The organism is Paenibacillus sp. ACRSA (assembly GCF_022346845.1).
In the GTDB taxonomy this organism is placed as follows: domain Bacteria; phylum Bacillota; class Bacilli; order Paenibacillales; family Paenibacillaceae; genus Paenibacillus.
Genome location: NZ_JAKRNP010000003.1, coordinates 403701 through 519043, shown reverse-complemented (window position 1 = coordinate 519043; position 115343 = coordinate 403701). Strand labels below are relative to the sequence as shown.

Here is a 115343-nt window from a genome sequence, read left to right as displayed (position 1 = left end):
ATCGCCAAGGTTGGCACTGAACTCATTCACATACAGATCAATATGCTGTGCGGCTACATCAGGGTCCATTTCTTGAGCGTGTTCCATCACATAGGCTCTGGATTCATCCGGGTGTGCCCAGGCGTATTCCACTGAGGCGCGAGCCCATTCAGCCAGTGCTTGAGCGTCCAGATCACGGCGAGCGATGATTGCTCCAAGTGGAATAGGCAGACCTGTATCTTCTTCCCACCAATTGCCGAGATCGGTCATCAGTTTGAGGTCATAGTTTTGATAAGTGAAGCGCGCTTCATGAATGACCAATCCTGCATCAATGAGGCCATCGCGTACAGCAGGCATAATCTGCTCAAATGGCATCACAACGATCTCACCGACACCATCAGGAACGTTCTGTGCAGCCCAGAGTCGGAATAACATATAGGCGGTTGAGCGTTCGCTAGGTACAGCAACTCGTCGTCCTGAGAGATATGCGGGATCTGTGGTGCCACTCGCCGTTAATACAAGCGGGCCACAACCTCTGCCGAGCGCACCGCCCGCAGGCAGCAACGCATACTTATCCAGCACATAGGGCAAAGCTGCATAGGAAATTTTCATTACATCCGGGATCTCCGGGCCAATTGGGCTCGCAGCGAGACCATTGGTAATGTCGATATCCGCGTAGCGAACATCCAACTCAGGTGCTCCTGGAATTAGACCATGCACCCATGCGTGAAAGATAAACGTGTCATTGGGACACGGGGAAAATGCAATTTTCATGATGTAAGTACCTCCCGTAAAATGGAACTTGCCGCCTGGAGCGCATCTAGGGCATCCTTGATGCGCCAAGCAACGCGGTCGCGTGGACCGACCGCGTTAGATATGCCACGCAGTTCGAGTGCAGGCACACCGAACTGCTGGGCAGCCGTTGCTACGCCGAAGCCTTCCATACCTTCGGCGGCGGCATCCGGCACGCGGCGCAATAGCTCCGCGGCCGTCTCGGCTGTTCCGGTCGCCGTGGACACGGTGACCGCAGTGCCTCCGCTGACAGCGTGCCCAGCTCGCTTCAGCGCATCACGCAGGCGGACGGCAAGCGCTGCGTCCGCCGCAACCCGGGACGAGCCGAATCCGAGCTCGTCCACAGAGAGGAAGCCGTCTGGCGCTTGCGAGCCCAGATCGGCAGCAACCATGGCGTCGGCTACCACGAGGGAGCCGACGTCCGCCACGCCGGGGAAGCCGCCGCCGATGCCGGCACTGACCACCAGCGTGTACGCTGAGGTCAGGCCGGTCCCGGCAAGCAGCCCCGGCGATGTTGATGCGGCAGATGCCTGCGCCGCATCGGGTTGCTCTGGTGCGGTGGCACCTTGCGCCAGAGCAGGGTCTACGGCAGCCGCAGCCTGTGGCGGCGCCGTAGCAAGATCAGGCGCCTTAGCGGCCGGCGCCTTCAAACGGCTTGCAGACGCGGCCGCTAAGGCGAGCGCTGCAGCCGTTCCTGTCGCTGCGGAGGCTGGGCCGACACCCGCAGCGATCACGTCAAACATGTCCGCGGCCTTGTCACCCAGTCCGCGAAGAATAGCTTCTTTCTCCGCATCCACGGCAGTGACAATTAATACACGTGGAACTCGAGATGCAGTGGGAACATCCATATGTTCTGTATCGTTTAAAGCTGAATTATGCTCAGTCATTCAAGTCTTCTCCCTTGTGAAGTGCTGAATATGTCATATGTCTATCTTAACGGAAGGGTGAAGGGCAGGACAAGCTTAGAGTATCTACTCCCGTCGTAACGAAGAATCATTTGAGAATACATTCAATATGTCACTACATCCATATTATCGTATCTTGATTAGGATAATATGTCAAAAAGGTGTTGACAAGGTGTATTAACTGTATTAATAATGATAGTACAGTTGATACACCCTATTATGGTTACATCACATTACATACAGTCAGCGGTCATCAACTTCAAGGCAATGTAGTCCACTGTCCTCGGAGTGGCAAGTGTGATGCTCATTCGTTTTTTTTTCAGAGGGGAACTTATTAAGTTGGACTTATTATTCTGTTAGAAAGGAGGTGCGGGATGTTCGAATTGGATGTGCGCAGCCGTAAGGCGATCTATGAACAACTAGTAGACAAAATCAAAGAAATGATCGTATACGGTGTTCTCCAACCAGATGAGCAGCTTCCTTCCGTTCGCACCCTGTCCGCACAACTGACGGTGAATCCCAACACCATTCAGAAGGCATACAGGGAATTGGAACGTGAAGGTTACATCTACTCATTACAGGGAAAAGGGAGCTTCGTATCATCGTCCGTGGAACATCCGAATGCAGCCATGAGAGATGAGATTAGAGCAGCTCTGGTGAAGCTGATTGCAGAGGCTTCGTATTCGGGCTTAACCAAAGCCGACATGACGATTCTATTTCAGGAAGCGATGGCCCGTATAGAAAAGGGGGAGCCGAATGATTGAGCTGAAGCAGGTCGTCAAAACATTTCAACAGGAAAAAGCAGTTGATGGCGTCACGATGCAGGTACATAAAGGATCGATCTATGGGTTGCTCGGCTCCAACGGAGCAGGCAAAACGTCGTTGCTCAAAATGATTGCAGGCATTTATCGCCAGGATAGTGGCACGGTTCGCATTGACGGAACTGAAATCGTGGAGAATTTAGACTTGAAGGGTCGTACCATTTTTATGGCAGATGCTCCTTATTTTTTCCCGCAGTCGTCCATTCATCAAATGGCGAATTTCTATCGATCTGTATATCCACGATGGAACGAGGAACGATTCGTGCAACTGGGCAACGTATTTAAGCTCGATATGAAACGCAAGCTTCATCGTATGTCCAAAGGCATGCGCCGTCAGGCAGCTGTATGGCTGGGCTTGAGCTGTATGCCTGAAGTGTTGCTGATGGATGAGCCGATTGATGGCCTCGATCCCGTCATGAGACAACAGATCAAAAACCTGCTGTTTCAAGAGGCGGCAGATCGTCAGGTGACGATTATCATTTCCTCCCATAATCTGCGGGAGATTGAGGATCTGTGTGACCACGTAGCTATTATGCATAAGGGTCGAATTATTGTAGAGAAAGATCTAGATGATCTGAAGGCAGATACACATAAAATTCAAGTTGCGTTTCGTCATCCTGATCATGCCCAAGCGATAGAGGAACATATCGACATTCTGCATGAGGAGAAGCGGGGCAGTGTATCGCTATTCATCGTCAAAGGCAATCGTGAGACGGTGACACAGCGGTTTCAGTCACAAGATCCTTATCTGCTGGACGTACTACCACTGACGCTGGAAGAGATATTTATCTATGAAATGGAGGACGCAGGGTATGACATTCAGCCGATTATACTTTAACCGAGGCATCCTGTTCCAAAATTTCAGGCAGCATGGGTGGCTAGGCATTTTGTTTCTGATTGTATTGTTATTCTCCCTCCCACTGCCAATCGGTACGGAGTATCGGGAAGACCCTTACGAGATCACAAGTTTGTTTCAGACGAATGGGCAGATGCATCTCTTGCTTGCGCTCGCATTTCCAGTTGCAATAGGGCTCTTTCTATTCCGTTATATGCAATCTGGAGCATCCTCGGATGTATATCATAGTTTGCCGCTTAAACGTAAACATCTATTAACTGCTCATTTGTTCACCGGATTTATGTTAATTCTCATTCCGATCTGGCTTACAACTGCAATTACTGGTTGGGTATGGGGCGCACTAGACGAACCGGCCTATATCTTCACAGGTGATGCGATCTGGATGTGGGGACTCAGCATGAGTATCTATTCGATGTTTATGTTCATGTTGACCGTTGCTGTCGGCATGTGCATAGGACAATCGATCCTGCAAGGACTCACGGTGTATGCACTCATTTTGCTACCTATGGTGTTCTGGGGAGGATACGAGCTTCACTTGCAACAGCATCTATTAGGATTTCCTTATGAGCAAGTGGGAGCTGTTCGTACTGATATATCATTGATTACTCGAATGGAATCCATAGGATCAGGCACAACCCTGTGGCCAGAGCTTGTGATATATGCGGTACTTACCGTGGTGTTTATCGCGTTAGCATATGTTATCTATGCGAGAAGAAAAGTTGAGTCAGCTACCGAGGCGGTTACGTTCAGAGTGGTCAAACCGATATTCCGATTTGGATTCATGTTTACCATTGTGTTGATTGGTGGAGCTTACTTCACCAGGATTGCTCCACGAGAGTCTCCAGATTGGGGCATCATCGGTTATGTCGTGGGAGCGATCGTTGGTTATATTGGTGCCGAAATGCTGATTCGCAAGACATGGTTAATCTGGAATGGCAAGCTTCTACCTCAGATGGCGCTGTACGGAATCGTGGTGGGATTGGTATTGTATGTCCCTGTTGCGGACTGGAACGGTTATGCCGCAAGGGTGCCGGCTAAGGAAGATGTTGTGCAAGTTAAGCTTGGTGGAGATGAACGTGTGTATCACAACGGGATCATGGTGAAGGCGGATGACAGTAAGCTTTATTCGAATAATCCGGAATTTATTGATGCTATCCTTGCACTCCATCATAAGATCGTAGATTCTGATCTGGATCTATTAGGCAATTTGAATTATACGCAATGGGATGATAGTGAGTTTATTTTCGTGAACTACGAGCTGGCTAACGGCAAAGTGATGAAACGAAGATATCAGATTCCTCAATCGGAGTTCGCTCAGGAATTATCGGTACTGAGGGAGATGAAAGATTACAAGGCGGTTCAATACAAGACATACAAACTAGATGAAGATGTATTGAGTATTGGTATACGGTCGTACTTAAGTGGAGCGCGTAAAACATACATTAGCAATCCACAGCATATTCGTGATTTTCTAGACCTGTTGAAGCAGGATATTTTGGATCAGACGTATGAAGAACAGACGGCACCATGGGAGTCATGGGCTAATGCCCAGATTAATCAGGAGTCGGAACTTGATCCTAATTTTCCACGAACGATGTGGAATTATGAAATCAAGGCTAGTTATGATCGCGTATTAACATGGTTGAAGCAGCAAGAGTTGTATGATCAGCTGAATGTATCAGCAGACGATATTGTATCAGCACAGTTCGTGAAACAGGAGTTCGATGGTGAAGGTAATGGAAGAAGCATCTATGCTGACTCAGAGTATATTGATGCGAATCTAGGCGGACATAAACAGGTCGCTACCAAAAATAAAGAAATCATTAGCGATCTCCTCACACGTCAACGAACCGGTTTTTTTGCCAAGGAAGCAGTTACCGTTTATCAGATCAAGCTCAACACGGTAAGTGGCGAGAACATCTATATGATGCTGAAAGAGGAAGATCTGACTGAAGCGATGCAAGCCATGCTCGCTGATCTGTAGACAGTGACGGGGATGTGAAGGGGAAGGGTTCTCCCCAAGGCTAGTGCTTTGCGTTCAATCTGACTTGACCAGACAGAAATGATGGAATATATTAGAAAAAGGGTTGGGTTCGAGAATGAATGGTATCATTCATCCGAACCCAGAGAACGGCTGATGTGGGAAGCACCCGCAGGAATAGGCATATTGCCTATCTTGCGGGTGCTTTTTTGTCGTTTCAGCCGTTTCATACCAGGCATATATTGGTTGAACGTCACACTTTTTCATTCAACTGATATAGCCAAGATCACATCGAAAGGAGTTCATATGTGATGATGCATAGTTTCAAGTCAGAGAGAACGAAGGGGGAGAAGGCAGTGCATGAAGAATGGCAAGAACCGAGGTCAAGGCTGAAGAGGGAAATTAGATACGAATCAAGACAAGAATCAAAGGGAGAACTAAAGCAAGAACTAAAGCGCGAAGCTGGGTACGAAACCAGGCAAATACTTAAGAGCAAAGCTAGGCACGGAGTAAATCAAGGGGTAAATCATGGAGTAAGTTATGAAGCGATGGACAAGGTGTTTGGCAAAAAGATGGACAAGCTCCCAAAGGGAGAGATCGCTAACATGAGCATAGTTGGTCGTCCACAGACAAAAAGCATACCTTCCCTGCGTTTATTGATCCCACTAATTATTTTCTTTAGCTTATTATCGAACCTCATCTTGCCTGCAACAATTGAGGCGGCAGGGATTGAGCTAGGGGTCACTGCACAGAAGGCCTGGAACAATGTATTAAATAAAGCAGATCGCCAGACCAAAGCGTCATTACAGCGAGGATTTGAAAACGTGGGGAGCTTGGAAGGGCAGGGGAAATCGTGGGAGCAGAAAACGAAAGCACTCCATACAGCGAACATGGCAGAGCTCAAACGGCTGCAGGCGAGCATCAGGCAGACTGATGAGAAGAAGATATCGTCGTTAACGCAGTCTTTAGAACGTGCCCAAGCTCGATACGAGCCGTTATTTGCCCTTTACACCGCGGTGAATAAACAGCTGGATGCAGCCCGAGCGACGAAGAACAAGGAATGGACAGCGGTTGTTCGTGCCCAAGCAGATACATTGAAGCCAGCTGTGCAACTGGCTAGGGAAGAGATCCGAATGAAGAGAAGTGAGCTTGCTGAAGCGCGTAAACGGAAAAATACAGAAATTAAACGTTTGCGTGGTTTGTTATCAGGTGCGGATTCGGTTAAGAAACAAATTCAAACAGCCAAAAAACAAGTTTCGTTAACGAAAGAACGTTACTCCAATGCCCTAAAACAATTTAAACAGAGTCTCAAGCAAGCTCAACCTACACGTGTACTAAGTTCGCTGAATCAACTAGTTTCGGCCACAGAGAAGTGGACAAGTACGAAACAGCATGTGTACACGTTGGAGCAGAAAGTCAGCAACCACTACATTAAAGTTAATCAAGAATTGGCGAAGAGGAAGTAGGGTGAAAATCAAAAGTAAGAGGGATAGGAGAAGAAGAAAAAGGAATAGGTAGCGCCAATGGCGACGGGAAGAGCCATGCAGAGTAGAACTCAAGTAGAGCTTAAGTGGCACCATCAGGTGGAGTTGAGATGAAATTCAAATAGCCATCTTCTTCTCCACAAGCATGCAGAGAGAGGATGGCTATAATTAATATTTATATAGTTGGTATCCCGTTATATTTATCGACGAATAAGCATGAATTTTCATCACTAACATTATCGATGTGATCCTCAATTGATTAACATCAATGAATTAAGATGCAAGCTATGAACTTATACGGATGCTTGGCTAAGTGAATTGACCCAAGCCGTTAATCTGCGCATCGCTTCTTCAACCGTAGCGCGTGGACATGCAACGTTCATTCGCATAAATCCAGTACCTTCCGTACCGAAGAAAATACCATCGTTAAGGGCAATCTTCGCTTCGTTCAGTAGAGCACTGCTTAGCTCTTCTTGCGTCATGTTCAGTTTACTGAAATCAAGCCATAACAGATACGTTGCGTCTGGCAAATATACTCCAAGTTGAGGGAGATGCTCTGCCGCATATTGCTGTACATATTCCATATTTCCGCGGACATATGCGAGACAATCATCCAACCAGTCTGCACCACCTCTGTATGCTGCTTCGGCAGCTGTAGCGCCTAACGTGCTGATGCTGGAGAGTCCCATAATTTTGACTCCCTGCATAAATGATTCTCTCAGCTTGGCATTTGGAATAATGATATTGGATGTGCAGAGCCCCGGAATATTGAAAGTTTTGCTTGGTGCCGTGCAGATGATACTTTGCTGGGCAATTGCGTCCGAGATCATAGATAATGGTGTGTGTGCGCCTGGCTGATGTACTAGGTCGGCATGTATCTCATCGGAAACGATCAGTACATCATATCTAACACATAGTGCAGCCAGCTCTTCCAACTCATGGTGACTCCATACCGTTCCTAATGGATTATGGGGGCTGCATAGAATTAGCATTTTGACCCGACCTGTCTGGAAGCAGGATTCGAGATGTTCTAGATCCATCGTATAGTGACCATTCGTACCTTTGAGTGGATTAGTCATGAGCTCTCGGCCTTGTCCACGTACGACTTCATAGAAAGGAGCATATACCGGCGTTTGAATAACGACTGCATCACCTGGTGCGGTGAATCGTTGTACCGCAATGCTTAACGCTGGCACGATGCCGGGGGTGAACACAATCCATTCCTTCTGGATGCTCCAGTTGTGTCTGCGCTCCATCCATCCGATCACGGCCTCATGATATGAATCCGTACGTACGGTATAACCGAAGACACCATGTTCCACACGGGATTGCAGTGCCTGAATAACCGATGGCGGGGCAGTAAAATCCATATCCGCTACCCACATCGGCAGTGCTTCCGTAACACCGAAAACCTCCTCTAGTGCGTCCCACTTTTCCGACCCTGTGTCCAGGCGATGAATTGATTCATCAAAGCTATATTTTTTCATTACATGTTCCCCCTTTAAGTTCCGTTCAGTTCGACCACATTCGACAGACTATTATCTAATAAAATTAGTATTTCTGCAACTTGAACCCATACTTCTGTTAGTAGGTCAACATAGTAGGACATTAGCGTTACTTCGCGCAAGAAAGACACACAGTGTAATTAGTATGACCATGGGTATAGTTGCTAATTCGGGACTTTTATCATGGTACATGTTTGTCTAACGAGGGGAGTATATATTGTTAGAAAAGACTATTTTAGTACTCCCGGAGACCTGTTTTAGTGATAATTGAGTTCAAAAGCTGTCATCAGGTGGTATTATGATTCCATTCTTGGGTTTAACAACGTATTGGCATCAATCAACGCTATGTAATTGGTAATGGCATCAACATACTCATTGAGGAGGTTTCACAGGATGAAAAGTAAAAAATGGATCGTTACAGCAGGGGTACTTGGCATGGTGCTAACTGGTTCAGCGGGAGTATATGCAGGTACTCAATTAGAAACGATCAAAGCATACCTGAACCATGGCTTGGCCATTGAGGTGAATGGACAGAAGTTTACACCGACAGGAGAGCAGGGAAAGAAGCTGGCTCCAATTACTTATCAAGGCAGTACATACCTACCGGTACGCTCTGTAGCAGAGGCATTGAACACAGAAGTTAAGTATGATTCACAGAACAACAAAGTAAGTATTGGTTCAACTAGTTCATCTGGTGCGCCAACAACAGGAAACAGCGGAACAACAGCTCCGTCTACAGGGGCAAATACACAGGCTCAAGGTGTGAAATCCAAATATCTGCCGGCCGATTTCCCATTGCCTAAAGATGCGAAGACCATCTCCCTTGTGGAAAATGTGATGGATGGCAAGAAGAAGGTCAGTCTGACCTATAGCACAAAAGAGACACTAACTGTCCTTGGAGCATCATATCGGGACTACTATCAGAACCAAAATCTTACGCAGAACGTTCAAGACTTAGATGCTGATGACTTCAGCATCGTAGGACGTGCGGATGGGAAATTTGCTGTATCGATCTCAGGATCACCCTCCGACATTAACGAGGGGGACAACGAGGTCACGGTAGTGTGGGGAGAAGAGTAAAGATAAATAGAGAATCGTTGGGAACGGCATGGGTTGGAAGCAGATAGCTAGATGGGATGTGTCCAAAGAACATTAGAGTAGGCTTAGACTTTAGCTTGGATTAAGTTAAGGTGACGTTTGAAACGGAGCAACTAAAGTATATTCCATAAACGAGCCTTCCTCCCAACGCCGCCGTTCTTAACGAATCTGAGAGAGCTTATTCGGCCGTATCACGGCGAATGGAAATGGTAACGAACCTGAGAAACGCTATACTACCGAATACGACGGAATAGATCTAATTCTCACGCGTAAAAGGTGTATTAGCGTGTCCACAATTCGTTACAATTCCCAGAGTGGTATTTTTAAGCTAAATAAGGTCTACTGAGTTCGTTAGAGGATGTTTAATAGGGAACAGCGCCTGCATTCTTTAGTTCTGTTATCCCGGACTGGTGAATACTGCCGACATCAAAAAACCACGTAGAGGTCATCACACAGATGACTTCACGTGGTTTTTGGCGAGGGTATTTTTTTTACAGGTAGCATCACTGGTTGCTCGGTTTCGATCTTACTATTTAGAGGTGCTCATTAAACCAACCCGCAATATGCTCAAGCCGGCGAACTCTCAGGTGTGGGTGTCCTCCTCTGGACAATTCATGATTAGCGCCTGGGAAACGAATGAGACGTGTCGTCTGTCGGCGTCGCTTCAAGGCAATATATAATTGCTCAGCCTGTTCAATAGGGCATCGTAAATCCTGCTCTCCATGCAAAATAAGCAGTGGGGTTGTTACATTGCCTACATAGGCTAGTGGAGAGTGCTTCCATAACTTCTCTGTATCATCCCAAGCGTTGCCGCCAATCTGATCCTCTGTGAAGAAATATCCGATGTCGCTGACGCCGTAGAAAGAGAGCCAGTTGGATATGGAGCGTTGTGTGACGGCGGCCTTGAATCGATCTGTATGCCCAACAATCCAGTTGGTCATGAAGCCACCATAACTGCCACCAGTAACACCTAGGCGAGTCTCATCGATAAAGTCATATTGACCAAGAGCATAATCGACAGCTTCCATCAGATCACGGTAATCCCCGCCACCATAATCTCCGCGGCAGGCATTCACGAATTGTTGCCCATATCCAAGACCCCCACGAGGGTTGAGATACATTACGGCATACCCTTGTGCGGCAAGGATTTGGAATTCATGCATAAATGTAAAGCCATACATCATATGTGGCCCACCATGGATTTCAAGAATCGTTGGGATTTTGACCCCATCGACCACGCCCTGTGGTTTCATGATCCATCCTTGTAGCCGGAGTCCATCCGAAGAGTCAAACCAGAATGTCTCTGGTGAACTAAGTTGGATCTGTTCGGTCAACTTTGGGTTGCTATGTGTCAGTTGAACAGGCTGAGCTTCGATGTCACCCGGCTCACGATAGAGAAAGAGATCTCCCGGATTCAAAACATCAGCCACGGCTGCAACAATCTGTCCATCTGCAAGTTCAGCAAATTGATAGAATTCTTTTTCGGCCGGTAGAATATAGCGTGACTCGCCGCCATCTCTTGCAAATTTGGCAATCCGAACACTGCCCTCGATCGTTACTAAGCAGAGGATTGACGAACCATCACGGCTGAATATTGGCCCCGTAGGGGTTAAATGGGAGCGCATATCTCCAACGAGACTGTGGCTACACTGCACATCCCAATCTGAATTAAGACACTCTAGTTCACCGCCCGTATGGGGGAGTGAATATAATTTGATAAGCGTAGCATTTTGATAGGAACGGTCACTGGCGAGTAGTGCAATGGATTGCCCATCTGGTGCATAGGTAAGACGGTAGAATGAATATCCATCCGGCGTTAGCTGCTCAAGCGCTGTTCCGTCAAGCTTGGCACGATATACATGGTTGGTTAGGCTGTAGTCGTTATGATCTTCGCCTTCTTCTGGCATCTGGGTAATCCACGCGATGCTTGTACCATCCGGAGACCATGCATACTCTCCAACGTCATAGTGCCCTGAGGTAACTTGCGTAGCCTCTCCACTTTCAAGCGGGATATAGAATAGATGATTGCGTCTGCCGTTCCATAATCCACTTTGATCTGATTTCATCCGAATGCGATCCACGATATGCTCTTGTAGTAATTTGTTTTCTGCGGAATCTTCGGTGTCCTTATTGTCCTCAGCTTGCTCATCCACAGAGGATTTAACGAGCAAGGCTTGTCCGTCTGGTGACCAGAGCATCGAACTAACCCCATGCTTGAGATGACTTACGATTCTAGCCTCTCCGCCGTCGGATGCGATGAGCCAAGCTTGGATCTTCCCATCCTGTTCTCGTAAAAAGGCAAGCTGTGATCCATCCGGTGACCAGGTTGGAGAGTGATCCTTTTCCCCGGAAGTAAAGGGACGATCTTGATGGCTTACGAGATCCAAGAGTCTCAGGTGGGATGAATAACCATCTCGGCCGTCATTCGTTTTTCGACTCACATACACCAGTTGTCTGCCTTGAGGAGATGGTGTTGGATCGTTGACCCATGTGATCTGAAACAGGTCTTCCGAAGTCATGCCACGTAAACTATTCATTCTATGTCCTCCCACCCTAATTTGAATGTATTTTCCTAACCTTTCCATTTATATTAACGGAAACAATAGAGTAGGACAACGTCCGTATGCCATTAGCAGCTCGCTTTTTTTCAATTATTCGACAGTATAAAGGAATTGTCTGAATTGTGACGAATTCTACTGTTGAATAGTCACGAAACTGACAAAAAAAAGTCCTAACTTACCGTTTAGACGGACTTAAATACGTTTAATTAACACTGCTAATTATGCCATTTGATATAGATATACGACCTATGAACGAGCAACTATTTTTTTGTCGCAATGAAGGGGGAAGACCACATTGTCCACATTTTATGAACAACAACACGTAGAATACCCGAGCCGTAAACGTCTAGCTTGGCTTACAGCAGGGTCAGCAATATTCATTGCAGCCGGTTTATTTTTAATTCTTAGTGATTCGAAGGAAACTGGTGCTTCTACGATTTCATGTGTGGTTGGTGTTGTTTCTATTTTGTTTTTTGGCTGTTGCCTATGCTACATTCTGATGAAAATGATCAAAAAAGAGCCTTCATTTGTGGTGGATGAGAAGGGATTTGTTGATTCCTCCTCCTATACGTCAGGTGGTTCCATTGCCTGGACAGATGTAGAGAATATTTTTATGTATGAGCTCATGGGACAACCGATGATTGGCATTAAGCTTCGGGATGAGAAGGCCTTTCTGGATCGCCAGATGGGTATCAAACGGAAATTAATGACGGTGAATACAAATATGGTGGATGCCACGATAAGCATAGCGCAGAGTAGTCTCACATTACCGTTAGATCAATTATATGTGATGATGGTGGGACGCTGGAAACGGGCCAATCCGTCCGTTACTAACCAACAACCGCCTGAACAAGTATAGATGACACCACAGTGGAATCTAATGGGAGGTAATTCGAATGAATCAGGATCAGATCGCTCGTACAGTTCAATTGCCGGATGGTACAACCTTGCCTGCAATTGGTCAAGGTACATGGTACATGGGTGAAAAGGATTCGAGCCGTACGAAGGAAGTTAGAGCCTTGCGAGATGGAATTGAACTGGGAATGACTCTTATAGATACCGCAGAGATGTATGCAGAAGGCGGGGCAGAAGAGGTGACAGGTGAAGCGATCGAAGGTTGTCGTGATGATGTATTCCTGGTGTCGAAGGTGTATCCACATCATGCAGACCGGCAGCAAATGATTACAGCTTGCGAGAACAGCCTCCAGCGTCTAGGTACAGATCGGATAGATCTCTATTTGCTGCATTGGCGAGGAAGAGTTCCACTTGAAGAGACCGTCGAAGCTATGGAGCAACTGAAGCAAGCTGGCAAGATTCTGCGCTGGGGTGTATCTAATCTGGATATAGACGATATGCAGGAGTTATGGAACCTACCGGGCGGTAAACATTGTGCAGTGAATCAAGTGTTGTACCATGCTGCATCACGGGGCATAGAATATGATCTATTGCCTTGGTTACGAGAACGGCATGTTCCTGTGATGGCGTATTGTCCCCTTGCACAAGGGGGCAGACTGCGTAAAGAATTACTCGAACATCCAGTCATCCAAGAGATTGCGGAAGCACGGAATGTGACGACTTCCCAGATTGCATTATCTTGGGTCATCCGTGAAGGGGATGTTATTGCGATACCCAAAGCAGTCCAACTAGAACATGTGGCAGATAATGCGGCCGCAATGAATCTTGTGTTGACCCCAGAAGAAGAGGCGCGGCTGAATGAGGTGTTCCCTGCACCACAACGGAAAGTTCCTTTGGACATTGTATAATGTGGTGTTTGTTACACTGAGTCTGAGATAGCTGGAATTATCCGCCGTAAATAGCTAAACCTATCTAGAAGTAGCTAAGAGTAGATTGTTATAGGAAGAGTAGATCGTTTAGATCTGCTCTTTTTTTGTTTTTTATATCTGAACATAATGACCTAAAATATAGGCTTTACAACACTAGATCACTAGTGTACTATGTAACTAACACACAAATACAGAGGGGAGCGAGAGCTTTGTGAGTATGGAATTTGATAATAATTTACCAATCTATATACAGATCATGCAGTACATCAAGAAGCAGATTGTGACCGGAACACTGCAAGCTGGAGATAAGATTCCTTCGGTACGGGAACTAGCAGCTGAATTGCAGATTAATCCCAACACGGTACAACGTACGTTCCAAGAGCTGGAACGAGAAGAAGTGGTGGAAACGAGACGTGGGCTTGGAAGATATGTGACAAGTGAGGAGTCGAAGATTATGACGATCAAAAAAGAAATGGCTGGAGAATTACTGGAGCGCTTCCTGACAGGTATGCAAGAACTCGGTATTGAGGAGCAGGATATTGTCTCGATTGTGGCAGATGCCGTTGCCGAAGGACAATCGCAACAGAATAATCCAGCTGGGAAGGGAGGAACGCAGCGTGACTAACATTTTGGAGTTGAACCAGATTAGTAAGTTTTATGGCAAAAAGAAGGCTTTGCAAGATGTTACACTTGAGATTGCTCCGGGTCGAATTGTCGGATTGCTCGGCAGTAACGGTAGTGGCAAGAGTACCTTGATGAAGCTGGTTGCCGGGTTGCTGCACCCGACCAGTGGTTCCATTCAGGTCGCCGGCATGCCGGTTGGGTTGGAGACGAAGTCGCTTGTATCTTTTATGCCGGATAAGCCATTAACGGAGAGCTGGATGAAGGTGCGTGATGCGATTGCGTATTACAGTGATTTCTATGCCGATTTTGATCAAGAAAAAGCACGGGAAATGCTTGATTTTATGAAGCTCGCAGAGGGGGAACGGGTTAAACATCTCTCGAAAGGCATGAACGAAAGACTACAGCTAACACTGGCTCTATCACGTAAGTCTCGTCTATATTTACTGGATGAACCGATTGGTGGAGTTGACCCTGTCGCTCGCGGCAAAATTCTGGATGCTATTGTGAAATTTTATGATGAAGACAGCAGCCTTATTATTTCGACGCACCTGCTGAACGATATTGAACGGATCTTTGACGAAGTCATCTTTATTCGTGAGGGTCAAATGGTACTGCGGGAAGAAGTTGAAACGCTGCGTCTGCAAAACGGAAAAAGTGTGGATGAGATGTTCAAGGAGGTTTATGCCGAATGATGACATTACTGAAGTATGACTTTAAAAGGAATTGGAACACCTTGTTAGCGAGTCTAGTGACCTTAATTATTCTGCAGGTTGCAGTAGCTCCATTTTTACCAAATGGTGGAGAAGTCATTCTCGCTATTGTCTCATATACAGCGGTAGGTATAGCAACCTTTGTCAAAATGATCAAGACGTATTGGTCTAACATTCGAGCCTATAATCGTCGTCTCGTTCCTGTGTCAGGGTTGTCTCATGTGTTATCTCCACTGCTCTTTGGGGCGATATGTGGGTTGGTGTTGGCGGTGATTGGTACGATTCACCTTTTGATCTATGATTCTTTGAACTCAAGAATGGATATCATGTACTTTATCAACATGAGTGGAATAGACTTTTCAAGTATTATTGCGGTTATTCTGCTTAGTCTTTGGGTCATCTTGTTTATGTCAATAATCATCTTTCTCTCCATTTCAATTGCAGGCAGCTTCCGCTGGATATCGGGACCGTGGATTGGGCTTGTTGCTTATTTCATCATTACCTCAGTCCTTAGCTGGGTTGAGAATGTTATTTTTTCAGGTGTAGTTAGCCCATTGCAAGTATTTCACTTTACGGAGGAAAGCACTGGAATGACGATCACCTCCAATGGAGTTGTATGGACAGGCGACAGGTGGGGAAGTACGATCTTTGAAGTGATTGTAGCCATTGGATTAGTTGCCTTAACCGTGTATCTGAATAATAAAAAAGTTGAAGTGTAGTCACAAGTAACATGTGACATGTAATAAATGATGTTCTGTCATTGCTCGTAGAGCGGGCAGAACATTTTTTATGTTGAAGCCTCTGTCTCTTTTATGACGTAAATAGATAAATAACGTTATAATGGTAGATTAAGTATAGGCTTGTAAGGAGGAGGGATTCCATGGAGCTGTACTTCAGGGATAATTTTTTCAACGCTGGTTATACGGAAATTATGAATCAAGAACAAGAACAGGTAGGGCATTTGGATCTAAAAAGTGCCTTTGGATCATCGATAGATGTATTTGCCCCGTCAGGCTTAATCTGTAGCGGTAAATTCCGGATGTTAACGAACCGATGGGATGTAACTTCTCAAGATGGAAGCCATTGGGGTGTACTCAGGGCAAGACTTAGCTTCTTCAGTAAAAAGTATGAATATGATGCTGGGCCTCGTGGTGTATATGAGGTGTCCGCACCAGCTTTCTCGCAGGAGTATGAGATTACCGGTATGGGTGGCAGGACGGTAGCCAGCTTCAGACGAACAAGTGGGTGGTTCAGTTCAGGAGCCTTTGTGCTTCACAATGATTCAGAACAGCTCAATACGTATGAGTTGATCGCGGTGGTGATGGGTGTACATGCGATTAATAAGCGACGGAATTCGGCGAACAGTACGTAGGAAAATAAAAAAACGCGTATCACTTATAGAGGAACGAGTTAGGTCTCATAGAACAAGGAACTGTCCCAAAAGGAATTCCTCTTCGCTCCAATCGCTAACGAACCTCAGTAACGCTATTCCTTCATAAAACGGCGTCAAAACCTAGAATATGGAGTAAATCGACGAAATAATGCCTCTGTGATTCGTTAGATATCAGATTGGATAAAATGAGAGCAAATAGCATGTGTCAGGTTCGTCAAATTGAAATAACGTAAAAAGGGGTGTCCTCGTCATAATGATGACTTATGGGACACTCCTTGTTGTTGCTCATTAGATGGCTAGCGGCATCTCAGTATTGAATTCAGCTGCATTAGATAAATGCTTACCAAGGTTGATTTCTTCGGAACAATTGTAGTTGCTACGTATTTCTGTCTACGCTCTGCTACCACATTTCTATTTGTTGCGATTATCATTCTGTATACGCTGAGACTCTGATTCACCCTCGGCTGCAGATTCCGCGTAACGCGCTAACACCTTAGAGGCTGTCTCCGCCATACGGTTGCGGAGCGATGTATTGTCAGTGATTCGAACTCTTTTCCCCAGAAAGCGCATCTTGGATAGAACATAATCCATTTCTCCCCGTGGAATCGTGAGTATAATCCGATAGGTTTGTTCGCCTTCATCATAGTCGACCTGCTTCTCGAAGCAGGAGAAAGCGTATAAGATCCGCGACAGCTCCTGATTATATTCAGGCAACACTTCAATAGTCACAGTTGTCTTTCGGTGTTCAGTTAATGTGGTAATCTTTTGTGCATACTTGGAAGCGAGAGCTGCTTCAATGGGTTCGGCTTCTACGGCAATGATACTGTGAAGCTTGGTTGCCATGAGCTTGTGAAAGCGCGGGGCATACCAGAGCACATACCATTCTTTTTTGACCATAGAGTATTCCAGCTTGTATGGAAATCCGAACTGGTCGTTACTGATTCGTCCATTGCGGACACGTCCAGTTAAGCGAAACCCCTGATGATGTAATATCATCTGTCTTAAGGTTTGGAGAAGTGGATGGGAGACGCTGTTCTCTACACTTTTGGCTTTTTCCGTCAGGTAGTCCTGAAGGTTCAAGTCCTGCTCTGGTTCCAACATCTCCTGCAGTTTCTTAAGGGTCAAGGGACGTAGTGCCTCGAACGCCGCCGGATGCTTCAACATCAACCGCAGCCAAGCGCGTTCTTGCGATGTCCAAGTGAACAGTCCTGTCTCATTTAATCTCGTCATGATCTGGTAATTGAACATCTTCTCGAACAAGTTCATAGTACTGAGCAATCTCCTTCCATTCCTTAATCATTTCTTGGCGTAGCTTGCGGGGAGCAAGCACTTCACAGCTAGAGCCGAAACTCCGCAGCCATGGTTTGATCTCAGTTGTACCGTTCACACGAATCTCATAGAGGAAAGTATCACTGCTCTCAGGCGTGATTGTACCCCATTGCCCTTGTAACTTCACACGATCCAATATGAAGTTACGCTGACCATCGGTGGGGTGAAAGAAACGTGCTTGCACAGTAACGGTATTTCCGGTGTCCACGAGCCAGCTGTAGCGGCTAAGATCCGCCCATTGTTTTTTCAATTGATTCATGTATGATTCATTCGCCGCGTCTTGCTCCTCGATCTGGGTAATGCCCTCCATCCGAAATTTCACAAAACCACGACGTCCTTGATATCCGACAACATACCAACGTCCATATTGATGGTCATAGACGACCTCAAGGGGAAGGATACGGTTCAGCCGTCCCTCAGCTTCTCGTTCAAATAACGGATTCGTATTCTGTGAGCTGTAGCTGGATGGCTTCTTAGGGGAATAATAAATAAACTGAACCCATTTCCGCTGCCGAATTGCACCAAGCAATGTGTATAAATGCGCTTCGTCCAAGATACGTGAGTAGTAATGGTATTTATAGATGAAAGGCTCGGTTGCCTCTTCTTGCGGATAACTTAGGGCAATTGCCTTTTTGAGGCTATCCCGCAATAGATATCCTTGAACAGAAGGAACCTGAGTGTTTGCCATGATATCTACAAAATCATATAGTTCCAGTTGTTCTTCAGCCGTGAGTTTCGCCAGGACATCCTGTTGCAGAAGATATCGGTAGGGTCTGCCGCCTGGTTCCTTGCGAATAACGCCAACCTCTTCCAGATATTTAAGATCCGAACGAATCGTTTTCTCATCAGGCAATGCCATGTCCTCAGGCAGATCTTCACAGCAGGCGTCTAGAAGTTCCATAGCGGTTAGAGGTGTTTGCTGAAGTGTATGTAAAAGAAGGACAAGCCGCTTAACCTCCGTCTCTTTCATCGACTTGGCGCGAAATAGGAAGAGCAGCATAGGCTCTGCTGACTCACCATATTGAAAGCGAGCCAGGTCATTCATTTCTTTGCCTGGCTCTGAATCTGTGCGTTGTTCTGAGACGGTCTTCATAATCTCTCTTAATCGCCGTGTTGTCTTATCAAAGGTATGTATTGAAATGCCGAGCCGCTCGGCATATTGCTTACGATTATATGCACCACTTGTTAGGGATAACATACGAAGAAACTGAATTTCTTTGTCAAAGCTCTCTTTTGCCATAATACTCACTCCTTGTTGGCCTACCTCTTATTGTAACAGGAACATAGGCAGCTTTCATTTTATATGTGTCTATCGCCATACTTTCACCATGTTCCTGACGTCCAAGAAGAGGCATAATCAAACCATAGGTTTGAGCAGATGACTACACGAGAGCAGATCGGATAACAAACACACGAAGAATCGGGAGTTATACATTGTATCAGCTGTACATCTTATCGCCAAGGAGGGAAATACAATGAACGTAATTAGTGAAGAAATGCGATCCATGATTCATCAGCAATTGGAGCAGATTGAACGGGAAGAGCAGGTTCAGATCCTCTATGCTTGCGAGTCAGGCAGTCGTGCCTGGGGATTCCCCTCACAGGATAGTGATTACGATGTACGCTTTATCTATGTGAGACCGCTGGAATGGTATCTCTCTATTGAAGAGGGACGAGATGTTATTGAACGGCCCATCAATGATCAGCTTGATATTAACGGTTGGGATTTGCGTAAGGCGCTGAAGTTATTCCGTAAATCGAATCCCCCGCTGCTGGAGTGGTTGCAATCGCCGATCCAGTACTTGGAGAAGTCTAGTATAGCAGGGCAGATTCGTGCTCAATCCCCACTAACGTTCTCGTCTAAATCTTGTATGTATCATTATCTCAATATGGCAAAAGGAAATTTCCGGGATTACTTGCAGGGACATCAGGTGAAGATTAAGAAGTATTTCTATGTCCTGCGTCCACTGCTTGCCTGTGGCTGGATTGAGCGATATGAGACGATGCCGCCAATGGAGTTCGAACGTTTAGTTGAAGAGCTGATTCCTGCGTCAGATCCATTATCTATAGAGATTCATGAACTGCTGCGCCGTAAAAAGGCAGGAGATGAGCTTGATATCGAGCCGCAGTTGCCCGCGATCCAAGCATTTTTGACAGAACAGATCGAGCACTATGAACAGATTGCCTCACAGATGGAAAGAGAGGATGCTGTCCAGATTCAGGAACTGGATCGTATCTTCCGTTTGGCACTGCAAGAAGTATGGTGAATAGATTAAAGAGCCAGAAAACCGACTTTTTGAACAACCTCTTTATGAACACGAACTTATAGAACGGATTAATGAAGGAGGAAGCATCGATGCACCTTATTATACAAGCAAGCGGGGAAGACGCGTCAGTGGTGTCCCATTTGCTCGCGAAGAACCCTAACAATATATACGATAGGACGGACAAAGGCGTACGCGTCAGAATGGTCTATACCCGCGCAACGTCTAGTGAGACGGAAGTGTTAATTCATGCAGAGCCTGATCCAGTAGATCTGGTGAGAGGTAGCCCCGACGGTTACGATATCACGCAATATATCAATGATCGGGAATTCGTGACAAGCAGTCTATTTTGCTCCTACATACGTTCAGCACTTGGCACAGCCTTGAATGGTAAACCGAAGGAAGAGTATACGAAATGGGTGGAGCATCCTTTTGACCTGCAATTATCCTTCGGACCGGTAGCTTCGGATTTACCTGATCGCGTGGTGGAAGAGTTATTTTCCCACTTAGGGTATGCCGTTACTTTGGAGCGAGAGGAGCTGTCCTATTCCTTCGATCTGAAGAAGAGAAGCAGTGTAAGACGCATTATTCTTCAGGGCAAGGAGACCGTGCAAAATGCACTGCGTCAGTTATTTTTATTGATTCCGGTGTTGGATAACTATAAGCACTATTTCATCAGCGAGGATGAGATTGATAAAATTAAACGTTACGGTGACGGCTGGCTGGAGACCCATCCGCACAAGGAACTTATCGTTAAACGTACCTTACGATTCGCTGAACTTATCAAGAAATATGAGTCGAAGGAAGGCGCATTGTCTATACCAGACAACAAGCCGCTCAGCGTAGAAGAACTGGAAGATGGTAGAGATGTTTTAACCGAGGGTTCAATAGAAGCATCAACAGAGACATCAAAAGATGCTCCAACGGACGACACACCGGTAAGGTTGAATGAGTTACGGTACCGTGCCATTACAGAGGTGGTTGCTCGTTTGCCGCACAGACAGAGAATTGTAGACATGGGCGCTGGAGAAGGGAAGCTATCGGCAAGGCTGGCGACCATTGCAGGGGTAGAATCTATTTTGGCAGTGGAGCCTTCTGGTCAATCCCGTCTACGTGCGATGGAACGATTTGCGAAGCTGGAGGGTCGTCATGGGGTCTTTGCGGTGCCAGAGCCAATCATCGGGTCACTCTTTTATTTTGATGAACAGCTGCAGCATCAGGATGTCATGATTCTGTGCGAAGTCATTGAGCATATTGAGGCGTATCGCCTAGATGGAATTATGAATACGCTGCTTCAGGAATATCAGCCAGAAGTCTTGATCGTGACCACACCGAATAAGGAATACAATGACGTCTATGCGATGGAGCAGGAGAGCTTCCGTCACCACGATCATCGTTTCGAATGGACACGCGCTGAACTGGCTGAACGATGTGTAGAATGGTCGGCAGGCACGAATTACACCTATACGATCCAAGGCATTGGTGAACAGGTAGAAGGTTATGGACAGCCTACACAGATGATTGTTTTTGGGCGCAGAGAGGAGGGTCACCAACAATGAGAGAGGACAAGAGGCAGGTAACATCAAGAGCAGGAGAAGTATCTCGTCCGAATGGGCACGAAGTACCTCGCATAGAGCGAAAAAATCGGGAGATCAAGCTGCCACATGCGGGAGTTGTGGTACTCGTTGGGCCGTCAAATAGTGGCAAAACGACATTGCTGGATCGTTTAGCGAGGGAAGGCGTCATCCGGCGGACAGAAGCGGTCTCGTCAGATCAGTTCCGGATGCTAGTGGGCGATGAAGAATATATGGAGTGGAAGAACCGTCCACGTAGCGAGGCAGATGTGTTATATGCCGAATATCAGCAGGTATCCGCGAAGGCGTTTGAGGCGATGGAAGCTATTGTAAGCACGCGTTGCCGCCTGAATAAGCTGACGTGGATAGATGCAACGCATCTATATCCCGAAGATCGAGAACGCCTTGTTCATTTGGCAAGAAAAGCACACGTGCCTGTGATCGCCATCGTACTTGATATTCCGGAGAAGGAGCTGTTGGAACGGGACAGCCAGCGGGAGTACCCGCGTGGACGGCAACGGGTGAAGCAGCAGGTACAGCAATTTAAGCGCTCATTACGCTCTATTCGTGAAGAAGGATTCGATGCGAATTATATCCTGAAACAGCCGGATGAGATCACATTTGTTCGGACAACGAACCCACTTTTGCTGGATATGGGAGCAGGAGTGGACATCATCGGAGATATTCACGGCTGTTATGAAGAGATGATGGAATTAATCGTTAAGTTGGGATATGTGAGAGGTGAGACCGGGCTATACCAGCACCCAGACGGACGTAAGCTTGTTTCGGTCGGGGATGTATCGAGTCGCGGGCCTGAATCTCTCAAGTGTTTGTTATTCTGGCAGCAGCATTGCACGGCAGGGCTTGCTTATATGATTGATAGTAATCATGGTTGGAAAATAGCACGTTATCTGGATGGCCGCGATGTCACGCTTAGTCATGGAGATGAGCTTGTAGAAGCAGAGCTGATTCAATTGGAACAAGCCCAAGGTGCAGATCAGGCACAGCAAGTGCGAGCGGAACTACGAGACTTTCTGCTTGAAGCACCGTCACATCTGGTGTTCACCCAGAACGGTGTACGGCAGGTGGTCGTTGCCCATGCAGGGATACGAGATCATTTTATAGGAAAACAATCCAAGCGCATTCAAGATTACTGCCGATATGGTGATGTAGAAGGGACAGATGCGGAAGGTCGTCCTATCCGCAAAGATTGGTATGTAGACCATACTTCTGGTGAATGCATCGTCTGGGGACATGACCCTCGTCCATATCCTACGATTGTGAACGACACCGTCAACATTGACCAAGGGGTAGTATTTGGTGGCATGCTGACAGCGTGGCGAATGCCTGAACGGGAATCAGTTAGTGTACCTGCTCGGAAGGATTATGCCGGGGATAGCAACAGCCCTTTAGTACGTTGGGAAAGAAAACGTTTGTCACCGCCGAATTTGCGTAAATTCAAGGAAGGTTTCACCGTACAAACGAATTCGCGGATGGATGTAACGATACATGGCGAGGTTGCACAAACGGCGATTGATACGTTCTCCCATTTCACCGTGCCTCTCGAAGAGCTGGTTTACATTCCGCCAACAATGAGTCCACCGCCGGTAGCTTCTTCAGTAGAAGGTTATCTGGAGCATCCACAGGATGCCTTCCAGTATTATCGTTCCCAAGGCGTGACCCGGATGGTTGCTGAGAAAAAACATATGGGAAGCCGCGCCATATTGCTGATTTTCCGTGATGAGGATGTAGCGCGGCAGCGAGTAGGTCGACCGATGCTTGGTAACATTGTCACTCGTACGGGAAGATCCTTTTTTGACCCATTGACAGAGCAATTAGTATTATCCAGATTACATGCGGATTTGACGGAAGGTAGTTACTTTGAACGGCATCAGACTGAATTTGTATTGCTTGACGCGGAGATTGTGCCATGGAACCTGAAGGCTAAGGAACTCATATCCTCTCAATATGCACATGTATCCGAAGCGTCTCTGCTGGATCGTAACATCATGGTCGATAAACTTCGTGAAGCGGAGAAGGCGGGGCGTGATGTAACCGAATGGTTACAGGAGACTGAGCTTAAGTTTGCGAATGCCCAGACATTTCGCGATGTATTCCAGTACTATTGCTGGGATGTAAATGATATTGGCGACATTCGGATTGCCCCGTTCCATACGTTAGCACACAGCACGGGTACATTCTGGGAGCAGACGCATGAGTGGCATATGCAGCAAAATCGTGAGTTCGCCCGGATCTCCCCATTGATGATGGAAACAGAATACCGTGTCATCACTGACGAGACAGATGAGGCAGCTATTATTCGTTGGTGGGATGAAATGACGGCAGAAGGTCATGAAGGGATCGTAATCAAACCGGAGACGTTCCGTACCTGGAATGGAAACAAAATGATTCAGCCTGCCATCAAAGTTAGAGGACGCGCCTATTTGCATATCATCTATGGCATGGATTATCTTGCTCCTGAGAACTTATCACGCCTTCGGAAACGCAAAACGTCCAAAAAAGAAAGACATGCCCTCATGGAGAGTGCTTTGGGAATGGAAGGGATCGAGCGTTTCGTACGGGGCGAATCGGTGGAGCGGATTCATGAATGTGTACTTGCCACATTGTCCCTCGAATCAGATCGAATAGACCCACGATTATAGAATGAGGTTATTGAGTACGGGGTTATAGAGTGCGAGTGTAGAGATGTAATTGAATCGGATAGCCTCATACACTAGGTTGAGCATCTGGGATTATTCGTTAATTAAATCCAAATAAAGTAATGTGATTTGAATGTTTTCATTCAAGTTACATTGCTTTTTTCTTTTTTTTCAGAGGCACAAACCGTTGGTACTTAACCCTTTAGGCTTGTTTGAAGCAGGGGAGAGCCTTTAATCCACCTAAATATTTCCTCTATCGGTTCCGATAATATGTATGAATGTATTTTATTGTGAATGACTCAGAAAGGAAGCGGAGACCTTGTTCAAAAGGGTAGAGAGTGAAGTGGAACTGGCCATGTTCAACGGGATATGGACAACTGTCTGGACAGAAAAAGGATTCGAGCTTGAATTTTCAGAGGAAATTCTGGAAAGATACGTGGTGATTACGGAGGAAGGATACTATGTAGGGACAACGGAGATCAAGCCGTATTCTGAGGATAGCTCCATTAATGAAATTGGATCATTCCACACGCATCCCATGATTCAAGAGAACCTGAAAAAGGTTGCAGAGATTGATAAAATGGCAGTTTTGTCGAGCTTTCGGGGGCAATATGTTGCCGAATTGTTGTCCGCAATCGTTCATTATGCGGAGAAGAACGGTATAACGTATTTCGTCATGTTGCTTGAACCTACGCTGATGCGTGCGTTGCGAGTCTCATATCATTTGCCGATTAATAAGGTTGCGGGAAGGGTGTTCTATAAGGGTGAAGACGTTATTCCCTCGATTGTGGATGTGAGAGATGTATATATGCATAAGGAACGGTATTCGTGGATTATTCAATCGGAATCAGATTCAGCCTTGGTGTCTAAGGGACTACAATTGTCCCAGTAAACTTCATTTATAAGATCTTACATAGGTTATTCATGGTATTTCAATGGGAGTACTTTACAGAGGGGAGAAACATCATGGTTAAGGGAGCTCTGACGGAGCTAGACAAACGTAACCGGTTATTCATCAAAATTTTGTGGATCATGCTTGCGTTTAGTATCGTTACGGATATTATGATTGGACTCGGCATGAATATTATTTTGATGCTGGTGGGTATAGGAGGTGCGTCATGTGCTGTGGCTACATTCATGACATACAAGCGAATTTGGGTGAATGGGATTAAATATTTTATTGCTTGTATCGTAACATTGATTGTTGTCATGCTGATCGTATTCGATCCGAATCCGGTCATTAGCACGTATTTCTTAGTTTATGTAAATTTGGCGATTATGGCGCTGTATGCAGACTATAAAACGATCATATTTACAGGAGTGCTTGGTGCAGGGGTCAGCACGTACATATTTATGATACCGGAGTATGGAGATCAACTATTTGCAGGGGATTCGCTCTTGTACTTGTATCTGTACCTTGGGTTTGCGACAGCTGCATTAGCTTTTGGTGCGAACTTTAGTCAACGGTTACAAAAGCAGGTCACCGAGAGACAGCAGGAGACGCTGGAAGCGAAGAAGGTTGCGGATCATCTGCTTGAGCAATTGAAGGCCTCCGTTCTGACATTAGATCAGTTCAGTACTAGTCAGCAAGAAGGCGTTCGTACAACAGGTGAGATCAGCAAAGAAGTCACGCTTAGCTTCACAGAGATGACTTCATCCATCGAAGCACAGACGGGTAGCGTCATGAGAGTCAATGAGACAACACAGACGATCAATCAGACGGTAGGTACACTGCTGGATGGTACACGTGAGCTACAGAATTATGCAGCGGAGAATACTAGACTCACCGAGCAGAGCAGCACTCAGATGGGCGAGTTATCTGCTGACGTGGAGAACGTACATCAGATGATGGGCAGTACAGTGAAGATGATGCAAAAGCTTAACAGTGATAATGAACGAATCAGCTCCATCGTTAGTGTCATTCAGGAACTCGCAGAACAGACAAATCTACTTGCATTGAATGCTGCGATTGAAGCAGCACGAGCAGGTGAGCATGGCAGAGGGTTCGCCGTTGTATCCGATGAGGTACGCAAGTTAGCAGATAGTTCAAGAAAAGCGGCGGCTGAGATTGATGGCATTCTATCCAATATTCGTTCGCAGATCAGTGGACTACATGGACAGGTTGTTCATGGGCAGACTGCTGTAGCTACCAGCAGAACAGTTTCACAGGAAGTGAGCGACCTTATTGAGCAGATCCATGAGAATATGGAGCGGATGAAGGAGCACACCGATCGTGTAGGTGAATCGTCGAACCATCTGCATGTACAGCAGAATGATATGGTAGATAGTATGTCTCACATTGCGGGGATCACGCAGGAGAATATGGCTTCTGTTGAGGATATGCATCAAAATATGCGAACGCAGGATTCCAAAATGACAGAGATGATTAGTGATTACGCTAAACTCGATCAGTTGATTACAAGTATGAAGAAACTGGTTGCTACTTCATAATCGAGAGAGAGGCCTTAAGGGCCTCTCTTTTTTTGTTGGAAAAATGGGAGTTTTGGATCAATATAACTAACCTAAGCCCTATATCCATTCCTTCCAATCTGGGTAATAATTATAGATGTAGTTCAAAATAAAGCTTTTTGATTCCGAGGGAAGCTCAGGGCACCTTTTTGAACATGTATGACGAATTTGTAGCATTGGAATCTCACTAGTAACGATAGGGGGTAACCTGTATGGCGTCAATGATTCTACTGGTGAAACAGACGGAGGACGATGAAAAGGTTATTTATCGATTCGGACCGAATGAGCGGAAGATGGGACTGATTGAGATGAACAAGGTTAAGGAAAGTGTGAAGGAACTGGAGCCTGTTCAGGTGGACGGCATGAGTTCAAGTTTCTACTTCAATCGAGCCGCTCAACGATTGGTGCGATGTCTGTTCAGAGAAGGCGGTAAGTTTCCAGAGCGAACATCGTTTGAATCATAGTCCGTCTTGGATCTTCTAGTAAGAAGGCTAAGCAGAGCATTGGCATAGCATTAAGCACCAACTGAATAGGTGCAAAATAGAAGAAGTCCAAGCGCAACGGAGAGTCGTTGCACTTGGACTTCTTTGTGTTGGATAGTGGTTTAAGGGTGGGACACAGGAGCCGCGAATCGGTCGATCCATGACCGTAATTGTTTACGAAAGGACGCTCTGGAATGTTGGATAATCTCGATGCTGGCATCATTTTCGTTACTAGCGTTATCATTGGAAATGCTCCAGAAGCCTTGTTCAGTATGAAGCATAAGCAGAGCTTGATCTGGCAAAGGGATCTCCGTTTGGTCACTGGTATAACGAATAATACTAAGGTTATCCACTTGACGACCGGACGATTCAAAGGACTCATGCCAACGAGATAGTAACTCATGCGATTCTGAGGGAATTCCCCAATCATTCATGACGGTATCTAACGCAGTGTGGTTATCCTCGTTCGTAAATACATTCCATTGTTCCTCTGTTAGCTTGAATTGAGTGGGCTGTTCAATGAATGGTTCCTGTTGTCCTGTGTAGAACCGGAATAGCTCTTCCTCCCATTCCTGCGGTTCTGTCCAAGTGAACAGGTGAACACGTTGATCCACTGCTAAGTGGTATAAGTATGTATCGTTGTTATCTGTACCTTGGTGGATGGTTAATACTTTTTCTTGTTCAAGACTGTCGGAGTAGGCACGAATCATCCCGCGGCTTTGGGCAAAATGCATCAGCATCTTCAGAAACTCAGGCTCGATCTCAATCTCCGTTTCTTCCATACGTACGATAAGTCCTTTGGATAACAGGCTGTGAGACGCTGCTCGCAGAACAAGTTCCCAGTGCTGTTCAGATAATTCACCATACATTGGTTTGAGAAGCCCAGCTGCAATGTCTTCTGCGCCAAGCGTGGCGAGCGCAAATCCGAATTCTTCGATAGATAGGGTAACTAGAGGTTTAGCCATGAGTTTAATCGCCTTCTTTCGATTAGATGAGTGTGTATAGAGTGCGAGATTAGAAATCACACATGCATGATTACTTTCGATTTTTGTAGAGATGCCAGTTATTTCTCAACCTTACGATGTTTATTATGAGACCAAGCTGTACGCAATTTTTTCGCACCATCTGTAAATTGTTGATTCGTTAGAAGATGATAAGTAGACATGTCGACATGGGATCGATCTAAAAGAGTAAAACGGTATAACCTAGGTACCGGTTGCGCTATATTGTTAATAGTATCTCCAACAACTTCAATTCGCTTGATGTCAGACCAGAGAAGGGATTTACCGTTTTTAGCAGTAACGCGATACTGATCAAATGAGATAAGAGTTGTACTCGAAAAAAGATAAAAGGTCAATCTACAAAAGGCAGGTAATATATACCAAATTGATGAAGCGAATATAAAAACGTAGAAGATAGGGCGAAACCAACCAAACGGTATATTTTTAAGGTCCCAAATCATGATACTTCCTAAAATCATTATAATTAGAGTGCCCATAGCCCTTCCTAGGACTACTGAACGACTGAATTTGATAGATTCCATGAATATTCAATCATCTCACTTTCTACAGAGGATGTGGATCTTATCGTGAAAGTTATTTAAAACGACTGGTAAACCATCGTATTCCTTTCTCCGCCACACCTGCTATATGATTACCTGCCCAAGCTCCTACACTACCACCTATATAAGAACCTACAGCTGCTCCAGGAGGACCCAGCAATGCACCTAAGAAGGTTCCACCGACGATTGCACCAGCTCCCGCAGAGGCAGACTTAATCACAACATTTGATGCGGAGACGGCAAGATCTGTTTTGGTTAGAGTACCTTCCTTAAATTTGGAAACGGTTTTGACACCTTCATCCCAAACATTCAGCCCAACGTTAATAGGGAACAGCTTTTTGCTGATCATTTTAGGGATTTTGGAAGTTTTCATACCATATTGGCCTTTAGTTACGCCAGCGATAACATTCCGGGTCCATTGACCAAAGCTGTTGGCTTTACTGAATCCGAGCCCGATATCACCAACTTTTAACTTACCTGCAAGTTTATCAAATCCCTTCAATCCTTTCATGACTAGACCCGGGTTGCGGAATTGCTTATCTAGTTTACGTGCCATGTTACTTAAGAAAGAATTACCCTTACCTTTAACCCACGGAGCATTATGCACTTTAGCGCGAGTACGATTGCGAGGATCAACTTTAAAATGAACCGATTTGGAAAGCACCATGGATGTAGCCAAGGCAGAGTACATAGCCGTACCAAACAGTCCTACGTTACCGTGAATCCCACTAATCTTATCCCAAGACTTACTACCTTGATCATACAGATCCGATAGCGTTGTTTTAACATCTTTGCCAGAGGGAGATTGACCACCATTTGCCTGCACACCTGCTCCTTGGGACTGATCCGCTTGGGCGAAACGAGTGGCTATTGTATTTAGCTCTGTGCCGATGGAAGATACCGAAGTGGAGAAGTTCGCCATTTGCCGATGTGCCACTTGAAAATTCTGAAAGAAACGCTCCTGTGTGATTCCGGACCATTGACTCTGTAATGAACTAATATGTCTGCTCAGGTTGCTAATCATATTTCTGCTTTGTTCCGAAGCTTGCGCAAATTGGTTAGAGATATCCTGAAGCTTCTCAGGAGGGACGACAATTCTTGTCACGACATTCACCTCGCAAAAATGATAATGAAGACATTCTACATTATGTATATATGAAAATAACTCAACTCTAAGGGATAATTACCCAATAATTTTAAAGGTCGAAACGTGCTTTCGCAACGGATAAGAGGCATTTGACGCGCAAAACAGTTCTATAGTCAGGTTAAATGAGGAGTCATGCTAAGACTTTATGCCTGTAACCGGGACGAATGAAAGGTGAATGAGAAAAATCCACTTGTTAAAGTTGTTGCTTGAATTTTCTAGGCAATAGCTAATTCCCGAATAATAATCTTTGAGTCTTTTTTTTGAAATTATTTAAAAACACCCTATAAGATGCACTTAATCCAAGTGTCCATCTTATAGGGTGCATTTCATTACAAAAGCCTTCTTTTCACATAGTTTCTCATGAGGGGAGAGTGAATTAGGATAGTTGTTGTAATGTTATATAGAAATAAGTATAAGATTCAAAGGGAGAGACTAGAGATTAATCTTTTAAATACAACCTGGTATTCCTCCTTGTGTAGTATTCCACTCTTTTGTTGTATTAACTGTTGTTGTTGTTACCTTAACCAGTCCCGTATTAAAAAGTGTTAACCATGAATCAACTTTAACGGTGGCTTTCATTTCCACTTTTTCTCCATTACTAATAACTTTAGCCCCTACATCTTTACTAGCTATTGTAAAACTTATTAAGGGGTTATCAGTGTTATTATTGACGGAAACAGTTGCGTTATTGGCAGAAGTATACTTGTTCCATGAATAATTCGCAGCTACTTCATATGATAGATCAAATGAACCGCCAAGATTAGTTGTGTAGTATAGCATTTTCAAACCTGTACAAAAATTAGAGTTCGTTTGAGTTGCTAAACTATTAAAATTTTCTGTTGTAATAACTTCTTTTGGGGACTGTTCTAATTGGACAAGAGCCTGTTGTAATTCTCCTAGAGTAACAGGTTCAACAGAGTCATCTGAGATAGTGTCAGAACTTATTAGATTACTAGGATCTAATCCGAGATATTCCATTATTTGATCAGCATTCTCTTTAGTAACGACGGTGTCAGAAGATAGTGATCCATTTGCACTTACTGTTAAACCAAGCGGGAGAGTTACAACGATAGATAAACATAGAGCAATACATAAAGTTAAAATTCTTTTTAACATTTACATTACCTACTTTTTTTTTCCATATTAACATATATAATGGAAATAGGAAACCGTTTATTATTTTTATTTCTGATCAAATTGTGAACCTAGTAATGAATTTTAGAAGTTAGATCTATGCCTATTTAAATTTATTTAAATTCTTTCAAGGCGGGTCAATAAAAGTCATCTGCATTCCCATAGGCATTCATGACTTCAAGAAACTCTTGCATATGAGAATACAGCTAAAGCTAATCCTTGCTAGTTGTGAATTATGGTTGGAAGAAGAATAAATGTTCTAACGATTAATTGAATGTAGTCTTAGCTTAAGGCAAGAGGGATGTTAAGGTGTCTTCTCATTAATTCAGAAGAATCTTGTACTTAATTTGACAAATGTGTTAGTTGTCGTAAAAATATATATTGTGTATACAATAATGACAAGAAGGAAGGTATATATAAATGGAATCTGTAGAAATAGGGTTGAAAGTATTATTTCTTATAATATTTATTTCACTATTTTTTGGTTTACTCAGTTTTCTTGTGAAGAAATATTCAATCATTTCATTTGATAAAATTGTAATTAAATTAATTTCCTTAATGAAAAAAATCAATAAAAGAGATTAGAGTCTGTCTATAAAAGCAATTAGATAAAATCTATTTAACCGAAGTTAGGTTTGATAACATGGCTTCAGATTTAGCAATCTTAAACATCAGTTTTTGTTCAGGAGGTGCATATGTCTAATATGTCTAAATCTGATTCTATTGGTGTCATGTATACTTCGTATCAAGAGTGGACTTTACTAAACGAGAAAATATTTTGTTTTTAATTTTGGAGACAAGTGAATATAATTAAAATATTTACATAATAAGTAAGATGGATTATTCTGGAATTTTGATGTGCTATTTTCTAGAGACAAGAAATTGATGATTACTGGAGGGCTCATATGAAACGCGATGTTATTAAAAACCGATTTTGCACGGATTACTTCGTGTGAAAATCGGCTTTTTGCGTGGTATTATCCCCCTTAAGTAGACACTAAAAACTTAAAGTTATCATGAGAATTTAAATGGCACAACGAACAGTTCACTTTAGAACGTTTTGGCATAAGAGATGAGTGCAGTAATGGTAATAATGTTGAGTAAGGTTGAGATGAGTACCGTTTGAGCAGCAAAGTCTGGCTCATTGTCATACTCCTCGGCTAGAATGGATGCATTCACCCCAGTCGGCATACCAGAAGCAATGATAAGTGCCTGAGCGGCAATACCTTGCATACCTAGTAGTAGAACGATGGAGATCCCAATGGCTGGGCCAATCAGCAACCGTAGAAATGTGCTAATATACACATCAAGGCGATATAACCGAATCGGATATTTCACAATTTGAGCACCTAGTGTCAACAAAGCAACAGCGACCATACTTTGCTGCGCATAGGTTAGCGGCATAGATAAGAAGGTTGGTAGTGGCACATTCCACATATGAAGCAAGATACCGAGCAATAGCGCGTAAGGCACAGGCATTTTTAGAAACCCAATTATCACTGCACGGTAATTTCCCTTAAGCTTGGCGCCTTGAATGGAGAGTACCCCATAAGTAAAGGTCAGCAAAGCCTGCAACGACATAACGAGCGCTTGAATCGATGAGGCAAGTGGGTCGCCACGGAACACAAGCGCATTAATCGGTAACCCGTAATTGCCCGCATTGTCGAGCATGATACTGTTATTAAAAGCAGCCTTCATACCTTTGCTCATTCGAAGCGTACGTGCCGTAACAGAACCGATAATATAGAGGATAACGACATAGATCGCATAGAATAGCGTGACCGTACCGAGTAATTCACCCGACATATCGGAATGATACATGCTCATAAAGACAGCGGCCGGGGTAATACAATAGAAATTAATTTTGGAGAGGGTGTACAAGTCCAGCTTGAACACCTTTTGCATCCAAGACCCGACGGCAATTAAGAGAAAGACGGGCAGGACGACTTCAAGTATGATGTCTGCAATCATCAGTTCAACTTCCTTTTTCGTGAAAATTTCAGCCAATTTCGAAAAACCTTCAATCATTATAGCACTAAAAGGAGCGTGTACGTCCTATGATTCCAGATCATGTAGAACCAGGTTTATCCATTCTGTTTATCGGATTTAATCCAAGTATCACGTCCGGCGAGACAGGCCATCATTATGCATACAAAGGCAATCGCTTCTGGCGCATCCTCGAACGTTCCGGGTTGACGCCGCGTTTATACCAAACTGAAGAGGACGGGGAGCTGCTGAAGTTAGGATATGGGTTTACAAATATCGTAGCGCGACCGACAAAAGGTATAGAGGATATTTCACGTGAAGAGTATGCCGAAGGGCGGGAGATTTTAAAGCAAAAGTTAGAGCAGTATCGCCCAGACATCGCTTGTTTTGTCGGCAAAGGGGTGTATACCCAATATAGCAAACGTACCAAAGTAGAGTGGGGATTCCAAGACGATCCAGTCGTTCCGGAGATTCATGAATTTGTAGCCCCTTCGTCCAGTGGTCTGGTACGGATGTCGATGGATGAGATTGTAGCAATTTATACGCAGCTCAGTGATTTTATATCAGAGAAGAAGTAAATACACCTTATGCAGGATTCGCTTATCCGGCTTCTACCGGAACCATGCGAATTCTTTTTTTTGGATGAAGTGAGAAGTTTCGGGAAGTCACACCGTCTATATAGTACAGAACCATGCATGGAAGCTGTAGAGAAGGGGGATTACATGGCAGAGCAGCTACAGGAGGAGGAACTCATTGAACGCATTATTGGGGGAGAGAAACAACTGTTTGCCGTCCTTGTGGATCGATATAAAAATAAAGTCTTCGGCATTATCCGCGGAATGGGTGCAAGTCATCAGGATGCACAAGATCTAGCTCAGGATACGTTTATTCGCATCTATCGATATTTGCCAACAAGGCGAGCGGGGAGTAGCTTCTCTTCGTGGGTGTACACCATTGCAGTGAATCGAATGAGGGATTTTCTACGGCAAAAGAAACCGGTGATGACGGCTGTAGACAACGGTCTAGAGCGCAGTCATGACAATACACCAGAACAACAAGTGCTGCATAAGGAGATGCAGCGTGAGATATATCGTCAAATGGACGAGCTGCCTGAGGCATATCGGCTTGTCCTATTGTTGAAATATACAAATGAGCTGAGTTACGAAGAGATCGCAGAAATTACTGGCATGAGCCCAGGGCAAGTGCGTAATGCCCTCCACCGGGGCAAAAAATCACTTAAGAAAAAGCTGGAACGTAGAGGAGGGTTAGCGACATATGAAGCCTATTCCAAATGAGGAAGAACGGTTGCTGGAGCAGCATTTGTTCCGGGAAGAACCAGACGCTGATTTTACGCTGGAAGTGATGCAGAAGCTGGAAGATGTATCAATGGTGAGCGGAGAAGATGAGCTACAACCGACGAAAGCCAGCCAAAAGAAATGGTTCCGTCGAACCGGGATGGCTGCCGCTGTAATTCTTCTGCTTGGGGGAGCATGGTTCGCTTGGGAGCAGAACGTGGTGCCTACAAAGCCAGGCGTGAGCGCAGTGAATCCGCCACTTCCGAATATCCCTGTTCCAGAAAGCTTTAAATACTCTTATCTAGCTGATGATTATAAACGTTTACAACCGCTCGGCCTATACGTTAATCCGCAGATTGATATTGAGGATCAGGGCTATACGCTTAAAATCCATGATGTATTGGTGGATCGTTCGCAGATTGTGATGACGATAGAACAAATAGCCCCGGACGGGACAAACGCACACCTTTTTTCCCCTTACGATGATAAAATTCATATTACCGATGATCAGGGCCGTCGTGTGGCGACCATGGCACGAGAAACAAGCCAGCCCAGTTTCAAAGTTGAGAGATGGATATTTCAGTTGAATGATGACATCCCAGATCAAGTGGTTGTACGAGGGGAACTGGGGAGTTTAATCGCAGAAAAAGCCTATCACGAGCCGGATGATTTATCTAAAAATACACTTGTGGATTGGAGCTTTCAATTTAATTTGGATATGACCAAGGCCAACGCGTTATCTATCCAAACACCACTGAAGAACACGTATACAACCCCAGAAGGTTTACAGATCGGATTAACTCAAATGATTCGAACGCCAAATGGAATTCGTCTGGATCTCGATGTGAGCCTGAGTGATGAGTTGCAAGCCAAAGTCGAGGCAGGATGGGACGAGGAGCTGGAAATTTTGTATCATCTCGAAATCCCTGAAACGAAGGAGTATCGTATTTTTAACGGTAGCAGGTCAGGTGCGCGGCAAGCTAAATTTCGATTGAAAGACCTCAGCCAGCTAAGTGGTACAGAGGGGCATATTCAATTATCTGAGGTGTGGGATCCTGCATTTGTAACATTGGATGCAAAGAAAATTCGTTTCGTACTTGATGGTTACACGATACCAGTGAAACAAGAGACAGTAATGGAAATTGAATTAAATCAGATTAGTAGCAAGCCAGTCAAAATTCAGAAGAGTAATGCTGAAATCAAAATCGATAAGTATAGTTTCACTCCTGCTCGGAATTCATCTAATTTGAATCAGAATGGGAGGCACGAAGCTTCGTCACTACTCGTGCTTGAAGGGAGCGCTATCCTGAAAAACGACGCAGAATATTACGAAGAAGAACACTGGATTCTTACTGATGCTGAAGGGGATATATATCCATTCGAGCCTTCCGGCAGTGAGATAAGAATGAATGAGAAGGGGCAGGCCGTTATGGACGAACTGAAAATTTCTGTCCAAGGTTTTGACCTAACCAAAGGAACAAAACTTACCATAAAGCGGATGATTAACAAACAAGACTTTGACGATGTTGATTGGACAGTGGATTTACCGTCCTACAGAAGTTTGCCTTGGCAGAAATGAGGAGGGATCTGTAGAACTCAATGTTCTCGTGTTCTGGAACATCTCAAATTCATGAGCAATTGGAATGAAAATCTCTTGTTGGCGAAGCGGTCGGCTGGAAGCTTTCTGAAAGAAAGCTGCATCGGAAGCATATGCTATCCCCGGATTTTACCTTTGGAATAGGAAATCAAAAAAATCTGGGGATAACAGCGATCGGAAAGTTATTCTGTCATCAAAGTGCCAAGTGTAACTATTCTTTAGTTCAATTTATATAGATTAGAGCTATCTCTATAAATACACCCAGGGGATGTCCCGCAAGTCATGAACATGACGAGGGGCATCCCCTTTAGCGTTATTTTGATATAACGAACCTGACACATGCTATTCGCTTCGTTTTTCCCGGATCTGATATTTAACGAATCACAGAGACGTTATTTCGTCGATTCAGTCGATATTTTAGGTTTTTTTAGATGATCCCCAATCAGCACCTTCTGACCTGTGCGGGCACTTTCGAGAGAAGCAAGCACCATTGCCATACTGTACTGATTATCGCTACAGTGCGTTTCGGGAAGACGGCCAGTCTCCAGCGCAGAGAACATATCCTCAAGACAGCCATGATGCCCAGTTTTCTCCATCACAGGCCGTGTTCCTTCGATTCGTTCATAGGGCTGCAAGAACGACAGTTTGCCATCAGCCTCCCGCTGTTCCGCTGCAACGACCTCTGCATAGATGGCGTCATGACCATCCCAGATGGCGGTTCCTTTCTCCCCGGTAACACGCCACGATGCTTCCCATGAAGTGGGTGAACCCTCGGCACACCAGGAACCCCGATAGTTGAAGATTGAGCCATCGGACATTTCGAATATGCACAGTGCCATCGCATTGCCCGTATACCAAGAGCCTAGAGGATTGAATTCGTGGCAATAAACCGATACAGGATTAGCCCCCATAATTAATCTAGCTTGATCGAAGGTATGTATGGACATATCCAGTAACAGCGGACTATCCATTACGTCACGAAATCCACCAAAGTGAGGCCCTAGGAAAAAATCAGCTCCGGCAAATCCTACTTTACCAATATGCCCATCCTCTATCAGTTGCCGATAGGCACGAATACGTGGATCGAAGCGGCGATTTTGCATGACAGCTTGAATACGACCGGTGCTTCGTGAAGTTTGCACGATGTCCTCGCATTCTGCGAATGATTCAGCCAGTGGTTTCTCGCCAAACACATGGCAGCCCTCTTGTAACGCCGCCATCGATATACCGTAGTGGCTAGCCGGAATGGTGACGTCGAATACAATTGTTGCATCGGTAGCCCGGATGGCTTCGCGAATATCGGTGAACGTTGGACAGGTTAGACCGTGTCTTGCTGCAAGTGCTGTCGCTACAGGCTCATATAGATCGACAAGCCCGACAATCTCTGTGTTCGGTCTAGCCAGAGCGTAATCTACCCAAGTGTTGGACATGGCACCACAGCCGGCGATAACGACCCGATGTTGTTGAGTCACCTTATCATCTCCTCTTGCTTCTCATGATCTTCATTGATGTATGAACTGTGCCTAGCGGAGGATATTCTCGGATACTCCTTCAGCCTAGACTGGATTCGGTACAAAATCCCCACCACGACATTGCTTCAGATAACGAAGGGCATGCACCTGTCCCGTCATCTCTAGTTCGTCTTTGTAGACCGGATCATGCCAGCCTTCGATATCAATTGTGCCTTGGTATCCATGCTGCCGCAGAATCGTGATAATATCCGACCAGTTGCTATCTCCGAAACCCGGTGTGCGATGCCATACAAATTCATGCGGTCCATGCACGCCATGCTGCTTCACAATATCCCAAGCAATGGTGGCGTCTTTACCATGGACATGGAACACTTTAGGTGCCCACTTGCGCAGTTGAGGAATCGGATCAATCAGGCTGACCATCTGGTGGCATGGCTCCCATTCTAATCCGATGTTGTCCTCCGGCACAGCGTTGAACATCATCTCCCATGCCGTTGGATTGTGTGCTATATTCCAATCCCCTGTCTGCCAGTTTCCACCCATATCACAGTTTTCAAATGCAATGCGTACACCACGCTCTGCCGCTCGGCGTGTTAACTCTCCAAATACCTCTTTGAACTTAGGTATGGATTGATCAATAGGTTGATCGGTCAGTCGTCCTGTGAATCCCGAGACGATATCTGCGCCGAACAGATGGGCATGATCGATAGCGCGCTCCCAGCTTGCCAGGGTATCTGCGTTATCGCCAGCTCCAGTAAGTGGATTACCGAACACGCTAAGCGCAGAAATGACCACATTATGTTCGTCTACAATCTCACGGACACGTTTGGCTGTCTCTGTTAGATCCAGATCTCCTGTCGTTTGCCAGAAGGTCAGATTGAATGATTCGAAACCATGCTGCATAATCTGTGGGATAACGCGAACAGCATCTCCTCCACCGACCAAGGTACCTATACGTAATGGATTATTCATTGTTGTAATCACTCCAATATTGGCTTATAGTGAGGTTCAAAATGATCGAGGTGTTCTTTGTGATCCATAGCCGATCTTCTGAACAACCATGTACAGTTCTTGACTGACAAACTCATTATAGCCGGGCATCTGCCCAGATCGCTCTATACAATCTTGTGCAATATTAGTCCGATTTTGTGGGGAAGGAGCTTATGACGATGTTAGACCTGAAAGCGCTTCACGAAAATACCCGGATTGACCATAAATCGCATCCATTTCAACTCTTTGAGAATCGATTCAAGCAGATGAAAGCCGGCGAATGTATTTTATATTTACATTGGCACGAGCATTTTGAACTTATTTTAATGCGGAAGGGCAGTGTCCTTTTTCATATTGATAGTAAACCCTATACGGCACAGGCCGGCGAGCTTATTGTTATTCCAGGCGGCACGCTGCATGTGGGATACGCGGCCCAGGAGGGCGATGTGGAATACGACTCGGTGGTGGTGAATCCAGCCCTGTTTCAGGATTTTCTGCATGATCCAGTACATGTACAGTATGTGGCTCCCTATTTGGAGGGGAGGGTGAGATTCCCGGTAAAGCCTGCCGATCAGGACCAGGTCTGTCTTACCTATTACACCTTGATGCATGAGGCAATTGAAGAGATGTCCTTACGGCCGCCGGCTTATCAGCTTGTTGCCAAGTCGAAATTGCATGCCCTGTTCACGATGCTTGCCCGTACGTTTCTGCCCCAGCAACGATCAGAGCGAAGTGCGAGATCCTATTTTCCTAATCGCGAACGATTCAAGGAATTAATTGAACAGATCGAAGCGGCACCAACATCCAAAATCACAGTGACCGAAGCGGCGGCTCAGGTTGGGCTAAATACATATCATTTTTGCAAAATGTTCAAAAAACTAACCGGCCGGACATTCGTTGAATATGTGAATGGATGCAGAATGACAGAAGCGGAGCGGCTGCTGCGTGAGAGCAGTCTAACCGTAACTGAGATTGCCGCTAGAGTTGGCTGCGAGAATGCCAATTATTTTACTAAGCTATATAAAAAGCATAAGGGAGTGACCCCGTCACAAGGGCGGTTAGAGAAGGAACGTTAGGCGCTTTGGAGCTGATTATTGGATGGATGTATTGAGGTATTGAGGTGGTGTAATGGGTAATAGTGATGGGTATTCATTACTCTAGCCGATGAAAAAAAGAAAAAAACGGACGCTCGCATCAATCTGCGAATGCCCGTCGGAATCGTGTAAGTTAGTTTAGCGAAGCGAAGCTAGGCTGAATTAACGGATGTTATTGCAATGTAGCTTGTAACTATAACAATAATCATAAGACTACTTCATAAATCGGGAGAATAGCCGGTTGGCTTTTCTGGAGAGGTCGTCCAGCTTAATGTTGGCCTGATCCAGCTGGTTGTACCCCCATTTGATCGTTTGCAGCATGCGTGGAGACAGTGGTGTCCCCTTAATCCGAGGATAGATATTATGATACGCCCAGACAAGGTGTTCCCAGCGATGATCGTTACCGTCTTGAATGTATTCAGATACGTCCAGAACCTTACCGCGTCCTTCTTGGAGTAACACATTTTTCAAGTGAATGTCCCGCGGGTTGAGTCCACGACTACGAACCGCCTCGCGAGCTGCGTCCACATCAAGCATGACTTGCTCGGGAACGGGTATGCCCTTCTCCAGACATTCCAACAGTGTGTCCCCAGGCTCGTAGCTAATAACGAGAATATTCCTGCCGCTGCCATAATAGGTGGGGAAATAAGGTAAACCTTTGAGCTGCTCGTATACTTCCTTTTCGTTTTGTAACTTGTCCAGGGCATGATCCGAGTACATTTTGAAGGCGTATTGTGGCAAGCCGTGATACGTAAATACGGCTGCATCTGTACCTGTGCCGATGCACTGCAAGCCTTCCACTTGGCCAATGATGTCTACAAGCTCATTCCGGTCGCTTCCGATGACTTGGATCTGTTGTAACGCTTCTTCTGCCTGGAACCAATCCGGTCGATTCATGGGTGGTGCCTCCTTTAAGGATATGCCTCTAATCCTCATTCAAATGAATACATCTCAACTTGTGCTCAGCATGATGATATTATATAAACGATACGGATATCATCGGAAACGGTTGCGGGTATAAGAAAAAAACGGAAAGGCATAACTCACTAAAACGGAAAAGATGTAACTAGTGCGGCAGTAGATTAAAAGTTGTAAAATTGAGATACCAGCGAGTTACGTTAATGTTTCATCATGCTCACAATTTTAGCTCTGCTGCGGCATGAGTAGCATGAAATGAGCTCGAACCTATATCTTACGAACATGAGACACGCTATTTCTCAGATATGGCACTTACCCGGTATTTAGCGAACTCAGGACACCTTATTGTAGTTATAAGGAGTAGATCAGAGCACATTATTAACAGTTTTCGTGAAATAAGGTTGCTGGAGTTCGTTATAATTTCAATATGGCTCAAATATAGGTGATAAGCTCACCTGAGTTCGTTAGGACATTTCTGAAAACTCGCTGAAGAGTAAATTTTTTACTGCCTTTTCGCCCCCTGCTGAGTCACTTTCCCTTGACGTGCTCTGGCACGCCTGCGGAAAACTTCCTGGCTTAGAACGAAAATCGGCATATTAGGGGTTCTTCGGATTTTCAGACACGGGTATGATGAAGTGAAATCATTTATCGTATCTATTCCCAAGTTTGCTCATAATCAAAAGTGGACTTTTTGAACAATCACATACAGGGGTCTTGTACAGATCGTACGCAACCTACACTATGTACACAGATCCTGTTATACAGAAAGGCAGATTAACTTATGGCACAATACCCTCAGTGGTCTTACTCGCAGTCGCGGGCAAGCATGTTCGATGAGTGCCTGCGCAAATATTATTATCATTATTACGGAGCGCATAACGGCTGGAAAACGGAAACAGCGGATGAGATGCAGGTGCGGTTATACCGCTTGAAGCAGTTAAGCAATCTATACTTGGTGTTTGGTGATCTAGCCCACCGGATGTGTGAGTCTGCGGTACGCAGCAGAGAGGAAGATAAGGATAAGCCGCGTGAACATTTCTTGGAGCAGATGATGCGCAAATTGCTCAATCAGGCGTACATGGAATCCATGGATCAAGATCAGTGGCGACAAGATCCGAAGAATCGTGTGATGTTATCTGAAATGTATTACGGTGACGATACGTTGGACGACCGAATTGCTACGATTAAGGAGCGTGTCTCTGCTTGTGTTAGTAATCTCTATCAGACTCTGACGTGGGAGGACTTATCACGCGCTAGCACAACGATTCTGGAAATAGAGAAATGGGATACCATGTTGCTGCACGACACCCGTGTATATGTGAAGATGGACTTGTTGTACCGCCGTCGTAATGGCAACATTGTCATTGTTGATTGGAAGACAGGCAAAGAGGACGATTTCTCCGATCAGCTGATGTTGTACGCATCCTATGTCAAGGAGCATTACCAAGTTCCATTAGAGCAGATTGAGCTAAGAGTGGAGTACCTTTTGACAGGGACACACAAACAGTATACGGCAACGGAAGAGGATATAGCGAAAGTGGAAGAGAACGTTGGACGTTATATTGAAGAGATGCGGTCTTGTGTCGCGGATGAATACTATAATCGTCCGAAGGACGTCTCGTATTTCACACCGATGCCTTCGCGTCGTGCCTGCCGGGATTGCAATTTCCGAGAGGTATGCAGTGAGCGTGCTGTCTGAGCCAGGGGAGTAGTTCTGGGACATGTATGGACGGTATATTGCAAAATAAAACTAGAAGCGCCAATCTGGACAATACTGCCCAGACCGGCGCTTCTATTACGTTCCACAGGTTTAAGGAGAGAGCCTGTGGAACGATAATGTTCAAGATCATCTGACCGCCACGGGTCCTCCGTGAGCTGTCATCTTATTGGACGGTGGCTGCATTCTCCAGCGCCTGTCCTGTAGGGACATAGGCATGCCCGAGATCCCGGGCAACAGCCTCATACGTGATATGTCCATTCAGCGCGTTAACAGCGCTGCGAATAGACGAACTACCGCGAATCGCTGCAGCAGCACCATGGCTCGCGAGTTGCAGTGCATAAGGCATGGTGGCGTTAGTGAGCGCCACCGTTGATGTACGCGGTACTGCACCAGGCATGTTAGCCACCGCGTAATGAACGACTCCATGCTTCACATAGGTGGGTTCATCATGGGTTGTAATATGATCAATGGTCTCGACAATTCCACCCTGATCAATTGCTACATCCACAATGACCGAGCCAGGTGACATGGTCGTAACCATCTGCTCACTGACCAAGGTGGGAGCTTTGGCACCAGGGATCAGCACCGCACAGATGAGCAGATCGGCTGATGCTACCGCTGCTGCGATGTTGGATGGGCTCGACACCAGCGTATGGATCTGGTTACCGAAGATATCATCTAACTGGCGTAGCCGATTCAGATTCAAATCAAGGATGGTAACGTCAGCTCCGAGTCCAATGGCAATTTTGGCCGCATTGGTTCCAACCGTTCCTCCGCCAATAATGACAACTTTGCCGCGACTAACACCAGGTACACCGGATAGCAGAATGCCTTTACCGCCCTCGGTTTTCTCTAGAAGCTGGGCTCCGATCTGGGCTGACATGCGCCCAGCCACTTCACTCATCGGTGTAAGTAGAGGAAGTGTTCCGTTTACTTCCAGCGTTTCATATGCGATAGCGGTCACCTGACGTTCTATTAGAGCTTTGGCGAGAGCAGGTTCTGCGGCAAGATGAAGGTAGGTGAAGAGGATGAGACCCGGTCTGAAGTAGTCGTATTCACTTGCAAGAGGCTCCTTCACCTTCATGATCATATCGGATTCGGCCCAGATCGACGCGGCCTGCTCATTAATTTCTCCACCTGCCACTACATATTCTTGGTCTGTGAAGCCACTGCCAAGTCCAGCACCTTGTTCAATCATCACCTGGTGACCGGCTCTGACGAAATCAGCGGTTCCAGCAGGGGTTATTGCAACTCGGTTTTCATTGTTTTTGATTTCTTTGGGAATTCCGATTCTCATCACCATGCACCTCGTCCATTTATTGGTTGTTAGCTTATACTACAAGTTTATGACTTGAGTCGTCGTTTTGCACCTTGCTTAATGTCTATGTTTTTCAAGAAAACATCAACATATTGTCGAGAAAGTCTATTCAGGACATTTGTCTTTCGATTATAATGTAAGAAAAAATGACATCTAGGAGAGCCGATATTGAGAAATGATCGTGTGTTTACGATAAAGGATATGTTGGATCGTCCTGTTTTTGACAGAGCAAGGCTTGCAGCAGGTAAAGAGGGATTGTCTCGGCAGGTTGGATGGGTTCATGTGCTGGAGATTACCAATGTCTCTCCATTTGTTAGCCCTCATGATCTTATTTTATCCACTGGACTATGGCTTCAATCGGCAGAGGGTCGTGAGGAATACCTGTTGCAATTAATTGGGAGTGAGGCAGCAGGGCTATGCGTGGAGTTTGGCACAAGTATCTACAGCATTCCTGAACAATTAATCGAACTGGCTGACCGGCATCACTTTCCGTTGATTGTATTTGAACAACCGGTCCGTTTTGTCGAGATTACACAAGATATTCATTCACTACTCATTAATCACCAACACCAGTTACTCAAAAGTTTGGAGTCATACTCTCGCAAACTTCAGCAGTTAACAATTCAAAGTACAGATATGTCTGCAGTCATGAACCTATTGCATGATTATGCGGCCAAATCGGTGGTGTACATTTCCTCAATGGAGCCAGGGAGCTTCGTTCCAGATCTGCCACCTGAGTCTGAACAGGCCATCTATACGTGGTATGAGCAGGAGGTGGAGCATCTGGATCTGAATGATTCTGATACAGAATTATGGTTCCATCTGGATGAGGACAATGTGCTGCTCTGCCATCCGGTTGTCTGTTTCGGTCAGGTTTTCTCTGCGGTAGGTATGCTTGTCCATCCAACAGCGCCTGTGGAATATCTCAAACTGCTGTTGGATTACACAGCCAAAGCCGCAGCAACGCTCACCTTACGATCCCAGTTCTTAGAGGAAAAGATGGTGCGGAACCAAAATGAGCTGATCCAGGATCTGATGAACGGGAATATTCATCAAGAGGAGCAGGCGCAGACTCGGATGGGATTACGTTTGCTGGCAAAAGGACAGTATTGGTTCGCAGGAGGGGTCATGGAGATTGAGCATCAATGGAAGGGAACAGGTCGGGAACGAATGGAAGCTAACCATCAAGATATTCTCGTACTGCTCCGCTCCTTGCTCAAAAAGAACAATTTAACGAGTTTAATTATGCTGAAGAATAATCAGGTATACTTGAGCTGTGCGAAGGAAGAGATTAACCTGTCGACGCGTGATCAGCTGCTTCGAGCACTTGAAGGTATTGTTGGGGATATTACACGATTTGCGAGTCGCAATCTGAAGCAAGTCGCAATTCGTGTAGGTTTTGGCAAGTTAAGAAGCCGCTTGACTGAAATGCATGATAGTCTCCAAGAAGCATATCAAGTCATTGAAGTTTCACGAACTGTAGATCAGATGGAACATATCCATTTCTACGAACGTATGGGTATATATCAAATGTTAAAAGCTTTGCCTCAATCCTTTCTGCAACCATTCGTCAATGACCATCTGGGTGTGCTGATCGAGCATGATCGTGCATATCATCTCCGGCTGGTCGTAACACTTGATGCTTATCTACGTAGTTTTGGCTCCAAACGGGATGCTGCTGCCCGATTATTTATTCATCGGCAGACATTATATAACAGGTTGGAGAAGTTAGAGGAGTTGCTTGGTTCGGACTTCATGGATCAAGGGAGAAGAATCTGTCTGGAGATGGCGCTTCTCGCCCATGCGATGATTGAGGATGAACCGCTTCGCCGTCGTTAGAACCTAAGAAGCATAGCTTAGGGAGTGTTCATTCCATTGGTTCCAAACGATGGCTTAGCATTTTTTGCTGATGCGGTATGTGTGTTGCATTTCTGTAGTCAGAAAGGGCTTATGTAGTATCATACGGCGTCCACGTTTTAATTTCGGTTGATGGGTGATAGAAGCAAGTGATAGGAAGGGGGGCGCCACTAAACGATACGGGGATGAAGCGCGTTTGGCTTCCGAAGTCTCCGTCTTGGAGGAAAGAGTCCTCATTTGGCGAATCCACTCATTTAATTGCTCTGGATTGATTCCGATTTGCCCGCTCAGATTACAGATATCGAGGTTTTTTCTCACACAAATCCGCCTTTCCGAGAATTTCGAGAAGTATAGATGATGAAAGGGAAGCATGAAATTCGAAATCAGTTGATCAGTGGAATGCATTCATCAATACGTTGTTAAACGTTTACATGTCCGTAATGAAGTCTTTTCTATAATTTGGCTTTTATCGAGATTTTATCATTTTATACTTGATTATGCGTCTCAATATAGTCTCAATTTGATTGAAAAATAAAGTATATTGAAAGTACTAGTACTAGTACGGAGGACATAGATGGGAAACAGTGGTGAATCACGATATGATAGTTATTTTGGTCAGGGTAAACGATTTGTCGGACGAATTCGAGAATTGAATATGTTGAATCAATGGTTTGCCGATTCGGTAGCGCCGCTCACTATTTTTTCGATAACGGGAATGGGGGGCATAGGAAAATCCTCCTTGCTCTCGGAAATGATGGCTGTATCTCGTAATCGGGAGGCAACTGCAATCTGGATGGATGGTAGATTCTGTGGCTCGACCCCTTCGGTTTTCTTGGATTATCTATCTTCTGCGGTAGGACTGGAGACGATGGAGAGTGGAGGGGATTGTCCGCCATTAAGTCGTCTGCGCACTGCATCTGCTCGGAATCGATACGTTATTGCGGTGGATAACTATGAGGAACTGGTTTTGTTGGAAAGTTGGTTTCTTGAGGTATTTGTTAATAAAATACCAGCTAACGGTGTGCTTATTATTTTGGCATCCAGACCAGAGCCTGCTTCAACTTGGCGGACACATCCCCGTTTACAACAATGTCTAGTTCAGATGCCGCTGCAGCATTTCACAGATGAAGAAGTAACGAATTATATTGCAGGTGTGGGTACGTTGAATCGCCATATGGCAGGCAAGATCGCTCGTATGACGGATGGTCATCCGCTGGGTCTTGCACTGGCCGTAGAAGCGGCAGATCAGCATTGTAATATACCTCTGAGGGAATGGGCTGAATTATCACATATGGTCAGTGCCCGTCTGTTGCATGAACTGACATTGCCCAGCTTGCAACCGATGGTAGAGGTGTTAACCTTACTAGAGACCGCGAATCAAGAATTGTTATCCTCTGTACTGCAAACAGAAGTGACGCTACAGGAATACCAGGTTCTGAAACGGATGTCGTTTATTCGCTCTGACCCGAGCGGTGTGGTCTTACATGATCTAGCACGATTACATTTACTGCGGGATTTCCGTCAACGAGAACCGCAACGAGTGCAAGCTATGCGTGTTCGCATTGCAGGTATTCTGAGACCGTTGCATGAAAAAGCGAAGCCGCATGAGCGTAATCAGATCACGAGAAAAATGCTGTTATTATGCCAAGAGTCCATGCTACAACACCGAAAATACGCAGATGTTTCTGCTGACTCCCTGTTCTCGCCAATGGAGGCGATGAGGAAGGAAGACATGCCGTCACTTCAGCAGCTGTTGTGGCAATGGTGCCAATATAGCGTAGAACCTTGGCAGGCACCGCTATATCGTGATTTTCTGGACGAATTGGCACGTCGATACCCGGAAGGCATTGTGGTCATGCGGGATAAGAGCGGTGAACCGATTGCGATGTTCATTACTGTTTTTTTGCACCAGGAGAGCAGTGAGATTCTACTGAAATATTTTCCCGATGAAATGCAGGAGTGTTTCACGTCTGGTGAAATGAAGGTTGACCCAAATCAGGCGGATACACATTATGCGGTTTTGGTAGCGGCTAGAGATGATGTACCCGGATATAAGCGTGAAGAGCTTGTTGGTTATATGGCGCTGGATCGGTTGTCATTACTTGGGGATGGGGCTAGAGTAATGCTGGTGGCCACTAACTCGAATCTTAAGCTTTTTCTGCAAAGTATTGGTTTTCAAATGCGAAAAACGCGTACCCGTGTGTGTGACCTGTATGACGAGCAAGCTGACGTATTAGAATTGGATCTGCGCAAAGAGAGATTCGGGGATTGGGTCATGTCTCTGCTGAACACAGAGACTTTAGCTAACGGTTCCTTCCATACAACGACGGTTAAGGAACGAACGCCGTGGACGGAAACGGACGTCCGCAAAATGCTGTCGCTATTGCATTCTCCTGGAGAATTGCAACCTTACGCGGAGCGAATGAATAGTATGGAGAATGGCATCCAATTTCAGGTGTATGTGCTGGACTTACTTGAGGGAAGAACGCATGGTATCTGTCAGCAGGATCAGTTGCTGCTGTATGCTGCCTATTGGACACATGCTGGCAATCCAACTGCCGCTGCACAGGTATGTTCCATGAGTCGTGCGACCTTTTATCGTCATCTACGAGCTGCCCTGAAGCGGTTAGCACGGGTGTTATAAGTCAGGATACGCGTTAGGATTAATCGAGAGTAGTTGAAAAAAATGAATTGATGCATAGTTGAAGAAATGAATGCATGAATAAATAAATACAAAAAGACACGCAGTGGAGGCTAGTAAACCGTTACTGCGTGTTTGGTGTGAGCACTTATTTATTTCTATGGAACTTACAACGATTCAGGTTTGAATAGCGGGGTGTTGTCTAACATGGCCATTCGTACCGCAGCAGAGCCCTCAGACTTAAGTCCTCAAACAGGTACCCCTTAGTCGCCCTTCGTACCCTTAGCCAGATCTGGAAATGAATTATAGACCAAGCCGCTTCATCCGATTGTATAACGTTGCTCTTGAGATGCCGAGCTGACGAGCAAGGGTGCGTTTGTTTCCTCCCACGTCTTGTAGATATTGGAGTAATAGCTCTGATTCAAATGCATCAAGCCGATCCTGATAAGAAGAGGATGAAGGTTCGCTGGACATTCCTAACGTCTCCAAATTAGTTTCATCAGTAGCATCAGTAGCATGAAGCCCGCTGACTTGTGTCTCTGAGTGAACAACATCTGAACTTGCATAAGAATTAAGAGATAGCGCCTGCTGATTGTTGTTGATCAGTTCTTGGTTCATCGATATAAGTAGCGATTCGGGTAGATAATCTGCCTTAACCTCGCCATCCGTGGTGAGGATGGTAATTCGTTCGATGACATTCCTTAATTCCCTTACATTACCCGGCCAGTCATATTCGAATAACAGCTTGAACACGGCTGGAGGTACGAGTTCAATATGCCGGCTATATAACAAAGAGAACTCCTGCAAAAAGGTCTGTGTTAATTCATAAATATCTTCCTTCCGTAGACGTAACGGAGGAATGATGAGATTAATGACATTCAGCCGGTAGTATAGATCCTCTCTAAACTGACCACGTGCGATCATGTCCCTTAAATTCTGATTGGTTGCTGCAACGATCCGGCAATTCGCCTGCTTCATGCGTGTTCCACCTACGGCAAAGTAGCTTTTCTCCTGCAAGACACGGAGTAACTTAACTTGTAGCTCCAGCGGCATCTCGCCGATCTCGTCTAGAAATAATGTTCCGCCTTCTGCAAGCTCAATTTTGCCCTTCTTGCCCTTCGGATCAGCCCCGGAGAAGGCTCCCTTCTCATAACCGAACAATTCACTTTCGAACAAAGAAGCAGGAATGGCACCGCAGTTTATGGCGACAAAAGGTGCAGTTTGTAATTCGCGTAGATCATGAATGGCTTTGGCAAATAGCTCTTTACCTGTACCGCTCTCCCCGAGAATGAGTACTGTCGCTGAAGTGGTGCTAATTTTGCGGATTGTTTCCAGGCATTGTTTGATGACTGGGCTGCTGCCTTTGATTTTGGCGAAGGGATCTACGTCCGGACGCAGCCTGGCGACAGCTTTTTCTAGATGTTGAACCTTGGAGGTCATGTGCAGCAATTCCTGGTGAAGTCGGATTTCAGTTGTTATATCCACTTCAGCTGCGACTGCTCCAACAATTTGGCCATCCAGATACACTGGACGTGCATTGATTAAAGCGAATAGATCAGGTCTCGGTTGATGCTGTTTACGATATACGGTTTCGCCGGTGTAGAGAGTTTTGAGTGATTGAAGTCGGTCAAGTGGGAAAAAATCCGCAGCGGGCTGGCCGATGATATCTTCTCTACGAATCGAAAATACATGCTCTGCATCGGATGTCCAGTAGGCTACTTTTGCCTCCTCATTAATTAAAGTGAGTGCAGTACCTGCTGTTTCAAGTGTGGTTTCAAAGTAAGCTTCCAAAAGGCGATGGGCATGATACATCTCTTGCAGTAGATCGGCTGCGGCAATATAACCGAGTATGTGTTCTGCTTCGTCTTGAATTAATACATATGGACTGGCATAGAAGAGAGGCAGGCAGGTTGCCAGCTCCGTCGATGAATAGACTGTTGGTATAGGTATTCGTTTATGGGATGGAGCCTTATCGGTTTCGGACGTTTGGGGTATCCACGAATATCCTGACGTATCGCGAACAAAGACTGGTCCCTGAGAAGTTTCACGGTGAGTTGGTTGTGAAGCTATTCGATGAGTATACTCCATAATGGTCTCGCCCTGAATGATGAGGTCAGTGCGTAATAAGGACATCAGATTGGGAAGTAAATGTTTCAATACGATCACCTCAATTAGAACATTGCATTATTTAAAAGGAAGTATGTGTAGTCCTTCTATAACCAATGGATAGGACACCCATAAGTTAAACATATTATAACTTTCCAAATGATGTATGTATATATTTTTTGACATCAAATGGTTAGGTATGGAGGAGCTACGTCGCAGATTATATAAATCAGGTGAAGTATGCGTTTACAAAATGATATGAATTGTAAAAATGCTGATATGACGTTGTTCTCGCGTTATAAAAGGTGATATACAAGTTATAAAATGTAACATCATATTGTTTTGATTTTTAGATAATTTACGGATATGTTTAGGATAGATTTGCAAGAGATTACCGGTAGGTGTCTAACTATTTGTACACTTCAATTTGGGGATGTTAAATTTTTAGACATTGTTGGGGGTTGTGAAATGAGATGGGTAGGAGGAACATGGCGAACATGAGGAAAGGCGAAGGAAGCGCGAAGAAACATGCCAACATGCCAACCTTGAGAGATGCAGGCTGGCATGAGATGAAAGTGAACACGTATTATCTGAACATATTTTTGACAACCATCCAGAGGTTAGCCGGTTTCTCCGCCAGTCGGCGAGTATAGTAAGGGTACCACATCGTTCCATAGGGAACGTAACAGCGAATCCGATATCCCTCTTGCGCCAATCGCTCTTGCTCACTCATGCGTAAGCCGTACAACATCTGAAATTCATACGCATCTGGCGAAATTCCTCGATCTTTCGCGTATTGCTTCGTCCATGAGATGATGTGATCATCATGTGATGCAACAGCGGTATAGACACCTTGGTCGAGATGATGCCGAATCATCAATTTGAACTGTTCAATCACTTCGGATGCATTTTGGTAGGCCACCTCAGCAGGTTCTTTATAGGCGCCTTTGACCAGCCGGAGCCGAATCCCTTCCCGAATCATATCCCGTGTGTCTTCTACTGTTCGATGCAAATACGCCTGTAGCACCGTACCTGTGTTCACCAGTCCTTCACCATGCAGACGGCGAACGATATCCAGCGTCGCTTGGGTAAACGGACTGTCTTCCATATCGATTCTCACAAAAAGATCATGTGATTTCGCCTGTGCAGCAACTGCGCGAATATTCTGATAACCTTCTTCCGGGTCAAGGGCAAGCCCCATCTGTGTAGGTTTCAGTGATACGTTTGAATCTGCCTGCTGACGAGCAATACCATCCACAAGTCGTAGATATTCATCCCGATACAATGCTGCTTCGCTCAAACGAGTAATCCCTTCTCCGAGATGATCAAGGGTCGCCATGATGCCTTTTTTGTTGAGTATCCGGATCTCTTCAAGGGCTTCCTCGAGTGTATTACCGGCAATAAACTTCCCAGCGAGCTTTTTCCCATATTTAATAGATAAATTCTCTACAGCTTTGTTGCCTGCAACAGTTAACAGCGTTTTGCGGTACATCTCCGTTCCAATACTCATCCTGCTTCCTCCTTATGAATCATGCTCCTGATACCAACATATCTAGCAAGAATCATGCCAATCTGTAGCGTTGGACGTGTGCATCATCAATGACATCTGTAAACCACCTAATTTCACAAAAAACTATAAAAAAATATTCCTACCTCAACCGGAGTTGGCACGGATCTTGCTACATATATTGGATGAGACCCAACCAGCGAATCTATATAGGTTCAACTAGACGGTTTACACGAAAACGGAGAGGACAGAAATAACCTGAAGAAGCGGAGCGTTCGCCTTTATCCCGGGATTCCCCCTTTGAAAAAAGGAATTAAAAGGAATCTGGGGATAACAGCGATCGGAAGGTTGTTCTGTTATCGGAGTGGTCAGTGTAAACAATCTTTTGTTGAACATATATCACATCCTGAAGGAGGAATTATTTTATGAATATCCCTTTTGTGAACGAACCCTTTACGTCTTTTGCTAACCCGGCCAACCAAGAGGCTTTTGAGAATGCGCTTCGTCAGGTGGAATCGGAGTTAGGGCAACAATATTCTATGATCATAGGCGGGCAAAAGGTAACTAGCTCTCGCACATTAACCTCCGTGAATCCTGCCAATAAAGAGCAGATCATTGGCACGATATATCAAGCCGATCAGGAGCTGGCAGAGCAAGCAATCCAGACTGCGGCAGAGACATTCCGTTCGTGGAAGCATACAGACCCGAATGAACGCGCACGGTTGTTGTACAAAGCGGCAGCTATTATGCGTCGCCGGAAGCATGAATTCTCTGCTTGGCTTGTATATGAGTCGGGGAAGACATGGCCAGAAGCAGATGCAGATACAGCGGAAGCGATTGATTTTATGGAATTTTATGCCCGTGATATGCAGCGGCTGAGTCAGCCTCAGCCACTGACACGAATTGCAGGAGAAGATAATGAGCTAACCTATATTCCGCTTGGCGTAGGGATTGTCATTCCACCATGGAATTTCCCATTCGCCATTATGGCAGGCATGACATCAGCAGCACTCGTTGCGGGCAACACCGTTGTATTGAAGCCAGCTAGCACAACGCCAGTAATAGCGGCGAAGTTCATGGAGTTGCTGGCTGAGGCGGGATTGCCAGACGGAGTCGTCAATTATTTGCCAGGGCCAGGAAGTGAGGTCGGTGATTATCTGGTGGATCATGCGTTGACTCGGTTCATTAGCTTCACAGGTTCAAGGGATGTTGGACTGCGTATCAATGAGCGTGCGGCTCGCACGGCACCAGGCCAGAAGTGGATCAAAAGGGTTATTGCTGAGATGGGCGGTAAAGACTCCATTGTGGTTGATAATGATAGCGATCTGGAGCTTGCAGCAGAATCGATTACCGCATCTGCGTTTGGTTTCTCAGGTCAGAAGTGCTCTGCTTGTTCCCGCGCCATTATTCATAAGGATGTATATGATGAAGTGTTGCAAAAAGTGATTGAGCGCACGAAGCAGTTGACGATGGGAAGTCCGCTCGAAGTAAATAGCCAGGTTGGCCCTGTCATTGATGACAAGGCATATGCCAAAATTAATGAATATATTGAAATAGGTAAAAGCGAAGGAAGGTTGGTACTGGGCGGTGGAACAGGCAGTGCAGAAGGTTACTTTATCGAACCGACTATTATTGCGGATGTTGATCCACAGGCTCGCATTGCGCAGGAAGAGATTTTTGGCCCCGTGCTTGCCTTTATTAAAGCAGAGGACTTCCAGGATGCTCTGGATATTGCCAACAATACAGATTATGGTCTGACCGGTGCGGTAATCTCACGGAATCGTGAGCATTTACAGCAGGCTAGACAGGAGTTTTTTGCAGGTAATTTGTATTTTAACCGCAAATGTACTGGCGCGTTGGTGGGCACTCATCCTTTTGGCGGATTCAATATGTCGGGTACGGATTCCAAAGCAGGCGGCAAAGACTACCTATTGCTATTTACCCAAGCGAAGCTGGTGTCGGAGAAATATTAAATACGTGCTAAGCACCGTCCTTTTTGAACACGCATTTTAAGGGCATGCGCTCTAGATTCTTGTGTTATGATGTGTTCAAAATATGTACACCAATACGTGCTCAAAATGAATATGCTCGTGCCTCGATATAAGTTCTCACACTGCCACTAAGGAGGGAGACGGATGCTTGGAATGCAGTTGGTGCAGGAGCAGCGTGTACGACTGTCCATCACACCAGAGATGAAACAATCCATTCAAGTATTAACGTTGTCCAGCCAGGATTTGGCTCGTTATCTTCAGGATGCAGCAGCAGATAATCCCGTTCTTGAGATTGAAGAAACCACAGCACGAGTAGCTCGCCTCCCTGTGCGGCTGAATCGAGGTGGGGGAAGCTCTTCATATGATCCGTTACTACAGGCCAGAGGAGCTGAACCTACGCTTGAACAGTTGTTGACGTCACAGATTCGTGTACTCGCACTGTCTGCGCGGCGGAGAGCAATTGCAATATATTTGGCTGGTTGTGTCAATGACGAGGGTTATCTCACGGTTGATCTGACTGAGGTGACTTCGTTACTTGGTATATCCATGGATACGGCGATGGCAGGACTGGATGTGCTGCAATCGCTCGATCCGGCGGGTGTTGGTGCCCGTAGTTTATGCGAGTGCTTGCTTCTGCAGATAAAGCGTGATCCATCTGCTGCTCCTTATGCGGAACAGATGGTGGAGGCAGGACTGGAAGCCTTAGTTCCCTTCCATCCAGGCCGAGCAGGTACAAGGTTAGCGATCACTTCTCAACAAGCGCAGAAGGCTTATGATTATATTTCGAGTTTGAACCCTAAGCCTTGCCGCTCCATCGGCTCCAAGGAATATCCGCACTATATCATTCCGGATGTGGCTGTAGCTGTTCGAAACGGAGTGACTTGCATTCGACTGTGCTCAGCAGGTATCCCGCGAGTATCTATTAACGAAGAGTACGCTCATTGGTTCAGAGATCCTTCTACGGATGAGTCTTGGCTTGCACGTACAGCAGAAGCAAGAGCGATCATTCGTAGTGTATATTTGCGGCGGGGGACATTAATACGCGTGGTGGCAGCGGTACTGGAGGAGCAGGAACGCTTTATGTCTGAGGGGCTATCTGGATTAAAGTCACTGAGCATGACAGCTATTGCTGACAAGATTGGCATGCATGAGTCAACAGTAAGTCGCGCCGTCCACGGGAAGTATGTTCAAACGCCGCATGGCGTATTTGAATTGAAGGCTTTCTTCACTTCAGGCATTGCAACAACACAGGGAGAACAGATGTCGGCATCGGCAGTAAAGTTGAGGTTAAAAGCATTGATTGCTACGGAACGTGCAGATCGCCCGTTCTCCGACAGTGCCTTAGCTACATTGCTGCAAAAGGAGGGCATCATCCTCTCGCGTAGAACGGTCGCGAAGTACAGGGAAGAGCTGCAGATCTTATCCTCGCTTGAGCGCAAGCGATGGGGATAAATAAGCAACGGATATTACTACAGTGGTTCGGTATTGAACCACACCATAACGATAGACAGCCCCCATTAACCGAGTCATACCGGTCTATGGGGGCTGTTAATTTTTATATTTTGTTGTGTTCTGTCCAGATGGCGAGTCGTTTGAACAATTTTAAAAAAACGGACTATTGCTCCATATTAAGCAGGAATCGCTCCCCAGCAATACCTGGTGTTGTCATCTGCTCTGGATGCAAAATTTCCTCAAGCTCTTCTGGGGTCAATAGACCTCGCTCCAGAATGATTTCTTGCAGAGAAGCACCTGTCTTCAATGCTTCTTTTACAATTGAGGCTGCCACATCATAACCGAGGTGTGGGTTGAGAGCTGTGATGACACTGAAGCTCTGTTTCATAATGATTTCACAGCGTTCCCGATTTGCTTCCATCTCTTCGACAGCGTAACGGGTAAATACGTCGATACCATTATTCATAATTTTCAATGATTGTAACAAGTTAAACGCAATGACAGGACCCATGACATTCAGTTCGAATTGACCTGCTTCGCAAGCCATGCAGATGGTATGGTCATTACCCATGACCTGGAAGGATACCTGGTTAATGACTTCTGCCATAACAGGATTCACTTTACCCGGCATAATGGATGAGCCTGGTTGGCGCGGTGGCAGGCGTAATTCGTTGAAGCCTGCACGCGGACCTGAAGCCATCATACGAATGTCATTACAGATTTTGGAGAGATTGACTGCACATACTTTAAGCGCAGCGGACAGTTCCATGTAAGCATCTGTATTCTGAGTTGCATCTACGAGATCTTCTGCCGTTTGCAGCTTCAATCCCGTAATATCCGCCAGATGCTCTGTAACTTTAACGATGTATTCGGGCTTGGCATTCAGACCTGTACCTACAGCCGTAGCACCCAGGTTGATGGTCAACAGGCGGCGATTAGCAAAATCGAGACGTTCCATGTCACGTCCAAGCACACGAGCATACGCACCGAATTCTTGTCCAAGTCGAATCGGCACCGCATCCTGAAGGTGGGTACGTCCTACTTTGACAACATCGTCGAATTCCTGCTCCTTCTTACGGAAGGCATCCTGAAGCCGTTGCATTGTCTTCAGCAAGGTTTCCGACAGATGATATGCTGCGATGCGAAGGGCTGTAGGAATGACATCGTTCGTTGATTGGGACATATTGACATGATTGTTGGGATTACAGTGGAAGTAGTCTCCTTTGTTCTGCAACAGCAGCTCCAGTCCACGATTGGCAAGAATTTCGTTCATATTCATATTCATGGAGGTGCCTGCACCACCTTGAATGGAGTCTACAATAAAATGATCAATATGATGACCCTTCATCATTTCTTCAGCAGCCATGACGATCACATCGCCAATTTTGCGTGGCAGCATTTTTAATTCCATATTCGTGACTGCCGCTGCTTTCTTAACAGCAGCCAGAGCCGTGATCAGTTCGCGATGCACGGGAACGCCGGTAATGGGGAAGTTTTCTACTGCCCGTACCGTCTGTATTCCGTAGTACGCATAGTCAGGAATTTCTTTTTCACCGATAAAGTCTTTCTCAGTCCTTGTGGACATTTCGTTCGCCTCCAGTGGCATCCAAAAATAGGTCAACTCTGGCATAGCCAAAGCGCACTCAGTATATCATTTAAGCAAAATGGATGCCAAGCTAAATCATTTGACCCTAAATTCCGATAAATAATTTAAATTAAAAATACTACCCGACGTTGAAGCCAACATGAGATGATATAAGGTTATAACATGCGATAGGGACGGATGTACCTGTTTTGTGCACGAGTTGAAGGGGGAATCATTCATCTTATAAATTATGCGCTATAAGGATGGAAGGGTATTCACAATAGCGTTTTCAGTGATAAATATCACATGTATTTTAGATAACGATTGGTAAAATAGGAAAAAAGGACTACGAGGTGCGAATATGAAATGGACTTTAGGCGCAAAGACGGTCGCAGGTCTGGTATTGATTTCAATTATTACATATGGAACTAGCGGCTTTTTTATATTTTTTTTACAGGATTGGTTCTCATTCGATATTCCCAGCTGGTTATACATTTCAGTTGTTCTTGTGATGGGGGTATGCTGGAACGGCATCCTCGGTTATTTTGCATCACGGTGGCTGACACGTCCGATTGTACGTCTGGCCAAAGCAGCGCAGCAAGTTTCATCTGGAGACTTAACTACAGAAATTCCACAACGGCGTGCCGCTGATGAGCTTACAGTTCTGTACGATGCTTTTCGGGCGATGGTTACGAATCTACGTGGCATTGTGAACGATATTGCGGATAGTACACGGACAACATCCCAGAATGCCCAGTCCCTAAGTGAAGCTATTACACAGGCTGCTGAGCAAATAGAGATGATGTCAGATGCGGTAGATCACATCGCTGTCGGCGTAGAGGAGCAAAAAGTAACATCTCAGCAATCATTAGTGACTGCCGACGAGATGCTTGGCGATTTTCAACGTATGCAGAATCAGTCCATGGGCATGGCTGAAATGTCCGGTCAGATGGAACGTTCGGTAGAGCATACGAAGGAGACTTTCTCTTCCCTGATGAAAGGGATGGACGAGCTGGCTGTATCGCATAACCGTTCTCGTGACATTATGGTTCTGCTTGAAAAGGAAGCTTCGGATATTGAGGCAATTACACAATCCGTTAAGAATATCGCAGAAGAAACTGGGCTGCTTGCCCTTAATGCATCCATTGAGGCTGCACGGGCAGGGGAAGAAGGCGCTGGATTCGCTGTCGTTGCACAGCAGATTCGCAAACTCGCGGACGAGAGTAAAGATTCCGTACATCGGATTAACGAATTAATTAGCCGAGTCCAGCAGCGGATCAGAGACACTGCTCAATTGATTCACGAACAGCATGGACTTGTCGTGAATGAATCCCAGCGGACGATTAATGTAGATCAGACGTTGCAGGAATTAACGGGATCTGTGGAAGTGTTCATGAGAGGTGCACATGATATCGGCCTCAAAATCGCAGATCAGACGGGACGCGTAGAATTGACACATGGTCATGTGAAGCAAATCCAAGGTAAAGCAGGTTCATTCTCGGATGAAGCCAAACGGATTATGAGCGCTGCACATGAAGAAACGGCGATTATGGAGGAAATCTCCTCTTCTGCTGAAGAGCTGAGACAGTTAACTGATCGTTTGATGGACAAGACAAAAGCATTCCGGATGCAGCCTTGAGCTGTGTCTGGAGTGTTTTTTTACTTTATTTGCTAAAAGAAACGTTATAATTTTGCTTATTTTGGTTAAACCCGAACGTTCTTTCGTAAAATGAAAAGTTTGTAAAGATATTTTTATTAAACATTAACAAAAACGCAACGCTTGGGCGATAAATGACGGTATAATAGTCATATTCCATGAAAAAAGAAGGAGCCCAGTATATTGAAAACGACTTGGACAGGTATCCTGCTGATGATTATTTTGGCGGTAGCTACAATTAGTACAACTTCCGCTGCCAAAACAACCAATGTACAACAAAAACAGCTTAACATAGATGAGCATTCCAGCCAGACCGAAGCGGTTGTGGCTTCTGATATCGAAACAACAAAAGATCATTCACTCCACATGGAGACATCTGCGCCAAGCAACAAGGAATATGTGTCGGTAGCTCCAGAAAATGATGCCATCCGATTATACCCAATGCAAGTAGAGGGTTCTGGATATATATATAAAGGCTTAGTGCTTGAAGCAAACGGTAAAACTCGCGAGTTCAGTGATTGGACAGCAGAGGGTGGAAGCAACAAACCGGAAATACATGAGATTGATCTGAACGGTGATGGGCAAAAAGAGATTGTCGTTATGTTTACGCAAGGTCATGGAACGGGAATTTATTTAGGTCAGGCATACATTATTCATCCTGAAACGTTGGAAGTCATGAAGATGCAATCTTTAGAAGATATTGTGAAGCAGCATGTGGAATCGAATATTAATATTACGGCAGGTCAGGTGGCAATTGACGTGTCCATTGATGGGGTTAAGGGTGATCCCATTCGGATAGTGGAAGACACAGAAGGACTGCAATACTATGATCAACTTCTGTTTGGTGATGTCATTTATTATGGTTTGGAGAACGGACAGCTGGTTGTATCCGTATCGGGTGCCTACGGTTTTGCCGTGTATGGCGGTGAATTGAAGTTCGCTTATGGCTATGAGGATGGCGAGTGGAAAGCGGTGAACGTGCACTATACGAATGAAGAATACGAAGATGGATATGAAGAGTCCTTTGATTAAGAGCTATTTAAAAGTTGATTGTGAGGTTCAATAGACTAACCTAATTGAATGAACTGTACGACATGAACAGTGGGGCTGAAAAAAATCGGGAAGTTCAGCCTCATTTTGTGCTGTCTAAAAACAAACCTCAACTGCACCTTGAGTTGGCTGAGCTCGGCGGTTCGCAGGAAGTCAGAATCATAGACCATAATAATACAACGCTCAAATCGTTCAAAGTTGCACCGGGGGATGGATTAATAAGAAAACGAACCATTATGCAAATAAAAACGATTATTGTGCCTCCCACACCACATGATAGTAGTGGTATGGGAGACAGACGATAATCGTTTTTTCAACATAGTTACGCCATTAGATTAACGAATAACGGTATCAAGTGGTTTTAGTTGTGCTTCAATCTCTTTGCGGCGGCCTTCCAAGAATGGTGGCAGGGCTAGAGATTCACCGAGAAATTCAAGTTCTTCGTCCGTATCGAAGCCGGGGCCGTCAGTGGCAAGTTCGAACAGGATGCCATTGGCTTCTCGGAAATACAGGGAACGGAAGTAGAAGCGGTCTACAAAACCTGAGTTCGGGAATTTGAAGTTGCTTACACGGTCTACCCATTGCTTCAGTTCTTCCTCGTTTTCTACACGGAAGGCAACATGGTGGACACTTCCGCGACCAGGACGTTCGATCGGCAAGTCGTTTCGTTCTTCGACATGCACTTCAGAGCCGCTTCCACCTTCACCGGATTCGAAGACCAGAATGTCGGGCTGACCTGCGACGAGAGCAGGGTATGAACCTTTAGAGCGGAAGCCAAGTAGATCTGTAAGGACCGGGGTTGTCAGCGACGCATCTTGAACCGTCAGATGAATTGGACCAAGACCAATAATACCGAATTCAGCAGGTACAGGGCTTCGATCCCACGGTTTTCCACCAGGGACACCTGAATTATGTTCATCTGAGACGAGAATCAGACGCTGGTTCTCAAAGTCGGTAAAGGAAAGGGTTAATCGACCACCGCGCTCAATAATTTCGCCATGAGGTACTTCGTACTCATCGAAACGTTGTAGCCAGTACGTAAGGGCTGCATCATTGGGGACACGCAGGGATGTTGCTGAAATGCTGTTCACGCCTTCGCGTGTCTCACCAGCCATTGGGATCTCGAAGAAGGTAAGCTCAGTGCCAGGGTTACCTTTCTCATCGCCATAGAAGAGGTGATATACAGATACGTCGTCTTGATTGACCGTCTTTTTGATCAGGCGAAGACCTAAGACATTGGTATAGAATTGATAGTTATTAGAAGCGCGTGCAGTTAAAGCCGATACGTGATGAAGTCCTTTGATTAACATATGAATTCCTCCTAAATAGTGTGGATGTAATACAGTGCTCTGTGTATAGATGAGAAGGGTTTGTCGTTTTATTTTATCGTGAACTAATTTAAGTTACTAACTTTTAGTTTGTTTTGTTCTTGGATTTATCTTAACATAAAGATAATGACAAAGCAACAGGTAAGTTGATGACGGATAGGAATCTTAATGTCAGCCCGGATGAACTGGAAAAGAGATAATGGACAATCGGATAGAACGATGGCAAAATGAAAAATATCCCATAATGATCTTCGTCCATTCGGGAGTGAAAGGAGAGACGTATGGCATTTCCCTCATGGCTTGACCCGTATGACGCTGAACCCTTTATCTTTTTTTCCACATCACATCTGTGGGCAATGGCATGTATAGCTGCTGGACTCTTACTCATATATCTATTTCGAAATAAACTCATAGCAACGTCGGATCGCACAAGGCGGAACATACGTATCTATCTGGCTCTATTCATGTTCAGCTGTGAGATTGTGCTGCAGGTCTGGTATATCTATGGAGGTGTGTGGAGCCTGCAAACCTCATTACCCCTTGAATTGTGTAGTCTTTCGTTGCTGCTGTCTGGCGTTGTATTATTAACTCGCAGTCGCTTGCTGCATAGTGCGTTACTCTTTGCTGGTATTGCGGGAGCCCTTATGGCGATTGTGACACCAAATTTGGGATATGGCTATCCGCATTTTCGTTTTATTCAATTTTTTACTGCACATGCCTGTATTATTCTTGCTTTACTCTACATGACTTGGGTTGAGCACCTTCGTCCAACCTGGCGATCTGTTGTGGCTTCCATGATATTCGTTAATGTGGCGGCATTGGATGTATATATAATGGATGTGATCCTTGACGCGAATTATATGTTTCTTCGACACAAGCCTGATACGGCTTCAGTGCTTGATCTGTTAGGACCATATCCTGTCTATATTATAGGGGAAGAGATTCTTGCTCTGGTAATGTTCTCGCTGATGTATGGTATATTCTTTGCCATTCCAGCGCGAGTAAGAAGCCGGATGAAGAGAGGTAGAGGTACGACAATCTGAGAGGCGGCATGATATATGTATAACATAATCCCGTAGCAACCTGTCACAGGTGCTAGCGGGATTATTAAGTTTGCGATTAGAATACCCTTTTAGCGCGTGTTCAAAAAGGGTGGTTTTCAGTACCGAGAAGATGGGATGAAGATAGAAATGGAGTAGCGGAGCGTAGGCAAACCTACGTGAGCAACGGACATTTCGGCTGAATTCCATCTTCGATGCTGAGATGCTGCTCGCGCATCCTTCGTAATCAAAAGCAAACTTTTTGAACAACCTCTTTTAGCCGCGTAGCAGGGATTCTGCACCATCGACATAGATGCGTGTACCCGTTACATGGGAAGACTCATCCGAAGCGAGGAAGAGCACCACGTTGGCTACCTGCTTAGAAGAACCGGCCGCATCCTTCAACGGATGCTCATGCCCTTCAGGGAACGCGACAGGAATCTGAACTTCCTTGAGGTCATCGGATGGATAGGTATTATCGTCAATATTGGTATCGATTGCGCCCGGACAGACGGCATTTACGCGGATTTTATATTGTGCAAGTTCGAGTGCGGCCATCTTTGTAAATGCAGTTTGTCCTGCTTTGCTGGAAGCGTATGCAGAAAATCCGATATTAGAGAACACGCGATTACCATTGATTGAACTTGTGATGATCATACTGCCGCCATGTTCCTTCATATGGGGGATTGCATATTTAATCGTTGCAAAGGTACCTCGCATATTGATCTCCATGGTCTGATCCCAGTCTTCGATTTCCATCGTTTCGATGGGAGCCATCGATCCATTAATACCTGCATTGGCGAAGACGATATCCAATCGGCCTGCGGCTTCTGCGACTTGATTAATTGCCTGCTGTACCTGGTCGGGCTTGGATATATCACATTCGATAACGTGTGCCTCGCCACCGACATTTTCAATGGAGTGTTTTGTTTCTTCCGCATTCTCAGGTGTCCGATCCAGCAAATACACTTTAGCGCCGTGCTCGGCAAATCGGATGGCAGTCGCTTGACCTATACCTGATCCACCTCCTGTAACAATAGCTACTTTACCTTCTAAACGTTGTTCACTCATCCTGATCCCTCCGTTGATAATAGATATGCATATTAAGTATCTTCTCTATTTCTACATACCCGACCCATAGCTAGTGAATCAGAAGGGAAGAAGGACTCGGCAACTAATACCGTTGAAGGGAAGAAGAACATGCGATAAGTAGTCGTCGAAATTGAAAAAGACCCAGAACCGCTGTGCGATTCTAGGCCTGTACCGACATAAAAGTAACTTATTTATGCTTCTTCCAGTCGAGAGAGCTGTTGTTTAACAAATATTCAAAATCATTATCACGGCGCTTCTGCTCTGCCTTGCGTGCTTCGTCTTCCTTGACGCGTTCTTGCTCTTTCCGCTCAGCTTCTGCGGCTTTAGCTTCATCTGCCTGAGCCTTTAGCTTCTCAAGCACATCACTGCTGAGCAGGTCCTTCAGGGTTGTTGGTTTATCCTGAGCTGCCTTGGGAGCAGGGGTGTGTTTTTTCGATTTGGCCATCATAAAATCTCCTTTCGTGCGGTGAATCAGGTTCCCTATATCAATCAGTAGTCATAGTATATCAGGTTACCAAGCCCCAATCCATGAATATGCGGAAGAAAAGCAGGAAATGAATACGCTCGTGACGAATGAAAATGGGTATCAATTCATATGATAATACCGATACTGCGACTATCCCCCTGAGAAAGGAGTCGTTGTTCGTGGAAATGAATCGAAGTTTATTGAAAGGGCTTGCATGGGGCATTGCCTTTAGCTGCCCGCTGTGGATTGCCATCATCGGTTGGTTGCGATTGTTAGGTGGGCTTCTTTGAATGAAGCAGTGCAAGAGATGAGTGCCTTTTATAATACTATTTATGCAAGCGCTACCAATAGTTAAGGCTCTGCCTTGCGATTTTCGCATAGGGCAGAGCTTTTGTTTGTTTATGGCTGTAACACTTTCGAAGGAAACAAGCCTCGTAGGCATCCACTTATTTCGGCTGAATTCCATATTCGGCGCTGAGATGGCGCCCTATTCGATGGAATTAAGGCATCTTCACTGGTTCTGGGTACTCCAGCCCGTGGGTGTCCACCGTTACTTTTTTCATCACTTGGTTGGAAAGAGGTTTGTCATCCTCATCTCGTTCCTGAGCTGCAATCGCGTCAACGACTTCCATACCTTCTGTCACTTTGCCGAACGAAGCATAGGCATTATCCAGATGCTCTGCATCTGCCAACATAATGAAAAATTGTGATCCTGCTGAATCCAATGCATTGCTCCGTGCCATAGAGATCACTCCACGTGTGTGCAACAGGGTATTTTTATGCCCATTAGAATTAAATTCACCTTTAATGCTATAACCTGGGCCACCTGTACCGTTACCGTCTGGATCGCCACCTTGGATCATGAAGCCTGGAATAACGCGGTGAAAGATCGTGCCGTCATAGAATCCTTTGTTCGCGAGTGAAATAAAGTTATTCACTGTATTCGGAGCGACGTCCGGGTACAGCTCAATAACGATTTTTTGCCCATCTTCCATTTCAATGGTAGCGACAGGATTAGGGCCTTCAGGCTCTACTGGAGCTGGCGTGGCACCATTGGAAGGGCGACCACAACCACTAATAACAATGAGCAGTAACGCCATAATCAGCGATGCAGCTATTGATTTTTTCCGACGATTAATCATGAACAAGTTCCCCCTTGGTTCTTTTGCTATCGTAGTATCCATCCTCTGATTACGATAAGATAATCCATCAACTATCATACCTGTTTTACATCCTTTATAGCAATCTATGACACCGTTTATACCTTATAGGGATGGTCTTCAATAAAGTATGGGTGTAAAATAAGGAAAATGCTTCCTCAGACAGGGACGTACGGGTCTGTTCCGTTCGCTCCAATACGCGGCAGTCCCGGCGTCAATGATGGAAAGGACGTGCGGGGAATATGAACTTCTCGTGGAAGCGTAATCTGGCGATTTTGTGGATCGGTGTATTTTTTTGCAGTACAGCATACTCTATATCTATTCCGTTTCTCCCACTGTTTCTGAGCAACGATCTTGGTGTTCAGAATCACTTGGAGTTCTGGTCAGGTCTTGCATTCGGCATTACCTTTCTGGCAAGTGCGTTGGTGTCTCCGTTCTGGGGATCACTAGCTGACAAATACGGGCGTAAGCCCATGCTGATTCGGTCGGGATACAGCCTTGCGGTATTGTATTTAATCAATTATCTTGTGCAAGATCCCTATTCTCTCATTGTGGTACGTCTGTTTCAAGGATTGCTAGCTGGATTTGTTCCGGCAGCGAGACTGCCCTTGTAGGTACGAATACACCAGAAGAGAAGACAGGCTATGCCCTTGGAGTGATGTCCACGGCAGGGGCTACCGGTGGAATTATCGGACCCTTAATTGGTGGGATCGTCAGTCATTACTATGGTAATCGTAATGCGTTCTTATTTTCGGCGATTGTTGTATTGGTCTCGGCACTAATTGCAACGTTCTGGGTGAGGGAAGAGAATTTTAATCGGAATAAACCACGCTCCCATGTGATGGATGATATTCGAGAAGAGCGAATCGCGTGTTTATTACGGTGCTTGGTATGATGGGCATATGTACTTTTTCCGTTATGATCTTAGAGCCTTTACTGACGGTATATGTTATGGAGATGGGCATTCAACCCGATCGTGCTTCACTAAGCTCAGGAATTATATTCTCTGCGGTGGGTGTGGCTACAGTTATCATGGCACCTCGTTGGGGCAAGATCGGTTCACGAATCGGATTTGGCAAAGTGTTAATCATCGGATTGGTTGGCGGGGCTGTAGGTAATTTGTTGCAATTTTTCACAACAGGTTATATCGGTTTTGGTATACTTCGGTTTGTCTATGGACTGTTCTTCGCAGCGGTCTTCCCAGCGATCAATGCCATGATTGTACAAGTAACGGATTCGAGCTTTCGTGGCAGAGCGTTCAGCCTCAATCAGTCTGCTGCTCAGATTGGCACAATGGCGGGACCGATTATTGGCGGTATTCTCGGTGGCTGGCTACCGATTCGCTGGATCTTCATTATTAATGGTATCGCGTTGCTAGCGACTGCCATCGTTGCTAAGTGGTCTGGTCTGGAGCATAAGCTGCCTGGTGTGAGCCAAGCTCCAACGAAGGGCAAAACGTGATGGATGTTGTAAAAACAAGAATGAATGATGACAAGGGGGGACTGCGCACGGGATGTAGTTCCGCCTTGTTTGTCTATGTTACCAACAGGGAAGGCGTTCATTCATCTTCGCTACGTCAAGAAACCTCTTCCATGTAAGAAGAGGTTTCAACTACAATTCGGCATTTTTATGAACATTAGCTATTAATTAGAAGCATCCTTCGAATCTGGTTCTTCCTTAGGAATGGCATGCTCCACTGCATCACGCTGATCTTCATCCTCCAGTGCATCTGGGAATGAGTCTTCCGTGAACAGCCCGAAGTCTGGATCAATATCTCGTTCTGTAACCAGATTATCCGGTTCTGGTTTAGGTCGAGTGTGCTCGTCCTTCATGAGTCTCAGCCTCCTTCAGTTCAGAATCTCAGTTTGTGCAAATCATGGATTGCAATTAGCGCCTAGGAAGGATATCGTCCTGAGGTTTTGCATTCGCGCCAAAGCCGTTCAACAAGTCTGTGCCGTGAAGTGCATCCGGATCTGGTGCAGCAGGGTCAACAGGGCTGTCTGGCTGAACAAGGTCAGCATCTGGAACAGATTCCAGCGAAGGTTCTGCTGTTCTGGACTCCAATTCTTGCTCTCCTTCAGCTGTTGCCGCTACAGGGTACACTTCAGGTTCTTCTTCCATTTCGATCCGCCTGCCCGAAACTTCATCAAATGTATCCATGTCTCCTACAGGAACCTCGGTTTCTGGTGGAATATCGCGTGACCTTTGATAACGGTCGAAGTAACGGTCGCTTTCTCCATTGCTAATTGGTTTATCTGACATGAGTAGCAACTCCCTTCAGTCCTATTTATTAAGGTGGAACGTGATCTGTGATCGTATGTGTGAAGTCTTCTTACTTCGTAGTTACCCAAAGGGTAGGTATTGTAATCTTGCTCGCACACCTATATTGTCCCCCTCAGGCTCTCTGAGTATGATGAGTAATTTAGAATTTAGGAAATACATATTTGACCAAAAAGTACAGAAAACCGAAGAAAATTAGAACATATGCTGCATATTTAATAAATGTGGCTGCAACCATGCTAGAGTCTGATTTTTGTTGAATATCTTTGTGCTCAACCTCAACCGTTTTGTGGGGCTCATTCATTCGAATCATCTCCTCGTGGATGTTTGGTTTTACTTTGAGGAACCATTACACCAGGAAGAGCGGATTGAATCGTAAGCACCGTTTTTACAGCATTACATGATTTGGCTATGGTATGATGGAGCATGAACACTTAGGAGGGATAACCCTTGGAATGGTACACACTTGGTCATATGATTACACGAATTCGCATTGGACAAAAGGCTTCTACACCGGGATTCTCCCGTACGGTGATTCGTCGTCCCGATGGTTTGTTTTGGGTTGGCGGAATATGGGCTGGACAGGTTGTACAGCTAAGAGATTTTTTATTCTCAGACATTTGGACCATATACGAGGATGAGGATACGGAACAGTGGTTGGCATTTCGCGACTCGTATGAACGTAAAGAGCAAGAGATGATTGTGAACCAGTTTGAAGATCTGCGGGACTGAATCATCGTTCTCATTCGATTTCTTAACAGTTAATTGGAAAAAAATATAAACTTAAACTAAAATGTGATTTTTCATTTAAATTTAGAAGGTGACACGTGAAACTTTGGCGAAAATAGATGGTAGAGTTAACGGGGTCAAAGTAGCGGAGAAAATAAGAACTTTGAGGTGCTGTGAATGGAAAATGTGCCCAAAGCTATCGTCGTCTTATGGATTGGTTTATTGATACTCCTGTACTGGCCTCTGGAGGTTCGTGCCGCGGCTATACAAGAGAACGACAAGCCTGTTCCGATCATGACGTGGGAAGTCAAGTGGGGGAATGCACACGATCGGGGATTTATAAGTGAAGCGAAGCATTATGATGAAGTGTGGGAACGGCAAGCGGGAGATAAATTAGAGAATAGTATAACTAATCCGCCTTCCGGATCACTTTGGACTCGCTTGACCATTCCTGAGATACAAGAGGATAATGATGCAATTCGGTTCGAGAATATCAAAGGTCAACATATTGTCATTTACTTGGAAGACCAGAAGGTATACGAGAACTATCATTATAATTACGATAACAATGCAGTACTATTGCCATTGACGAAAGAGAACTCTAACCAGAAGCTGTATGTATGGGCAGAGAATACGGATGGTCGAATGGGGATATACGGGACGGTTGAGGTAGGGCCATACAATGTCCTACAGGGAGAATTTATGCGCAATGGCTTATTGGATGTGATATTGGGAGCAACATTCCTATTCACAGCCCTTGCGATGTTAAGCTGCACCTTCTTTCTTGGGAAATTTTATACAGGATTATGGATCTCATTAATCATTGTCATATCTTCCATTGGCACGATGATTATTACGTACTCGCCATTTCTGTACACATTCTATCAAGTACATGGGAATTTGTATTCTGTTCTATTTGATCTATCCATGTTAACAGGCATGCCTGCTTTATGTTATTTCTTCGAACAGGTTATTGGAAGTGGGCCTTATCGGATCTTCACTAAGCTACGCAAGTTTCAACTTATGTACTCTATGGTAGCTATCTTAGCATTAATTTTATATTTTGTTTCTAGTGGTGAATGGGATCTGTTCTATGTCCTGCTGGTTCAAAAAGGGAACGGCATTATTCTCGTCATTTTATTAACTTTATTAATGATTGGTACAGTTACTAAGGCGCTTCAGCGAGATCGGGAAGGAATATTGCTCGCGGCGGGTTATGGGACATTTGCGTTGGTGAGCATAGCAGAATTGGTATTCTATTATCAACGTAATGGGATGTATCATCTGTTGTGGTGGAAGTGGGCCATCGTTATATTCATCGTATCACTTATTGCCATTCTCGGTAATCGATTCGCAGCGAAACATACAAAGGTCATCGAATATTCCAAGGAATTGGAGCTGTTTAATAACGAATTGCAGCGCTCTGAGAAGATGGAGATTATTAGTGAACTTGCTGCTTCGGTGGCTCACGAGGTTCGGAATCCACTACAGGTTACGAGAGGGTTTCTACAGCTCATGACTGAACAGGAGGATAGTAAAAACAAAGGGTATGTGCGGATTGCGTTGGAAGAACTTGATCGAGCATCCGGGATCATAACGGACTTCCTCACATTTGCCAAACCGGAGTTTGATCATATTATCTCTCTCAACATTGCGGATGAATTCAATCATATTGAAGGCATTCTCGTACCAATGGCTAATCTAGAGGGTGGTAAGATCACAACAGATATTCCTCCAGATTTATGGATCAGAGGTAATTCGTCTAAATTCAAACAAGCCTTTATTAATATTATTAAAAATAGCATTGAGGCTCTACAAGGAAGCGGTCAGATCGATATTTGGGCATATGCTCAAGATGGTACCGTCAAGGTTCACGTGCGGGATAATGGAGAAGGAATGGACGAAGAGGCGCTAGTTCGTCTTGGAGAGCCCTATTTCTCGAATAAAATCAAAGGCACAGGACTTGGCATGATGGTGACATTCAGGATTGTAGAAGCCATGCATGGTGAGATCACATTTACAAGTACCAAAGGTGTAGGAACAGAAGCCGTTGTAACTTTTGCTGAGTTCGTCGAGTGACGAATCAGCAGAAGGATACAGCGGCTTTTTAATGTAGCTGATTAGTCTATCATGTAATCATTTATTGAATGATGCAAAATCTTGGAATAAAAAAGCAAGGATTAGGTTCACACTAGAGAAAACGAATCTCGACATAGGAAAGGCGGTACAGAAATGAAACTCAGATGGAAAACATGGTTGGCTAGTGGGATCATTGCCACATTCGTCGTAGCCTCCAATGGATATGCAGTATCTGCACACTCGTTCTCCGAACCGAACAACACGCCAAAGGAAAATTCATCCTCCACGTCCGCTCCAAATAAACTACCTTGCATTCAAGCAGGACATGGGCTATTTATGATTGGCGAGACGGCAGATCTACTGGGGATTGGCCTTCGGGATTTGAAGGAACAGATGGAGCTTGGCAAAACGTTGTCTCAGATCGCAAAGGAAAGAAAAGGTCTCAGCGAGGAACAATTGCTGCAGAAGTTAAAGCCTTCTCTTACGAAGCGCTTAGATCAAGCAACAGCTGATGGTTGTTTAACGAAAGAACAAGCTGCAGCTGCCAAGGCAAGTATGGATGAGAAGCTGAAGAAGGTTATCAACACGCCACTGAGAGAGTTGCGACGGGAATTTGCAGGTCATGGCAGAAAACATCCTGCTATGAATCAGAAAACGATTGCGAAGTTTATTGGCATTACTCCGGATCAGCTTGAAGAGCAGCTGAGACAGGGAAAGTCATTAGCTCAAATTGCCGAAGCTCACGGCATTAGTGAAGCACAACTGATCAACAAGATGAAAGAGGAATTAACGGGGGATCTGAAGCGTTTGGTTCATCGAAAGGGAGGGGCTCCCCATGAGCATGCTCCAGGACATCCGGCTGCTACTGAATCAGAATGAGAATGAGCTCAAGAAACAGGCCAGGGCATCCATATCTATACGATGGATGCCCTGACCGATTTGTAAGCAAACATTTTCAACCAAAAGTTCTTTAGAAATGAGTCAATGAAAAACATCAACATCTATGGTGAATTAATGAACATCAGGTTCAGCTAACGCATGTTGCTTAGTTGATAGCGATGTACTGTAACCGGCTTTTTGCCTCGGTAGTGATTCATCCGTGCTGCGTACCGGTGAATTCGGACGTTTCCTCCTTTGCAGCCCAACGGTAAACCGGGAGCCAGGCAACTTCGATAGTCCCCAGCTTATCGCAAGTGAGATCGATACCGTTACCAAGAAGGAAAGTAGTGTAACAGGTAAGTGCCAGCCTGTTAATAGCAACGGTCTAGTCACATAAGCAATACAATAGATAATTAAGGCGTGTACCAAGTATCCGCCGAACGAATAACGGCCAATCCATGTGAATAGCTGCTGGAAGTGATTATTTTTGCTGCGAAGTAAGACAAGGAATCCATATAACATTAGCATCTGCGCCATGATAATGATGAATGTTGTTGGCTTCAGATAGGTGGAAATATTCAGATTCACAATATCTCCAGAGCCCTTAAGCACATCATAACCTAGCCAGATATACATACCGATGAAGAGGCATACCAACCAAGGTAACGCCCGAACCATCCAATGCCTCCAATGTTCTATGCCCCAAGCACATACAGCTCCAAGTAAGAAATAGAACCAATACATCACCCAGGAGTAGGAGCGGTACTCCAGCAACGTTGACCAAGGTGGAGAGAGAGCTGCTGTCCAGCCTGACATGTCATAATAAGACCACTTCATCAGCATTGTGTATAATGCCGCCGCAATGAGAACAAGTGTGATAACCGACTGTGGTCTTGTCAATCTGGTCATCTTCCCTAGTTTCCTCTGTACGAACTGCGCCGCTCGAAGGAATAATGGGAACAATACGTAGAACTGGAATACCATAAGGACAAACCAGAGGTGATACCCTGTCTGAGGAAGGAACAACTCACGGATGAAGCTTCGAACATCAAACGTACCTGATTGCCAGAACTCAGGCGTGAAAATGCGTACCGCCACCCAATAGATTAGAGTCCATAGCACAAAAGGCACATAAATATCCCCAACCCGTTTACGGATAAAACGTGGGTAGTCGGGCTTCTTATGACTATGATGATAAAATAACAGCACGCCGGCTAGAAACACAAATGTAGGTGTACCGAAACGAGTCAGGTGGTAAATCATCGTTAACATAATGGAATCCGGCTGTGCAATATCTGCGCGATAGATATATTCCGCTATATTGTGTTGCATAACGATGGCGAGAAACGCCATGCCTCGTAGCTGTGTCCATTCTTCAATACGCGGTTTGCTCACATGTCACCGCCTCCTTGCAAATAAACATTCACCTCTAAGGGTACCTTTCTAACATTAAGAGGGCATTAAATGGCGAGAATTGGATAAAAAAAGGTGGCGAATCGCCACCTTAACGGAATGTGTATGTGTATGCTAATTTAGATCTTTGTTTTGTTCTGGATTCGCTGCGTCATCCTCTGTAGTTTCTGCATCTTGTGCGAATAAATCTTGAATATAAGCTTGGAGCCTAGCTTCGTTCACACCAAGAACCTGAGCGGAGCCTACAAGCTCATTCGTCAGTAACTTATTTGGTGGAATCTGTTGCTTGTCAATCTCATTCGCATTAATGTCGAAGCCGAGTGCTGCCAGCTTGAGCATCTGAGTTGGACTGAGATCTGTCTCGATATAAGGAGCGACCGCCTCCAGAATATCTGGTAACTTGAAGAGCGATGTGGTGCTCTGCATCTTCTTGGCAAGCTCCGTCATGAAGATCCGCTGACGCTCCGTTCGAGTAAAATCGGAGGTTGCGTCATGTCTGAAACGGACATATTGGAGGGCTGTTTTGCCATCCATATGCTGTAGCCCTTTTTTCAAATCGATATCATACATATGCTTGTCTGCCTTACTGGTGTAGTACATGTCTTTCTCGACGTCGATATCCAGACCGCCGACTGCGTCCACAAGAGCCATAAAGCCAATGAAATCCGTGTAAACGTAATGCTGAATCGGAATACCAAGCAAGTTGCTGACCGTTTCCTTCGTTAGCTCGGCACCCCCATACGAGAAGGCAGCGTTCAGTCTGCTTTTGCCGTGGCCAGGAATGCTGACGTACGTGTCCCGCAGAACAGAGAAGAGATGAGCCTTCTTCGTGACAGGATCGATCGAAGCGATCATAACGGAGTCGGAACGCCCGGCGTCATCTCCCCTGGAGTCTCCTCCAAGCAACAAGATGTTAACGCGTTCTTTGCCGTCCCATTTGGGAATTGTGGTAGCTGGTGTTTCATTCGTTTCTGTCTCGGATGAGGGTTCGGATGAAGAGCCGGCTGCTGTCGAGATACTATTGGCAAAATGAACGATTGAATATCCGTAGTATACAATGACGCCTGTAACAATGAGCGCCAAGGTCAGGGCTGTCCCCCATAACCATTTTTTGTGCATAATCTTCACCTTTCTTAGACATTGTATCAGCATTTTGCAACCTTTAAAGCGAATGGCTTCGCAATGCAAGATATAGATTACTAGGATCATTAATGATCTACGTCCTGCTGATTCGGAAGTCACTCTTGGGATTGAAGCAAACTGCTCTCGTATATGTAACCCAAATCATTTTAACAAAAAGTAAGGCAAATGTCCTGTTTGATTTCGAAAGTTCGGTTGATTCGTGGTTTGTTTGACAAATAGTTAGTGTATATTTAATATGTAAAAAATAATCTAGGTTTGTGTAATGGGGGTATTAAGCTTCGACTATGAATCAATTGATCTTTAACTGGATTAATCAGTTCGCGGATCGAATTCCGCTGCTTGACTGGTTTATGATTACCTCGGCTGAATATGCCGTATGGATCATGATTGCTCTGCTTGTCCTGGTATGGTTTGTTGGTGATGCTCACAAACAGCGAGTCGTGTTCTATGCGTGTGTGTCTTCTATAGTGGCACTTGTGTTAGCAAAATGGGGCATTTCTCCTGCCGTAGGCCATCCTAGGCCGTTTATGGAAGGGGTTGTGAATCAGCTCGTTCCACATGTGCCTGATCCGTCTTTTCCAAGTAAGCATGCTTCCTTTGTCTTTGCGCTTGCTGCGGCATCGTTTTTCATTGGACGGCGCTTCGGATCTTGGATGTTATTACTGGCTGTACTGACAGGTGTATCACGCGTTTATGTTGGGGTTCATTACCCGGGAGATATTGTAGGTGGGCTCATTCTGGGTAGTCTGGTCAGTGTTACTCTGATTGTTACACGTCAATACACGAAGTCCGTTCCTGACTTTTTCATTCAGATTCATCGACGCATTTTTCGCTGATGTATCAGATTGAGGAATTTGCTTCAATTATAGTAAAAGCAAAAATAAAAGAGTCTCATTTTTTTTGGCGTTGCCAGGATAATGAGGCTTTTTGAGTTGTGAATTTCCAAACATATTCTGAGCGTTTACTAAATTGATTGTAATTTTTCATTGTTAAATGAAATTTATGAAAGATGGATGGGATATATCTACAATTTACGACGGAGTTTGTCGATATAGTATTGATATGTACAATGCTAAGGAGTGGGACTATGAAGAACACGTGGGGAAACGTGGCGGGGAAATTAAGGTTAACGATTCGCATGAAATTATTACTTGGTTTTGCAATCGTCGTGGCATTGCTTGCTTTTGTAAGCATTTATTCGGCAACGCAGATCAAAGATATGTCAAATAAGGCAAACGCCATTGACCAAACATGGATGCCTAGTGTAAGTCTCCTAGGGATGATGAACGGGGATGTATCCGATGTGGAGCGTCTTGCTTTGGCAGTTATCGTGGAAACGAGTCAAGAGGAGATTACCAAGCTCAATGAATCTTTGCAGTTTCTCTTAAACAAGATTGAGGATGAGCGTAAACAGCTCATTGGACTGATTGCTAACAATGAAGAAGCCATGAAGCTATATAATGAGAGTTTTAGTCCAAACTACGATGCGTATGTGGAAAAGATGCCTGTATTTATTGAATTCGGCAAAAGTAACAATTATGGTGAGGCAAGTAGACTTCATAGTGAAGCCTATCCTCTATGGTATACAGCGAATGACACGATTGCTAAATTAATTGAACTTGGCAACAATGGATCAGACGCTGCTACGAATTCATCGGTTGAATCAGCCGAAAGAGCCTTTGTCATTATTATTGCACTGAGTATCACAGCGATCGTACTCGCATTGATTATTGCAGTCTTTATCTCCATTATCATCTCCAGACCGATTCAAAAAATGAATGCGGCAGCGATGCTTATTGCAAATGGAGACCTGACAGGAGAGACAATTCTCCTTAAGAACAAGGATGAGCTGGGAACCCTCGCAGAATCCTTCAACGTTATGACAGGTAACTTGCGTAATATGATTCAATCTGTATCTATGACCTCGCAACAAGTTGCAGCTTCATCGGAAGAATTGCTAGCTAGTGCGGAGCAAAATACAAGTGCATCCAAACAAATCTCGGAAACCGTAGAAGAGCTGGCGGTAGGTACATCCGATCAAGTTAATATCGTTAAGCGTTCATCCCAAGCGATGAGTGAGATGGCTCTAGGCTCAGAACAAATTGCAGAGCTTGCTCAAAGTGTATCGGTATCAGCGGTAGATGCAGCTAATCAGTCTTCCGAAGGAAATATGATCATTAAACAGGCTGTAGAACAAATGGGATCTGTACGTAATTCGATTGCTTCCTTATCGTCATTAGTTACGGGATTGGGAGAGCGTTCTACAGAGATTGGTAATATCACAGAGGTTATCAACAATATTGCTCGTCAAACGAATCTGCTTGCATTGAATGCTGCGATTGAAGCAGCTCGTGCAGGGGAGCATGGTAAAGGTTTCGCTGTCGTTGCTGGTGAAGTGCGTAAGCTGGCAGAGGAATCCTCGATCTCTGCACAACGAATCACGGACCTAGTGCAATTGATTCAAAATGATACAGGGCATGCGGTAGAAGCTGTGAAAGTGAACAGCAGCGAAACCGAAGCGGGAATTGAGATGGTAACCGCAGCAGGCCAAGCCTTCGAACAGATTTCAGATGCCGTGAACAAGGTAGCCGGTGAAATTCAAGAAGTATCCGCAGGCTCGGAAGAGATGTCAGCGAGTACGAATGAAGTTGTAGGATATGTGGATCAGATCTCCAACATTGCTGAGGAAGCTGCAGGTGGAGCGCATAACGTATCCGCTGCAACTGAGGAGCAATTAGCTTCCATGGAAGAGATTGCATCATCAGCGAGCTCATTGTCCCAAATGGCGGAGGAACTGCAAGAACAGATCAATAAATTCAAGGTATAGTCTACGCCAACATTTCGCTGCTTATTGGAAGGAGCAGTGCGATGATGTAGCGGGATTACTGGAATGCTAGTATGTATAGAAGTCGTTATCTGGCGGGTCATATTCCGTTAGGTGACGGCTTCTTTGGTATTGGTACATATCAAAGATGAATATGTCACAACAATGTTATTTCAGAAGTCACCAATGCTTATATTGCAAGTTAGACAAAAGACTATAATGGAAATTAATGGTGGAATTAACAGGGAGTCACACCATAGAGAGGAGCGGGTTGGGAGCTTTTTTACACAAGGCAGAATGTAACAGAATTGATGAAGAGGAGATGAATGATTGGACATGAAACGAAGCTGGTGGAGACGAATCGCAATCATTGCGTTGTCGGCAGGACTACTGGCAGGGAGTTTACCGGTGGGTACAGGATTGATAGGCAAGGCGGATGCGGCCGCTGGCACTCACAATTATGCAGAAGCTCTGCAGAAAGCGATCTATTTCTATGAAACTCAACGATCAGGTAAACTGCCGGCGAATAACCGAGTGGAATGGCGGGGAGATTCAGGACTACGTGACGGAGCTGATGTTGGCGTTGATCTGACAGGTGGATGGTACGACGCTGGCGATCATGTGAAATTTGGCTTGCCGATGGCTTATTCGGCGACAATGCTGGCATGGTCTGTAGTGGAATATCGTGATGGTTATGAGAATGCAGGACAGCTGGAAGAGATCAAGGACAATATCAAGTGGGCAACTGACTATTTTATGAAAGCGCATACGAAACCAAACGAATTATGGGGACAAGTTGGAGCGGGAAATACGGATCATGCTTGGTGGGGGCCTGCGGAAGTCATGCAGATGAACCGTCCGTCATTCAAGATTGATGCTTCTTGCCCAGGTAGTGATCTTGCGGGAGAGACGGCAGCAGCGCTCGCAGCAGCTTCCATTGTATTTGCAGACGATGAACCGGAGTATTCGGCGAAGCTGCTACGACATGCGAAGGAGCTATATAGCTTCGCAGATACGTATCGAGGCAAATACTCGGATTGTATTACGGATGCGCAGTCCTTTTATAATTCATGGTCAGGGTATTACGATGAGTTGGCTTGGGGTGGAGCGTGGCTTTATTTAGCTACAAATGATAGCGCTTACTTGTCCAAGGCAATTGCTGCTACTGACCAATGGGCGTCCGGTGGCTCTACCAATTGGCCTTACACTTGGACGCAGGGATGGGATAACAAAAACTATGGTGCACAAATTCTGCTGGCTCGTATCACTTCCAGTCTGAACATGCCGGAGGCAACAAGATTTATTCAGTCTACGGAGCGCAATCTGGATTATTGGTCGGTCGGTACGAATGGGAACAGAGTGAGATATACGCCAGGAGGTCTGGCTTGGTTGGATCAATGGGGTTCACTCCGCTATGCAGCGAACGCATCCTTTATTGCTTTTGTATATTCGGACTGGGTCAGTGATCCTGTGAAAAAAGCAAGATATCAGGACTTTGCCGTTTCGCAAATGGACTACATCCTGGGGGATAACCCACGCCAGAGCAGTTACGTGGTTGGTTATGGGCAGAATGCTCCGCAGCACCCACATCATCGTACAGCTCATGGTTCATGGGTCAATAGCGAAAGTACCCCAGCGAGCCACCGTCATATTTTGTATGGCGCCATGGTGGGAGGCCCGGATGCATCGGATCAATACACGGATGATATTGGGGACTATGTTAGCAACGAGGTTGCAACCGACTATAATGCGGGATTCACAGGAGCGCTCGCGAAGATGAATCTATTGTTTGGTCAAGGGCATCAGCCTCTTGCTAACTTTCCTGCCCCTGAAGTAAAAGGAGATGAAATTTTCGTTGAGGCAGCCATTAAGGCTTCCGGTTCAAACTTCACGGAGATCAGGGCAATGCTGAACAATCGCTCAGCCTGGCCTGCACGGATGGGGGATCAACTCTCATTTAAATACTTCCTTGATCTAAGTGAGGTCTATGCGGCAGGACGTACAGTCTCGGATGTGAATGTCACGGCATCTTATGCGGAAGGCGCAACAATCTCGCAACCTGTAGTCGTAGATGCAAGCCAACATATTTATGCCATTACCGCCGACTTCAGTGGAACCAAAATCTATCCTGGTGGAGAGGGGCACTATCGCAAAGAAATACAGTTCCGCATTACCGGCCCTCAAGGGGCGTGGAATCCGAATAACGACCACTCATATCAGAATCTAGGTACTGGTAATGTGGCGAAAAGTACCTATCTACCAGTCTATGATGCTGGGGTACGCGTATATGGTCAGGAGCCAGGGATCGCTCCTGTAACGGCTCCAAGCGCACCCGCTAACGTGCAGGCCGCAGCAGGAAGCGCCCAAGTAGCGCTCAACTGGACGGCTGTGCCAGGCGCCACATCCTACTCGGTGAAACGCGCTCCGGTGACGGGTGGACCATATATTTCTGTAGCCACTGGAATCAACGGGCTAACATATACAGATACCGACTTAACGAACGGAACAACCTATTATTATGTCGTTACTGCGGTGAACTCTGCAGGAGAGTCAGGGAATTCTGTTCAAGTTTCGGTAACACCTCAGGCTGCTACAGTCGTACCTGGTACGTTGACGTTAACTGGAACGGCGGGTAACGCTCAAACGATCTTATCTTGGACATCATCCACGGGAGCTGCAAGTTACAAGGTACAGCGTGCGCTTGCAGGAGGAGCCTACACGGATGTAGCAACAGGTTTAACTACACTTACCTATACCGATGCAACGGTATTGAATGGGACGGCATACAGCTACCGCATTGTGGCTGTTAACGCAGCAGGGCAGACGTTGTCCAATGTTGTGACACTGACACCAAGTGCGCCGCCAGCAACGACGGGCACATTAGAAGTTCAGTATCGGACGACAGCATCTGGCGTGTCCAGTAATGCAGTGACGCCACAATTCAATGTAAAGAATACAGGAACTCAAGCGGTTGATCTGAGTACAGTGAAGCTGCGTTACTATTTTACGAAGGATGGTTCAGCCGATCTGAGCTTCTGGTGTGACTATGCACAGGTCGGTGCTGCCAATATTGAAGGTCGATTCATAAACGTGAATCCGGCGAAGGGTACGGCAGATACCTATCTGGAGATTAGTTTTAAATCCGGTGCAGGCAGTTTAGCTCCTGGGGCGGAGACAGGGGTCATTCAGGCACGCTTCTCCAAGACAAACTGGAGCAATTTTGATCAGAGTAATGACTACTCTTATGATGCAACGAAGACGGCTTTTACCACCTGGAGTCAAGTGACTGGGTATCAGGGCAGCACACAAGTGTGGGGGATTGAACCATAATGACCCGTGGAGGCGCCGAATATTCCAAACGTAGTGGATCTTCATAATTCTACTCATTTAGGGAGGTAAGTACATGTTGAAATCAGCCGCGAAGAAAAGTTTGACGGCCATGCTGGCAGGTACAATGATGTTGACCGGATATACCGGATTATGGGCGGGGCCAGGTCAGGCACATGCTGCGGATTCTGCTATTGAGCTTCAAGCAGAGAGTATAAATGAACAGCGGTTTCTACAATTGTATGATCAATTAAAAGACCCAGATAATGGATATTTTTCACCAGAGGGGATTCCCTATCATTCGATTGAAACGTTGTTGAGCGAAGCACCTGACTACGGACATATGACAACTTCAGAGGCATACAGCTACTGGTTATGGCTAGAGACCATGTATGGTCACTACACAGGTGATTGGTCGAAACTCGAAGCAGCTTGGGACAACATGGAGAAGTACATTATTCCAGTCAATGAAGGTGATGGCAAGGAAGAGCAGCCTACGATGAGTTATTATAATCCGAATAGCCCAGCGACGTACGCTGCGGAAAAACCGTTCCCGGATCAGTATCCTTCAGCGATTAATGGACAATATGCGGCAGGCAAAGATCCACTCGATGCCGAACTTAAGGCTTCGTATGGCAATAACCAGACCTATCTGATGCACTGGCTGCTTGATGTAGATAATTGGTACGGATACGGGAATTTGCTGAATCCATCACACACGGTTGCTTATGTGAATACGTTCCAGCGTGGTGAACAAGAGTCTGTATGGGAAGCAATCCCCCATCCATCGCAAGACAATAAAACGTTCGGCAAAGCAAATGAAGGCTTCATGAGTCTGTTCACGAAAGAGAATCAGGCACCTGCAGCTCAATGGCGTTATACCAACGCAACAGATGCTGATGCGCGTGCGGTACAAGTGCTGTACTGGGCCAAGGAAATGGGTTATACCAATACGAAGTATCTGGATAAAGCGAAGAAGATGGGGGACTATCTGCGGTATGGTATGCATGATAAGTACTTCCAGAAGATCGGTAGTGCGAAGAACGGGACACCGACTCCGGGTACAGGTAAGGATTCTAACATGTACCTGATGGCATGGTACACCTCATGGGGCGGTGGCTTAGGGCAAGGTGGAGAATGGGCATGGCGCATTGGAGCGAGTCATACGCACCAGGCTTATCAAAATCCGGTTGCGGCCTATGCGCTGTCCGATCCAGCTGGTGGTTTGATTCCAAAATCGACGACAGCGAAGGACGACTGGAATGCATCCTTGAAGCGTCAATTGGAGTTCTACACGTGGCTGCAATCGCATGAAGGTGCTATTGGAGGAGGGGCAACTAACAGTCTGGATGGCTCCTACAAAGCTTATCCGGCAGGAGTAAGTACTTTTTACGATATGGCATATCAGGAAGCACCAGTATATCGTGACCCAGATTCCAACACATGGTTTGGATTCCAGGCTTGGTCGCTCGAACGTGTAGCAGAGATGTACTATATTCTTGCCGAGAGTGGCGATTTGAGCTCCGAGAACTTCCAAATGGCCAAAAAAGTCATTACCAAATGGATTGATTGGACGAAGGACTATGTGTTTGTAGATGAACGCCCGGTAACCGATGCTCAAGGTTATTACCTGAATGCGGCCGGTCAGCGCGTACTTGGTGGAACCAATGTGCAAGTAGCGACAACGCCAGCTCCAGGGGAATTCTGGATTCCAGGTGGTCAGGAATGGCAGGGTCAACCTGATAAATGGAATGGATTCAGCTCCTTTACAGAGAATCCGAATTTCCATGTCGTCACGAAAGATCCAGCACAGGATACAGGTGTATTGGGCAGTTATATTAAAGCTCTTACCTTCTTCGCAGCAGGTACTCAGGCAGAGGAAGGCGTGTTAAGTGCTGATGGGCAGGAAGCTAAGGATCTCGCTGAGAAGCTACTGGATACAGCATGGGACTATAATGACGGCGTGGGAATTGTAACAGAGGAAGTTCGCAAGGACTATTTCCGCTTCTTTGCCAAAGAAATCTACATTCCTGCGAACTGGACTGGAACGTTTGGTCAAGGAAATAGCATTCCTGGAACAGCAGGCATCCCTTCTGATCCAGCGAAAGGCGGAAATGGTGTATACATCGGGTACTCCGATCTTCGTCCGGCCATCAAGCAAGACCCTGCATGGGCTTACTTGGATAACTTGTACAAAACGTCATATAATCCAACAACGAAAACATGGGAAAAAGGTGCACCAACCTTTACTTATCACCGTTTCTGGTCACAGGTTGACATGGCTACCGCATACGGCGAATATGATCGTCTGCTTGGAGATGAAGAGACTCCAGTAGTTGAAGTGCCCGCAGCACCTGCTGGTGTAACAGCCACAGGGGCTAGTGAACAAGTCGTACTGAAATGGGACACAGCTTCAGGTGCAGCTTCATACACAGTGAAGCGTGCTGAAGTAGACGGTGGGCCATACACTTCGGTTGCAACTGGAGTCACAGGCACAACCTTTACAGACGCGGGATTGACTAATGGTACGACCTATTATTACATCGTCACGGCGATCAATGCCGTAGGTGAATCTACACCATCTTCACAGGTATCTGTAACGCCGCAAGCGGGCGTAGTTGTACCAGACGTACTGACGCTTACAGGTACGGCAGGCAATGCTCAGACGGAGTTAACATGGACGGCATCCACAGGGGCGGACAGTTATAACGTACAGCGTTCTGTTAATGGAGCACCGTACACGGACGTAGCGACCAATGTAACCGAGTTGACGTATACGGACAGCGCGGTAGTCAACGGCACTACGTACAGCTACCGGATTGCGGCTGTGAATGCCAGCGGACAGACATTGTCGAACGTTGTAGCATTGACGCCTACAGCGCCTCCTGCTACAACGGGCAGTATAGAGGTGCAGTATCGTAATGGGAGTTCGGCAGCCTCAGGCAATGCCATTACGCCACAGTTTAACGTGAAGAACACAGGCACAACCGAAGTAGATCTGAGCAAGGTGAAGCTACGGTATTACTTCACGAAGGATAGTGCAGCAGATCTGAGCTTCTGGTGTGATTATGCTCAGATTGGTAGCAGTAATGTGGAGGCACGTTTTGTCGCGGTAGACCCAGCGACAGGAACGGCAGACACGTATCTGGAGATTGGATTCAAAGCCGGAGCAGGAAGCTTGGCAGCAGGTGCGGAGACCGGGGTCATCCAAGGTCGTTTCTCCAAGACCAACTGGAGCAATTTTGATCAGACCAATGATTACTCATTTGATGCAACGAAGACTGCTTTTGGCGCTTGGAGCAAAGTGACTGGGTATCAAGATGGTGTGAAGGTATGGGGAATTGAGCCTTAATCGAGGCGAGCCAAATGAAAGTGTAATGAACAAGCGAAGCCGGGGAGCAATCCCCGGTTTTTCCGTTTTTGCGTTCATAGATACCCAGATCACTATTGAGTTAAACATATTTATGTATAATTGTGGGTATTTATAGCTTTTATTGGTGTAGTAATGTTTTCCACTTATGGAATGAGGTTGATTTATAGTGGTTCTTAAGAACTACTACTTGGATGGGCTAAAGTATACACGTAATTATTGAGATAAAGTGTGTGACACCAAATGGTTACAATAATTTAACCTTTGTCGACAGCTACGTATTAAAGCCGTTTTCCGCGTTTATAACATGTGTATCCCTGATTCTTATTGCTCAAATCGCATGATTTGAATACAGGACTTTGGTCTGATGATCGTTATGGAAAGCCCGTTTACAATGGGGCAAGCCCGGGAGAACCAAGCCAGGTTAAAATTCTGTAACATCAGGGGGAACACGACATCATGAACTGGAAAAGCAAAATGATCACTGCAACACTAACAGCAACGATGCTGATGGGAAGTCTGACGACAGGAGCACTTACAGCGCCGGTATCAGCGGCTGCGGTTCAAAATTCGAAAGTAGAAGTTATCTGGGGCGTTAACATGCGTACTTCAGCATCTTCAAGTGCAAAAGTTGTTCGCATGGTACCGAAAGGTGAGCAAATCACCGTACTTGGGCAGTCTGGATCAAGCTGGTACAAAGTACAGGATGCTAACAAACGTACAGGATACATATCCTCTTCATCCAAATATACAAAAGCTGTGAGCGGAAGTGCGAACACGTCGACTTCTGGCAGCGGCTCATCGAATACCAACCAAGCGGCAGTCGAGAAGGTAATCGCTGCGGGTATGAAGTATTGGGGTACTCCGTATGAGTTCGGAGCAAGCCGTAATAGTACGGCTACCTTTGATTGCTCCAGCTTCATCCGCCAGGCTTTTATTGATGCACTTGGAATCAAGCTGCCAGCCGACTCTCGCCAGCAAGGCGATTATGTTAAAGGCAAGGGCGCTGTTCAGACCAATTGGAAAAATCTAAAACGCGGCGATCTGATGTATTTCATGTCTTATAAAGGGACTAAGTCGTCCTCGTATGCTGGCGTGAACAAGTCCACAGCAAGAATTACGCATACCGGTATTTATCTGGGTGACGGTAAAGTATTGCATACGTATTCCAACGCCGGTGGCGGTGTAACGATCAGTGATATCGCAGGTAAGCATTGGGAATATCGCTTCTTGTTCGGTGGAAGTGCGCTGTAGGAAAGCCTCTTTCTCTCAGTTAGATGTTAACTAGGCATGTTTGCGGAAACCCAAATGAACTTTGGGATTAAGTGTAGGTCAACCTTCATGAGCATCCACTAATTTTGGTTGAATTCCAGCTTCGATGCTGAGGTGCCTGGGGCATCCATTGTAATCATAAGCGAACTTGTTGAACAACTTCTACAAGTAAGACTAACAAATAACCTGCCATCTACGCCACAAAGGGTAGACGGCAGGTTATTTGTTGTAATTGCTATCCTAATTCAGTCCTGATAGTAGAGACGGAACAGGATGTCCTGGTTATAGTTTCCGAACCCTTCGCCATATAAGGTCATACCCCCGACATGCTGCGCATCTTCCTCAACCGATAAACGCAATGTCCACTGATTGCGCTCCACCGGAATGTCCGATAGTCTCACATCAGATAAACGCTGTCCATCGATAAATGTCCCCTCATCGGTAATACGCAGCACTTTTAACATGCCGTATTGATTGACACTCTCGCTCCACCATTCTGGTGTGAACACACCGCGTCCGTTGCCGGAATCGCCGGGACTTGTCCATTCTCCGAGCCTGATCCCATTCAGTGTAAACGTAATATCAGAGGGCCAGTTTGGATTGACGGACGGTGCTTCTGAACCGATCTCCAGAGACAGCTCAATCGCATTAATCTGTTGCCCGGATAGAATGTAGTTTGGAATTTTATATTCCACAAATCCTCGCCCCATCCAGAGAATTAAAGCATGCATCCGCTCCGGGTCTAAAAAGTAACGTGGGTCATCATACTGACCGATCACATGAGTAGAGGTAGCTAAACCACAGGTTGGATATACGTCAAAATGAGTGTAGTGCCCCACCGGAATCGCAACCTCATGAACTTTGTTGGATGATCCAGTGTCCTGAGGCATCGAGATTCCGATCCAATCCACCGCTAAACTGTTCATTTTGTGGGTACCGCCGTCTTTGCGGATCATCTTCGATTGAATAATGCCCACGTCCTGAAGTTTTCGAACATGCATAGTTACAATGGCACTGCTTAGACCAAGCGAAGCAGCGATATCTTTGACGTTCATGGGAGTGTCTGCAACGAGACGGATAATTTGCAGACGAACTTCACTGGCAAGCGCCTCATAGAGGGGCAGCCATTCTGCATCGGTATTTGCTTTGATCACTTGTGTTCCTCCAAGCCATAAATTATAGAATTAAGTTAAACATAAATCCAAATTAAAGAGTAACATTTTTCGAAAATCGGGTTGAAATTATTGTTATAATCGATTTTAATATAAATATAAACGTTTATCCATACATTTTGAATTAATTATAATATTAATCCTAAGGAGTGTTACCTCGATGGAAAAAGCGAAAATGACGGTAGACAAAGATTTTAAAATTGGTGAAGTTGATAAGCGCTTGTACGGATCTTTTATTGAACACCTGGGACGCGCTGTATATGGTGGGATTTACGAGCCGGGACATCCTTCAGCGAATGAGCAAGGTTTCCGTACGGATGTGCTGGAGATGGTGAAGGAGCTGCAGGTACCGATTGTACGTTATCCAGGAGGAAATTTTGTATCCGGTTACAATTGGGAAGATTCCGTTGGACCCGTGTCTGAGCGCAAGCGTAGATTGGAACTCGCATGGAGAACGATCGAGACGAATGAATTTGGCTTCAACGAATTCGTAGACTGGACGAAGCAAGCGAATTCCGAAGTGATGATGGCGGTCAATCTGGGAACAAGAGGAGCAGATGCTGCGCGTAATATCGTAGAGTATAGCAACCATCCAGAAGGTTCGTATTATAGTGATCTGCGGATCAAGCATGGATACAAAGAGCCGCATGCGATCAAAACATGGTGTCTAGGTAACGAGATGGACGGCCCTTGGCAGATTGGTCACAAAACGGCTGAGGAGTACGGACGTGCTGCTGTAGAGGCGGCAAAAGTGATGAAGTGGACGGATCCAACGATTGAATTGGTTGCTTGTGGAAGTTCAAACTTAAACATGCCATCATTCCCGGATTGGGAAGCGACGGTGCTGGATCATACGTATGATCACGTCGAGTACCTTTCCCTTCACCAATATTATGGCAATCAGGAGAATGATACGCCGACATTCCTTGCCCGCTCGCTTGAAATGGATCGTTTCATCGACACGGTGAAGGCAACTTGTGATTATATCAAAGCGAAGAAACGCAGTAAGAAGACGATGTATCTCTCCTTTGACGAATGGAACGTATGGTATCACTCCCATGAAAATGATTCGAAAATGGATCCATGGCAGATTGCTCCGCCACAACTGGAGGATATTTATAACCATGAGGATGCTCTTCTCGTAGGTTGTATGCTGATCAGCATGCTCAAACACGCGGATCGGGTCAAAATGGCATGTCTCGCACAGCTCGTTAACGTTATCGCGCCAATTATGACAGATACAGGCGGTGGTTCATGGAGACAGACGATCTTCTATCCGTTCATGCACGCTTCCGTGTACGGACGTGGAACAGCATTGGTGCCATTGATTCAATCTCCGAAATATGACACTAAACAAATTACGGATGTTCCTTATCTGGAAGGGATTGCGGTGCATAACGAAGAACGCGGAGAAGTGACTGTGTTTGCAGTGAACCGTCATCTGGAAGAAACTTTGCCGCTTGAAGTGGACTTGCGCAGCTTCGGGAAGTGCAGCTTGATTGAGCATATCGTGCTGGAGAATGATGATCTCAAAGCGACCAATACCCTAGCACAGCCGAACCGTGTTGTTCCGCATAACCGCGGGGGAGCAGAGGTGTCGGATACGTTGATTACAGCAAGCCTTGCCAAAGCGTCTTGGAACGTTATCCGACTGAAGGTTCAGTGAGAGCGCAAGCTAAATTGATGTAGAGTTCTCCAGTAAGGCTAGAGATATATCAATTGAGATTTCAGTGAGAGAACAGACTGAAACTTCAGTGAAGAACACAGATTAAACCGATTGAAAATCAGTAAGGTCAAAGGCAAAATCGATGAGGAATCAGTAAGAACACAGACATAAGCGGGACTGGGCACGATTATACTTGTGGTAAATTAAGTTAAATGCCCGACCGAGAGGGAAGTAAAGAGGGACGTCAGCGAGTTAACGTCTTCCTTGAATCTCAAAGAGCTGGATGCGAGTTTTCATCGCATCCAGCTTTTTTCATGTTTATATACAACAATTGGTCAGGTCAGGCTATCGAATGTTGAGAAGATAAGGTGGGATAATCCGCGAGGTTGCATGTAATGTAACATGTAGGTTGCAAGGGAATAAGGTGGTATGCAAAGAAAAAGTGTACGTTGGAGATGCAGCAAATATTGCATCAGCATTTATTGTATTAACTCTTCATGAACCTATCGTACTCATAGTTGTTGGTAAGTCTATTATTGAGTACGTAGTCCTGGTGCATGAGTTCTAACGAATCTAGGAAACCTTATTGTGCCCATTATCACCAAAGTAGAATTTTAACGAATCTGAGACACGTTATCTTACACAAAAGGTGGATGAATGCCGGGAAAAGTGTGCTTAGAGCAAGAATAACGTGCGCAGGATTCGTTAGCATTTTAGAATAGCCTACAAGCGCTCAATAGCGTGTCCTGAGTTCGTTACCTAAAAACTCAAAACTCAAAACTCTCACCATCACGCGGGATGAGTACCTGACCATCTAACTGCTTAGATGACAGGTGTTTGGCGAGATCAGCGCGGGTTACTACGCAATGGTTAATGGCATCCATATGCACAGCGATCACATGAGCAGAAGGTGCATGTTGCTTCACAGCCACAACGTCATGCTCGTCCATCGTAATGGGGTCACCTTCATTGAAGCGTGCACCCCCGGCATTAACGACAATAACGTCTGGTGTATATTGACTAATCGCCTCAGCAGGCTCCTCGCACCAGATCGTATCACCAGCAATATACGTGACGGGTTCACCGTCTGCTTCCAGGACGAAGCCGGATACGTTGCCCATACGTTTACCAATCTCACCCGTACCATGATGACCAGAGGTGCGAGCGAATCGTACCGAATGATGCTCATGTTTATCCTCTACAGCCGTTACGTCAGTGAACCCCGCATTGGTAAACACATGCTCATCTCCAGGCTGGCATAATAGCGGGATATCTTTGCGGAGATGCTTCGCAGCAGCTTCATCCCAATGATCTGGATGGGTGTGAGTGACAATCAACAGATCAGGGTTGAGATAATCTGTTTCGGTTTCTGGCAGGCTCACTCTCGGATTGCGCAACTCATTCGGTGTGTTCGGAAATCCAGGCATGGATTCAGCATCCATTAACATCGGATCAACTAGGATGTTCAGACCTCCATATTCCAGCCATAGTGTAGCATTACGGATCAATTGAATTTTCATTATATTTGCACTCCTTTGGATTGTTGAATAGTATTATCCTATATGTTATACAACCCGATTAACGTCGTACATAACCTGATGAACGGAAACAGATCGAACTTATTTCAAGATGAAAGGATTGCTACAGCTAGATGAATGAAACGATAGATGACACAGACCGGCGTATTTTGCAAATCCTCATTCAGGACGCCAAACGTTCTCACAAAGAAATTGGAGAAGACGTTCACCTGACTGGACAGGCTGTAGGGGCAAGAGTGCGCAAGCTACAAGATCTAGGCGTGATCGAAGGATACACAGTAAAATGGAACCCGGAGCGTATTGGCCTCGGTCTTCAGGCGTTTATTACGGTGTTTTTGAACTCCGGCGATCGGCACGCCGCATTTCGTGCGTTTATTGCTACACGGGAAGACATCGTTGAAGTCCATCGTATTAGCGGAGAAGGCTGTTACCTCATGCGTGTTCGCACAGGAACGACTGAACAACTGAACCAATTACTTGAGGAACTTTTACCTTATGGAAACTATAGGATGAACTTGTCTCTCCATGTGGAGAAATAAGTTGCGGCAGACTACCCTTGTCATGGAAGTAAGGCACCGCATGGCGGGAGCTGCACACGCAATGTTCAAGTCATAACGATGACATATACTCATCCTCTCGCGGATGCTTATCGCGTAATGTTTGCTGAAGCAGGTTGATCGCTTTATCTCGTTCTTTTTTGCTAAGCAAATGATCTGTTGCAATGTGGTGCCGTGTGCCGTCATTTAGGAATAGCACAATCATTGGTGAAGACGACAAGATCCACTTGCTAAAGTGATACGAGGATAATTCAATTTTGCGAATTTGTTCCCAACGGATGTTCCGTTTACCGCACAGGATGGCTTCATCATTCCATGACAATAACACAGGTGGCTTCTTGATGAATCGAGCTCCAAACATCAGGCATAACGGGCCGATGAACCATATGCCCAGAACGGCTGCAATCGAGTAATATAACGTTTCAAGTTTGCCCGATAACCCATCATATATAAACCACAACAGTAGAATGCATAGGATAATGAACAGCAGACACAGTGTTCCCTTCCAGAGAGCTGTGAATCGTCGGTACCGAATATGCTGAATATTCGGAGTAGATGTTGTTGAGTCCATGAACCAATCAATCCTCCTTTATGACCATCATATAACGAAATATGCCGCTCTGCGAGGCAGGCGGCATATTTCATGTTCGTTTATCCTGAGACGGCTGAATTATCTTCTCCAGCTTCTAGAGCATGCTTATACAGGTCGGCATATACGCCTTTGTCGGCGATCAGCTTCTGATGTGATCCTTCTTCGACAATCTCGCCATTCTCCATGACGAGAATCCGGTCAGCATGCATGACAGTGGAGAGTCGGTGTGCAATGACAATCGTTGTGCGCCCTAGAGATACAGTTTCCAGGGCTTGCTGTACCAGTTGCTCGGTATGGGAGTCTAGATTAGCTGTTGCTTCATCCAAGATGAGCACACGAGGCTCGAATACCACAATTCTTGCAAACGATATAAGTTGTCGCTGCCCAGCCGACAATCCGCTGCCTCGTTCAGATAAACGTGTATCGTATCCTTCAGGCAAACGCTCAATCATCGCTGCTGCCCCGACAAAACGGCAGGCATCCATTGCCTTTTCCCGAGAAATATCTTCGCGGAACATACGCACATTATCGATGATCGATCCGGAGAACAGAAAGGGCTCCTGCTGAATTAAGCCAACGATTCGATGAAGATTGGCTTGAGGGATTCGTCGGATATCTGTACCATCGATCTCAATACGACCTGCCTGAACATCATAGAAGCGATTCAGTAGAGAGATCAGTGTGCTTTTGCCTGCCCCCGTTGTGCCTACAATGCCGACCATTTCTCCAGGGTACAGATGCAGATTCAGATGCTCTATCAGTGGACGATCTGGTTGGTACCCGAACGATACATCGTTAAAATCAACCTGACCCATTACGTGCTGTGGCTCAAGTAGGTGAGCATCTTGGGGCTTGGGATCCGCAACCTCTGGGCGGGTACTTAGAATTTTCCAGATGCGATCCATGGATACCGTGGTGGATTGGAACGTGTTCCATTGCATCGTAATCTGGTTGATCGGCTGAAAGAACTGGCGAATGTAGCTGATAAAGGCGTAGAGTACACCTACCTGTAATGACTCGCCAAGGACTGCGCGACCTCCCAGCCAAACCATCATGACCAGTGCGGCATTGCCTAGAATATCAAATGTACGGTTGAAGATTACATTGGAACGAGCTTGAGTAATGTTGGCTTGCAGGTGATCCTGATTTTTCTCCGAGAAGCGTTTCTTCTGTTCTTCTTCCTGATGAAAAGCTTGAATGAGGAACATGCCGGACAAGTTCTCTGCGGTAAACGCAATCAGACGAGAGAGACGTGTGCGTGCATTCTGATAAGCTTTTCGTAGTCTGCTCCGAAATAATACGGCAACGATAGCGATAATCGGTAACACAAGGAGTGAATATCCTGCCAGTACCGGATCTAGTTGAAACATGAAAAAGATAATGAGAACAAGCATCATGCCATCCCGAATCAGACTGAGCAGCACTTGCGTGAAGAAACTGCTGATCGTTTCTGTATCGCTGGAGACATTCGTAACCAGGCTGCCAATGTGAAACCGATCAAAAAATGACATCGACATTTTGGAAATATGTCGGAATAGGTCTTTGCGAATACGAGAGACGATGTTCTGACCGACATGTTGCAACAGATTATTTTGTACATAAGTAAAAATAAAGCTAATGACAGCTAAGCCTAAATAAACGGCTGCGAGTTGAACCAGAAATGCAACACTTGTTTGACCTATCGCAAGATGGTCATCGATCGCGATTTTTACTAAATAAGGCTGAAGTAAATCAGCAGAAATGCCAAGTAAGGAGCACAGGAAAATTCCCAGAAAGGTAAGTCTATGCGGTTTGGCATAGGCCATCATGGCTTTGAAGGAAGTGTGCTTATTCTGATCTGGCTCCGTTACTGTTGTTGTTGTGGTATTTGCATCAGGTGTATGGTCACTCAAGATGTAATCCCTCCTCCTGCAAACGATACGTTGCGGCATATAAGCCATTCGCCGCCATCAACTGGGAGTGGGTGCCTTGTTCTGCGATACGCCCCTGGTCGAGCACAATAATGTCATCTGCATGACGAACCGCGCTGATCCGATGTGAAATGATCAATGTTGTTTTGCCTTTACCGATCTCACGTAGACTTCGCAAAATGCCACTTTGGGTAACGGCATCCACAGCACTCATACTGTCGTCGAGAATGAGTAACTGGGCTTTCTTAATTAATCCTCGAGCCAAGCTGGTACGTTGCCGCTGTCCACCAGATAGGGTAAGTCCACGTTCGCCGAGTAGAGTATCAAAGCGGTCTGGGAAACGTGTGATGTTATCGTAGATCATCGCTTGCTTCGCGCTGTGTTCTACTGTACTGAGCGATGCATTACGGTCACTGAAGGCAATATTGTCTCGAATAGTGGTACTGAATAAGAATCCATCTTGCGGAACATAGGCAATGCGGGATCGCAGGCTCTCCAGCGATAAAGCACGAATATCCGTACCGTTCATGCGAATCGTGCCCTCTGGTGGTTCGTATGTACGAAGTAACAGCTTAACCAAGGTGCTTTTGCCTGAACCAGTTCTGCCTACAATGCCGACCGTACGACCTGCACGAATGTTTAGCCGGATATCACGGAGTGAAGGAGAAGAACTTCCTGGGTACGTAAACGTCAGACGGTCAATGGAGATGTCACTTACCTCATTGAGCGCTTTAGCGCCTGAACGTTCTCGGACATCAGGCACCTCCAGAAGCAGATCGTTGACTCTCTCCAGTGAAGCTCCCGAGCGTTGCATGGTATTGATCACATTACCAATCTGCTGCAGCGGCCCCATAATAATACGCAAATATAATGTGAGTGCTACAAAACTACCGAGCGTGATGGAATTTTGCATTGTTAGTATGCCGCCAACGAGCAGTGATATAACGAGTGAAATGGCACCGAGTAGCGGAAGTAGAGCCTGAAATAGAGACGATAGGCGTACTAATCGCAGTTGTTTTGCTTTGATTGCATCAACGGTTGTGCCAAACCGTACCTGTGCAATGTCTTCAATAGCAAATGTTTTGGTAACCCGGATGCCACCCAGCTGTTCTTCCGCAGCTTCGGTCATATTCGCCAGAGCCTCCTGCACGTCGCGGGAGCGCTTTCGAATGCGCGGGCCAAAAAATACGACCAGAAATGGGATGGCTAACAACGGAATTACACTGATCAGAATTAAGCTCAGAGGAATTCCACTGAGCAGCATCATGACAATGCAGGACAACAACAAGAAGGTAGCATTGGTCATCATTGTAACACCGTTGGAGATCGCTTCACGTACTGACGTCACGTCATTCATCACATAGCTGAGCAGCTTGCCATTACCTTGTTTGGAAAAATAGTGCTCGCTGAGTTCGGAAAATTTGCCGAATATTCGCTCACGTGTCATGAATTCAAACCGACGGCCAAGCTTCATAATCATGAATTGTCCTGTACCGAACAGTAAATTATAAGCGATGGCAATAGCCAGTAAGGAGAGGCTGTACTGAACGACGGTGTCCATCTGAATTTTAGTTTGCATTAACTGATCCGTGAAGCTGCCCAGAATTCGGGGCAAAGATGCCTGACCTACATTGGAGGCAATGATTAGAAGGATAGCGACCAGATATACAGGCCAGTTGGCAACCACATAGCCTCGTAATAATCCTGTCTTGGACATAAGATAGGTTCTCCTTTGTTTAATTAAGAAGTGGATTCGGAGGCAAAGTCAGCAAAAGGGCCGACACCTGATATTAGCGCGCCGTGCCCTCTTACTGTATGCAATCTAGTTTGTAATTTATCCGTCATTCGATCAATTTCTCTATACTTATTTTTGCTCTATTCCGTACGGATGTCAACAAAGCAAGCAAGCATGTACTCGGGAAAATAGGTCGACATAGAGCGTGTATTTACGATTTTGGAATGAACCCGAGAGAAGTTGTGCGTTCTAACATTATTCATCTTAATGACGATAAAGTGAAACATTTTCCAAGGGAGCCCCGTCTGTAGGATTGAGAAGTTCAAAAATAGGGCTTACTACTACCAGGAGGTGCCAAGGCATGAAACATAAAAAAGGATTGGCGGCAACGCTTGCACTATGCGTGTCATTAACGGCAGGAGGTGCTTCTGTACTCGCTTTTTCGGATGTGAAGGATGAAGGGCAAAAAACAGTTGTAGATACATTGAAGTCCAAAGGTATTGTGAATGGAGTAACAGCAGATCTGTTCCGTCCAAATGCTGCATTGTCTGAGCCACAAGGTGTACAGATGATCGTGAAGGCTTTTGGTTTGAAGAATGAATACGCGGCTGCCGCGGCTCAAAATAAAATTAGTCCTGACACATGGTATGCTGATGCTGTACAGGCTGCAACGCAGAATGGTCTGTCCATTCCGGTGGAGTTGAATCCGCAAGGTGAAATGACGCGTGAACAATTTGTTATTTTGCTACACGAAGGTATTAATACAACGGGTAACTATCCAGTGATCATGAAATATAATCTTGTTAATGACGAAAATAAAATTGGTGAGGACGCCAAATCTGCGGTCCAGAACCTGTTAAATATGAACATCATTGAACTGGATAAGGACGGTAATTTCCGCCCAGATCAGTCACTTACTCGTATGGAGGCTGCAAGCATGATTTTCAATGCAATTGAATTTGTGGAATCGCATGGGGAGGATGGATCGTCTGAACCCGCTCCAACTGATCCAGCTGATCCAGGTGAGGGTCAACAGGGGATCGTACCAAGCGTAACAACAACCAAGGTCGATGATAAAACGACTAAAGTGAAGTTGACGGCTGAAATGCCGCATCCCGGTTATGGCTTGAAGATTGATGATGTGAAGCTGGAGAAAGATGGACGTGCAATCGTGCATTACACTATTGTTCAGCCTGATCCTGACATGATGTATCCCATGGTTATTACGAATGTAACTGCTGAAACAGACATTCCGACAGGCTACACAGCAGAAGTACAGCCATCAGGTAAGTAAATTAGAATGTTACTATTCTGTAGTTCAACTTATATAGATAGGAATATAAAAAAATAGGCAATTCGATGAAGCTGCTGTCTGTATTGTACAGGCGGCAGCTTTTATCTTGTTCATTTTGTGTTATTTGTATAGTGAAACTTATGCTCACATCTATGTTATGATCTTTATATATTCAAAAGTTTGAATGAAGGGGTATAACGTATGAATCAGAGCATACAACAGTTTAAATCGGACTTTTTCAAAGCCTTAGCTCATCCTATGCGGATTCAGATTCTGGAGTTGCTGAGTGAAGGGGCGAAGAATGTTAACGAGCTGCAAAGTATCCTGGGGTCAGAAGGCTCCGCCGTTTCGCAACAACTGGCTGTATTACGTAGTAAAAATGTTGTGCAGGGTCTGAAAGAAGGGACTACGGTCATATACTCTCTGCGGGATCCTTTGATCAAAGACTTGCTGGAGGTTGCCAAACAGATTTTTGACAATCATTTGGTGGATGCCATTTCGATGTTGGAAGATATTCGCAAAGAAACATAAACATGCTAGGACGGGTTTTCAGACACGTCCTAAACAAGAGGAACCTGAAGTAAGTTCAGGAACTTCTTGTTTTTCTGCATCTAATTATTGTCTCAGGTGTGAGCGGTACGATTGACAGCGTGCTCGCAGGGGCGTAGTCTTTTTATTATATTCAAATATTCAAATATATAAAGAAAAGAAGGTTAAGCCAGATGAAATGGATGGGGAGATATACAGGGTATAATGGATCTTCTTTTCGAAAGGATATGTTATCGGGATTAATTGTAGGTATCATTGCGATTCCACTCGGTATGGCGTTTGCTATCGCTTCTGGAGTTAAACCGGAGTATGGTTTGTATACAACTGTGATCGCAGGGATTCTTATTTCTTTGCTGGGGGGATCTAAGTTCCAGATTGGCGGGCCAACGGGGGCATTCATCCCCATCCTCTTCGCCATTGTGATGCAGTATGGATATGAAAATTTATTGATTGCCGGAATCATGGCCGGATTGATGCTTGTGCTAATGGGGTTGTTTAAGCTAGGGGCGTTGATCAAGTTCATCCCACGACCCGTGACCATCGGATTTACAGCGGGGATTGCCGTCATTATTTTCAGTGGGCAGATTGCTAATTTTCTAGGATTACACGGGATTGAAAAACATGAAGATTTTTGGTCCAATATGAAAGAAATCGGAACGCATATTTCAACCGTTAATATATATAGTCTGCTGACAGCGGGCAGTTGTCTGGCTGTTATTCTGCTTGTGCCTAGATTTGCGCCAAAGGTGCCTGCGTCACTGATAGGTTTGGTTCTATCGACAGTAGTCGCAGCATTATTTTTTGAAGGACAGGTGACTACGATTGGATCGTCCTTTGGTGCGATACCAAGCTCCTTGCCTCAATTTCATGTGCCTGAAATTACGTGGGAGCGAATCGTGAACTTGCTGCAACCCGCTTTTGTCATTGCCATGTTGGGCGGAATCGAATCGTTGTTGTCTGCTGTTGTTGCCGATGGTATGACCGGAAGTCGACATAACAGCAATCGGGAGCTTATTGGGCAGGGGATTGCTAATATGGTGACGCCATTATTTGGTGGTATTCCTGCAACAGGAGCGATTGCACGTACAGCGACGAATATTAAATCTGGAGCTGTGTCACCATGGTCTGGAGTTATTCATGGCGTAGTAGTCCTACTGGTAATTGTTCTGTTCGCACCCTATGCTTCCCACATTCCACTTGCCAGTATGGCTCCAGTTCTGATGATGGTAGCCTGGAATATGAGTGAACGGAGATCGTTCATGCATGTATTGAAAACCAAAACGAGCGATTCCCTCGTTCTGCTCATTACCTTTTTATTGACCGTATTTACAAGTTTAACGACGGCTGTAGAGGTTGGCTTGATTATGGCTGTCCTTTTATTTGTTAAACGGATGAGTGAGATGTTGAAGGTTGCCAAAGTGCTGCCTGATCCCAATCATAAACATGAGAAAGTCATGGACTACATGGTGCGCGAAGGACATGATTGTCCACAGATAAACTTGTATACGATTGAAGGGCCGTTATTTTTTGGTGCAGCAGATCGATTTGAGAAGTCAGTCATGGATTCAATTCATCGGAGACCAGGTATTTTGCTGTTACGCATGGGCAAGGTGCCCTTTATGGATACGACAGGTGAATCCAATCTGGCTCATGTTGTTAAGCATATGGAGAGATCTAGGGGGACGGTTTTACTTTCGGGTATTCAGGCACAACCATTGGAGATGCTGAAGAAAACAGGCTTGATAGAACGGATTAATCCTGATCATATGTTTGAGCACACGGGTGAAGCCATTAATTATGCATTAGCGCATCTAGATGATCAGAAATGCAAGGGTTGCAAGCATTTTGCATTTCGTGAATGTGCAGCATTATCAAGCGCTGGAACCGATTCAGAGCGTATGAGTAGGCTGAAATCAGGAAAGCGAGTCGAAGCAAATAGCCCCATGTAATCCACTGAAGCTAGAGGAAGCTATGGCACGTTGAAGCTGCTGTCTGCATTGAACAGACGGCAGCTTTTTGAGTTTAAATTGTGCACTTGATTAACAAATTTAACGGTTACTATACTTCCTCCAATGGTTCATAATCGAACCAATCGAATCGTGCAGGTGTACCATTTCCTGATGGACTAGTAGCATACATCGCAGCGATAACTCCTGTGAAACCGCCTGCTATTTCAGTGGAGAGCAGATGTGTCTCACCTGAGCCAACCTCCAGTTCTGGAGATGAATTTTGCTGAATGGAGAAAAGGAATTGGTCAGGCTGTGTATGAATCTTTAAGATTACGGAGCCAGCTTCACAAACAACCCATTGTTCGGTTCTTAGGGAGCCAACTGTGCGACGGAGTAAGATCTTTTTCTGTCCGTTTACCTGTTTGATCGCCAGATCGTAATGATATTTGGGGTTCATATACAGGGTTAACCCAGCTTCTTCTCCGTCTTTCTGTGGTTCAAATGTTAGTTTGGTTGCGATATGGGATGTAAAATGTGTCAACCGTCGACCAACAAAAGCCGGATTACTTACATCATCCAAGGAAACGGAGGTTCCACGCAGTACGAGCTGACCCGGCTGTTCCTCTAGCGACCAGCTTTCCGGTGCAGGGTTACGCAAGAACATCCATTCCAAACCAAGTGTCGGTTCGTCAAAATGATCCCGCACGTTGGGTGCTTCCCATTGGACTTGAGGTAGCTTGGGCGCATCCATAACTGGCTTGATGTTCCCGTTGTCTCCAATGATTGGCCAGCCTTCATCCGTCCAAGTCACAGGTGCGAGAAATGTTTCTCGTCCCAGATGATGGCGCATTGGATAAGAAGGAGGACGCATACCAAGACAGACAGCCCACCATGTACCGTCTTGAGCTTGAACCAGATCTGCGTGTCCAGCGGCATGGATGCTGCTCTTCATACTGCGATTCGATAGAATTGGGTTGTGAGGACATACATCAAATGGTCCGTATGGGTTCGTGCTCCGGGCGATAGTTTCCATATGACCGTATTCGGTGCCACCTTCGGCAATCATGAGATAATACAGATCGTTAATTTTGTACAGATGGGGCGCCTCTGGGGCAGCTCCACCTGTTCCGCGCCAGATGAGTCGGCTATCTGTAAGCTGCTTCCCGGTAGTGATATCGATCTCACACTGATATATTCCTTCGCCTTCATTGCCATTTTGAGCGGATTGGAAATACACACGACCATCATCAAAGAGTAGAGAAGGATCTATGCCCCCCTGTGCGATGAGAATCGGTTCAGACCAGGAGCCTGCTGGATCTTGGGTACGTACAATCAGGTTTCCGCCCGCGCCGATATTGGTCGTTGTCATGTAGAACCAGCCCTCATGGTAACGGATGGTTGGTGCATATATACCGGCGGAGCTTGAGGCTTTACTTAGTGGAAGCTGTGTTTCGGAAGTAAGACAATGTCCAATTTGTTGCCAATGTACGAGATCTTTGCTATGGAAAACAGGCACACCCGGAGAGTATTCAAACGTACTTGTTACCAGATAATAATCTTCGTTTACGCGGCAAATGCTCGGATCGGGGTAAAAACCTGGAATCACCGGGTTCGTATATTTCGTCATGTTAGGCTCCTATTCATATGAGAGTTAGAGATAAATTGCGGCACATTAGCGAATACGAGCTACCGTCTGGCGTGAGCTCCTCATTCGCATGCCTTGTTATATAGGGAGAGTATAGCGGTTACAACCGCCCTTTACCTTGATTTTTCGGACGTGGAGTAGCATGATATAGACATACGAACCTAACATTGTTCGGAGGGAATGCTTTTGAGTAATGCATATTTGAGATGGTTTACGTCAGATAAGGAGTTCCCGTTTTTCATTCAATATGGTGGGCATGAGACAGATATGGAGCTTCACAATCATATGGATTTCACGGAGCTTGTGATCGTTTTGAATGGTCATGCGACCCATGTTGTGAATAACGAGGAGTTTTTTATTAAAAAGGGAAATGTATTTGTCATCAATGGCGAGACACATCATGCGTATATCGACCCTCATGATTTTAAAATATGTAATATTATGTTCAGACCTGACATGCTTTCATCGACCGGACCTGATTTGAGAAAATCGAATGGGTTCCAAGCGTTGTTTGTGTTGGAACCGTTTTATCGTAATATCCACTCGTTCCCGAGTGTACTTGCCCTGTCCATTGCTAACCTGGAGTATATTGAAGCGCTGATTTCATTCATGGTTGAAGAATATGAGACGAAGCAGCAAGGGTACCAGACGATGCTGATTGCACGTCTAACAGAGATGGCAGTGTATTTGTCGAGACAGTATGATACCCGGGAGAAGGGCGGCAGAGGCAATAATCTGGTGCACCTTGCCAATGCCATTTCTTATATCGAAGATCAGTATCTTAAGCCATTATCACTGGAGGATATTGCGGGGAAATCGAATATATCAATCAGGCATCTCAATCGAATCTTTCGATCCTATTATCAGATGACGCCTATTTCGTATGTGCATAAGCTACGTCTAGAGAAGGCATGTCATCTGCTGAAAAATAGCAATCTATCGATCACCCAAATCTCGTATGATTGCGGATTTAATGACAGCAATTATTTTACGCGCCAGTTTAAGAAAGCCTATAGCGTGTCTCCCAAAAACTACAGGCAGAATTTAAACTGATTAACGAAAAAGATCTCCCATAGTACGGGTTCAAAAGCGGACTTTATGAACAACCTCTTATGGGAGATTCTCTTTTTTATATTTTCGTGATATTGGTGAATTCTTCATAGTGATAATTGAAGAGTCGTCCATGATCATGCCACTGACCGTACATCTGGTTTGCCTCCGTATGGGTAATCAATTTGTCCAATCTGTGCTGGAATACCACGGGCTGATGCTTCACGCTTTGGATCGTATCGATTCGAACCCGCTGGTAGAGAGCCGGGAATGCCAGGAAATTAGTATAGGTCAACGTATTAGCTTTCAGTCTTCGCTCAATAACATCATCAATTATGAACGCATTGGGATCCATCTCAGGTAGAACCTTTCTACCTTCGTCATGCATGAGTCCCAGCGTTTCAAGGCGACGAACACGTTCTTTATTTAGCTCAGTCCACGAGCTTTGCTTGCTTCGGGGAGATAAGCGTTGCACTAGATGATGCTCAGATATTTTTTTCTTAATTCCATCAATCCAACCATAACATAGCGACTCTTCTACGGCATCCAAGTACAACAGTGTATTTGGGCTTGGTTTGAGACTAATGGTTACCCAGCAACACGTCTGAGTGCTACCATGCTCATGTAACCAGGCTCTCAATTTTTCTCTTGATGTAGCAGCCAGATGATTATTAATTTCCACAGTTCATTCCACCACCATCTAATCTATAGCAGGTTTAGCATACCAGAAAAGACTGTAGTCATTCATAATAGAGGCATGGCCTAACTGACGCAGCATCGTAGAGATGTTCCCCCGATGGTACGTTCCGTGATTAATCAGGTGAAAGACAATCTCTGCAAGGCTCGTATCTCGAATTCCCGCGAATGGATTATCCAGCAGAATCGTCTGTTCCAGATCGATGTGATCTTGAAACCACGTTGTATATTGCTCTGATAACTCTGCATATCGCTGGCCATAGTCCTCCACTGAATCGTATAGCTCTTCATTCCGTGGCATGCACATTTGTAGAGCTTCGGGCATACTGACACCTGTTAAGACTAGATACCACATTTGATCAACAGCATACATATGACTTAGTGCGTGAGCAATGGTGGGAAATGAACTATTCACCTCCTGATGTAACACGCTGTCTGGCAATTCTTGAATCCTCCCCAGAATGGTGTGTGTGGCCCATGTGTGATATTGATACATTTCTTGCGGATGGTTCATGTGATCATCTCCTTAGAATAGTCGTGAAGTGCAACTAACTTACTGAGATGATTATAAAAAAAGAAGTATGACAACAGCATGTCATACTTCTTCAATGTGTTTTTCGTAAGGTTTAAGCGCGTTTTGAAGCTCTTCTCTTAGGATATCTCGCAGTTCAACAGGTTCAAATACCTCTGCACCACTACCTAAACTTAACAAGAACGAACATAACCAACGGGCTTTCAATGGCTGATGAACTGCGATTCGCATTGTCATGCTTCCGTCATCATGAAATTGTTTGTCCGCTTGTTGAAAGTGATCCATGGCTTCCGCAAGTGCTTCAGGATTAACCTTGAACACCACTTCTGTTGTCTGATTTTGCAGCGAATCATCCCATCTAGTCGTTGGTTCATCCCTAGTAGAATGTGGTTGAAAAGTGTCAGAACTTAAGCTCACATTCATCATCCGAGAGAGTCGGAACTCCCGATAATCTTGACGTGTCAGACAGAATCCATATACGTACCAATTGCGATATTTAAAGTGTAGTCTGACAGGTTCCATTCGACGAGTGGTATGTTCGTTTTTCGTATTAATGTAATCGAATTGGATAATCCGATATTCTGTAATTCCTGCTCGCAGATAGGGTAGGGCATCAGGTTCCGTTCGGCGTGTTTCCAGATCTATAGATAAACTTGATATTTGATGCTCCGGCCCAATCGTTTGTAGTCGCTCAATCGTTCCTTGTACGCGTCCATCATCGAAGACAGTGGAGAGACTGCTGAGTACTGTAATGAGGGAATTGACATCGTATGAGCCCAGTAAGCTTTTGTCCATTTTATATCCATCAATTATTCCATATCCGCCTTTAAGTCCTTGATGAGAGACGACAGGGAAGCCGGCTGCACAGATTACATCAATGTCTCGATAGATCGTCCTTGGAGAAACTTGATACTCTTCCGCTAGTGTAGAAGCCGACAACACCTCATGGTTCAAGAGCTTGAATATGATCGAGATTAAACGTTCCAATTTCATCAAGTATCCCCGCCCAGTAGCCCATTTTGTTATTGCAGGCCATATTATATCACAGTGTCATGAACGAGAAGAGATTTGTCTTCTAATGACTTTAAGGTAAGTCACTAATTGCTGATGCGCAAACTTAACTTAGCTACAACGTGAGATGAAAATAACAAAAAAGAGTGCTGATACGCACTCTTTCTAAGCCGCGATATTATTACGCTGATCCGTGATAATAAGCAGTAATACCAAGCGTGATAGCATGGAAGGTGATGCTTTTTCTATCGGTGTTCATTCAAACTTGTGCTAGTCTTCATGTACGTTATAGAGCACCCGGGCGAGTAGACCTTGGCCGTAATTTCCGAAATGTTTGCCAAAGATCGTAAGACCCCGTTTGTTGACAGGTTCTTCTGTGACCGCAATGCGGAAGAGGATATCACTTTTGTAGTCCAGCCCGATATCATCTAACGTCACATCCGAGATGCGACAGCCATCGATATAGCTACCTTCCTGCGTTATTCGAATCAGCTTCAGCATACCATACTGATTAAGGTGAGGCGGCCACCAGTCTGGATTAAACGTTCCGCGTGTATTGCCGAAGTCACCTGGACTCGTCCAGCAGCCAATCTCGATACCGTTGATGTGAAAGTAAATATCCGAAGGGTAGTTATCGCAATAGCCAGGTGATTCCGAACCGAGTTCCATGGAGAGTTGAATCTCACTAAATGACTGATTCGGTTTCAGATAATTGGGAATACGATATTCCAAATAACCTTCCGCAAGCCAGATCATCTCCGCATCAATTCGTAATGGATCTGCGAAATAACGTGGGTCATCGAATTCCCCAACGATACTATCCCGAGTCGCAAGTCCACAAGTAGGGGCAGCCTGATAATCACTATAATGTCCTACTTGAATCTCAACTTCATAACGGTTGTTAATCTCCTGTGAACGCAGATCCACCATGAGCTTCTCCTCATTGAGATAGCAAATTTTCTGGATTCCGTGCTTGCCGACAGCAGTATTTATTTCGATTAACCCGCTCTCCTCCAGCTTTTTGATATGCATTGTAATTGCTCCATTGCTAAGTCCCAGCTTGGTCGCAAGATCATTGAGATTAAGGCTCTGGTTCTTCGCCAGTAGTTCAATGATCTGTATCCGAATCTCCGAACTGAGGGCTTTGAAGATGTTCACACCCGACTTCAGATCCTTAATATAAATCATATGTGTTGGTCCTTTCCCCGTTCACTGTTAGATAGGTTATTCAAAAAGTCAGCTTTTGATTACGAAGGATGCCTGAGGACATCTCAGCGTCGAATATGGAATTCAGCCGAAATATCCGTTGCTCACGTAGCTTGTTCTACGCTCCGCTACTCTATTTCTATCTTCATCCCATCTTCTCGGTACTGAAAACCATCCTTTTTGAACACGTACTGTTAGATAGGTTAGTGCACATTTCTATATTTTATTTTAGATAAGTATAAATGATTATAAGATAGATGGGAAGGGTAGAGGCAAGAAGCCTATCTTCTTTATTATCGTACGATTCATTATTAAAATGAAGGTTCGTTTATCAATATAGTATTACATAAAACATTTAAATTGTTTCATTAATCTTTGAAATAAACCATTGAAAAGTATTGTAACCGCTTTTATAATTCTATTATACCTAAAATACTTTAATAGTTCATGAATCAAATGCACCATTTGGTTAAGAAAAGATCGAAACTTCCCTCCATCACCTCCCTGGTGCCAAAATTTCAAACGATGAAAATCATAGGTCCATCCACGGTTATGAACTCTAAGGAATGCTCCCAAACTTATTTTATTTTACAAAAGTATAAAATGTTTTAATAAAGTATTGACTAAAGTGATTAGTATTTGATAAATTTAACAACAGAAATCTTATTTCACGCAATTGAATACGGTTACAAATTCAGATCAGGAGGGGTTCAGATGTTAAAGAAAAAGAGTTGGGTCACGTTTATGCTTCTTATGCTGGTTACTGCACTTGTCTTAGCAGGTTGCGGTGGAGATAGTGGAGGGGCAAGCGGTGATAAAGAACTGACATTTATGTTCCGAGGCGGTACAGATGAACAGAAGGCTTATCAAGCTGTTGTCAAAAAGTTTGAAGAAGAGAATCCTGGCATCAAAGTTAAATTGATTGTAACGGCTGCGGATCAATATGCTACCAAGCTGAGAGCAGCGATTACGGGCAATAGCTTGCCAGATATTTTTTATTTTAACCCTGGTGACGTGAAAGCGTATGTGAACAGTAATGTTTTGATGAATCTGACTCCTTATGTTGAAAATAACCCGGATGTGGATTTGGATAATATCTGGAAATATGGTTTAGATCTATATCGTTATGACGGTCAAATGGCAGGACAAGGAGACCTTTACGGTATGCCGAAAGATCTTGGGCCATTCGCACTTGGATATAACAAAACGATGTTTGAAAAAGAGGGTATTCCACTACCAGACACAGACAAGCCATATACGTGGGATGAGTTCATCCAAGTGAATCAGCAAGCAACGAAGGATACCAACGGAGATGGCAAACCGGATGTATTCGGATCAGGTTTCAACGTGAACTGGGCACTTCAATCCTTCGTATGGAGCAATGATGCTGACTGGTTGGATGAAACCAAAACGAAAGTAACGATTGACGATCCGAAATTTGCGGAAGCGCTACAATTTTTCGCAGACATGCAGAACAAATACAAAATCACACCTTCAATTGAAGAAGCACAGACCCTGGATACGTACCAACGTTGGATGAAAGGGGAAATGGCATTCTTCCCTGTAGGTCCTTGGGATATGAGTACGTTTGAAACATTGCCTTTTGAATATGATCTGTTGCCATTCCCAGCGGGTTCCAGTGGTAAGTCTGCAACATGGATTGGTTCTCTGGGAATCGGGGTTTCTGCTAAATCGAAGCACCCTGAAGAAGCAGCTAAACTGGTGAATTACCTTACAGCTTCTAAAGATGCAATGCAGCAGCTTGTCGATGCCAAAGTACAGATTCCGAACCTGCTCGATATGGCTGATGAATGGGCCAAAGATACATCAACGAAGCCAGCTAATAAACAGGAGTTCATTGATATTGTTGAAGATTATGGTCGCTCCCTTCCAGGAAACTACACGTATAACGCAGAGTGGTACGATCTGTTCTTCACGGATGTCCAGCCTGTGCTGGATGGCAAGATTACAGCCGCAGAGTATGTGAAACAGCAACAGCCGAAAATGCAGAAGTTGTTGGACAAAGCGGTCGAGCAAGAGAAAAAATCTCAAAAATAAGTTAATCAACGAGAGATTATTAGCGAGTTTCGAGCAAGAAGCGAACTACACAAGGTGAATCAGAGTTAAGTTGCTAAGTTTCGTGTTGTATAGAAAAGCGATGCCAGCAGCCTGCTATCACGCTGCTGGCATCATTTTTGGATTCCATACTTGATATTAGAAACAGGGGTGAGCGCAGTGAATACAAAGTCTAGCTTGTATCGCAAAGAGAGGCTGTACGGATATTTGTTTATTACACCTCCAATTCTCGGTCTGCTGATCTTTGTTCTGTTCCCTTTCTTATATTCGTTGTACGGTTCGTTCACGGATTGGGATGGCTTGGGACAGATGAACTTTATCGGTTTAGCCAATTTTAAAGATTTGCTCACAGATGATCTATTTTACAAAGCGATGTTTAACACCTTTTATCTGATGCTGGGCATTCCCATTGGATTGTTACTTGCACTCTTGCTCGCAATGGGCTTGAATCGCAAAATTCCTGGTACAACGACGTTCCGCGTGATCTATTATATTCCCGTTATTTCTTCTCTTGCAGCCGTTTCCATCATGTGGAACTGGGCTTATAACGGAGATTATGGATTGGTTAACCAGTTCCTTGCGCTCTTCGGCATTGAAGGACCTAACTGGCTGGCTAACAAAGATACGGTCAAACCAGCTCTCATTATTATGACGGTGTGGAAAGGTCTAGGGTACACCATGTTGCTGTACCTAGCTGCTCTACAAAGTGTATCGCGTACATACTACGAGGCGGCTGAGCTGGACGGAGCGAACGGGTTCCAGATCTTCCGTAACATCACCTGGCCGATGGTGAAGCCAGTGACCTTCTTCCTCGTGGTTACCAATATTATTGGTGGCTCCCAGATCTTTACCGAAATGAACATTATGACCCCTACGGGTGGTCCCGAGTATTCATCGGCGTCGATCGTTTTCTACATCTGGCAAAAAGCGTTCAGCAACCTGCAAATGGGTTACGCCTCAGCGATGGCCATGATTCTAGGTATTTTCATCTTTGTCATTACTTTGGTGCAATTCAAATTAAACGAAAGATCAGCCTATGATGGGGATTGATGGTCAAGGGAAAGGAGTGAACCGGAGATGTCTTACAGTCAAAGAAGGAAAGTAACGAACTCGATTATTTTTATCATACTCGCGATTGGTGCTATTGCAATGGTTGCCCCATTGATCTGGATGCTGTCCACGTCGTTGAAGGAGAAACAGGATGTATTCGCACTTCCTCCTGTGTGGATTCCAGAAGTGTTCCAATTTGAAAAGTATAAAGAAATCTGGGAAGCTGGCCCGTTACTCAGCGGGATTAAAAATAGCTTGATCATTGCATTGAGTGTCACTGTGGTCGGTACGTTTACGTCCAGTATCGCCGCTTTTGCTTTTGCCAAATTGAGATTTCCACATAAAAACAAACTGTTTCTAGCTTTACTTGCATCCATGATGATTCCTTATCCAACTGTCATGATTCCACAATTCATGATGTTCTCTAAGCTTGGCTGGGTAGATACACTACTGCCGCTGATTGTACCCGGGTTGTTCGGTAACGTCATTATGATCTTCTTCCTGCGGCAATATCTGCTTAGTGTCCCAGATGCCATTATAGAAGCAGCCAAAATTGATGGAAGTTCCTATTTCCGGCTCTATTCTAGCATCACCTTCCCTTTGATCAAACCTGCGATTGCAGCACAGTTAATTCTGTGGTTCATGGGAATCTGGAATGATTATCTGGCCCCAATCATCTATCTGAACTCGCCAGAGAAGCAGACCTTACAGCTTGTTATTGCAAACTTCAATGCGACCTATGCGATACAGACTGACTATCCGCTTATTATGGCTGCTTCCATCGTTGCGTTGCTCCCAGTACTCATTGTCTTCTTGATCTTCCAGAAGCAAATTATTGAGTCTGTTGCGATCTCTGGAGTAAAAGGATGATTTCGTTGAAGAAGCGTGGCTGGAACATAAACATGAGAGGAGTGGTTGCTTCAATGCTGTTGCTTATGTTGATTGGTGCGACGGGTTGTTCTGGAGAGGGGGCGGAGGCAGAGGTGCCTCGCCCAACCTTCCCTGAGGAACCACAAGATACCGTGCTTTACGATACTTCCATATTGGATGATGAGTCTCGTTGGACAGTAAATAATGCTCACGATCCAGCGATTATCAAAACAGATCAGGGTTACTATGTATATTCCACAGACGTTCGTGTTGCGGGAGAACCTAAACCTGGTGTGATGGTGCGAAAATCACAGGATCTCATCAACTGGACATGGGTTGGTCAAGCTCTACCAGGCATTCCGCAGGAAGCATTGGACTGGACAGGAGCCGTGAATTTATGGGCACCGGATGTTACGAAGGTAGGAGATACGTATCGTATGTATTACTCGGCTTCTACTTTTGGCAGCACGCGCTCAGCCATTGGTTTGCAGACGGCCACTTCTCCAGAAGGACCTTGGAAAGATGAAGGACTGGTAGTGAGCACATCGGAGAACGAACAGGATAAACTAAATGCCATTGATGCGAATCCTGTGTTGGATGCCGACGGCAATCCGTGGATGGTGTACGGTTCATTCTTCGATGGTATATATATTGCGCCACTCGATCCAGATACGGGCAAGTTCAAGGAAGAGGGTTATGGTACTCGCATTGCGGCACGTGATCGGGCAACCGAAGAGGGTGCAGTAGAGGGGCCATATATCATATACCATCCTGAATTCAAAAAGTATTATCTGTTTGTCTCATATGACTCCTTGTTCGAAGATTACAACGTAAGGGTCGCGCGTGCTGATTCAATTACAGGCCCATACACGGATATAAACGGCATGAACATGCTGGATACAGATCATCTGCCTCAATACGAGATTGGAACAAAAGTGGTAGGGGGTTATCGCTTTACAGAGGGCGAGGGCTGGGTTGCTCCAGGTCATAACTCAGTACTGCAAGACGGTGATGATTATTACATCGTGCATCATGCTAGAGGTGAGACGGATAAAAACTGGCCGTACCTGCATGTGCGCAAAATGTTATGGACGAAGGATGGCTGGCCGGTTGTTTCTCCCGAACGATACGCGGGCGAGATGGTACAGGATATTCCGAAGTCCATGATTGCTGGAGAGTGGGAAGGGATGGAGCTCGATCCATCCGTTGACGGACAGGTTCAAGCGTCTCCATTCACCTTACAGCGGAACGGCAAAGTACAAAGCGAAAACGGTTCAGGTACGTGGACATTCGATGGCAAACACACACTCACGATTGAGTGGAAGGAACGTAACTCGAATGGAGCATCCACAGAAGAGCTGCAATTACTCCCGTCGTGGGACTGGGAGCTTAGTAAGCCGGCTCTTGTGGTCACAGGTCTGAATGACCGCGGCATCGCCGTATGGGGTAAACAGCTGAGCGAAGAGCAAGAATGAGAACCTTATAAAAGCGCGCATGAATAAGCGCAAAGCTGCACCTTAAAGGGGCATTAAGTAGTGAAGGGGAAGGAAGGAGCCGAAGGAGCGTGTTTGTCATCGGATTTCAACTGCTGAAGAGCAGGTGGAAGGAAATCGGAGGACAAGAAAGCGACGCAGGCCCGTCATTCCCCGGAACGTCCGCGATGCCCCCCACGCCCAGGCTTGCTCGTTTTCACCAGCTTATATCGTTCTCTTCAAACCAATGCCAAATAGAAAGGAAGCAATATTATGACACAATCCATTACATTTACCAATCCTATTCTGGAACAGCGTGCCGATCCATGGGTGTACCGCCATACGGATGGTTACTATTATTTCTCCGCTTCTGTACCTGCATTTGACCGGATCGAAATCCGACGTGCGCGCACAATTGAGGAGTTGAAGGATGCGGAGCCAGTGACGGCATGGCGCAAGCACGACACTGGACCGATGAGCGCTAACATCTGGGCGCCCGAGATTCATTTTATCGACGGGAAATGGTATATCTATTATGCCGCGGCACATACCAGTGAGACGAATGAAGGTTTGTTTGATCACCGGATGTACGTACTGGAAAATGAATCTGCGAATCCACTAGAGGGTGAGTGGGTCGAGAAAGGGCAGACACTGACGCGCTGGGAGAGCTTTGCTTTGGACGCTACAACGTTTGAGCACCGAGGCATCCGCTATCTCGTCTGGGCACAGAAAGACCCGGATATTCCAGGTAACTCTAACCTGTATATCTCCGAGATGGAAAATCCGTGGACACTGCGCGGAGAACAGGTCATGATCTCTACACCTGAATATGATTGGGAGATCATCGGTTTCAAAGTCAATGAAGGTGCAGCTGTTTTGCACCGAAATGGACGCATTTTCATTGGTTATTCAGCCAGCGCCACAGATTATAATTATTGCATGGGATTGCTCACAGCGGATGAGAATGCCAATCTGCTCGATCCAGCAAGCTGGGTGAAGTCACCTGAACCGGTATTCCAGACATGTGAAGTGAACGGCCAGTATGGCCCAGGCCACAACAGCTTTACCGTAACGCCAGATGGGCAGACGGATATCCTTATTTATCACGCTCGTAACTACAAAGAGATCGAGGGAGATCCGCTCTATGATCCTAACCGTCATGCCCGTGCTCAAGTCATCCGCTGGAGAGAGGATGGTACACCTGATTTTGGTGTTCCTGTTCCGGATGGTAAAGCTGTAGCTGAAGTGGAACAATAATTTGATAGAATGTAAACGATAAAAGTAGCCCTTAGTCAGTATAATAGCTGATTAGGGGCTTCTTTCGTTAATAAAGGAAGGATTGAACTGACATAGAGCATCAAATGAATCCGTTCTTGTACCTTTCACGTATACAACGTATAGATGAAGTTGATATATAAATAGAACTGCTTTTGCTATAGCTCGATTGATATCATGCTAGGAGGACAATAAATGGATTCGCGAGAGACTTTGGATCAGGAACTACAACAGATTTATAAATGGGAGAAAGAGCAGAAGGACTTGTTCATTTGGGACAAAATCGGTCGTCTGCCATTTGCTATGCTGGATAAAGTTATGCCTAAGGCATTGAAAGATAAGATTGGAAATTCACTCAATGAAGTAGGACAGTATGTCCAGCATGGTGGTAAGTTTCTTGTTCAGAAGAAGAAGGTAGCGAAGCTGCTACAGGAGGAAGCTCAGCGCACAGGTCATTCGATGTTAGGTCCTACGGATCGTCTTGAACGGGAAGCTGAGGAAGAGAGTACAGCGAAAATTCACAGTGTCGAGAACCTGCCACTTGAAGTACTGGATCGTGTAGCTGACAACATCGCTGAGAGTCGTACCAAGTTTGCAGCAGCACAAGGTGCGGCAACAGGCATTGGTGGAATCGTGACAATTGCAGCGGATATTCCAATGGTGATGGGCCTTTCTTTGAAAGTGTTGCAGGAGATGGCGTTATGTTACGGTTATGATCCGGATGAACCACAGGAGCGGATCTTCATTGTGAAGTGTCTGCAATTTTCATCGGCAGATATCGTGGGTAAGAAGGCAATCATTGATGAACTGACGGATTACGAGAATCCGGATAAACAGGTTGAGGTGATGTCGCAAATGCAAGGATGGCGAGAGGTGTTTGAATCCTATCGTGAATCTTTTGGATGGAAAAAGCTATTTCAACTCATTCCGATTGCTGGTATGATCTTTGGTTCAGTGAGTAATAAAAACACGATTCGGGATGTAGCCGAGACCGGTAAAATGCTGTACAAAAAACGGCTGATTCTGCAACGTTTGAAGTAAAATTACAAAAAGGGTTTACCTGAAAGAGAGGAACAAACATGTTAGACAAACAAGGTTTCTATCACTTATTAGATAGCCATAATATAAATTACGAAAGTATTGAACATCCAGCAGTATATACGATGGAAGAAATCTTCTCTTATCAAATTCCGCATACAGAGCATATCGTGAAAAATCTATTTCTACGTGATGATAAAAAACGAAACTACTATCTGGTGACTATAGCTGGAACGAAATCGGTTGATTTGAGGAGCTTAAGCGAAACGATCCCTAGCCGCAAACTGAGTTTTGCTAGTGAGAAGGACTTGGTGGAACTTCTCAGACTGGAAAAAGGACATGTAAATCCGATGGGAGTCTTCAATAATATTCAGCAAAACGTAACCGTAGTCTTTGATAAGGATTTAGTCGGTCAACAAATAGGGATTCATCCCATGGAAAATACAGCGACTGTATTCCTTGAATTTGAAGATGTTAAGGCATTGATTACAGCTCATGGAAGTAACATCGTCATGTGTGACGTTGACTAGAACGTATGAAGTTCGGCCTGCTGTTTTCCGTTGACTCATGACAAGGGTGGTTGCTACATGGGGAGTAAGGTAAGCAGTATAATGAATAAGTTGGAAGCAAAACGTAAGAAGTAACCAACCAGCTTAACCAAAACAACGAACGTAACCAACAAACATAAGAAAAGGGTTCCTAACGCTCTGTATGTACAGAGTAGCAGGAACCCTTTACTAATGGTATTACTAAATAGCTACCATTCTATCTATCACCTATCTATCTATGAATTCTAACGAATCCAATAGACGCTATTTGGCGATATTTTACTCAATAGAATTTCTAACGAATCTCAGAGGCTTTATTGTGCATGTTGAACCTCGTTATGAAGGATTATCTACTCGATATTCGGAAATAACGATGCTCTGGTTCGTTAGATCGGGAAATCAGCGGTAATTGTGATTATAAGAGTTGTCAGGTTCGTTAGAACATGGACGGACGGATTTAGAGACAATTAATGTGGTTTACCTTTTCTAACGTAATCGAGTAACGATCAAACTCGCTAAGTAAGGTCGAGCGCAGTTCAGAACACAGAGAACCACAGAGACCGCTCAGATCCGTACAGGACCATATAGAACCATATAGAACCATCCAGAGCCCCGACCAGTACAAATGATTTCTAGTACGGCTCAGGTACTGTTACCAAGTTCAAGTGAGCTCCAGAACGCTCAGACTCTTTCATTTGAGGTTTAAATGAGCACTAGTACATACAAGCATCCTCACACAGTCCAAGCACGTACCAGCCCGCTCGCATCATACCATTTGCACTTCCCTTACTCCTCACTACCGTTCTCATCTGCCCAACGTTTCAGCAGTTGATCTGAAGGGAGCAAGAAGGTCAATATTCCGAGTAATGGCAAGAAGCTACACACCTGCATCACAGGTGATACACCGAACACATCAATCCAGTTGCCCAGTACGAGCGCACCTAGACCGCCCATACCAAAGGCTAGACCAGTGATCAGACCAGAGACGGTACCGATTTTACCTGGGATCAGCATCTGTGCATACACTACAGTAACCGAGAAACTCGATAACATGATGAAGCCGATGATGGTTAACAGTACACCCGTCCAGAACAGATTAGCGTATGGCAGTAACAGTGTTAATGGAGCCGCACACGCCATAGATAGGAAAATAAGATTGCGTTTGCCGAATCGGTCGGCAAGTGGTCCCCCGAAGAAAGTTCCCAGCGCTCCTGCTGCTAGGAATAGGAAAATGTAAATTTGTGCGTCAGGTGTAGAAAGGTTGAAGCTTTCTATGAGATTAAAGGTATAGAAACTGCCAATAGCTGCGATATATAGGGAGCGGACAAAAACAAGCAAGATCAGAATTGTAATCGCTGCAGCGATTTTCTTACGTAATGCCGGGTTAGGTACTCGGCGTGCTGCCGCTTGTTTTCGTAGATAACTGCCTGATCTCAGCATCCGACCGTACCAACGTGCAATGTAGATCTGTACAGCAATACCTGCTGCAGCAATACCTGTAAATCCAATAGCACCGAAGAGGCCAAACGGAATGAAGATCCAACGGGTCAGCAATGGAGCCAGAGATTGTCCTGCATTGCCTCCAACTTGAAAGATCGATTGTGCGAGACCACGACGTGCGCCAGCGGCCATATGAGATACTCTAGAGCCTTCGGGATGGAAAGCAGCCGAGCCAAGCCCGACAAAAATAACAGAAATGAGAACGGACATATAGCTGTCAGCAAAGGCTAACAGGAGCATCCCTGTAAATGTAAAGCCCATACCGATCGGTAGAATAGAAGGTGTTGGCTTCTTATCGGCAAACCATCCAATGACAGGCTGCATGATGGAAGCGGTGAAATTAATGGCGAAGGATATCCAGCCAATCTGCGTGTAGGTGAGATGCATTGAATCCTTCAGAATCGGGAAGATCGCCGGAATAACCGACTGAATAGAATCGTTGAACAGATGCACCAGACTGATGGCAATTAATATCCGGTATACGGTGCGTTGAGCATCCAATCCGGAAGGTGCCTGAGATCGAGCTGTTGCATCTTTGGGTAAAGAGGTTTGCATGGACATGTTCATGTTCTCCTTTGGTCGCGGTCACGAGGGATCAGCGCCTTTTGATGTGATTTAAGCATATTGTTACATAATAGGATAGATTTAATAGGTGGGCAAGGGGAACAAAGAAATCGTTTAGGCCGTTTCTACCTTTATTCTTGAAAAGGATGAAGGATTAAAATATGGGGTTGGATACGAAGAATTCATATCGAATTTTGCAATGCCTTGTGGTGGGGAAAGATACTTAATCTGTTATTGATTACCTTCTATAGTGAGCTGCTTTATATATAGTAGAAAAGTACCCTTTTATCCTATTTACCTTCAAAAAGGATTTGGCTTCAGGTAACGTTAAGAAGTCGAGTGTAATGCAGATCCAACGGCACTATTCCAAAAATGCTGGGAGGATGAATCGATATGAAGCAGCTGAGCCCCTATGTTCTTGCCAGGCGAAATGTTGTAATGACTATTATCTATATGGCCGTGGCCACTTTTTTTGCGATATATGCGGCACCTAAATCTTTGACTTTTGCGATCGTACTTTTTGTCACTTATCAAATGTTTAATGTCTTTATGTTACGGCACTATATTCGGAAGATGAAACATTTGAAGGAAGAATGAGCTATCCGAATGTGGAGTAACTATTTGTGCACGCAGACGTGGCGACTGAACAAGATACTGGATATGCCAAGCAGAAAACTCAAAAAAGCCGAGCTCCTCCATCATTGAAGGGCTCGGCTTCCAGTGCGTTATCGATTAACGATTATCAATTGTCTCTGGATACATATCATGGTTCATCATACGGTGGTCGGCCATTTGCTCATATTTCGTTCCTGGTTTACCGTAGTTGGTGTACGGGTCGATGGAAATGCCGCCGCGCGGTGTAAATTTACCCCATACCTCAATGTAGCGCGGATCCATGAGCTTGATCAGATCGTTCATGATGATGTTCACGCAATCCTCGTGGAAATCTCCATGATTGCGGAAGCTGAACAGATACAGCTTGAGGGATTTGCTCTCGACCATTTTGATATCAGGAATGTAGCTGATATAGATTGTCGCAAAATCCGGTTGACCCGTGATAGGACACAGGCTAGTGAACTCAGGGCAGTTGAATTTAACAAAATAATCACGGTACGGATGCTTGTTATCGAAGTTTTCTAGAATTCCTGGGTCGTATTCAAATGTATATTTTACGTTCTGGTTACCCAGTAGCGTGATATCTTGCATTTCATCAGGTTGTCTCATTGGTTTATAACGCTCCTTATTTCCGTCAAAGCCCGTAGCCTCGCGGTATATCTTAACAGATGAATCTCGCTGTACAACTCAATTTATATAGGATGATTAAGACGGAGTCCATTAATACATCATGCCGCCCAATCCACCCATACTGCCCATGATACGTACGCTATCAATCCACAGCACACAGCACACTTCCTAGACGCCGCGCTTGTTCCCCCATACCAATGTATGAAGCTGAGGAAGCACACGGACGTTATTCAGATCATCGGAGGCACTGACTTGGTCAATCAGCCACTCATAACGAGTGAGCAGGGAAGCCGCAAGGTCAGGCGTATCCATCGATGTCACATTCGGATTACCTGTCTGCAAAAATAAATCGCTTCCCGGATAACGTGCATGCACACGCCGGGCATAGTTCAGGTCTGTTTCGTCGAAGATAACGATTTTTAAACTATGACTTCGTTCTGGGGAACCTGCGGCGAGTCTCGCGATCACATCATCCAGCACGTTCCAATCTGTATCCATGCCAGAGCTTGGCGGCTTAGGCGAGACGGTGACTTCGTCGATGTCTGCCAGCCATGGCTGCCAGCGAGATCCTTGCGTCTCTACGGCTGTGCGGATGTTATGCTCACGCAATAGCTTAACTAAGCCATCCAGCGAAGCGAGCAGAGCCGGATTACCACCAGAGATGGTGACATGGGAGAAGCGTGATCCGCCAACGTGGCGCAATTCCTCCCATACCTGCTCAGGTGTCATTTTCTGAATCTGATCTTTGCCGGTGCCGTCCCAGGTGAAAGCAGAGTCACACCAGGAGCAACGGTAATCACAGCCGGCGGTGCGGACAAACATCGTTTTCTGCCCAATGACCATACCCTCCCC

The 115343-nt window shown here is 45.4% G+C and carries 90 protein-coding genes and 1 pseudogene (2 of these 91 cut by a window edge); 52 read left to right on the top strand and 39 right to left on the bottom strand.

Translation table 11 applies throughout. From position 1 onward, the window contains the following. On the bottom strand, positions 1 to 753 hold the 5' portion of the coding sequence (locus MH215_RS11895) for a 1,4-dihydroxy-6-naphtoate synthase (protein ID WP_239290399.1). 90 nt of this gene lie to the left of the window's left edge; 753 of the gene's 843 nt are visible here — the first part of the coding sequence; its start codon is at positions 751 to 753; its stop codon lies beyond the left edge, outside the window. Next, positions 750 to 1421, bottom strand: a complete 672-nt coding sequence (locus MH215_RS11890) for a futalosine hydrolase (RefSeq protein ID WP_239290823.1) — start codon at positions 1419 to 1421, stop codon at positions 750 to 752. The genes MH215_RS11895 and MH215_RS11890 overlap by 4 nt, the downstream gene beginning before the upstream one ends. On the opposite strand from MH215_RS11890, the gene MH215_RS29220 reads away from it, so the two are divergent. The 5 genes from MH215_RS29220 (at position 1330) to MH215_RS11865 (ending at position 6800) form a co-directional block, all read left to right on the top strand. Further along, the gene (locus tag MH215_RS29220) at positions 1330 to 1686 is read left to right on the top strand and encodes a hypothetical protein (protein WP_239290844.1); all 357 of its coding nucleotides are present in this window, start codon (positions 1330 to 1332) and stop codon (positions 1684 to 1686) included. The genes MH215_RS11890 and MH215_RS29220 overlap by 92 nt on opposite strands. A gap of 364 nt (positions 1687 to 2050) precedes the next feature. Beyond that, on the top strand, positions 2051 to 2440 hold the full coding sequence (locus tag MH215_RS11880) for a GntR family transcriptional regulator (protein WP_056694484.1): 390 nt from the start codon (positions 2051 to 2053) through the stop codon (positions 2438 to 2440). Beyond that, positions 2433 to 3335 (top strand): ABC transporter ATP-binding protein, encoded by a 903-nt coding sequence (locus tag MH215_RS11875; protein WP_128100568.1) that lies wholly within the window; start codon positions 2433 to 2435, stop codon positions 3333 to 3335. The genes MH215_RS11880 and MH215_RS11875 overlap by 8 nt, the downstream gene beginning before the upstream one ends. Then, positions 3310 to 5337: a cation-translocating P-type ATPase gene (locus MH215_RS11870; protein WP_239290397.1), complete on the top strand. Its 2028-nt coding sequence runs from the start codon at positions 3310 to 3312 to the stop codon at positions 5335 to 5337. The genes MH215_RS11875 and MH215_RS11870 overlap by 26 nt, the downstream gene beginning before the upstream one ends. Positions 5338 to 5939: 602 nt before the next feature. Further along, on the top strand, positions 5940 to 6800 hold the full coding sequence (locus MH215_RS11865; protein ID WP_239290395.1) for a hypothetical protein: 861 nt from the start codon (positions 5940 to 5942) through the stop codon (positions 6798 to 6800). A gap of 311 nt (positions 6801 to 7111) precedes the next feature. Here MH215_RS11865 and MH215_RS11860 read toward each other — a convergent pair whose 3' ends face one another. Further along, on the bottom strand, positions 7112 to 8305 hold the full coding sequence (locus MH215_RS11860; protein WP_239290393.1) for a MalY/PatB family protein: 1194 nt from the start codon (positions 8303 to 8305) through the stop codon (positions 7112 to 7114). A 411-nt stretch (positions 8306 to 8716) separates the two neighbouring features. Between MH215_RS11860 and MH215_RS11855 the strand changes: the two genes are divergently transcribed. Then, positions 8717 to 9403, top strand: coding sequence for a stalk domain-containing protein (locus tag MH215_RS11855; protein ID WP_239290391.1), 687 nt, complete (start codon positions 8717 to 8719; stop codon positions 9401 to 9403). A gap of 551 nt (positions 9404 to 9954) precedes the next feature. Here MH215_RS11855 and MH215_RS11850 read toward each other — a convergent pair. Then, a complete protein-coding gene (locus tag MH215_RS11850; protein ID WP_239290390.1) occupies positions 9955 to 11958 on the bottom strand; it encodes a S9 family peptidase in 2004 nt (667 codons plus the stop codon). Positions 11959 to 12277: 319 nt separating this feature from the next. On the opposite strand from MH215_RS11850, the gene MH215_RS11845 reads away from it, so the two are divergent. The 6 genes from MH215_RS11845 to MH215_RS11820 all read left to right on the top strand — a co-directional run bounded on the left by MH215_RS11845 (position 12278) and on the right by MH215_RS11820 (position 16472). Continuing rightward, a complete protein-coding gene (locus MH215_RS11845; RefSeq protein WP_239290388.1) occupies positions 12278 to 12841 on the top strand; it encodes an STM3941 family protein in 564 nt (187 codons plus the stop codon). 37 nt (positions 12842 to 12878) lie between these two features. Then, the gene (locus tag MH215_RS11840; RefSeq protein WP_239290386.1) at positions 12879 to 13745 is read left to right on the top strand and encodes an aldo/keto reductase; all 867 of its coding nucleotides are present in this window, start codon (positions 12879 to 12881) and stop codon (positions 13743 to 13745) included. A 232-nt stretch (positions 13746 to 13977) separates the two neighbouring features. Beyond that, positions 13978 to 14391: a GntR family transcriptional regulator gene (locus tag MH215_RS11835; protein WP_239290384.1), complete on the top strand. Its 414-nt coding sequence runs from the start codon at positions 13978 to 13980 to the stop codon at positions 14389 to 14391. Beyond that, entirely contained in the window at positions 14384 to 15082 is a 699-nt protein-coding gene (locus MH215_RS11830; RefSeq protein ID WP_239290381.1) for an ABC transporter ATP-binding protein, read from the top strand. Before MH215_RS11835 ends, MH215_RS11830 begins: the two co-directional genes overlap by 8 nt. Beyond that, positions 15079 to 15819 carry a hypothetical protein gene (locus MH215_RS11825; RefSeq protein ID WP_239290379.1) on the top strand — a complete coding sequence of 247 codons (741 nt, stop codon included), beginning with the start codon at positions 15079 to 15081 and terminating at the stop codon, positions 15817 to 15819. The genes MH215_RS11830 and MH215_RS11825 overlap by 4 nt, the downstream gene beginning before the upstream one ends. 161 nt (positions 15820 to 15980) lie before the next feature. Then, positions 15981 to 16472 carry an LURP-one-related/scramblase family protein gene (locus MH215_RS11820; RefSeq protein ID WP_239290377.1) on the top strand — a complete coding sequence of 164 codons (492 nt, stop codon included), beginning with the start codon at positions 15981 to 15983 and terminating at the stop codon, positions 16470 to 16472. A gap of 432 nt (positions 16473 to 16904) precedes the next feature. Here the strand turns inward: MH215_RS11820 and MH215_RS11815 are convergent, their stop codons facing one another. Next, complete coding sequence (locus tag MH215_RS11815; protein ID WP_239290375.1) at positions 16905 to 17759, bottom strand: WYL domain-containing protein; 855 nt, start codon at positions 17757 to 17759, stop codon at positions 16905 to 16907. Then, entirely contained in the window at positions 17707 to 19062 is a 1356-nt protein-coding gene (locus tag MH215_RS11810) for a helix-turn-helix transcriptional regulator (RefSeq protein WP_239290373.1), read from the bottom strand. Before MH215_RS11810 ends, MH215_RS11815 begins: the two co-directional genes overlap by 53 nt. Before the next feature lie 235 nt (positions 19063 to 19297). On the opposite strand from MH215_RS11810, the gene MH215_RS11805 reads away from it, so the two are divergent. The 6 genes from MH215_RS11805 (at position 19298) to MH215_RS11780 (ending at position 27253) form a co-directional block, all read left to right on the top strand. Continuing rightward, positions 19298 to 20089 carry a nucleotidyltransferase domain-containing protein gene (locus MH215_RS11805; RefSeq protein WP_239290371.1) on the top strand — a complete coding sequence of 264 codons (792 nt, stop codon included), beginning with the start codon at positions 19298 to 19300 and terminating at the stop codon, positions 20087 to 20089. 89 nt (positions 20090 to 20178) lie between these two features. Continuing rightward, positions 20179 to 21645: a methyltransferase domain-containing protein gene (locus tag MH215_RS11800; RefSeq protein WP_239290369.1), complete on the top strand. Its 1467-nt coding sequence runs from the start codon at positions 20179 to 20181 to the stop codon at positions 21643 to 21645. Further along, on the top strand, positions 21642 to 24323 hold the full coding sequence (locus tag MH215_RS11795) for a polynucleotide kinase-phosphatase (protein ID WP_239290367.1): 2682 nt from the start codon (positions 21642 to 21644) through the stop codon (positions 24321 to 24323). Before MH215_RS11800 ends, MH215_RS11795 begins: the two co-directional genes overlap by 4 nt. Positions 24324 to 24639: 316 nt before the next feature. Then, positions 24640 to 25212, top strand: a complete 573-nt coding sequence (locus tag MH215_RS11790) for a GNAT family N-acetyltransferase (protein WP_056694447.1) — start codon at positions 24640 to 24642, stop codon at positions 25210 to 25212. Positions 25213 to 25286: 74 nt separating this feature from the next. After that, positions 25287 to 26771, top strand: a complete 1485-nt coding sequence (locus tag MH215_RS11785) for a methyl-accepting chemotaxis protein (RefSeq protein WP_239290365.1) — start codon at positions 25287 to 25289, stop codon at positions 26769 to 26771. Between the two features lie 230 nt (positions 26772 to 27001). Next, positions 27002 to 27253: an RNA-binding protein gene (locus MH215_RS11780; RefSeq protein WP_145049534.1), complete on the top strand. Its 252-nt coding sequence runs from the start codon at positions 27002 to 27004 to the stop codon at positions 27251 to 27253. Between the two features lie 140 nt (positions 27254 to 27393). Here the strand turns inward: MH215_RS11780 and MH215_RS11775 are convergent, their stop codons facing one another. From MH215_RS11775 to MH215_RS11760, 4 genes are all read right to left on the bottom strand, one after another. After that, complete coding sequence (locus MH215_RS11775; protein WP_239290363.1) at positions 27394 to 28236, bottom strand: hypothetical protein; 843 nt, start codon at positions 28234 to 28236, stop codon at positions 27394 to 27396. Positions 28237 to 28866: 630 nt separating this feature from the next. Next, the gene (locus MH215_RS11770; RefSeq protein WP_239290361.1) at positions 28867 to 29937 is read right to left on the bottom strand and encodes a WXG100 family type VII secretion target; all 1071 of its coding nucleotides are present in this window, start codon (positions 29935 to 29937) and stop codon (positions 28867 to 28869) included. 489 nt (positions 29938 to 30426) lie between these two features. Beyond that, positions 30427 to 31095: a hypothetical protein gene (locus tag MH215_RS11765; RefSeq protein ID WP_239290359.1), complete on the bottom strand. Its 669-nt coding sequence runs from the start codon at positions 31093 to 31095 to the stop codon at positions 30427 to 30429. Between the two features lie 1068 nt (positions 31096 to 32163). Next, positions 32164 to 33084: an AEC family transporter gene (locus MH215_RS11760; RefSeq protein ID WP_239290822.1), complete on the bottom strand. Its 921-nt coding sequence runs from the start codon at positions 33082 to 33084 to the stop codon at positions 32164 to 32166. 86 nt (positions 33085 to 33170) lie between these two features. On the opposite strand from MH215_RS11760, the gene MH215_RS11755 reads away from it, so the two are divergent. From MH215_RS11755 to MH215_RS11745, 3 genes are all read left to right on the top strand, one after another. Further along, positions 33171 to 33677 carry a mismatch-specific DNA-glycosylase gene (locus MH215_RS11755; protein WP_239290357.1) on the top strand — a complete coding sequence of 169 codons (507 nt, stop codon included), beginning with the start codon at positions 33171 to 33173 and terminating at the stop codon, positions 33675 to 33677. A 144-nt stretch (positions 33678 to 33821) separates the two neighbouring features. Beyond that, the gene (locus MH215_RS11750; protein ID WP_239290355.1) at positions 33822 to 34394 is read left to right on the top strand and encodes an RNA polymerase sigma factor; all 573 of its coding nucleotides are present in this window, start codon (positions 33822 to 33824) and stop codon (positions 34392 to 34394) included. Continuing rightward, on the top strand, positions 34375 to 35973 hold the full coding sequence (locus MH215_RS11745) for a DUF4179 domain-containing protein (RefSeq protein WP_239290353.1): 1599 nt from the start codon (positions 34375 to 34377) through the stop codon (positions 35971 to 35973). The genes MH215_RS11750 and MH215_RS11745 overlap by 20 nt, the downstream gene beginning before the upstream one ends. Before the next feature lie 410 nt (positions 35974 to 36383). Here the strand turns inward: MH215_RS11745 and MH215_RS11740 are convergent, their stop codons facing one another. Continuing rightward, positions 36384 to 37463 (bottom strand): Gfo/Idh/MocA family protein, encoded by a 1080-nt coding sequence (locus MH215_RS11740; RefSeq protein ID WP_239290352.1) that lies wholly within the window; start codon positions 37461 to 37463, stop codon positions 36384 to 36386. A gap of 84 nt (positions 37464 to 37547) precedes the next feature. Next, positions 37548 to 38435: a sugar phosphate isomerase/epimerase family protein gene (locus tag MH215_RS11735; protein ID WP_239290351.1), complete on the bottom strand. Its 888-nt coding sequence runs from the start codon at positions 38433 to 38435 to the stop codon at positions 37548 to 37550. 197 nt (positions 38436 to 38632) lie between these two features. On the opposite strand from MH215_RS11735, the gene MH215_RS11730 reads away from it, so the two are divergent. Next, a complete protein-coding gene (locus MH215_RS11730; protein ID WP_239290350.1) occupies positions 38633 to 39529 on the top strand; it encodes a helix-turn-helix transcriptional regulator in 897 nt (298 codons plus the stop codon). 231 nt (positions 39530 to 39760) lie between these two features. On the opposite strand, the gene MH215_RS11725 is transcribed toward MH215_RS11730, so the two are convergent. Then, complete coding sequence (locus MH215_RS11725; RefSeq protein ID WP_239290349.1) at positions 39761 to 40444, bottom strand: protein kinase family protein; 684 nt, start codon at positions 40442 to 40444, stop codon at positions 39761 to 39763. Positions 40445 to 41246: 802 nt separating this feature from the next. Between MH215_RS11725 and MH215_RS11720 the strand changes: the two genes are divergently transcribed. Then, on the top strand, positions 41247 to 42164 hold the full coding sequence (locus tag MH215_RS11720; RefSeq protein ID WP_239290348.1) for a PD-(D/E)XK nuclease family protein: 918 nt from the start codon (positions 41247 to 41249) through the stop codon (positions 42162 to 42164). A gap of 184 nt (positions 42165 to 42348) precedes the next feature. On the opposite strand, the gene ald is transcribed toward MH215_RS11720, so the two are convergent. Further along, the gene (ald, locus tag MH215_RS11715; protein WP_239290347.1) at positions 42349 to 43482 is read right to left on the bottom strand and encodes an alanine dehydrogenase; all 1134 of its coding nucleotides are present in this window, start codon (positions 43480 to 43482) and stop codon (positions 42349 to 42351) included. A 189-nt stretch (positions 43483 to 43671) separates the two neighbouring features. Between ald and MH215_RS11710 the strand changes: the two genes are divergently transcribed. Together MH215_RS11710 and MH215_RS11705 are read left to right on the top strand one after the other, a co-directional pair. Then, positions 43672 to 45342, top strand: coding sequence for a PucR family transcriptional regulator (locus MH215_RS11710; RefSeq protein ID WP_239290346.1), 1671 nt, complete (start codon positions 43672 to 43674; stop codon positions 45340 to 45342). 592 nt (positions 45343 to 45934) lie between these two features. Further along, positions 45935 to 48004 carry an nSTAND1 domain-containing NTPase gene (locus MH215_RS11705; protein ID WP_239290344.1) on the top strand — a complete coding sequence of 690 codons (2070 nt, stop codon included), beginning with the start codon at positions 45935 to 45937 and terminating at the stop codon, positions 48002 to 48004. A gap of 300 nt (positions 48005 to 48304) precedes the next feature. On the opposite strand, the gene MH215_RS11700 is transcribed toward MH215_RS11705, so the two are convergent. Both MH215_RS11700 and MH215_RS11695 read right to left on the bottom strand, forming a co-directional pair. Next, positions 48305 to 50158, bottom strand: coding sequence for a sigma-54 interaction domain-containing protein (locus MH215_RS11700; RefSeq protein ID WP_239290342.1), 1854 nt, complete (start codon positions 50156 to 50158; stop codon positions 48305 to 48307). A gap of 535 nt (positions 50159 to 50693) precedes the next feature. Continuing rightward, positions 50694 to 51617: a proline dehydrogenase family protein gene (locus MH215_RS11695; protein WP_239290340.1), complete on the bottom strand. Its 924-nt coding sequence runs from the start codon at positions 51615 to 51617 to the stop codon at positions 50694 to 50696. Between the two features lie 422 nt (positions 51618 to 52039). Here MH215_RS11695 and pruA point away from each other — a divergent pair, with 422 nt between their 5' ends. Together pruA and rpoN are read left to right on the top strand one after the other, a co-directional pair. Further along, complete coding sequence (gene pruA, locus MH215_RS11690) at positions 52040 to 53587, top strand: L-glutamate gamma-semialdehyde dehydrogenase (protein ID WP_239290338.1); 1548 nt, start codon at positions 52040 to 52042, stop codon at positions 53585 to 53587. A gap of 162 nt (positions 53588 to 53749) precedes the next feature. Continuing rightward, the gene (rpoN, locus tag MH215_RS11685) at positions 53750 to 55057 is read left to right on the top strand and encodes an RNA polymerase factor sigma-54 (RefSeq protein WP_239290336.1); all 1308 of its coding nucleotides are present in this window, start codon (positions 53750 to 53752) and stop codon (positions 55055 to 55057) included. A 163-nt stretch (positions 55058 to 55220) separates the two neighbouring features. On the opposite strand, the gene MH215_RS11680 is transcribed toward rpoN, so the two are convergent. Next, entirely contained in the window at positions 55221 to 56642 is a 1422-nt protein-coding gene (locus MH215_RS11680; protein WP_235540455.1) for an aspartate ammonia-lyase, read from the bottom strand. Between the two features lie 361 nt (positions 56643 to 57003). Here MH215_RS11680 and MH215_RS11675 point away from each other — a divergent pair, with 361 nt between their 5' ends. Together MH215_RS11675 and MH215_RS11670 are read left to right on the top strand one after the other, a co-directional pair. Then, complete coding sequence (locus tag MH215_RS11675) at positions 57004 to 58281, top strand: methyl-accepting chemotaxis protein (RefSeq protein ID WP_239290334.1); 1278 nt, start codon at positions 57004 to 57006, stop codon at positions 58279 to 58281. A gap of 201 nt (positions 58282 to 58482) precedes the next feature. Next, entirely contained in the window at positions 58483 to 59331 is an 849-nt protein-coding gene (locus tag MH215_RS11670; protein WP_239290332.1) for a hypothetical protein, read from the top strand. 353 nt (positions 59332 to 59684) lie between these two features. Here the strand turns inward: MH215_RS11670 and MH215_RS11665 are convergent, their stop codons facing one another. Next, positions 59685 to 60659, bottom strand: coding sequence for a ring-cleaving dioxygenase (locus tag MH215_RS11665; protein WP_239290330.1), 975 nt, complete (start codon positions 60657 to 60659; stop codon positions 59685 to 59687). A gap of 299 nt (positions 60660 to 60958) precedes the next feature. On the opposite strand from MH215_RS11665, the gene MH215_RS11660 reads away from it, so the two are divergent. After that, positions 60959 to 61720 (top strand): YwaF family protein, encoded by a 762-nt coding sequence (locus MH215_RS11660; RefSeq protein ID WP_239290328.1) that lies wholly within the window; start codon positions 60959 to 60961, stop codon positions 61718 to 61720. 273 nt (positions 61721 to 61993) lie between these two features. Here the strand turns inward: MH215_RS11660 and MH215_RS11655 are convergent, their stop codons facing one another. From MH215_RS11655 to MH215_RS11645, 3 genes are all read right to left on the bottom strand, one after another. Further along, entirely contained in the window at positions 61994 to 62788 is a 795-nt protein-coding gene (locus MH215_RS11655; RefSeq protein WP_239290326.1) for an SDR family oxidoreductase, read from the bottom strand. 208 nt (positions 62789 to 62996) lie between these two features. After that, the gene (locus MH215_RS11650; protein ID WP_239290821.1) at positions 62997 to 63254 is read right to left on the bottom strand and encodes a YqkE family protein; all 258 of its coding nucleotides are present in this window, start codon (positions 63252 to 63254) and stop codon (positions 62997 to 62999) included. A 521-nt stretch (positions 63255 to 63775) separates the two neighbouring features. Beyond that, positions 63776 to 64417, bottom strand: a complete 642-nt coding sequence (locus tag MH215_RS11645) for a peptidylprolyl isomerase (RefSeq protein ID WP_239290325.1) — start codon at positions 64415 to 64417, stop codon at positions 63776 to 63778. Between the two features lie 260 nt (positions 64418 to 64677). On the opposite strand from MH215_RS11645, the pseudogene MH215_RS11640 reads away from it, so the two are divergent. Further along, a pseudogene (locus tag MH215_RS11640) lies at positions 64678 to 65896 on the top strand (MFS transporter). Positions 65897 to 66078: 182 nt separating this feature from the next. Here MH215_RS11640 and MH215_RS11635 read toward each other — a convergent pair. From MH215_RS11635 to MH215_RS11625, 3 genes are all read right to left on the bottom strand, one after another. Then, the gene (locus tag MH215_RS11635; protein ID WP_145051213.1) at positions 66079 to 66267 is read right to left on the bottom strand and encodes a hypothetical protein; all 189 of its coding nucleotides are present in this window, start codon (positions 66265 to 66267) and stop codon (positions 66079 to 66081) included. Positions 66268 to 66322: 55 nt separating this feature from the next. Beyond that, a complete protein-coding gene (locus tag MH215_RS11630) occupies positions 66323 to 66697 on the bottom strand; it encodes a hypothetical protein (RefSeq protein ID WP_056694001.1) in 375 nt (124 codons plus the stop codon). A 160-nt stretch (positions 66698 to 66857) separates the two neighbouring features. Beyond that, positions 66858 to 67019 (bottom strand): hypothetical protein, encoded by a 162-nt coding sequence (locus MH215_RS11625; protein ID WP_186323339.1) that lies wholly within the window; start codon positions 67017 to 67019, stop codon positions 66858 to 66860. A gap of 146 nt (positions 67020 to 67165) precedes the next feature. Here MH215_RS11625 and MH215_RS11620 point away from each other — a divergent pair, with 146 nt between their 5' ends. From MH215_RS11620 to MH215_RS11610, 3 genes are all read left to right on the top strand, one after another. Continuing rightward, positions 67166 to 67447 (top strand): hypothetical protein, encoded by a 282-nt coding sequence (locus MH215_RS11620; protein ID WP_145051207.1) that lies wholly within the window; start codon positions 67166 to 67168, stop codon positions 67445 to 67447. A 174-nt stretch (positions 67448 to 67621) separates the two neighbouring features. After that, a complete protein-coding gene (locus MH215_RS11615) occupies positions 67622 to 69523 on the top strand; it encodes a sensor histidine kinase (RefSeq protein ID WP_239290324.1) in 1902 nt (633 codons plus the stop codon). A gap of 153 nt (positions 69524 to 69676) precedes the next feature. After that, positions 69677 to 70402, top strand: coding sequence for a hypothetical protein (locus MH215_RS11610; protein ID WP_239290323.1), 726 nt, complete (start codon positions 69677 to 69679; stop codon positions 70400 to 70402). Between the two features lie 132 nt (positions 70403 to 70534). Here the strand turns inward: MH215_RS11610 and MH215_RS11605 are convergent, their stop codons facing one another. Both MH215_RS11605 and MH215_RS11600 read right to left on the bottom strand, forming a co-directional pair. After that, positions 70535 to 71797 carry an acyltransferase gene (locus MH215_RS11605; RefSeq protein WP_239290322.1) on the bottom strand — a complete coding sequence of 421 codons (1263 nt, stop codon included), beginning with the start codon at positions 71795 to 71797 and terminating at the stop codon, positions 70535 to 70537. 132 nt (positions 71798 to 71929) lie between these two features. After that, positions 71930 to 72934 (bottom strand): LCP family protein, encoded by a 1005-nt coding sequence (locus MH215_RS11600; protein WP_239290321.1) that lies wholly within the window; start codon positions 72932 to 72934, stop codon positions 71930 to 71932. 308 nt (positions 72935 to 73242) lie between these two features. Here MH215_RS11600 and MH215_RS11595 point away from each other — a divergent pair, with 308 nt between their 5' ends. The 5 genes from MH215_RS11595 to MH215_RS11575 all read left to right on the top strand — a co-directional run bounded on the left by MH215_RS11595 (position 73243) and on the right by MH215_RS11575 (position 83733). Continuing rightward, the gene (locus MH215_RS11595; RefSeq protein WP_239290320.1) at positions 73243 to 73794 is read left to right on the top strand and encodes an undecaprenyl-diphosphatase; all 552 of its coding nucleotides are present in this window, start codon (positions 73243 to 73245) and stop codon (positions 73792 to 73794) included. Positions 73795 to 74045: 251 nt separating this feature from the next. Further along, positions 74046 to 75785 (top strand): methyl-accepting chemotaxis protein, encoded by a 1740-nt coding sequence (locus tag MH215_RS11590; RefSeq protein WP_239290319.1) that lies wholly within the window; start codon positions 74046 to 74048, stop codon positions 75783 to 75785. A gap of 333 nt (positions 75786 to 76118) precedes the next feature. Next, complete coding sequence (locus tag MH215_RS11585; RefSeq protein WP_239290820.1) at positions 76119 to 79112, top strand: glycoside hydrolase family 9 protein; 2994 nt, start codon at positions 76119 to 76121, stop codon at positions 79110 to 79112. 73 nt (positions 79113 to 79185) lie between these two features. Continuing rightward, on the top strand, positions 79186 to 82461 hold the full coding sequence (locus MH215_RS11580) for a glycoside hydrolase family 48 protein (protein ID WP_239290318.1): 3276 nt from the start codon (positions 79186 to 79188) through the stop codon (positions 82459 to 82461). Positions 82462 to 82938: 477 nt separating this feature from the next. Then, a complete protein-coding gene (locus MH215_RS11575) occupies positions 82939 to 83733 on the top strand; it encodes a C40 family peptidase (RefSeq protein ID WP_239290317.1) in 795 nt (264 codons plus the stop codon). Between the two features lie 263 nt (positions 83734 to 83996). Here the strand turns inward: MH215_RS11575 and MH215_RS11570 are convergent, their stop codons facing one another. Then, a complete protein-coding gene (locus MH215_RS11570; protein WP_239290316.1) occupies positions 83997 to 84905 on the bottom strand; it encodes an ArsR/SmtB family transcription factor in 909 nt (302 codons plus the stop codon). 178 nt (positions 84906 to 85083) lie between these two features. Between MH215_RS11570 and arfA the strand changes: the two genes are divergently transcribed. Next, entirely contained in the window at positions 85084 to 86589 is a 1506-nt protein-coding gene (gene arfA, locus MH215_RS11565) for an arabinosylfuranosidase ArfA (protein ID WP_239290314.1), read from the top strand. A gap of 767 nt (positions 86590 to 87356) precedes the next feature. On the opposite strand, the gene MH215_RS11560 is transcribed toward arfA, so the two are convergent. Further along, positions 87357 to 88109 carry an MBL fold metallo-hydrolase gene (locus tag MH215_RS11560; RefSeq protein WP_239290312.1) on the bottom strand — a complete coding sequence of 251 codons (753 nt, stop codon included), beginning with the start codon at positions 88107 to 88109 and terminating at the stop codon, positions 87357 to 87359. Between the two features lie 131 nt (positions 88110 to 88240). On the opposite strand from MH215_RS11560, the gene MH215_RS11555 reads away from it, so the two are divergent. Continuing rightward, the gene (locus tag MH215_RS11555; RefSeq protein WP_239290310.1) at positions 88241 to 88666 is read left to right on the top strand and encodes an Lrp/AsnC family transcriptional regulator; all 426 of its coding nucleotides are present in this window, start codon (positions 88241 to 88243) and stop codon (positions 88664 to 88666) included. A 70-nt stretch (positions 88667 to 88736) separates the two neighbouring features. Here the strand turns inward: MH215_RS11555 and MH215_RS11550 are convergent, their stop codons facing one another. From MH215_RS11550 to MH215_RS11540, 3 genes are all read right to left on the bottom strand, one after another. Then, a complete protein-coding gene (locus MH215_RS11550; protein WP_239290308.1) occupies positions 88737 to 89255 on the bottom strand; it encodes a hypothetical protein in 519 nt (172 codons plus the stop codon). An 80-nt stretch (positions 89256 to 89335) separates the two neighbouring features. After that, positions 89336 to 91084, bottom strand: coding sequence for an ABC transporter ATP-binding protein (locus MH215_RS11545; protein ID WP_239290819.1), 1749 nt, complete (start codon positions 91082 to 91084; stop codon positions 89336 to 89338). 76 nt (positions 91085 to 91160) lie between these two features. Beyond that, positions 91161 to 92903, bottom strand: coding sequence for an ABC transporter ATP-binding protein (locus MH215_RS11540; protein WP_239290306.1), 1743 nt, complete (start codon positions 92901 to 92903; stop codon positions 91161 to 91163). Between the two features lie 379 nt (positions 92904 to 93282). On the opposite strand from MH215_RS11540, the gene MH215_RS11535 reads away from it, so the two are divergent. From MH215_RS11535 to MH215_RS11525, 3 genes are all read left to right on the top strand, one after another. After that, entirely contained in the window at positions 93283 to 94215 is a 933-nt protein-coding gene (locus MH215_RS11535; RefSeq protein ID WP_239290304.1) for an S-layer homology domain-containing protein, read from the top strand. Between the two features lie 201 nt (positions 94216 to 94416). Further along, the gene (locus tag MH215_RS11530; RefSeq protein WP_056694052.1) at positions 94417 to 94746 is read left to right on the top strand and encodes an ArsR/SmtB family transcription factor; all 330 of its coding nucleotides are present in this window, start codon (positions 94417 to 94419) and stop codon (positions 94744 to 94746) included. A 191-nt stretch (positions 94747 to 94937) separates the two neighbouring features. After that, positions 94938 to 96713 carry a SulP family inorganic anion transporter gene (locus MH215_RS11525; protein WP_239290302.1) on the top strand — a complete coding sequence of 592 codons (1776 nt, stop codon included), beginning with the start codon at positions 94938 to 94940 and terminating at the stop codon, positions 96711 to 96713. Positions 96714 to 96822: 109 nt separating this feature from the next. On the opposite strand, the gene MH215_RS11520 is transcribed toward MH215_RS11525, so the two are convergent. Further along, positions 96823 to 98340, bottom strand: a complete 1518-nt coding sequence (locus MH215_RS11520) for a glycoside hydrolase family 43 protein (RefSeq protein WP_239290301.1) — start codon at positions 98338 to 98340, stop codon at positions 96823 to 96825. A 204-nt stretch (positions 98341 to 98544) separates the two neighbouring features. Here MH215_RS11520 and MH215_RS11515 point away from each other — a divergent pair, with 204 nt between their 5' ends. Then, positions 98545 to 99411, top strand: a complete 867-nt coding sequence (locus tag MH215_RS11515) for a helix-turn-helix domain-containing protein (protein WP_239290300.1) — start codon at positions 98545 to 98547, stop codon at positions 99409 to 99411. A 76-nt stretch (positions 99412 to 99487) separates the two neighbouring features. Here MH215_RS11515 and MH215_RS11510 read toward each other — a convergent pair whose 3' ends face one another. The 4 genes from MH215_RS11510 to MH215_RS11495 form a co-directional block, all read right to left on the bottom strand. Continuing rightward, positions 99488 to 100090, bottom strand: coding sequence for a YdeI/OmpD-associated family protein (locus tag MH215_RS11510; RefSeq protein WP_239290299.1), 603 nt, complete (start codon positions 100088 to 100090; stop codon positions 99488 to 99490). 18 nt (positions 100091 to 100108) lie between these two features. Further along, on the bottom strand, positions 100109 to 100618 hold the full coding sequence (locus MH215_RS11505) for a DinB family protein (protein WP_239290298.1): 510 nt from the start codon (positions 100616 to 100618) through the stop codon (positions 100109 to 100111). Between the two features lie 81 nt (positions 100619 to 100699). Beyond that, positions 100700 to 101629: a helix-turn-helix transcriptional regulator gene (locus tag MH215_RS11500; protein ID WP_239290297.1), complete on the bottom strand. Its 930-nt coding sequence runs from the start codon at positions 101627 to 101629 to the stop codon at positions 100700 to 100702. A 288-nt stretch (positions 101630 to 101917) separates the two neighbouring features. After that, positions 101918 to 102835, bottom strand: a complete 918-nt coding sequence (locus tag MH215_RS11495; protein ID WP_239290296.1) for an ArsR/SmtB family transcription factor — start codon at positions 102833 to 102835, stop codon at positions 101918 to 101920. Positions 102836 to 103567: 732 nt separating this feature from the next. Here MH215_RS11495 and MH215_RS11490 point away from each other — a divergent pair. The 7 genes from MH215_RS11490 (at position 103568) to MH215_RS11460 (ending at position 111164) form a co-directional block, all read left to right on the top strand. Then, positions 103568 to 104911, top strand: a complete 1344-nt coding sequence (locus MH215_RS11490) for an ABC transporter substrate-binding protein (protein WP_239290295.1) — start codon at positions 103568 to 103570, stop codon at positions 104909 to 104911. Positions 104912 to 105088: 177 nt separating this feature from the next. Next, positions 105089 to 105979: a carbohydrate ABC transporter permease gene (locus MH215_RS11485; protein ID WP_056694078.1), complete on the top strand. Its 891-nt coding sequence runs from the start codon at positions 105089 to 105091 to the stop codon at positions 105977 to 105979. A 27-nt stretch (positions 105980 to 106006) separates the two neighbouring features. Next, positions 106007 to 106849, top strand: a complete 843-nt coding sequence (locus MH215_RS11480) for a carbohydrate ABC transporter permease (RefSeq protein ID WP_239290294.1) — start codon at positions 106007 to 106009, stop codon at positions 106847 to 106849. Positions 106850 to 106902: 53 nt separating this feature from the next. Continuing rightward, positions 106903 to 108324 (top strand): arabinan endo-1,5-alpha-L-arabinosidase, encoded by a 1422-nt coding sequence (locus tag MH215_RS11475; RefSeq protein WP_239290293.1) that lies wholly within the window; start codon positions 106903 to 106905, stop codon positions 108322 to 108324. A gap of 270 nt (positions 108325 to 108594) precedes the next feature. Beyond that, positions 108595 to 109578, top strand: coding sequence for a glycoside hydrolase family 43 protein (locus MH215_RS11470; RefSeq protein WP_239290291.1), 984 nt, complete (start codon positions 108595 to 108597; stop codon positions 109576 to 109578). Between the two features lie 213 nt (positions 109579 to 109791). Then, a complete protein-coding gene (locus MH215_RS11465; RefSeq protein WP_239290289.1) occupies positions 109792 to 110637 on the top strand; it encodes an EcsC family protein in 846 nt (281 codons plus the stop codon). Positions 110638 to 110675: 38 nt separating this feature from the next. Continuing rightward, positions 110676 to 111164 carry a prolyl-tRNA synthetase associated domain-containing protein gene (locus MH215_RS11460; RefSeq protein WP_239290287.1) on the top strand — a complete coding sequence of 163 codons (489 nt, stop codon included), beginning with the start codon at positions 110676 to 110678 and terminating at the stop codon, positions 111162 to 111164. A gap of 804 nt (positions 111165 to 111968) precedes the next feature. On the opposite strand, the gene MH215_RS11455 is transcribed toward MH215_RS11460, so the two are convergent. The 3 genes from MH215_RS11455 to queE form a co-directional block, all read right to left on the bottom strand. Then, positions 111969 to 113237, bottom strand: a complete 1269-nt coding sequence (locus tag MH215_RS11455; RefSeq protein WP_442952585.1) for an MFS transporter — start codon at positions 113235 to 113237, stop codon at positions 111969 to 111971. Between the two features lie 741 nt (positions 113238 to 113978). After that, positions 113979 to 114470 (bottom strand): preQ(1) synthase, encoded by a 492-nt coding sequence (gene queF, locus MH215_RS11450; protein WP_128100638.1) that lies wholly within the window; start codon positions 114468 to 114470, stop codon positions 113979 to 113981. Between the two features lie 189 nt (positions 114471 to 114659). Further along, positions 114660 to 115343, bottom strand: partial view of a 7-carboxy-7-deazaguanine synthase QueE gene (gene queE, locus MH215_RS11445; protein ID WP_239290285.1) — the 3' portion only. Its footprint extends 66 nt past the window's final position; only the last 684 of its 750 coding nucleotides appear in the window; the start codon falls outside the window, past its right edge; it ends in the stop codon at positions 114660 to 114662.

Excerpts from the sequence above, each read along its gene's own strand:
- MH215_RS11880 (WP_056694484.1), top strand. The coding sequence starts at position 2,051 with ATGTTCGAATTGGATGTGCGCAGCCGTAAGGCGATCTATGAACAACTA.
- MH215_RS11875 (WP_128100568.1), top strand. The coding sequence starts at position 2,433 with ATGATTGAGCTGAAGCAGGTCGTCAAAACATTTCAACAGGAAAAAGCA.
- MH215_RS11870 (WP_239290397.1), top strand. The coding sequence starts at position 3,310 with ATGACATTCAGCCGATTATACTTTAACCGAGGCATCCTGTTCCAAAAT.
- MH215_RS11865 (WP_239290395.1), top strand. The coding sequence starts at position 5,940 with ATGAGCATAGTTGGTCGTCCACAGACAAAAAGCATACCTTCCCTGCGT.
- MH215_RS11860 (WP_239290393.1), bottom strand. The coding sequence starts at position 8,305 with ATGAAAAAATATAGCTTTGATGAATCAATTCATCGCCTGGACACAGGG.
- MH215_RS11855 (WP_239290391.1), top strand. The coding sequence starts at position 8,717 with ATGAAAAGTAAAAAATGGATCGTTACAGCAGGGGTACTTGGCATGGTG.
- MH215_RS11850 (WP_239290390.1), bottom strand. The coding sequence starts at position 11,958 with ATGAATAGTTTACGTGGCATGACTTCGGAAGACCTGTTTCAGATCACA.
- MH215_RS11840 (WP_239290386.1), top strand. The coding sequence starts at position 12,879 with ATGAATCAGGATCAGATCGCTCGTACAGTTCAATTGCCGGATGGTACA.
- MH215_RS11825 (WP_239290379.1), top strand. The coding sequence starts at position 15,079 with ATGATGACATTACTGAAGTATGACTTTAAAAGGAATTGGAACACCTTG.
- MH215_RS11820 (WP_239290377.1), top strand. The coding sequence starts at position 15,981 with ATGGAGCTGTACTTCAGGGATAATTTTTTCAACGCTGGTTATACGGAA.
- MH215_RS11815 (WP_239290375.1), bottom strand. The coding sequence starts at position 17,759 with ATGAACTTGTTCGAGAAGATGTTCAATTACCAGATCATGACGAGATTA.
- MH215_RS11810 (WP_239290373.1), bottom strand. The coding sequence starts at position 19,062 with ATGGCAAAAGAGAGCTTTGACAAAGAAATTCAGTTTCTTCGTATGTTA.
- MH215_RS11805 (WP_239290371.1), top strand. The coding sequence starts at position 19,298 with ATGAACGTAATTAGTGAAGAAATGCGATCCATGATTCATCAGCAATTG.
- MH215_RS11800 (WP_239290369.1), top strand. The coding sequence starts at position 20,179 with ATGCACCTTATTATACAAGCAAGCGGGGAAGACGCGTCAGTGGTGTCC.
- MH215_RS11795 (WP_239290367.1), top strand. The coding sequence starts at position 21,642 with ATGAGAGAGGACAAGAGGCAGGTAACATCAAGAGCAGGAGAAGTATCT.
- MH215_RS11785 (WP_239290365.1), top strand. The coding sequence starts at position 25,287 with ATGGTTAAGGGAGCTCTGACGGAGCTAGACAAACGTAACCGGTTATTC.
- MH215_RS11780 (WP_145049534.1), top strand. The coding sequence starts at position 27,002 with ATGGCGTCAATGATTCTACTGGTGAAACAGACGGAGGACGATGAAAAG.
- MH215_RS11775 (WP_239290363.1), bottom strand. The coding sequence starts at position 28,236 with ATGGCTAAACCTCTAGTTACCCTATCTATCGAAGAATTCGGATTTGCG.
- MH215_RS11765 (WP_239290359.1), bottom strand. The coding sequence starts at position 31,095 with ATGTTAAAAAGAATTTTAACTTTATGTATTGCTCTATGTTTATCTATC.
- MH215_RS11760 (WP_239290822.1), bottom strand. The coding sequence starts at position 33,084 with ATGATTGCAGACATCATACTTGAAGTCGTCCTGCCCGTCTTTCTCTTA.
- MH215_RS11755 (WP_239290357.1), top strand. The coding sequence starts at position 33,171 with ATGATTCCAGATCATGTAGAACCAGGTTTATCCATTCTGTTTATCGGA.
- MH215_RS11750 (WP_239290355.1), top strand. The coding sequence starts at position 33,822 with ATGGCAGAGCAGCTACAGGAGGAGGAACTCATTGAACGCATTATTGGG.
- MH215_RS11745 (WP_239290353.1), top strand. The coding sequence starts at position 34,375 with ATGAAGCCTATTCCAAATGAGGAAGAACGGTTGCTGGAGCAGCATTTG.
- MH215_RS11735 (WP_239290351.1), bottom strand. The coding sequence starts at position 38,435 with ATGAATAATCCATTACGTATAGGTACCTTGGTCGGTGGAGGAGATGCT.
- MH215_RS11730 (WP_239290350.1), top strand. The coding sequence starts at position 38,633 with ATGTTAGACCTGAAAGCGCTTCACGAAAATACCCGGATTGACCATAAA.
- MH215_RS11725 (WP_239290349.1), bottom strand. The coding sequence starts at position 40,444 with ATGAATCGACCGGATTGGTTCCAGGCAGAAGAAGCGTTACAACAGATC.
- MH215_RS11720 (WP_239290348.1), top strand. The coding sequence starts at position 41,247 with ATGGCACAATACCCTCAGTGGTCTTACTCGCAGTCGCGGGCAAGCATG.
- ald (WP_239290347.1), bottom strand. The coding sequence starts at position 43,482 with ATGAGAATCGGAATTCCCAAAGAAATCAAAAACAATGAAAACCGAGTT.
- MH215_RS11705 (WP_239290344.1), top strand. The coding sequence starts at position 45,935 with ATGGGAAACAGTGGTGAATCACGATATGATAGTTATTTTGGTCAGGGT.
- MH215_RS11695 (WP_239290340.1), bottom strand. The coding sequence starts at position 51,617 with ATGAGTATTGGAACGGAGATGTACCGCAAAACGCTGTTAACTGTTGCA.
- pruA (WP_239290338.1), top strand. The coding sequence starts at position 52,040 with ATGAATATCCCTTTTGTGAACGAACCCTTTACGTCTTTTGCTAACCCG.
- rpoN (WP_239290336.1), top strand. The coding sequence starts at position 53,750 with ATGCTTGGAATGCAGTTGGTGCAGGAGCAGCGTGTACGACTGTCCATC.
- MH215_RS11680 (WP_235540455.1), bottom strand. The coding sequence starts at position 56,642 with ATGTCCACAAGGACTGAGAAAGACTTTATCGGTGAAAAAGAAATTCCT.
- MH215_RS11675 (WP_239290334.1), top strand. The coding sequence starts at position 57,004 with ATGAAATGGACTTTAGGCGCAAAGACGGTCGCAGGTCTGGTATTGATT.
- MH215_RS11665 (WP_239290330.1), bottom strand. The coding sequence starts at position 60,659 with ATGTTAATCAAAGGACTTCATCACGTATCGGCTTTAACTGCACGCGCT.
- MH215_RS11660 (WP_239290328.1), top strand. The coding sequence starts at position 60,959 with ATGGCATTTCCCTCATGGCTTGACCCGTATGACGCTGAACCCTTTATC.
- MH215_RS11655 (WP_239290326.1), bottom strand. The coding sequence starts at position 62,788 with ATGAGTGAACAACGTTTAGAAGGTAAAGTAGCTATTGTTACAGGAGGT.
- MH215_RS11650 (WP_239290821.1), bottom strand. The coding sequence starts at position 63,254 with ATGGCCAAATCGAAAAAACACACCCCTGCTCCCAAGGCAGCTCAGGAT.
- MH215_RS11645 (WP_239290325.1), bottom strand. The coding sequence starts at position 64,417 with ATGATTAATCGTCGGAAAAAATCAATAGCTGCATCGCTGATTATGGCG.
- MH215_RS11635 (WP_145051213.1), bottom strand. The coding sequence starts at position 66,267 with ATGAAGGACGAGCACACTCGACCTAAACCAGAACCGGATAATCTGGTT.
- MH215_RS11630 (WP_056694001.1), bottom strand. The coding sequence starts at position 66,697 with ATGTCAGATAAACCAATTAGCAATGGAGAAAGCGACCGTTACTTCGAC.
- MH215_RS11625 (WP_186323339.1), bottom strand. The coding sequence starts at position 67,019 with ATGAATGAGCCCCACAAAACGGTTGAGGTTGAGCACAAAGATATTCAA.
- MH215_RS11615 (WP_239290324.1), top strand. The coding sequence starts at position 67,622 with ATGGAAAATGTGCCCAAAGCTATCGTCGTCTTATGGATTGGTTTATTG.
- MH215_RS11610 (WP_239290323.1), top strand. The coding sequence starts at position 69,677 with ATGAAACTCAGATGGAAAACATGGTTGGCTAGTGGGATCATTGCCACA.
- MH215_RS11600 (WP_239290321.1), bottom strand. The coding sequence starts at position 72,934 with ATGCACAAAAAATGGTTATGGGGGACAGCCCTGACCTTGGCGCTCATT.
- MH215_RS11595 (WP_239290320.1), top strand. The coding sequence starts at position 73,243 with ATGAATCAATTGATCTTTAACTGGATTAATCAGTTCGCGGATCGAATT.
- MH215_RS11590 (WP_239290319.1), top strand. The coding sequence starts at position 74,046 with ATGAAGAACACGTGGGGAAACGTGGCGGGGAAATTAAGGTTAACGATT.
- MH215_RS11585 (WP_239290820.1), top strand. The coding sequence starts at position 76,119 with ATGAAACGAAGCTGGTGGAGACGAATCGCAATCATTGCGTTGTCGGCA.
- MH215_RS11580 (WP_239290318.1), top strand. The coding sequence starts at position 79,186 with ATGTTGAAATCAGCCGCGAAGAAAAGTTTGACGGCCATGCTGGCAGGT.
- MH215_RS11575 (WP_239290317.1), top strand. The coding sequence starts at position 82,939 with ATGAACTGGAAAAGCAAAATGATCACTGCAACACTAACAGCAACGATG.
- arfA (WP_239290314.1), top strand. The coding sequence starts at position 85,084 with ATGGAAAAAGCGAAAATGACGGTAGACAAAGATTTTAAAATTGGTGAA.
- MH215_RS11560 (WP_239290312.1), bottom strand. The coding sequence starts at position 88,109 with ATGAAAATTCAATTGATCCGTAATGCTACACTATGGCTGGAATATGGA.
- MH215_RS11555 (WP_239290310.1), top strand. The coding sequence starts at position 88,241 with ATGAATGAAACGATAGATGACACAGACCGGCGTATTTTGCAAATCCTC.
- MH215_RS11550 (WP_239290308.1), bottom strand. The coding sequence starts at position 89,255 with ATGGACTCAACAACATCTACTCCGAATATTCAGCATATTCGGTACCGA.
- MH215_RS11545 (WP_239290819.1), bottom strand. The coding sequence starts at position 91,084 with ATGATGGCCTATGCCAAACCGCATAGACTTACCTTTCTGGGAATTTTC.
- MH215_RS11540 (WP_239290306.1), bottom strand. The coding sequence starts at position 92,903 with ATGTCCAAGACAGGATTATTACGAGGCTATGTGGTTGCCAACTGGCCT.
- MH215_RS11535 (WP_239290304.1), top strand. The coding sequence starts at position 93,283 with ATGAAACATAAAAAAGGATTGGCGGCAACGCTTGCACTATGCGTGTCA.
- MH215_RS11530 (WP_056694052.1), top strand. The coding sequence starts at position 94,417 with ATGAATCAGAGCATACAACAGTTTAAATCGGACTTTTTCAAAGCCTTA.
- MH215_RS11525 (WP_239290302.1), top strand. The coding sequence starts at position 94,938 with ATGAAATGGATGGGGAGATATACAGGGTATAATGGATCTTCTTTTCGA.
- MH215_RS11520 (WP_239290301.1), bottom strand. The coding sequence starts at position 98,340 with ATGACGAAATATACGAACCCGGTGATTCCAGGTTTTTACCCCGATCCG.
- MH215_RS11505 (WP_239290298.1), bottom strand. The coding sequence starts at position 100,618 with ATGAACCATCCGCAAGAAATGTATCAATATCACACATGGGCCACACAC.
- MH215_RS11500 (WP_239290297.1), bottom strand. The coding sequence starts at position 101,629 with ATGAAATTGGAACGTTTAATCTCGATCATATTCAAGCTCTTGAACCAT.
- MH215_RS11495 (WP_239290296.1), bottom strand. The coding sequence starts at position 102,835 with ATGATTTATATTAAGGATCTGAAGTCGGGTGTGAACATCTTCAAAGCC.
- MH215_RS11490 (WP_239290295.1), top strand. The coding sequence starts at position 103,568 with ATGTTAAAGAAAAAGAGTTGGGTCACGTTTATGCTTCTTATGCTGGTT.
- MH215_RS11480 (WP_239290294.1), top strand. The coding sequence starts at position 106,007 with ATGTCTTACAGTCAAAGAAGGAAAGTAACGAACTCGATTATTTTTATC.
- MH215_RS11475 (WP_239290293.1), top strand. The coding sequence starts at position 106,903 with ATGCTGTTGCTTATGTTGATTGGTGCGACGGGTTGTTCTGGAGAGGGG.
- MH215_RS11470 (WP_239290291.1), top strand. The coding sequence starts at position 108,595 with ATGACACAATCCATTACATTTACCAATCCTATTCTGGAACAGCGTGCC.
- MH215_RS11465 (WP_239290289.1), top strand. The coding sequence starts at position 109,792 with ATGGATTCGCGAGAGACTTTGGATCAGGAACTACAACAGATTTATAAA.
- MH215_RS11460 (WP_239290287.1), top strand. The coding sequence starts at position 110,676 with ATGTTAGACAAACAAGGTTTCTATCACTTATTAGATAGCCATAATATA.
- MH215_RS11455 (WP_442952585.1), bottom strand. The coding sequence starts at position 113,237 with ATGCAAACCTCTTTACCCAAAGATGCAACAGCTCGATCTCAGGCACCT.
- queF (WP_128100638.1), bottom strand. The coding sequence starts at position 114,470 with ATGAGACAACCTGATGAAATGCAAGATATCACGCTACTGGGTAACCAG.